Source organism: Pseudomonas sp. PAMC25584 (genome assembly GCF_058135675.1).
The window spans coordinates 3,562,858-3,675,294 of record NZ_CM176870.1; the positions used below are offsets into that span (position 1 = coordinate 3,562,858).

A 112,437-nucleotide genomic window follows, 5' to 3' on the forward strand; every position below is an offset into this window, starting at 1 on the left:
CCGAAGTCCACCGTGTGGCCAAGCACTTCGTCGACCCCGAGTACAAGGCCCTGAGCAATCAGGACGCCGAACTCGCCGCGCTCGACCAGCAGCACTCAGGCTTCGCCCGCTGGCGTACACGCAACACCCTGGCGCACAAAAAGCCGGGCTATATCGCCGTGACACTGTCGCTCAAGCCTACCGGCGTCGCCCCCGGCGATATCACCGATAAACAGCTGGACGCCGTGGCCGACCTGGCCGAGCGCTACAGCTTCGGTCAACTGCGCACCTCCCACGAGCAGAACATCATTCTCGCGGACGTTGAGCAGAGCCAACTGTTCACCCTGTGGGGCGAACTGCGCGAAGGTGGTTTCGCCACACCGAACATCGGCCTGCTGACCGACATCATCTGCTGCCCGGGCGGCGACTTCTGCTCCCTGGCCAACGCCAAGTCGATCCCGATTGCCGAATCGATCCAGCGCCGTTTCGACGACCTGGACTACCTGTTCGACATCGGCGAGCTGGACCTGAACATTTCCGGCTGCATGAACGCCTGTGGTCACCACCACGTCGGCCACATCGGCATCCTGGGCGTGGACAAGAAAGGCGAAGAATTCTACCAAGTGTCCCTGGGTGGCAGCGCCAGCCGCGATGCGAGCCTGGGCAAAATCCTCGGCCCATCCTTCGCCCAGGAAGCCATGCCCGAGGTGATCGGCAAACTGATCGATGTGTACATCGAGCAGCGTACCGAAGATGAGCGTTTCATCGACACCTATCAGCGCATCGGCATTGACCTGTTCAAGGAGCGCGTCTATGCAGCGAATCATTAAGAACAACGAAGTCGTCGACGAAACCTGGCACCTGTTGCCCAAGGACGCGACCTTCGACGGCATCTCCAACTGCGACGACCTGATCGTGCCGCTGGCCCTGTGGCGCGAGCACGGCCATGCGCTCAAGGCCCGCGACGGCGGCCTGGGTGTGTGGTTGGACGCCGATGAAGAAGCCGAAGAGATCGGTGACGACGTGGCTCACTTCCAGGTCATCGCCCTGAACTTCCCGGCCTTCACCGACGGGCGCAACTACTCCAACGCGCGCCTGCTGCGTGACCGCTATGGTTACAAGGGCGAATTGCGCGCGATTGGCGACGTGCTGCGCGACCAGCTGTTCTACCTGCACCGCTGCGGGTTCGATGCCTTCGCCCTGCGCGCCGACAAAGACCCGTATGAAGCGCTGGAGAGCCTCAAGGACTTCTCCGTGACCTACCAGGCTGCAACGGACGAACCGCTGCCGCTGTTCCGTCGACGTTAAGCGTTAGCGCAGTGAAAAGCCCTGGCATACCAGGGCTTTTTTTATGCTTTGATTTTGATCGACGCCAGCACCTGCTTCTGCCCCATGGAACACGGCACACCTTCCGGCTGCGCCCGCACCGCCTCGATCACGCCCAGCAACTGCGCCTTGCTGTGCGCCAGTTGCGCCTGCATCCCTTCGATCTGCTGCACCTTACGCTCCAACGCCTCAATCAGTTCCTCGCGCTTGTGCTCCCCTGGGGCAGGCATCAATGCCTTGAGTTCCTGCAAGGTAAACCCGGCCTGTTGCGCGCTCTGGATCAGTTGCAGGGTTTGCAGCGCTTCGGGTGCATAACGCCGATAGCCGTTGGCCTGCCTCCCCACCTGGCTGATCAACCCTTCGGCTTCATAAAAGCGAATACGCGACGCCGCCAGCCCGCTCTGTTTTGCCAGTTCGCCAATATTCATCGTCACGCCTGCTTGACATTAAAGTTAACTTTAATCTTAGCCTGAGGCCTCACCCGCTCAGGAGTCAACCATGTCACCTTTCGAACCCTTGCAACTGCCCAACGGCCAAGTCCTTGCCAACCGTATCGCCAAGGCCGCGATGGAGGAAAATATGGCGGACGCCCAACAAGCGCCGTCCCGTGAATTGAAGCAGCTGTACCAAGCCTGGGCGGATGGCGAGCCCGGCTTACTGCTGACGGGCAACGTGATGATCGACCGCCGCGCAATGACCGGCCCCGGCGGCGTGGCCCTTGAAGACGAGCAGCAGCTCGACAGCTTTCGCGAATGGGCGGCCATCGGGCGAAACAAGGGCGGGCACTTCTGGGTGCAGCTCAATCATCCGGGGCGCCAGACGCCGGCCAACCTGCGCCAGCAAGCCTTGGCGCCTTCCGCCGTAGCCCTCGACCTGGGTGGTTTTTCGAAAATGTTCGCCAAGCCCAGGGCCATGTCCGAAGACCAGATACAGAACGTGATCACGCGCTTTGCCAGCAGCGCGCGCCTGGCCGAGAAAGCGGGGTTTAGCGGCGTGCAGATCCACGGCGCGCATGGCTACTTGCTAAGCCAATTTCTCTCGCCCTTGAGCAACCGACGCACCGATCACTGGGGCGGCGCCCTGCAAAACCGCGCGCGCTTGCTGCTTGAAGTGATCAAGGCCGTTCGCGCCAGTGTCAGCCCCTCATTTTGCGTGGGGGTGAAACTCAACTCGGCAGACTTCCAGCGCGGCGGCTTCGACGCAGACGATGCGCGCGCCGTGGTCGAGTTGTTGAATCCGCTCCCCATCGACCTGCTGGAGCTGTCCGGCGGTAGCTACGAAGCACCGGCCATGCAAGGCGAAGCCCGGGACGGGCGGACCCTGGCACGCGAAGCGTATTTCCTGGAAATGGCCCGCGAACTGGCGACCATCGCCAAAATGCCCGTGATGGTGACCGGTGGCATTCGTCGCCTGCCGGTGGTGCAGCAAGTCCTGGACAGCGGGATCGCCATGGCCGGCATTGCCACCGCCCTGACCCTGGAACCGCAACTGATCAAACACTGGCGCGAAGGGCGCGACCTCAATCCGCAACTGAAACCGATCAGTTGGCAGCGCAAGCCTCTCGCCGCCCTCGCCACCCTGGCCGTGGTGCGTGACCAGATGCGCCGCCTGAGCCGCGGCCAGCGCCCCAACCCCAACGTCGCGCCCTGCATGGCGCTGCTCCGCGACCAATGGTTTATCGCCCTGCGCACTCGCCAGTACCGCACGACCATGACGCAATCTTCACATTAAGCACGGAGCATTCGCCGTGATCGAACTGTCCTCTACTGATCAGCAGTTTTTAACCTCACTGACGATTGGAGTTCTTCATGGCGAAAATCAACTTGGCCCAGCAATTGGCGACCACCCTGGAACAGGCGGGCATCAAGCGCATCTGGGGCCTGACCGGCGACAGCCTCAACGGCCTCACCGACGCCCTGCGCACCATGGACAGCATCGAGTGGATGCATGTGCGCCACGAAGAAGTCGCCGCCTTCGCCGCCGGTGCCGAAGCTGCCGCCACCGGCGAGTTGACGGTGTGCGCCGGCAGCTGCGGGCCGGGCAACCTGCACTTGATCAACGGCCTGTTCGATTGCCATCGCAACCACGTGCCGGTGCTGGCCATCGCCGCACAAATTCCGTCTTCGGAAATCGGCCTGAACTACTTCCAGGAAACCCATCCCCAGGAACTGTTCAAGGAGTGCAGCCACTTTATCGAACTGGTGACCAACCCCGAGCAGATGCCCCAAGTGTTGCATCGGGCCATGCGCTCGGCGATCCTCAACCGCGGCGTGGCGGTAGTGGTGATCCCCGGGGATGTGTCGCTGCTGGAAGTGGAAGACACGCTAAAACCCTGGCCGCCCCTGCATGCGCCGCGCACCCTGCCGGCAGAACAGGACCTGCAACGCCTGCGCGAAATCCTCGACAGCAGCCAGAAAACCACCCTGTTGTGCGGCAGCGGTTGCGCCGGCGCCCATGCCCAAGTGGTGGCCCTGGCCGATGCCTTGGGCGCGCCGGTGGTACACGCCTTGCGCGGCAAGGAGCATGTGGAATGGGACAACCCGTTCGACGTGGGCATGACCGGTCTGATCGGTTTCAGCTCCGGTTACCACGCCATGCTCAATTGCGACACGTTGATCATGCTCGGCACTGACTTCCCTTATCGCCAGTTCTACCCCACCGACGCGAAGATCATCCAGGTCGATCGCAACCCGCAGGCGCTGGGCCGGCGCGCCACGCTGGACCTGGGCATCGCCGCTGACGTGAGCGAGACCCTCGACGCATTGTTGCCGCACCTGACCCGCAAGACCGACCGCAGCTTCCTCGAAACCTCCTTGAAGCACTACGAGAAAGCCCGCCAGGGCCTCGACGACCTGGCACAACCGTCAAAGGCCAACCGGCCGATTCACCCGCAATACGTGGCGCGCCTGCTCAGCGAACTGGCCGACGACGATGCGATCTTCACCGCCGACGTGGGCTCGCCCACCGTGTGGGCGGCGCGCTACCTGAAGATGAATGGGAAGCGGCGCCTGATCGGCTCGTTCAACCACGGCTCGATGGCCAACGCCATGCCCCAGGCCATCGGCGCGCAGGCGGCCTTCCCTGGGCGGCAGGTCATATCGATGTCCGGCGACGGCGGTTTTACCATGTTGATGGGGGATTTCATCTCGCTGGCGCAGTTGAAACTGCCGGTGAAAGTCATCGTGTTCGATAACGCGTCACTTGGCTTTGTCGCCATGGAAATGAAAGCTGCCGGCTACCTTGACACCGGCACCGAGCTAAAAAACCCGGATTTCGCGGCCATGTCCAATGCCATGGGCATCCTGGGGATTCGCGTGGAGCAATCCGAAGACCTCGAACCGGCCCTGCGCCGCGCCCTGGCCCATGACGGCCCGGTGCTGGTAGACGTGGTGACGGCGACCCAGGAACTGGTGATGCCACCCAGCATCAAGCTGGAGCAGGCCAAGGGTTTCAGCCTGTACATGCTCAAGGCGGTGATGAGCGGGCGCGGGGATGAAGTGATCGAGTTGGCGCGTACCAACTGGTTGCGCTGATTTGAACATAGGGCAACGGGCTTGCCCGCGATTGCGGTGATTCAGTGAATACAGCTTCCACTGATACGGCGCTATCGCGGGCTGCCAGCGTTTATCAGCCGTGCTGTTTTTCTACCCACTTGCCGTAGGCATCGATAAACGCCTGTAGAAACGGCTTGGTTTTCTCCGACAGTTTGCCGGCCTCATCAAACACATTGCCCGCGCCCCCCAGATAGGCTTCAGGCTGCTGCATGCACGGCACATCGAGGAACACCAGGGACTGGCGCAGATGGTGGTTGGCGCCAAAGCCGCCAATCGCCCCCGGCGAGACACTGATGATCGCCCCCGGCTTGCCACTCCAGGCGCTTTGCCCGTAAGGGCGCGAGCCCACATCGATGGCGTTCTTCAGCGGAGCGGGCACGGAGCGGTTGTATTCGGGGGTCACAAACAACACTGCGTCGGATGAACGCACTTGTTGACGGAAAGTACTGTAGGCTGCGGGCGGTGATGCCCCGTCGATGTCCTCGTTGTAGAGCGGCAAATCGCCAATTTCGACAATGTTCAATGTGAGGTTGGCGGGGGCCAGTTCGGCCAATGCCAGGGCGACCTTGCGGTTGATCGACTCTTTTCTCAAGCTGCCAACCAGGACGGCAATCGTGTAGACCTTGCTCATTGAGGTTTCCCGACGTTTGACTAAAGGAGTGTGTAGTTATAGAGACTTCGCGGCGCGTTCACCAGAAGGTTTTGCTATCCCCACCGGCGTCTACCTCGCAATCACCCGCGTAGGAAGCGTCTGAAAACCTCAGCGAATAGTATTTTTTTTCCATAGGTAAACTACCCCGCTCCATGACGGTCTACAGAACCGCAAATCGAGTGTTTATCTCCAGAGGTTCTAAACAGATGGCAGCAGTACTTGTCGGACAGTTCCATGCCAGAGACGCGGAAGGTCGCGTTTATTCGGTGCATGAGTTCCAGGAATCCATCCCGCCGTTAGACGGCCTGGCTGGCTCGGCGCCCACCACAACCTACAAGCTGGCCATTGGCGACCGTGTAGAAAAACTGGACGGCGATGAATTCAGATTGATTCAGTCGGGGACCATTATCGTCCGCGAATCGGAAACCATCCGCGCGCAATAAGCTTGATCCCCCCGAGCGTACCAGCTCAGTCCTGGCCATTGACGGCATTGACTGGGCCGGGCGATCACGGACGGCGAACCTCCGTCACTTCAATCCCAGGGTCCCCTTCAATCTGTTTGAGCGTGACCATCAGTCGCCCCTTCTCGCCCTCTACGGCATACATCAAGCGCTTGTAGCCCTGCGTACCATACGCGGGATACGCCACCACCTGCCTGACCAGCGTGATGCCCAGCACCGTACCCACCTGCGCGCCCACCTGTTCCTGGGAACGGATGAACGCATCGAGCGCGAGGTTTTCGGGCGTAGTGTCGTCAGGATTGCTCAAGAGATAAGCGGCCACGCACCCCACGGTCACCAGGACCAGCAGTTGCCTGGCCGTTACCCCGAAAAGTTTCGCGGGCATCGGCATTTGAGACCAGACCTGTTTTTGTTGTAAGTGCCGGGTAACCGGCATTGGTCATTGATGATCAGACGAGCCATTCTAATCAGGTCGATGGGTAATGCCAGATGAATCAATTGTCTCCGTAGGCAATATCCTTGTTATCCCCGACACCGCCCAACGTCCGGTCCTTGCCGAATGAGAACAGGTCGAACGGGAGCTGGGGTTGGCTCGGCGGATACTGATACTGATAGGCAACTCCCCAGGGATCGGTCAGCAGCTCCTCGTTGATGTAGGGACCTTTCCATTTCGCGTCGGCGGCAGGCGGCGTGATCAATGCACCCAGGCCTTCCTGATCGGTCGGATAACGGCCAGTGTCTTGATGGAACTGTTCGACGGCCTTGCCCAGCAAGGCGACCTGGGCCTTGGCCGTGGCTATTTCTGTCAGGGCCATCTCACCAAACAGCCGCGGCCCCACCGCCAGGGCCAACAAGCCGATGATGACAAGCACCACCAGCACTGCCCACCGCGTAAAGCCGCCTTGGGTACGCATGTGACCGACTGCGATTGGTACAGGCATTCTGAGCCCCCCTTGTTCCTCGGTTGATACGCTCGTTATATGCCCTGCTTGTTGCAGTTGCGCAAGACCAACGTTCGTCGACGCAAATCAACGCTCCCGTTGTTTTTCCCCAAGCCATTGAATCCCGGCCCTGCTGACCCTAGACTCCGGCCATGCGTTTACGTCATATCGAAGTGATTCAGGCCATCTTGCAGACCGGACACCTCGGCACGGCCGCCGAATGGTTGCAACTCCCCGTGGGCGATGTGGACGCGGCGCTCAAGGACGCCGAGCAGCAATTGGGTTTTATGTTGTTCGCCAGCGTGCGCGGACGCTTGCAACCGACCCGGGAAACCCTGGAGTTGCAGGCGCAAATCGCGCATGTGTATGAAGCGCTGGAGCCGGTGCAACGCTTGGCCAGCCGCCTGAAACACCATCACGCGCCGACCCTGCGTGCCCTGTGTACGCCGCCCCTGGCCAATCAACTGCTGCCACACAGCATCGCCGTGCTGCGCCGACGCTTCCAGGACACGCCGTGCAACCTGTCGAGCCAGCCGACCCGCGAGATCGTCAGGAGCCTGTTGCTGCACGAGGCCGACGTGGGCCTGAGCCTGCACGACCCCGAACATCCGCAAATCCAAAGCAGCATATTGGCCCAGGGCAAACTGCAATTGCTCGCGCCCCATGGCTGGCTCAAACCCAAGCAGAAGTACATCGCCCTGCAGGACCTGGCCGGGCAGTCGATGATCGGGCTGGAGGGCCAAGACCCGCTCAGTCGCCTGCTCGACGCCAAGCTGCAAGCCCTGCGCCCGTTGCCGGTGGTGCAGACGCGGGTGCAGACCTACCAGATGATGCGCAGCATGGTGGAGGCCGGTGAAGGTTTGGCGATTGTCGACCCGTTCACCGCGTTCGGCGCCCGCGAGGCCGGGCTCGACGCGTGCCCGGTATCGCCGCCGATCATGGTCAGCCTGTATGCGCTGACCCTCAGGGACGGCGTGACGTCACCGGCATTGAATGCGCTGCTGGAGATTGTCACGCAGAAAGCTGAAGGCCTGCTGGCGAGCTGAACGCGTCAGACCGCTTCGACTTCCGTCTTGAACAAGCGATACCAGAAAATCGCCACCTCGCGGGTTTGCGGGTCGATCCCGCGATAGCGCAGGTGATCGATCCCGCCCATCACATACCCGCAACGCTCATACAGACGGCAGGCGCCGAGGTTGTTGTTCTGGGTCTCCAGCATCATGCCTGGCAGGTTTTTCTTGCGACTCCAGAACTGCGCCACGTCCAACAGCGCCTTGGCCACGCCATGACGCCGCGCGGGCAACGCCACGGCCAGCTCGTCAACGTGCGCGAAGCCGTTCCAATTGGTACTCACCACAACATGCCCGACCGCTCGATCGTCTAGAAAGGCCATGAAGATCGCGCTGTCGGGCGCGTCGCGAAAACTGGCGAACTCCTCCGGGTCGATGCCGTAGCACTTACGATAGGGCAGGATGCGCTCCACGGGCCACTGTTCGACCCGCTTGCCCATCTCCGGCACGCCATAGGCGCTGACCTCAAAACTGAAATCATTGCCCCACACGTAAGCGTCAAAGCCCTCGTCGGCGACCCGCACACTGAGCCCTGGATACTTCGGGTTCATTACAGCTTGCATAAACATCCTTAACCCTTAATGCAATCGACGGTGTAACAACGACCACTGCCGTCATCTTCGTGTTGCAACCCATGAACATCCGCGACAAAACCGGGGAAACTGCTATCGAACGTGCGGGCAAACGCCAGGTAGTCGATGATCGAACGCGTTGCCTCGGTAAAGCGCTCGCCCGGCATGATCAACGGAATGCCCGGCGGATAAGGCACCAGCATCACGGCGGCGATGCGCCCTGGCAAGGCATCGATGGGCACCGCCTCCACTTCCCCCCTGACCAATTGGTCATAGGCGTCGGCCGGTTTCATCGCAATTTCGGGCAAAACGGTGTACATGCGTTTGAGGTGTTTGGCGGTGGCGTTGCTACCGTAGCAGCTATGCAATTGATCGCACAGGTCGCGCAGCCCCAGCCCTTGATAGCGCGCCGGGCCCTGGGCGAATACCGAGGGCAAGCAACTGGCGAGGCTGACGTTGGCGTCGTAGTTGCGCTTGAATTCCAGCAACTCGGTGAGCAAGGTACTCCATTTGCCCTTGGTGATACCCATGGAAAACAACACGAGGAACGAATAAAGCCCGGTTTTTTCCACCACCAGACCACGCTCCCAGAGGAATTTGCTGACCACCGCAGCAGGAATCCCGCAGTCGCTCAACGCGCCGCCGGCATTGAGGCCGGGCATCACCAACGTGACTTTGATCGGGTCCAGTAGCACGTAATCTTCGACTATGTCACCAAAGCCATGCCAGTCATCCTGCGGCTGCAACAGCCAATCCGCCGTGACGACCCGGTCGATGCCGGCCACGGACGGCGGCTGCCAGATGGAAAACCACCAATCCTCGGCGGCGATGTGCTGGCGCAGGTTGGCCAGGGCGCGGCGAAAGCTCAAGGCTTCGTCGAACATTTCCTGCAAAAGAGAGCGCCCCGCGGGGCCTTCCATCATCGCCGAAGCCACGTCCAGCGAGGCGATGATGCTGTATTGCGGCGAGGTGGAGATATGCATCATGAACGCTTCGTTGAACCGATCGCGATCCAACTGCCGCGCGCCGCCGTCCTGCACATGAATCATCGAGGCCTGGCTGAACGCCGCCAGCAACTTGTGCGTGGAATGCGTGGTAAACACCAACGGGCTGTCCGGCGTGCGTGAAGTGCCCATGCCATAGCGCCCCGCGAAGAACTCGTGGAACGCCGCGTAGGCGTACCAGGCTTCGTCAAAGTGCAGCACCTCGACACTGTTGCCCAATTGCTGCTTGATCAGCTCGGCGTTGTAACACAGGCCGTCGTAGGTGGAGTTGGTGACCACCGCCAGCTTCACTTTCGCCGGCCGGCCACGGGTCAGCGGGCTGGCCTCAATCTTGGCGCGAATCGACGCGGGGCTGAATTCGCTGAGGGGAATCGGGCCGATGATGCCCAGTTCATTGCGCTCCGGGCACAGGTACAGCGGGATCGCGCCGGTCATGATGATCGAGTGCAGCACCGACTTGTGGCAGTTGCGGTCGACCAGCACCAAGTCATCACGACCGACCATCGAGTGCCAGACGATCTTGTTGGCGGTCGAGGTGCCATTGATTACAAAGAAGGTGTGATCGGCGCCAAAATTCCGCGCGGCGCGCGCTTCTGCTTCGGCCAGCGGCCCGGTGTGATCGAGCAGCGAGCCCAACTCCGGCACAGAAACGGACAGGTCAGAGCGCAGCGTATTTTCCCCAAAAAACTGATGAAACGCCTGCCCCACCGGGCTTTTGCGATAGGCCACGCCACCACCGTGGCCGGGCGTGTGCCAGGAGTAATTGGAGTCGGCGGTGTGTTGCACCAGGGCTTTGAAGAAGGGCGGCAACAAGCCATCAAGGTAAGTGCGTGCGGCGCGGGCAACTTGCCTGGCAAGAAACGGCACAGTGTCTTCGAACAGGTAAAGAATGCCGCGCAGTTGGTTGAGTTCGCTCATCGCATCGGCGGGGGCGTTTTCCAGGGTGACTTGTTCACCCAAGGCGAAAATCGGCAGGCTCGGCGCCCTCAGACGCGCCAGTCGGATCAGTTCGACCATGTTTTGCAGCAGATGCGTGTTTTCCCCGGCGCCTTCGGCGGCGATCAACATGCACGCCAGGCCATGGTGGGTCGAGGCCACCAGCCGGCCTTCGGCGTAGTCCACCGCAGAAAAGATACCGAAGCCCTCTTGTTCCAGCTCTTGAGCGATACCTCGGACCCGGTCGCCGGCAACGGTGTCGGCCTTGATGTCGCGATGCACGATAAGGATGGGGAACTTCAGGTCTTTGTACATGAGTGCTTTAAGTCCTGAGGGTGATGCACTCAGGGTAGAAGCTGTAAGCAGATGTGGCGAATGAAGATTTTGAAAGCAGCAACTCACCAATGTGGGAGGGGGGCTGCTCCCGATAGCGGTGGATCAGTGGCATCAATGCCAACTGGCACGCCGCTATCGGGAGCAAGCCCCCTCCCACATTGTTTGACAGCGCTCCGCCAGATTATTGCTGGGTCAGTTGGGTCCACAACGCCGGCGCACCCGCCGATTTGGCAATCGCTTCCAGACGCGCTGCATGCTCAGCCAGGTCCTGCTCGCTGGCGCGGATGATCGGCGCCGGTTTGCGATCAGCCGGCAGGCGACGGATTTCCGAAGGGCGATTGCCCGAACCTTCCGCCGAACCGGCACCGTCGGAGGCGTTGCCGGCCAGGGACAGGCTGGTCTGCCCGCCGGTCATGGTCAGGTAAACGTCGGCCAGGATCTCGGAGTCGAGCAACGCGCCGTGCAGCTCACGGCCGGAGTTGTCGACGCCGTAGCGTTTGCACAAGGCATCCAGGCTGTTGCGCTGGCCCGGGTGACGCTCACGGGCCATCATCAAGGTGTCGAGGATCGAGCAGTGCTGGGAAATATTCGCGCGATCCGTCTGCCCCATCAGGGCAAACTCGTTATTGATGAAGCCGATGTCGAACGCCGCGTTATGGATGATCAACTGCGCGCCGTTGATGAATTCGAAGAACTCGTCGGCGACTTCAGCGAAGCGCGGCTTGCCTTTGAGGAATTCGTCGGTGATACCGTGGACGCCGATGGCGCCCTCATCACTTTCGCGGTCCGGTTGCAGGTAGACGTGGAAGTGACGGCCGGTGAGGCGACGGCCCATCAATTCGACGCAGCCGATTTCAATGATCCGGTGGCCATCAGTCACCGGCATGCCGGTGGTTTCGGTATCGAGTACAACAGATCGGATGGCCATCAGGGTTCAGCTCTCAACGGTGTGGTGTATTTCAAGAGGCGCAATCTTAACACGTCAGCCGACATCAGCTCTGCTTGTAGCCCCGCACTTCGTCGACGCCACGGTTGGCCAATTGGTCGGCGCGCTCGTTGCCGTGGTGGCCAATGTGCCCGCGCACCCATTTCCAGGTGATGTTATGGCGATTGCATTGCTCATCGAGCAGTTGCCACAGGTCGGCGTTCTTGACCGGCTCCTTGGCCGCCGTCTTCCAGCCGCGCTTCTTCCAGTTGACCATCCACTCGTTGATGCCCTTCATCACGTATTGCGAGTCGGTCACCAGCAGCACGTCGCAACGCCGCTTGAGCTCTTCCAGGCCGCGAATGGCGCCCATCAGCTCCATGCGGTTGTTGGTGGTGTTGGCTTCGCCGCCCCATAGTTCCTTCTCCACGCCCTTGCACACCAGCAAGGCGCCCCAGCCGCCTGGGCCAGGGTTGCCTTTGCAGGCGCCATCGGTGAAGAGTTCAACGCTATCGGTCATCGGTTGCATCCATCAAAACGGGTCGCCGGGCATAGGCCGACAGCATCCCGAGGCCGAATGATTCGGCCTGAAATCAAAAAGAGGGTTTTACGGTTCGCTTTGCTTGCGGTTGACCTTGGCCATCGGCATCGGCACCAGCTTGCCCATGGGCTGGCGTAGCACCTGACGCACCGGCCGCAGCCCGACCACGATCTTGCGTGCAACCAGTAAATAGAAGCCGCCACCCGACAGTTGCCAGGCCCCCGCCCGACGCTCCCAGCCAGCCAGACGGCCCTGCCACTTGGTCGACGCCAGCGGCGGACGATAGCATCCGAAGCGGCGTTTCTCCAGTGCGAAGCCCAGCAGGTTCAGCCAGTCCCCCACCCGCGAAGGCGAGATGCAACGGGCCTGGCGCAGGCCGTCATGGGCGAACACATGGCGCAGGCCCCAACTGCTCCAGGGGTTGATGCCGACAATCAGCAAATGGCCACCTGGGCGCACGCTGCTGGCAGCTTCGCGCAACAAACCGTGGGGTGACAGGCAGAAATCCAGGCCATGCTGCAGCACCACCACATCGGCAGCGTGCTCGCTCAACGGCCAGGCCTGCTCTTCGCAGACGATCTCCACCCCCGGCAACGGCGCGCCCAGGCGCACATTGCGCTGCACCTGCGGCGCGGACGGCGGCGTCTGGGCCGACGGCCCGTAATGCACCAGGTAACCGCCAAAGAACCGGCCCAGCTCGTCTTCGAGCATGCTCCGTTCTTCATCCAGCAAAAATTGCCCGATCGGCCCGGACAGCCAGTCACGGGCTGCACTGATCAGGGCCAGCCATTCAGGATCGGCCTGGGCGAACGCTTTATCAGTCATTGCATTCTCCAACTCGCCTAGACGTTCTAAGATGCACCAATGTGTTCAGCTTGGCGAATCGAAGAATGATACAGATCAGTGCCCTGCCCGCCTTCACCGATAACTACATCTGGTTGTTACAGGAACCCCAGACCCGCCGCTGCGCCGTGGTCGACCCCGGCGATGCCACCCCCGTGCTGGCCTGGCTCGAGCAGAACCCGGAGTGGACGCTCAGCGACATCCTCATCACCCACCATCACCATGATCATGTAGGTGGCGTCGAAGCACTGAAACGTGTGACCGGTGCCAAGGTCTACGGCCCGGCCAGCGAAACGATCCCGGCACGGGACATCGCGCTGCAGGACAACGACCGCATCACGGTGCTGGGCTGGGACTTCGCCGTGTACGCCGTCCCCGGCCATACCCTCGGCCATGTTGCCTTCTATCACCAGGGCGCGCTGTTCTGCGGCGACACCCTCTTCGCCGCCGGTTGCGGCCGCCTGTTCGAAGGCACGCCAGCGCAAATGTACACCTCGCTGCAACGCCTGGCCGCCCTGCCGGCCGACACCCTGGTGTACTGCACCCATGAATACACACAGAGCAATCTCAGGTTTGCCCAGGCGGTGGAACCAGACAACGCCGATATCGCCGAACGGGTGGAAAACGTCAACCAACTGCGCGCCCGTGGCGAGATCACGCTGCCTTCCAACCTGGCCCTGGAAAAGCGCACCAATCCGTTCCTGCGTACCGCTGAAACATCCGTTAAACAAAAAGCTGACGAACGGAATGGCCGTGACAACCGCTCTGGAGCCGAGGTATTTGCTAGCTTGAGGGCTTGGAAAGATAAGTTCTAACGTGACGCAGTCTGATACGAAATTTCTGAATGGTTGACCGGAACCAAAGCGCTTTCTAGAATCGCCCGACATTTTTGCCCGGAACTTACTTCCAGCCAATGTCGTCATCTACTCGTAAATCCAATCATTCAGACGCATTGACCCGCCTGGCTCAAGCCGTGGCGGTGGCTGTCTCCGCAACTCTGGCGGGCTGCCAATCGACAAATTTCGCTGCACAATCCACCGTGCAACCCAAACCGAATCTTGCTGCCAAGATCAAGCAAAAACCTATTTGGCTCTCAGAGAAGCCCAGCCCCGAAGCCCCCCAGGATGTCTGGGAACGCATGCGTCGGGGCTTTCAATTGCAGGACGGCCTCGGCGTCAACCCGCGTATCGAGCAACAGCGCCTGTGGTTCGCCAGCAACCCGTCCTTCCTGGAGAACGCCGGCGAACGTGGCAGCCTCTACATTCATTACATCGTCGAACGCCTTGAAGAACGCAACATGCCCCTGGAACTGGCGCTGTTGCCAGTGATTGAAAGTGCCTACAACCCAATGGCCTATTCGCGCAGCGATGCGGTCGGCTTGTGGCAGTTCATTCCCTCCACCGGGCGCTACTTCAACCTGCGCCAGACCCGCGCCTACGACGGTCGTCGCGATATCACCGCTTCCACCACCGCCGCGCTGGACTATCTGACACGTCTGCATGACATGTTCAACGGCGACTGGCTGCTGGCCCTGGCCGCGTATAACGCCGGCGAAGGCACGGTAAGCCGGGCGATCGAGCGCAACGAGAAGCTCGGTCTGCCGACCGACTACTGGAACCTGCCCCTGCCCCAGGAAACCAAGGACTACGTGCCCAAGTTCCTGGCGCTGTCCCAGGTGGTGCTCGCCCCCGAGGCCTACGGCGTCAACCTGAACCCGATTGCCAACACGCCGTACTTCGAAGTGGTTGAAGTCAAGCAAAGCATGGACCTGTCACGGGTCGCCGCACTGGCCGAGATCGACGAAGACGAACTGTTCCAGCTCAATCCGGCGCTGAAACAACGTACCACCCTGGACGGTCCCCAGCATTTGCTCGTGCCCAGCTCCAAAGCACAACTGTTGACCAGCAGCCTTTCGGCGATGAAGCCTGAAGAATTGCTGGCAATGCGCCCGAAAAAGCCGGTATTCGACGAAGTCGAGACCCAGTCCGTGGCTGGCCGTACCCGCAACTACAAGGTGCGCAACGGCGACAACCTGACGCTGATCGCCAAGGCCAACAAGGTCGACGTGCATGACCTGCAGCGCTGGAACAAGCTCAACGGCCAGGCGCTCAAGGTCGGCCAGACCCTGGTGATGCAGGACACGCGCAAGCTGGTGGCCAAGGCCGACAGCAAGAAACCGGTGCAGTACAAGGTCAAGAAAGGCGACTCGCTGTATATCGTCGCCAAGCGTTTCAACGTTGAGATGCAACATCTCAAGCGCTGGAACCCACGCACTGGCATGGCGCTCAAGCCGGGGCAGATGCTCGTGGTTTCCGGGCCACGCTGACACCGCAAGAACACTGGAGCGCCAATTGTGGGAGGGGGCTTGAACTGGTCAACTAATTTTGGACACCAGTTAAGGTTTCACGCCGCCAGTTTCTCCATAGCTACCGGCGACCGGTAGCCGTTGTAGCTGTGGAGCCTGACGTTGTTGTAACGCATCAAATAACGCTGCAAATCCACTCGGGCTTCATGCTCTGAGCTGTAGCCATCTTCTGGTACCCATTCTGATTTAAGGCTCCCAAAGAAACGCTCCATCGGGGCGTTGTCCCAGCACTCACCTTTGCGACTCATGCTTTGCAGGAGTCCATGCTTGCGCATTTCATTCCTGAATTTGTGGCTGGTGTACTGACAGCCTTGGTCGGAGTGAAACAGCACCTCTTTTGGACGGCCTCGCAACTCGACCGCCATTCGCAACGCTTCGCAGGTCAGCGTGGCATCGGAAATCATCGAAAACGACCACCCCACAATCCGGCGAGCGAACAGATCCAGAACTGCCGCGAAATACATCCAGCGCTTGCCGACTTTGATATACGTCACATCGCCACACCACACCTGGTTGATCGCTGTGACATCAAACTGGCGCTTGAGCACATGCGGCGCTACCAGCGCTTCCACGCCGGATGATTTGTACTTATGCCGCCGGCGTTGACGACTGATGACGCCCGCTTCACGCATCAGGCTACGCGCCATGTACCGCCCGACGCGATGCCCCTTGGCTTGCAGTTCCTTAGCTAAAGTACGCGATCCAGCAGATGCTCTGGACTCCTTGTGATGCTCGACCAGGGCGGCTTTGAGCTTTTCCCGCTCAGGTTTCACCTTGCCTTGGCGCTGACGCCAGGCGTAAAAACTGCTGCGGTTAACATCGAACGCCCGACAGCAATTGTTAACGCCGTACTGCTCGTCCAGCTCACAGATCAACGTGAATGATCTTTGGCGTCCAACAGCAAGAGAGCACTGGCCTTTTTTAGGATTTCGATGTCCAGGTCTTTTTGCCTGAGTAACGCTTTGAGCTGCTGAATCTCTCGTTGATCGGCGGTAATAGCCTTGGCGCCAATCGGAGTCGAGCCCAGCCGCTCTTTGCGAACCTGATCGACCCAGCGGCGCAACGCAGTCGGGCCAATATCCAGACTGGCACAGACGTCGGGAACCGACTGCCCCTCGTCCAGCACCATGCTGGCCGCCTTGAGTTTGAACTCACTCGAATAAGATTTACGCATATCCAAACACCTCAGATTTGGGCGCCATCATAGCGCCCGATTGAAGTGTCCAAAATCATTAGGCCAGTTCAGCTTGCTCCCGATGGCGGTGCATCAGTCGGTACATAAGCTGACTGACGCACCGCCATCGGGAGCAAGCTCCCTCCCACATAGGATCGCCATCATTCCAACTGGCTTTTTCCAACCGGAACAAGCTGTTACTGTACCGATCATAAAGCCCAAGCTGCCTGGATCGGATCTCTGACTTGACGCGTCCCCTCCTTCTACTAATAAGTCTGGCCTTGAGCTTTGCTGCGAACGCGACGATTACCGAGAGCCACGGTTATGCGCAGTTCGGCACCCTCAAGTACCCGGCCAAATTCACCCACTTCGATTGGGTAAACCCTGCAGCGCCGAAAGGCGGGACGTTGCGGGTCATGGCGTTTGGCACGTTCGACACCCTCAACCCCTATACCTTCAAGGGCTCAAGCCCGGTTTCCACGCCGAACTTCCTGCAATACGGCGTCAATGAGCTGAACGAACCTTTGATGGTCGGCACCGGCCAGTACGCGCCGTCCGGCGATGAGCCGACCTCCAGCTACGGGCTGATTGCCCAGTCGGTGGAGTACAGCGAGGACCGCAGTTGGGTGGTGTTCAACCTGCGCCCGGAAGCCCGCTTTCACGATGGCAAGCCGATCACTGCCTATGACGTGGCGTTTTCCTATCGCACCCTGCTGACCGAAGGTCATCCGCAATACCGCACCAACCTGCAGGAAGTGGCGCGGGTCGACATCCTCAACCGCCACCGTATCCGTTTTGTATTCAAGCGCGCCGGCAACCCGTTGCTGATCCTGCGCCTGGGCGAACTGCCGGTGCTGCCCCAGCACTACTGGAAAAACCGCGATTTCAAGGCCACGACCTTCGAACCACCGCTGGGCAGCGGGCCCTATCGCCTCAGCAAAGTCACGCCGGGCAGACAACTGGTGTTCGAGCGGGTCAAGGACTATTGGGGCAAGAATCTGCCGGTCAACCAGGGTTTCTACAATTACGACAAGGTCGAAGTGGAGTTCTACCGCGACAGCGACGTCGCCTTCGAAGCCTTCAAGGCCGGCGAGTTCGATATCTATATCGAGCACCAGGCCAAAAATTGGGCGAATGGCTACAACTTCCCGGCGATCAACCGCGGCGATGTGATCAAGGCGCAGATCGCCCACCAGATCCCGACCCAAAGCCAGGGCCTGTTCATGAACACCCGGCGCCCGACCTTCAGACAAGCCAAGGTGCGCGAAGCCCTGGGGCTGATGTTCGACTTTGAATGGACCAACCGCACCCTGTTCAGCGGCGCCTATAAACGCACCTTGAGCTATTACCCCAACAGCGAATTTTCGGCGACCGGCGTCCCGGTCGGCCATGAATGGTTGATGCTCTCGCCCTACCGCGACCAACTGCCGGCCAATCTCTACACCCAACCGTTCAGCCTGCCCCAGACCGACGGGCACGGCATCCCCCGCGAGACCCTGCGCCGCGCCCTGGCCCTGCTCGGCGAAGGCGGCTGGAAGCTGTCCGGGCAACGCCTGCTCAACAAGGACGGGCAACCGCTGCGCTTCGAAATCCTGCTGGTCAACCCGAACCTGGAGCGCATCCTGCAGCCCTATGTGGAAAACCTGAACAGTATCGGCATCGACGCGCACCTGCGCACAGTCGACCGGGCGCAATACAAACAGCGCCTCGATCAGTTCGACTTCGACATGATCCTGATGACCCTCAACCAAACCCTCAGCCCCGGCCTTGAGCAGTGGCAGTACTTCCACTCCAGCCAGGCGGCGATCAAGGGCAGCAAGAACTACGCAGGCATCGCCAATCCGGTGGTCGACCGCCTGCTCGAACAACTGCTGTCGGCACAGACCCGCGACGAACAACTGGCGGCCGGCCGGGCCCTGGACCGGGTCCTGCTGTGGCAGCATTACAGCATTCCCAACTGGTACCTCAACTATCATCGCTTGGCGTACCGCAACCGGTTCGCCTTTGTCACCACGCCGCCCTACAGCCTGGGCCTGAGCGCATGGTGGCTGAAAGCTTCGGAGAAAGCCCAATGATGTCTTTGCGTACTGCACTGCTCGGCAGTCTGTTGCTATGCACGGCGGCCCACGCCGCCCCGCAACATGCGCTGACCCTCTACAACGAGCCGCCCAAGTACCCCGCCAATTTCAAGCACTTCGACTACGTCAACCCCAACGCCCCCAAGGGCGGCACCTTTCGCGAGTCGAGCATGGGCGGTTTCGACAGTCTCAATCCCTACATCAGCAAGGGCGTGCCGGCGGACAATATCAGCCTGATCTACGACACCCTGGCCATGCAGAGCCTGGACGAACCCATCACCGAATACGGCCTGGTGGCCGGCAAAATCGAAAAAGCCCCGGACAACAGTTGGGTACGCTTCTACCTGCGCCCCGAAGCACGCTTCCACGATGGCCAGCCGATCCAGGCCGAAGACGTGGTGTTTACCTTCCAGACGCTGATGAAGGAAGGTTCGCCGCTCTACCGCACCTACTACGCCGACGTTGACGAAGTGGTGGCCGAAGACCCGCAGCGGGTACTGTTCAAGTTCAAGCGCACCAACAACCGCGAATTGCCGCTGATCCTCGGGCAACTGCCGGTATTGCCCAAGCATTGGTGGGCCACCCGCGACTTTACCAAGGGCAACCTGGAAATACCGCTGGGCAGCGGGCCGTACAAGGTGGCCGAGGTCAAGGCCGGGCGCATGATTCGCTACGAGCGGGTCAAGGACTACTGGGCCAAGGACCTGCCGATCACCCAAGGCTTCTACAACTTCGATCAGCGCATCACCGACTATTACCGTGACAGTACGGTATCCCTGGAAGCGTTGAAGGCTGGGCAGTTCGACTACTGGCTGGAATTCAGCGCGAAGAATTGGGCCAACGCCTATAACATTCCGGCGGTGGCCGAAGGGCGCCTGGTCAAGGAAGAGCTCCCCAACGGCAACCCCACCGGCATGCAGGGTTTCGTGTTCAACACGCGCAAGCCGATGTTCCAGGACGTGCGCGTGCGCAAGGCCATCAGCCTGTTGCTGGACTTCGAGTGGAGCAACAAGCAGTTGTTCAACGGCGCCTACACCCGCACCCGCAGCTACTTCGAGAACTCGGAGATGGCCGCCACCGGCCTGCCCGGCCCGGACGAGTTGGCCATCCTCGAACCGCTGCGCGACAAGATCCCCGCCGAAGTCTTTACCCAGGCCTTTGCGCCGTCCAGAACCGACGGCAGCGGCATGATCCGCACCCAGCAGCGCGAGGCCTACCAACTGTTGCAGGAAGCCGGCTGGCGCATCGTCGACGACAAGATGGTCGACGCCACCGGCAAACCGGTGACCATCGAATTCCTGCTGGCGCAGACCGAGTTCGAACGCATCCTGCTGCCCTTCAAACGCAACCTGGCGGACCTGGGTATCGACCTGGTGATCCGCCGGGTCGACGTCTCACAATTCGTCAACCGCCTGCGCTCGCGGGATTTCGACATGCTGGTGGGCAGCTTCCCGCAGTCCACCTCGCCGGGTAACGAACAACGCGAATTCTGGAAATCCTCCAGCGCCGATAAACCCGGCAGCCGCAACTACATGGGCCTCAAGGACCCGGCCGTCGACCAACTGGTAGAGGAACTGATCGACGCCGACTCACGCCAAAGCCTGGTCGCCCATGCCAAGGCCCTGGATCGCGTGCTGCAATTTGGCTACTACGTGATCCCCAACTGGCACATCAAGACCTTCCGCGTGGCGTACTGGGACCACCTCGGCCATCCGAAGGTGCCACCGCGCTATGACGTCGGCACCGCCACTTGGTGGGCGAAACCCGACGTGAAACCTGCCATCACCCTAGACACGAGCGCCGACCCGGCGAGCGGAGGCGATTAAATGCTGGCCTATATTGTTCGCCGCCTATTGCTGATCATCCCCACGCTGTTCGGGATTCTGCTGATCAACTTCATCATCATCCAGGCCGCCCCCGGCGGCCCGGTGGAGCAGATGATCGCCAAACTCGAAGGCTTCGAAGGCGCCACCAGCCGCATTGCCGGCGGCGGTGCCGAAGTCGCGGTGGCCGGTTCCAGCTACCGTGGCGCCCAAGGCCTGGACCCGGCGCTGATCAAGGAAATCGAAACCATGTACGGTTTCGACAAGTCGGCACCGGAACGCTTGTGGATCATGGTCAAGAACTACGCCCGCCTGGATTTTGGCAACAGCTTCTTTCGTGACGCCAAGGTCATCGACCTGATCAAGGAAAAGATGCCGGTGTCCATCTCCCTCGGGTTGTGGAGCACGCTGATCATGTACCTGATCTCGATCCCGCTGGGGATCGCCAAGGCCACGCGACACGGCAGCCACTTCGACGTATGGACCAGCTCGGCGATCATCGTCGGCTACGCGATCCCGGCGTTCCTGTTCGCGATCCTGCTGATCGTGGTGTTTGCCGGTGGCAGTTATTTCGACTGGTTCCCCTTGCGCGGGCTGACCTCCAACAATTTCGATGAATTGAGCTGGGGCGGCAAGATCCTCGACTACTTCTGGCACCTGGCCTTGCCCATCACCGCGCTGGTGATCGGCAACTTCGCAACCATGACGCTGCTGACCAAAAACAGCTTTCTCGACGAGATCAACAAGCAGTACGTGGTCACCGCCAAGGCCAAGGGCCTGACCAACCACCGCGTGCTCTACGGCCACGTGTTCCGCAACGCCATGCTGCTGGTGATCGCCGGTTTCCCCTCGGCGTTCATCGGGATTTTCTTCACCGGGTCCTTGCTGGTGGAAGTGATCTTCTCCCTCGACGGCCTCGGCCTGATGAGCTTTGAAGCGGCGATCAACCGCGATTACCCGGTGGTGTTCGGCACGCTGTTTATCTTCACCCTGCTCGGCTTGGTGGTGAAGCTGATCGGTGACCTCACCTACACCCTGGTCGATCCGCGTATCGACTTCGCCAGCCGGGAGCATTGAGATGAATCTGTCCCCCCTCAATCGCCGCCGATTCGAGCGGTTCAAGGCGAACAAGCGTGGCTGGTGGTCGCTGTGGCTGTTCCTGATTCTGTTCGGCCTGAGCCTGGGCGCCGAGCTGATCGCCAACGACAAACCGCTGGCGGTGCATTTTGACGGCGACTGGTATTTCCCGGCGCTCAAGCGCTACCCGGAAACCACCTTCGGCGGCGAATTCCCCCTGGAGGCCAACTACAAGAGCCCGTATATCCAGGAACTGCTCAAGGCCAAGGACGCCTGGACGCTGTGGGCGCCGATCCCGTTCAGCTACCAGAGCATCAACTACGACCTGAGGGTGCCGGCCCCCGCGCCGCCGTCTTCGGTCAACCTGCTGGGCACCGATGACCAGGGCCGCGACGTCTTGGCACGGGTGATCTACGGCTTCCGTGTGTCGGTGCTGTTTGCCCTGACCCTGACCGTGCTCAGTTCGATCATCGGCGTGATCGCCGGTGCCCTGCAGGGTTTCTATGGCGGCTGGGTCGACCTGGCCGGGCAACGCTTCCTGGAGATCTGGTCGGGCTTGCCGGTGCTGTACCTGCTGATCATCCTCGCCAGTTTCGTACAGCCCAACTTCTGGTGGCTGCTGGGGATCATGCTGCTGTTCTCGTGGATGAGCCTGGTGGACGTGGTCCGCGCCGAGTTCCTGCGCGGGCGCAACCTGGAATACGTGCGCGCGGCCAGGGCACTGGGCATGCAGAACGTCGCGATCATGTTCCGGCATATCCTGCCCAATGCCATGGTCTCGACCATGACCTTCATGCCGTTCATCCTCACCGGCGCCATCGGCACCCTGACCGCCCTGGACTTCCTCGGCTTCGGCCTGCCGGCGGGCTCGCCGTCGCTGGGAGAGCTGGTGGCCCAGGGCAAATCCAACCTGCAAGCGCCGTGGCTGGGCATGAGTGCCTTCGCCGTGCTGGCGATCATGTTGAGTTTGCTGGTGTTTATCGGCGAGTCCGCTCGCGATGCCTTCGACCCGAGGAAATGAGATGAATCAGGACAATCTGATCGAAGTCCGCGACCTCTGCGTCGAGTTCGTCACCGGCGAGCATCACCAGCGCGTGGTGAACCACGTCAGCTTCGACATCAAGCGCGGCGAAACCCTGGCGCTGGTCGGCGAAAGCGGCTCCGGCAAATCGGTGACCGCCCACTCGATCCTGCGCCTGCTGCCCTACCCCTTGGCGCGGCACCCCGCCGGCACCATCGAGTACGCCGGCCAGGACCTGCTGACCCTCAAAGAAAAAACCATCCGGCATATTCGCGGCAATCGCATTGCGATGATCTTCCAGGAGCCGATGACCTCGTTGAACCCGCTGCACTGCATCGAGAAGCAGATCAACGAAGTGCTCGGCCTGCACAAGGGGCTGACCGGCAAAGTCGCCACCCGACGCACCCTGGAGTTGCTCGAACTGGTGGGCATTCCCGAGCCGCATAAACGCCTCAAGGCCCTGCCCCACGAACTGTCCGGCGGCCAGCGCCAACGGGTGATGATCGCCATGGCCTTGGCCAACGAGCCGGAGCTGTTGATCGCCGATGAACCGACCACCGCCCTCGACGTAACGGTGCAGCTGAAGATCCTCGAACTGCTCAAGGAACTGCAGGCGCGCCTGGGCATGGCGTTGCTGTTGATCAGCCACGACTTGAACCTGGTGCGGCGCATTGCCCACCGGGTGTGCGTGATGCAGCAGGGTTGCATCGTCGAACAAGCCGATTGCGAAACCTTGTTCCAGTCGCCGCAGCACCCTTACACCCAGGAACTGCTCGCCGCCGAACCCAGCGGTGGGCCGGCCGACACGGCAGCCGGGCCGCCGTTGCTGGAAGTCGATGATTTGAAAGTCTGGTTTCCGATCAAGAAAGGCTTTCTGCGCAACACCGTCGACTACGTCAAGGCGGTGGACGGCATCAATTTCAGCCTGCCCCAGGGGCAAACCCTGGGCATCGTCGGCGAAAGCGGCTCAGGCAAGTCCACCCTCGGCCTGGCGATCCTGCGTCTGATCGCCAGCAAAGGCGGGATTCGCTTCGAAGGCCAGCAACTCGACCGCCTGACCCAGCAACAGGTGCGCCCGTTGCGCCGGGAAATGCAGGTGGTGTTCCAGGACCCGTTTGGCAGCCTCAGCCCACGCATGAGCGTCAGTGAGATCGTCGGCGAAGGCCTGCGTATCCATAAGATGGGCAGCCCGGCGGAGCAGGAAGCGGCGATTATCGCGGCGCTCAAGGAAGTCGGCCTCGACCCGCAATCGCGGCATCGCTACCCCCACGAGTTCTCCGGCGGCCAGCGCCAACGCATCGCCATTGCCCGCGCCCTGGTACTCAAGCCGCGCCTGATTCTGCTCGACGAACCGACCTCGGCGCTCGACCGCACGGTACAGCGCCAAGTGGTGGAACTGCTGCGCGGTTTGCAGGCCAAGTACAACCTGACCTATCTGTTCATCAGCCATGACCTGGCCGTGGTGAAAGCGCTGAGTCACCAGTTAATGGTGGTCAAGCACGGGCAGGTGGTGGAACAAGGCGATGCGCCGGCGATTTTCGCCAACCCGCAGCATGCTTATACCCGGCAATTGCTGGAGGCGGCGTTTTTGGTGCCGACGCCTTAGCGCGTGGCAGTGACCTATCCGTAGGGATAGGTCGCTCGCGTCAGGTCGCCAGCCCGCGCCCTGCCCGCTCCAGGTTGCGCCACAACCAGGGCGGCAGCACATCGGAGTCCAGGCTGTCGATCAGGTTCTTCAAGCCCAGCCCCAACTCCGTATCGCCTTCAATCACCAAGCGGCGCCGGAAGAACAAGGTGTCCGGGTCTTCCTGCCGACTGGCCAGCAACAAGAACTCGCGCCAGTTACCACTGATCGTCACCTGGGCCTCGGCTTTTTCGGCGAGGCGCAAACCGTCCCGCGCCAGGGTCAGGTACCAGCACAGCCCGAGGTCGGGGATGCGCAGGCACATCCAGCGCCCGCGCAGCAGGTCGAAGCCGCCGTCGCGCAACGGCTCGGCCAGGCAGCGGTTGAGGCCTTGCTGCAAGGCCAGGCGCTGCACCCGGAACGGCACGTGGCGCACCAGCGGCAGCAAACGATCGGCGCCCTTGAGCAGCCATTGTTTGCGACTCAACACAGGCCCACCTCCTCGACCCGCAGCATGCCGGCCTGGCCGTGCCAGTAGCCGTTGCAGCCGTCGACGCACAACGGCGGCATCGCGCCCTGGCGCACCTGATCGAAAGCCTGGACCACGCCGACCATGCCCTCAGCCCGTGGGCTCAGGCGCAACAGGCCAGCGCCACACGCGACCAAGCCAGGGTAATCGGCGAGCAAGTTGGTGACATCGGCCGACATCGTCTGAATCCCGTTCAAGGTGAACAGCGGTTGCCCTTCCTGACTGGTCAGGGCCATGCCATCGGGGTAGTTGATGCAACAGAACTGGCAATCGTCCTTGGGCCGGTTTTCCGCACGGGCGGTGAAGCAACGGGCCGAATACGCCAGCGGCAAATGCCCGTAGGCGAAGATCTCCACTTCGGGCAGCGGTCGGCCGAGTTCGCGCACCTGCTCCAGCACATCGGCGATCAGGCTTTGCGAGCACTCCACCGGCGGCACCCAGCGCTGCATGCCCGCATCGAGCAATTGCACCAGCGCGTGGCCGTTGTACAGGTTGAGCGCCGGGCCGCCGACAAAGGGCAGCTTGCGCTCGATCAGCAGCTGCACCGCGCCCATGTCGTTGGCTTCAACCAGCACCTCGCCGTTGTCGCACAGGCGGCGCAGGCTCGACAGCTCGGAGGCGGCTTCGATCAAGGTCAGGCTCGACAGCACGATCTGCGCCGGGCTGCACGACTGCAACTCGCGGCCCAGGCCCAACCATTGATCCAGCGAAAACGCGCGGCGTTTCGAGCACACGGTTTCCCCCAGGTAAATCACGTCCAGGGGCAAGCCGGCCATGTCTGAATAGAAGCGCCCCAGGTGTTCCTTATCCCAATAAAACAGCACCGGTCCCAGGCTGAGTTTCATCTGTAATTCCTCACTGCCATGCGCGATGGTAAGCACCCAGGGTGGTCTGGCTGCCTTCGGAAAGTCCGGCCAGCACCTGGCGCCACTGGTCCCTGACCACAAAATTGGCCGGGGCGCTGCGGTGGGCGTCGAGGGCGGCACGCCAGACTCGGGTGACTTGTTCCACATAGGCCGGGCTGCGTTGCCGGCCTTCGATCTTCACCGCTGCCACGCCAATGGCGCTGAGTTCGGGCAACAGGTCCAGGGTGTCGAGGCTGGTCGGTTCTTCCAGGGCGTGGAAGCGCTTGCCGCCGACCAGGAAACGGCCTTTGCACAAGGTCGGGTAGCCGGCCGGTTCCTCCGGGGTGTAGCGGTCGATCAGCACTTCACTGAGGCGTGCGCTGAGACCATCGGCGTCGTCGCTCCAGCGCACCGCCTTGGCCGGCGAACACACTCCGCACAGGTTGGGCGACTCGCCGGTGATATACGACGACAAGTGGCATCGCCCTTCGGCCATGATGCACAGGCTGCCGAAGCCGAACACTTCGATCGGCACCACATTGCTCGCCGCCACCTGCCGCACTTGGGCCAGGGATAGCACCCGAGGCAGCACTGCGCGACGAATGCCATAGCGTTCGACGTAGAACTTCAGCGCCGCCGCATGGGTGGCCGAGCCCTGCACCGACAAGTGCAACGCCATCTGCGGATGGCGCGCAGCGGCGTAACCGAGCACACCGGGGTCGCCGGCGATCAGCGCATCCACGCCATGATCGGCCGCGCGGTCGACGGCGCGCTGCCAGCGTGACCAGATCTTCGGTTGCGGGTAGGTGTTGACCGCCACATACAGCTTGCGCTGGTGCTGGCGGATATGGGCGACGGCTGCGTCGAACTGTTTGTCGTCCATGTTCAGCCCGGCGAAATGCCGGGCATTGGTGTCATCGCGAAAACCGACATACACCGCATCGGCGCCTTGGCGCACCGCGGCTTTGAGCGCAGGCAGGTTGCCTGCCGGGCAGACCAGTTGCATGGAGACTCCTCATTGAAACTCGGCGAAAGACAGGAAAGGCACCGGTGCGTCCTTGAGCAACAGTTGCTCGCGCTCGACGATCACCAGGCCATCGGCCCAGCAGGCGGCGGTGAGCATTGCCGAGCTTTGCTGGGGGTGCAGGACGGCGCGCAATTGCCCATCCTCGCCCGGGCTCAAGCGCGCGCGCAGGTACTGGCGACGTTTGTTGGGGGTGGGCCATTCAAACCCGGCCGGCACCTGGATCGGCACCGGTAATACGCGCTCGACACCCTGGGCGCGCAACAGGAACGGACGCACCACCACCAACGTGGTGATCAGCGCGGCGGACGGGTTGCCGGGCAGGCCGATCCACGGTTTGCCCGCGACTTCGCCAAACGCCAGGGGCTTGCCGGGCTGGATCGCCAGGCGCCAGAAGTCCACGCGACCGAGTTCCTGGATGGCTTGCTTGAGATGGTCTTCCTCGCCGACCGACACGCCGCCGGTGGTCAGCAGCAGGTCGCATTCGGAGGACGCCAGGATCAACGCGTCGCGGCTGGCGGCCAGCGCGTCGGCCATCACCCCGTAGTCGAGCACCTCCACACCCCAGCCGCGCAATAACGCGGTCACCAGGTGGCGGTTGCTGTTGTAGATCTGTCCCGGCGCCAATGACTCGCCCGGCTCGCGCAGTTCATCGCCGCTGCTCAGCAGGCACACGCGCAAGGGGCGATAGACCTTGACCCACGGGATGCCGGCCGACGCCAGCAGGCCGACTTCCTGGGCGCGCAGGCGCTGGCCGACACGCAACAGGCGTTGCCCGCGTTGCAGTTCTTCACCGCGCTTGCGCACGTGTTCGGCCAGGCGCAGCGGCGGGCACCAGATGCGCTGGCCGTAAACGCGGCAACGCTCCTGGGGCACCACGCTGTCGGCGCCGGGCGGCAACGGCGCGCCGGTGAAAATCCGCACCGTTTGCCCGGCCTGCAACGGCACGTCGCTGCTGTGCCCGGCGGCAATCCGCCCGGCCAACACCAGGTAGCCGCCCTGCTCCGGCACATCGGCGGCGCGCAGGGCGTAGCCGTCCATGGCGCTGTTGTCCCAGCCCGGCAAGTCGAGGGGGGAAAACAGTTCTTCGGCGATCACCCGGCCCGCAGCCTGGCCGAGGGGGATCACTTCGGTGGACGGCACAGGCGGCGCCTGGGCCAGCAGTTGCGCGATCGCCTCGTCCACCGGCATCAACGACCCGCTGTCACACACGCGGGTGTTCATGACCGCGCCTCACAGGCGCTGAGCGTCTGTTCGAACTGGGGCTTGAGGTGCGCAACGAAGTTGCACGGGCCGGTGCGGCTGTCCAGTTGACCGACCAGAATCTGGTCCCAGGCGGTGCGGCACGCGCCGGGCGAACCGGGCATGCAGCACACCAGCACGCCGTTGCTCATGCCCGCCAGCGCACGGGACTGCAAGGTGGACATGCCGATTTCCGCCAGGGACACCTGGCGGAACAGTTCGCCAAAACCGTCCACCTGTTTATCCAGCAGCGGCAACACCGCTTGTGGCGTGTTGTCGCGGGCGGTGAAGCCGGTGCCGCCGGTCATCAGCACCACTTGCACCTGCGGGTCGGCGATCCACTGCGAGACACGGGCGCGGATCTGGTAGATATCGTCCATCACCAGGCCACGGTCGATCAGCACATGGCCGGCGCGTTCCAGGCGGTCCACCAGGGTCTGCCCGGAGGTATCGGTGTCAAAGGTGCGGGTGTCGCTGATGGTCAGCACGGCGATGTTCAGGGAGACAAAACTGCGTTGGGTCAAATGGGCCATGATCAAGGCTCCAGCCATATAAAAAGATGCGCTCAGCCTGCGCCGCAACGGGCGCAGGGCCTATTCCTCCAAGGAGGTACCTCGTCAGGGCGCCAACCGTGTGCGCTGCCAAGCGCCGTCTCGCAGGCGGTAGTCGAGGCGGTCATGCAGGCGGTCAGGGCGGCCTTGCCAGAACTCGATGCGGCGCGGCTTCAGGCAGTACCCGCCCCAATGCTCGGGCCGTGGCGGCTGCTGGCCGGCGAAACGCTCGGTGACCTCGCGCAGCAAGCCTTCCAGCTCGCTGCGGTGGGCCAGGGGCTGACTCTGCGGCGAGGCCCAGGCGCCCAGTTGGCTGGCGGCCGGACGGGCGACGAAATAGGCGTCCGACAGCGCCGGATCGAGGCGCTCGACCGCGCCTTCAATGCGCACCTGGCGCTCCAGGCCCGGCCAGAAAAACGTCATCGCCGCTTGGGGGTTGCTCGCCAGTTCATCGCCCTTGGCGCTCTGGTAATTGCCAAAAAACACAAAGCCCTCGGCGCTGAAACCCTTGAGCAGCAGGATGCGGCAATGGGCGCACCCTTCGCTATCGACCGTGGCCAGGGCCATGCTGTTGGCCTCGGCGGGAGGCACTTCGGTTTTGCGTGCCTGGCTCAGCCACTGACCGAACAACACCAGCGGATTGTCCTGCTCACCGTCGTCCCGCAGGCCGTAGAGGGTGTAGTTGCGGCGCAGTTGCGCGAGGGACAGGGGCATGGGACGGACCTCCAGAGAATTCGCCACAGTGTGGGAACTGCGCAGGTTCTATCCCTTGATCACGATCAACAATCCGCCGCGGCATGGCGCCGCAGGCCGCTCACCACAGTGACTTCGCCAGGACCACGATCACCACCATGTGCGCGAGAATGCTGCGCCGTATCCACAGCGCACGCTTGGGGCTCAGGCGCTCGCGGGTCAGCCAGTAGGCCAGCAGCAGGTAGTGCCCGATGATGCTCAGGGCCAGCAGGATTTTCAGGCTCAGGAACAGTCCGAAATGACTGTTCCAGGGCATGCCCCGGTAATGCCAGGCCAGGCCGATGCCCGCCCCATACAGCAGCACTACCACGCCATGCAGCACCCGCCGCGAACGCCGGGCGATGGCGTGTTCGGCAGTGAAGCGCGCCGACCAGGCCAACTCCTCGCGGGCGCTGTGCCAGATCATTACTTCAAAAAACAGCGTGCCAATAAAAGCAATCGCCGCCAGCAGATGCACGATCAACAACCACGAATACAGCATGCAATGCTCCTAACCGGGATGCCCGTCGACCCGCGCGTGCCACAGCATCGGCGCATAACGCCATAGGTACAGGCCCAGGCCGACCGTCCAGCAAATCCCCGCCAGCCACAACGCCGCCACGGGCCAGATTAACACCAGCACCACCCGGCAGACTGCGGCCAGGTTCAACAGTGCAAACGCCAGGGTCATCCCGCCCGGCGGCTGCAACGGCCGACCGGTATGGCCCAGGCTGACCCGCGCCAGCATCGCCAGGATCATCCCGGCCATGGCGCCGACCGTCAGCGCATGCACGGCCAGGCTCGGGTTGAGCGGCGCGCCGAAATGCCACAGCGCCATACCCAGGCAGGCCACAGCCAACCATGCATATGCCAGGTGCAGCGACCACAGCAGCGGCACGCGCCACAGGCCACGGTCATGCCAGCGCACCAGGCGCAGCAGGTGGCCCAGGCCAAGCGCGGCGAACAGCGCGCCGCTCCAGCCACTGGGGAACACCGCCAGCCCGCTGGCGTAGAGCAACGCTATCAGAATCGAACCGCCGAGCAATACGCGGTCCAGCCACGGCCACGGCTTGACCCCATCGACCCGGCCCAGGCCACGCTGGGTAAAGAACGGAATCACCCGGCCGCCGATCAGCCCCATCATCGCCGCCACCAACCACAGACCGGTGAGCACCGCCTGGCGCTGCGTGCCTTCGTCTTGGCGCAGCACCCCATAGAGCGCCAACGCGTCTGCCACGGCGAGCAGGCCCAGCACCAGTACAATCGGGTAGTTGCGGGTTTGCCTGACCGTCCACAGCGTCCAGCCCATCACCCCGGCCACGGCCAGCGGAAAACTCAGCTCCAGCACCGCCAACAGCGGCCATGGCAGGTTAACCAACCAACCCAGGCGCGCCGCCAGCCATAGACCGGCGAGCAGCGCCAGGGGCGCGCCACTGACGCCGGGGCGGCCGGTCCAGGTTTGCACCGCCGTCAGCAAAAAACCGGCGATGATCGCCACGCCAAAGCCGAACAGCAGCTCATGCCGGTGCCAGGCCAACCAGCCTCCGGCCGGTTGCCAAGTACCGGTGGCGCCGCTCAGGGCGAACAGCCACAGGGGAATTGCCAGCACCGCCAGCAGGCAGGCGCCAAGGAAAAACGGGCGGAACGCCAGGCGAAACAATGGGGGAATCGCCATGGCCTTGCGTCGATCGAGCACTTGCATAGCACGGCTCCTGAACGGATGAATGCGACAATCTTGCGCCGCCGCCTGCGCTTTGCCCTTGTCGTAGATCAAGCACGCCCGCCACGAACAGGGGAACTTTGCCGGGAAATAACCGCCTGAATCCGGTACGCTCACCGTTTTTACTCAAGGAGTTAATTCCCATGGCCAAAGCCACCGCCCGTCACATCCTCGTTGCCACCGAAGACAAGTGCAATGAACTCAAGACCCAGATCGAAGGCGGCGCCGATTTCGCAGACGTTGCCAAAGCCAATTCCACCTGCCCATCCAGCCGTCAAGGCGGCGACCTGGGTTCGTTCGGTCCAGGCCAGATGGTTAAAGAATTCGACGCCGTGGTGTTCAGCGCCCCGGTCAACACGGTGCAAGGCCCGGTGAAAACCCAGTTCGGTTATCACCTGCTGGAAGTCACCAGCCGTCAGGACTGATTCAGTCCGCGCTGATGTTTGAAACAACGGCCCGCCTTTTGGTGGGCCGTTGTGCATGGGATGACTGGCGATGCACAGGCCGTTAGCGTACAAATCCCTATTCTTCTTCACCCGGCGCTCAAGGCTGATAATGCGACTGGTTTTTTCGACTCTATTTAGCTCCACCCTGGCCCTGCTGCTGGCCAGTACCGCTGTGATCGCAGCCCCGCAACCCTACCTGACGGTGTATGGCGAACCGGCCAAATATGCCGCCAACTTCACCCATTTCGACTATGCCAACCCCAACGCACCCAAGGGCGGCAGCCTACGGCGTTCGGCCATCGAGATCGGGCGCTTCGACCATGTGCTGCCGTATATCGACAAAGGCATCGGCGTCTCCCAGATCGACGGCTGGGTGTATTCGCCGCTGGCACTGCGCTCGCTGGATGAGCCGTACACCGTTTACGGCCTGGTCGCCGAGAAGATGGAGCGTGCGGACGACGGCCTGTCGCTGCGCTTCTACCTCAACCCCAAGGCACGGTTCGCCGATGGCACACCGATCACCGCCGAAGACGTGCGCTATAGCTTCGATTTGCTGATGACCCAGGGCAGCCTGCACTTTCGCACGCTGTTTGCTGACGTCAAACACGTCGAAGTCGAAGGCGAGCGCCAGGTGCGCTTCGATTTTTCCAGCGATGAAAACCGCACCCTGCCGCTGGATATCGCCACCCTGCCGGTGTTCCCCGAGCACTGGTGGAAAACCCGCGACTTCGCCAACGGCGGCGGCTATGAAGCGCCGCTGGGCAGTGGCCCGTACAAGGTCAGCAAGATCGACGCGGGCAGCACCATCACCTTTACCCGCAACCCTGACTGGTGGGGCAAGGACTTACCGGTCAGCCGTGGCCTGTACAACTTCGATCACCTGAGCCTGGAATATTTCGGCGACACCGAAGTGGCGCGCCAGGTGCTGCGTGGCGGCGCGTATGACTTCAACCGCGAGTTCTCCGCCACCGGCTACTCCATCGGCTACAACGGCCCGGCGCTGGATGACGGTCGCCTGCAACGGGCGCACCTGGCCAAAGAGATGCCGCAACCGGCCCAGGGCTACGTGTTCAACGTGCAGAACCCGATGTTCAAGGACCGCCGCGTGCGCCAGGCCCTGGCGATGCTGTGGGATTTCGAATGGGCCAACCGGCAGATGATGCGCAACCTGTACATCCGCCAGCAGAGCTACTTCTCCAATAGCCCGTTGGCCGCGAGCCAATTGCCGACCCCAGAAGAACTGGCGATCCTCGAACCCCTGCGCGGCCAGGTGCCCGACGAGGTGTTCACCCAGGTTTTCAAGGCACCGGTCACCGACGGCAGCGGCATGATCCGCGACAAGCAACTGCAAGCCCTGGCCCTGCTGGAAGAAGCCGGCTGGAAACCCGACGGCGACAAGCTGGTCAACGCCGAGGGCGAGCCGCTGGCGTTCACCTTCCTCAATGCCCAGGCCGGCCTGGAACGTCTGTTGCTGCCGTACAAGCGCAACCTGGCACAGATCGGCATCACCCTGAACATCCGCCGCATCGACGCCTCGCAGTACGTCAACCGGCTGATGACACGGGACTACGACATGATCGTCACCGGTTTCCCGGTCACCATGTCGCCGGGGATGGAGCTGTACAACTACTTCGGCTCCGCCGCCGCATTCGACCCGGGCGCCAACAACTACACGGTGCTCAAGGACCCGGCCATCGACAGCCTGATCAAAGGCCTGGTCAAGGCCAACACCCAGGCGCAGATGCTCACCTACGCCCATGCCCTGGACCGCGTGCTGCAATGGAACTACCTGTGGATCCCCAACTACTACCCGCCCGGCACCTCTGCCGCGTGGTGGAACCGCTTCGGGCGCCCAGCCATCGAGGCGAAAAATGACGAAGCCCTGGAAACCTGGTGGGAAATCAGCCCCACACCACTGACGAACGAACAAATGAACGCGCAGCTTAAAAAACGCGGAGGGGCCCACTGATGTTTGCCTATATCGTGCGCCGCCTGCTGTTGATCATCCCGACGCTGGTGATCATCCTGCTGGTCAACTTCGTGATCGTACAGGCCGCGCCCGGCGGGCCGGTGGAACAGGCGATCGCCCACCTGCAAGGCATCGGCGGCGGTGCCATCGGCGGCTCCGCAGGCGAAGGCCTCAGCAGCGGCTCGCGGGCCAGCCGGGGCCTGGACCCGAAACTGATCAAGGACATCGAAAAACAATACGGCTTCGACAAACCGGCGCCGGAACGCCTGTGGCTGATGCTCAAGAGCTACGCCCAACTGGACTTCGGCAACAGCTTCTTTCGCGGCGCGACAGTCACCGACCTGATCCTGGAAAAAATGCCGGTCACCCTCTCCCTCGGTCTGTGGGCGACGCTGATCACCTACCTGGTGTCGATCCCATTGGGGATTCGCAAGGCGGTGCGCCATGGCAGCAGCTTCGATGTGTGGAGCAGCACCGCGATCGTGATCGGCTATGCGATGCCGGCGTTCCTGTTTGCGATGTTCCTGATCGTGGTGTTCGCCGGCGGCACGTCGCTGAACTGGTTCCCGGTGCGCGGCCTGGTCTCGGAAAACTTCGACGAGCTGAGCACGGTCGGCAAGGTCGCCGACTATTTTTGGCACCTGGTCTTGCCGGTCACGGCGCTGGTGATTGGCGGCTTCGCCACGCTGACCATCCTGACGAAAAACTCGTTCCTCAATGAAATCACGCGCCAGTACGTGGTCACCGCCCGCGCCAAAGGCTTGAGCGAACACCGCGTGCTGTACGGCCACGTGTTCCGCAATGCGATGCTGCTGGTGATTTCGGGGATTCCCCAGGCGTTTATCAGCGTGTTCTTTGCCGGCTCGCTGCTGATCGAAGTGATCTTCTCCCTCGATGGCCTCGGACGCATGAGCTACGAAGCCGCCGTGTCCCGCGACTATCCGGTAGTGTTTGGCTCGTTGTTTATCTTCACCCTGTTCGGCCTCCTGATAAAACTGATCGGCGACCTCTGCTACACCCTGGTGGACCCGCGTATCGACTTCGCCGCGAGGAACGCCTGATGCTGAACCTGTCTCCCGTGGCCCGCCGACGTTTCGAACGTTTCAAGAAAAACCGGCGCGGCTGGTGGTCGCTGTGGCTGTTTATCGGCCTGTTTATCCTGACCCTGGGCGGCGAGTTGATCGCCAACGACAAGCCGCTGGTGCTCAGCTACCAGAACGAGCTGTATTTCCCAGTGTTCAAACGCTACACCGAACAGCAGTTCGGCGGGCAATTGCCGTTCCAGGCGGACTATCGCAGCGACTACGTGCAGAAGCTGATCAAGCAGGACGGCGGCTGGATGCTGTTCCCGCCGGTGCCGTTCAGCGATGACACGCCTAACTACGAGCTGACCCGCCCTGCCCCCAGCCCACCTTCAGCGGTGAACTGGCTGGGCACCGATGACCAGTCGCGCGACGTACTGGCGCGGGTGATCTTCGGCGCGCGGGTGTCGATCCTGTTTGCCCTGGCGCTCACGGTGATCAGTGCGAGCATCGGCATCGCTTCCGGCGCGCTGCAGGGTTACTACGGCGGCTGGGTCGACTTGCTCGGCCAACGCCTCCTGGAAGTGTGGTCCGGGTTGCCGGTGCTGTACCTGCTGATCATCCTGTCCGGTTTTGTCGAACCGAACTTCTGGTGGCTGCTGGGGATCATGGCGCTGTTTTCCTGGCTGGCCCTGGTGGATGTGGTGCGCGCCGAGTTCCTGCGCGGGCGCAACCTGGAGTACGTCAAGGCGGCGCGGGCGTTGGGCTTGGGCGACGCCAAGATCATTCGCCGGCATATCCTGCCCAATGCCATGACGGCTACCCTGAGCTACCTGCCGTTCATTTTGACTGGTGCGATTTCCACCTTGAGCGCCCTGGACTTCCTCGGCTTCGGCATGCCGGCAGGCAGCGCGTCGTTGGGTGAGTTGATCGCCCAGGGCAAGCAGAACCTGCAAGCGCCCTGGTTGGGCCTGACGGCGTTTTTCACCTTGGCGCTGATCCTGTCGCTGCTGGTATTTATCGGCGAGGCGTTGCGCGATGCCTTCGACCCCCGTTCATGAGTGAGTCCGTATGAGCGACAACCTGATCGAGATCCGCGACCTCTGCGTCGCCTTCAGCGGCCAGACCGTGGTGCACAACCTGAGCCTGGATGTACGCCCCGGCGAGTGCCTGGCGCTGGTCGGCGAGTCGGGCTCGGGCAAGTCGGTGACGGCCCTTTCGATCCTGCAATTGCTGCCCGAAGCCGGCACGCAAACCCGCGGCTCCGTGCGCTATCGCGGCCAGGAATTGATCGGTGCGTCGCCCGCCACCTTGCAAAAGCTACGCGGCAACCGCATCGCCATAATCTTCCAGGAGCCGATGACCTCCCTCAACCCGCTGCACAGCATCGAAAAGCAGATTGGCGAAACCCTGCTGTTGCACAAGGGCCTGGGCGGCAAGGCGGCGCAGGCGCGCATCATTGAGTTGCTGGAACTGGTCGGTATCCAGAAGCCCGAGGAACGGCTCAAGGCGTATCCGCACCAACTCTCCGGCGGCCAACGTCAACGCGTGATGATTGCCATGGCCCTGGCCTGCGAGCCGGAACTGCTGATCGCCGACGAGCCCACCACCGCGCTAGACGTGACCGTGCAGCGCAAGATCCTGCTGCTGCTCAAGTCCTTGCAACAACGCTTGGGCATGTCGCTGCTGCTGATCAGCCACGACCTCAACCTGGTGCGCAGCATGGCGCAGCGGGTGTGCGTGATGCATACCGGCGAGATCGTCGAGCAGGCCGACTGCGAGACCTTGTTCACCGCGCCGCAACACCCCTACAGCCGCTTGCTGCTGGATGCTGAACCGGCGGGCGAGGCGCTGTGCAGCGAAGCGCGTGAAACGGTGTTGCAGGTGGACGACCTGAGCGTGCAATTCCCCCTCGGCGGCGGCCTGTTTCAGCGCAAGACTTACCTGCGCGCGGTGGACGGCATCAGCCTCAGCGTGCAGCGCGGCAAGACCCTGGGCATCGTCGGTGAGTCGGGCTCGGGTAAATCCACCCTGGGCCAGGCGATCCTGCGCCTGCTGGACTCCACCGGCAGCATCCGCTTCCAGGGGGTGGCCCTCGACCCGCTCAATCACCAGCAGATGCGCCCATGGCGCAAGCAGATGCAGGTGGTGTTTCAGGACCCTTACGGCAGCCTCAGCCCGCGCATGTCGGTGCAGCAGATCATCAGCGAAGGCCTGGAAGTGCATGCGCCGTGCAGCCTTGCCGAGCGTGACGCGCAGGTGATCCAGGTGCTCAAGGACGTCGGCCTCGACCCGGCCAGCCGGCATCGCTACCCCCACGAGTTTTCCGGTGGCCAGCGCCAACGCATTGCCATCGCCCGCGCCCTGGTGCTCAGGCCCGCGTTGATGCTGCTCGACGAGCCCACCTCAGCCCTCGACCGCACGGTGCAGAAGCAAGTGGTGGCGTTGCTGCGCGAACTGCAGGACAAATACGGCCTGACCTACCTGTTTATCAGCCATGACCTGGCCGTGGTCCGCGCCATGGCCCACGACATGATCGTGATCAAGGACGGCAAGGTCGTGGAGCGTGGCGCCAGCCATGACGTATTCACATCGCCGCAGCACCCCTACACCCAGGAGTTGCTGGCGGCCGCCCTCGGATTGTCGAGATGAGTACCAGCCTCAAGGACTACCAACAGGTTCGCGGCCTGGCCATTCGGTCGCTGTTCGAGATCATCGAGCAGTCCAGCGAAGGCACGGTGATCGTCGACCGCGACGCCAACATCGTGTGGATGAACGAGCGCTACGCTAAGCGCTTCGGCCTTAAAAGCGCCGACGAAGCCATCGGCCAACCCTGCGAAAAAGTCATCTCCAACAGCCTGCTACGCCAGGTGGTGAGCACAGACCTGCCGATCCTGCTGGATATTCAGGACACGCCCAAGGGACCGCTGGTGGTGATGCGCCTGCCGATCCACAACGACGCCGGCGCGGTGATCGGCGCCATCGGCTTTGCGCTGTTCGATGAGCTGCGCAACCTGTCGCCGCTGATCGAGCGTTACCTGAGCATGCAGCAGGAGCTGGCGTCGACCCGCTCGCTGCTGCGTTCGCGCCAGAGCAAGTACACCTTTGCGCACTTTATCGGCACCAGCGCCGCCAGTTTGGAAGTCAAACGCCGTGCGCGGCGCAGCGCGAGCGCCGAGTCGCCGGTATTGCTGCTCGGCGAAACCGGCACCGGCAAGGAGTTGCTGGCCCAGGCGATCCACGGCGCCTCAACACGCGCGCACAAAGCATTTGTCAGCATCAACAGCGCAGCCATTCCCCATGACCTGCTCGAGGCCGAGTTCTTCGGCACCGCGCCCGGTGCGTTTACCGGCGCCGATCGCAAAGGCCGCCCCGGCAAGTTGCAGATCGCCCAGGGCGGCACGCTGTTTCTCGATGAAATCGGCGACATGCCCCTGCCGCTGCAAAGCAAGCTGCTGCGGGTGTTACAGGAGAAGGAATACGAACCGGTCGGCTCCAACGAGATGCTGCACAGCGATGTGCGCGTGATTGCCGCCACGTCCATGGACCTGGAAGCGGCGATCAAACGCGGCGAGTTTCGGGCGGACCTGTATTACCGGTTGAATGTGCTGCCGATCCGGGTGCCACCGTTGCGCGAGCGGCTGGAGGATATTCCGGCGTTGAGCGAAGCGATCCTCGAAGAACTGCGCAGCCACCACGAACTGGATCGCGAGGCCCTGGCGTTGTTGGCGCAGCATGCGTGGCCGGGGAATATCCGCGAGCTGCGCAACGTGCTGGAGCGCGCGGCGTTGTTGAGCGATGACCTTGTACTGGATGCAGCAGAGATTCGCGCCGCCATCGGCACGTTCAGCCCGGTGGCGCGCGGGGCGCTGGAGACCGTCGAGGGCGAGACGTTTGCGGCGGCGCGCGAGCGCTTTGATCGGCAGGTGATTGGGGCGGCGCTCAAGGCCTGCGACGGGAATGTGGTGGACGCGGCCCAGCGCTTGGGGCTGGGCAGGTCGACCTTGTACAAGAAAATGGTCGCGCTGGGCCTGGCCACATCTCAATAAAGAGACACAAATCTCAATACAAAGACAATCCTTGTGGGAGGGGGCTTGCCCCCGATGGCAGTGCCTCAGTCAGCCTATTCTTTGCAGACCCACCGCTATCGGGGGCAAGCCCCCTCCCACCTTTGATCTGTTTTTGTCTCTAGATTGAGACTAAATCTGGAAAGTTTGTTCATGTGTACGTGAATATCTATGTTTTTCAATAGGTTATGAACATGGCACACATCTCGCTATAGCCTTCCTCCACAGCTTCACCCCACAAAAATAACAATCCGATGGAGACACACCATGAGTGTGATCATTGCCCTGGCAGCCCTCGCGCTGCTGATGCTGGCTGCCTACCGTGGCTATAGCGTTATCCTGTTTGCCCCCATCGCCGCCCTCGGCGCCGTCCTGCTCACCGACCCGTCCGCCGTCGCCCCTGCGTTTACCGGGGTGTTCATGGAGAAAATGGTCGGTTTCATCAAGCTGTATTTCCCGGTATTCCTGCTCGGTGCCGTGTTCGGCAAGCTGATCGAGCTGTCGGGTTTCTCGCGCTCCATCGTCGCAGCCGCGATCCGTTTGCTCGGCACGCGCCAGGCGATGCTGGTGATCGTGCTGGTCTGCGCCCTGCTCACCTACGGCGGCGTGTCGCTGTTCGTGGTGGTGTTTGCGGTGTACCCGTTCGCGGCGGAGATGTTCCGCCAGAGCGATATCCCCAAGCGCCTGATTCCGGCGACCATTGCCCTGGGTGCGTTCTCCTTCACCATGGACGCGCTGCCCGGCACGCCGCAGATCCAGAACATCATCCCCAGTACGTTCTTCAACACCACCGCCTGGGCCGCGCCGTGGTTGGGGCTGATCGGCACGGTCTTCGTGTTCTGCACCGGCATGCTCTACCTGGCGCGCCAGCGCAACAAGGCGCAACGGGCCGGTGAAGGCTACGGCACCGAGCTGCGCAACGAGCCGGAGACCGCCGAAAACCTGAGCCTGCCTAACCCCTGGATCGCGCTGTCGCCGCTGATCCTGGTGGGGGTGATGAACCTGCTGTTCACCCACTGGATTCCGCAGTGGTACGGCAAGACCCACAGCCTCAGCCTGCCGGGCATGAGCACGCCGGTGACCACCGAAATCGCCAAGCTCACTGCGATCTGGGCGGTGCAAGCGGCGCTGCTGGTGGGCATCGTCATGGTGCTGGTGTTCGGCTGGTCAGCAATCAAAAGCAAGCTCGCCGAAGGCAGTAAGAGCGCGGTCAGTGGTGCGTTGCTGGCGGCGATGAACACCGCTTCGGAATACGGCTTTGGTGCAGTGATCGCCTCGCTGCCGGGCTTTCTGGTGCTGGCGGACTGGCTCAAGGGCATCCCCAACCCGCTGGTCAACGAAGCGATCACCGTGACCCTGCTGGCCGGTATCACCGGCTCGGCGTCCGGCGGCATGAGCATCGCCCTGGCGGCGATGTCCGAGAGTTTTATTGCTGCGGCCCACGCGGCCAATATCCCGCTTGAAGTGCTGCACCGGGTCGCGGCCATGGCCAGCGGCGGCATGGACACCCTGCCCCACAACGGCGCGGTGATCACGTTGCTGGCGGTCACCGGGCTGACCCACCGCGAAGCCTACAAGGACATCTTCGGCATCACGATTATCAAGACCCTCGCGGTGTTCGTGGTGATCGGTACTTTCTACGCCACCGGCATTGTGTGAGGTTTCTATGACGAACTTGAACGGCAAGACCGCCCTGGTCACCGGCTCCACCAGCGGTATCGGCTTGGGCATCGCCTTGAGTTTGGCCGAGGCCGGCGCCAACCTGATCCTCAACGGCTTCGGCGACGCCAGCGCGGTGATCGCCCAGGTGCAGGCATTCGGCGGCAAGGTTGGGCACCACCCGGCGGACGTCAGCGACCCGGCGCAGATCGCCGACATGATCACCTACGCCGAGCGCGAATTCGGCGGCGTGGACATTCTGGTCAACAACGCCGGCATCCAGCATGTGGCGGCGGTGGAAGCGTTCCCGGTGGAACGCTGGGATGCGATCATCGCGATCAACCTGTCGTCGGTGTTCCACAGCACGCGCCTGAGCCTGCCGGGCATGAAGGCCAAGGGCTGGGGGCGCATCGTCAATATCGCCTCGGTGCATGGCCTGGTGGGGTCGGTGGGCAAAGCCGCGTATGTGGCGGCCAAGCACGGCGTGATCGGCCTGACCAAGGTGGTCGGCCTGGAAACCGCCACCAGCAACGTGACCTGCAACGCGATTTGCCCCGGCTGGGTGCTGACGCCGCTGGTGCAGAAGCAGATCGATGACCGCGCGGCCAACGGTGTCGACCCGCAACAGGCCCAGCATGATTTGCTCGCGGAGAAGCAGCCGTCGCTGGAGTTCGTGACCCCGCCGCAACTGGGCGAGTTGGTGCTGTTTTTGTGCAGCGAGGCCGGTGCCCAAGTGCGGGGCGCGGCGTGGAATATCGATGGTGGGTGGCTGGCTCAATAAAACCAGACACTGGAGATTAAAACTGTGGGAGGGGGCTTGCCCCCGATGGCGGTGTATCAGTTAACACATTGATGACTGACCCATTGCTATCGGGGGCAAGTCGAATCGGCGCACCGCCCCTCCCACATTGGAACTCTATTGTTTGGAAGACTTGTACAAGAATAAGAGACTTTGCTGATGTCCGAGATCCTCTGGCAACCCTCCCCCGAACGCATCCGCCACACCCGGATGGACCAGTTCCGGCGCTTTATCAATGACCGCTACAGCGTGCAGCTCAGCGACTACCCAGCCTTGCACCAGTGGAGCATCGATCAGCGAGCCGACTTCTGGCAGGCGCTCGTGACGTTTTTCGACGTGCAGTTTCGCAGCCCGCCCAGCGCGGTGTTGATCGAAGACGCCGAGATGCCCAGCGCCCAGTGGTTCCCCGGCGCAACCCTGAACTTTGCCGAACACCTGCTGCGCCGTCGCGACGATCACCCCGCTGTAGTCGCCATCGGCGAAGACGGCCAGCGCGAGCAACTGAGCTACGCCGAGCTGGCCGCCCACGTCGCCGGCCTGCAACGCAGCCTGCGGGCGGCCGGGGTTGGGCTGGGCGACCGGGTCGCCGCGTGCATGCCCAACACCTGGCAAACCCTGGTCGGCATGCTCGCCACCAGCAGCCTGGGCGCGATCTGGTCGTGCTCATCACCAGACTTCGGCACCCAAGGCGTGATCGACCGTTTCGGCCAGATCGAACCCAAGGTGCTGATCACCTGCGCCGGTTACCGCTACGCCGGCAAGACCATCGACCAGAGCGCCAAGCTCAACGAGATCCTCGAACGCCTGCCGTCCCTGCAGCAACTGATCATCGTGCCGTATGCCCGGCCCCAGGCGCGGGTCGAGGACTATCGGAGCGCCGCCAACGTTGCGCTGTGGAGTGACTTCTACCAACCCGGCGGCGCACCTGAATTCGTTGCGGTGCCGTTTGACCATCCGCTGTATATCCTCTATTCCAGCGGCACCACCGGCGTGCCCAAGTGCATCATCCACGGCACCGGCGGCGTGCTGCTCACCCACCTCAAGGAACACGGCCTGCACGCGGACCTGTCCCGTGAGGATTGCCTGTTCTACTACACCACCTGCGGCTGGATGATGTGGAACTGGCTGGTCTCGGTACTGGCGCTCGGCGCCACGGCGGTGCTGTACGACGGCTCGCCGTTTCACCCTGGCCCCGAGCGCTTGATCGACCTGATCGACGCGGAACGGATCAGCGTGTTCGGCACCAGCCCCAAGTACCTCGTCACCCTGGAAAAGGCCGGGCTGCAGCCGCGCCTGAGCCATGACCTGGGCAGTCTCAAAGGGCTGATTTCGACCGGCTCGCCACTGTCGCCCCAGAGCTACGACTACGTGTACCGCGAGATCAAGCGCGAGGTGTGCCTGTCCTCGATGTCCGGCGGCACCGATATCGTCTCCTGCTTCGTCATCGGCAATCCGGTGTTGCCGGTGCGCCGCGGTGAAATGCAGTGCAAGAGCCTGGCGATGGCCATCGAGGTGTGGGACGACCAGGGGCGGCCGCTGGTCGGTGAAAAGGGCGAACTGGTGTGTACCCGGCACTTCCCCGCTATGCCCATTGGCCTGTGGAACGACCCGCAGCAGAAAAAACTGCGCGCCTCCTATTTCAGCCAATTCCCCGGCGTGTGGGCCCAGGGCGACTACGCCGAGCAGCGGCCCAACGGCAGCCTGCTGATTCACGGGCGCTCCGATGCGGTGCTCAACCCTGGCGGTGTGCGGATCGGCACCGCCGAGATTTATCGGCAGGTGGAAAAAGTCCCGCAGGTGCTGGAAAGCCTGGCCATTGGTCAGCGCTGGCAGGACGATGTGCGCGTGGTGCTGTTCGTGCGGCTCAACGATGGCGTCGAGCTGGATGACGCCCTCGAACAGCAGATCCGCCAGGTGATCCGCGCCAACACAACGCCACGGCATGTGCCGGCGAAGATCCTCACCGTCAGCGATATCCCGCGCACGATCAGCGGCAAGATCGTCGAACTGGCGGTGCGCAATGTGGTACATGGCGAACCGGTGAAAAACACCGACGCGCTGGCCAACCCGGAGGCCCTGGCACAGTTTCGCGACCGGCCTGAGCTGGCACGTTAAGGTGAAAGGTTTCAGCGCCAACGCACTCATTTGAAGACAAACCCCCAATGCATGCTATTTTTCGGGGGTAGTCACCCATCGTTGTCCCACCGGATAATGGGTGTTGTCATTTTTCAAAGCGTTACGCTCAGGGCTTTTTATGAAGGAAACATCCACCGGTAGCGAAGCCGCCGCATTGATTGCGCGGCTGGACTGGGCCAAAAGCCCCCTCGGTGAGGCCAATGATTGGCCGCAAAGCCTGCGCACCGCCGTGGATATTGTCGTCCCCTCGCCGATGCCGATGCTGCTGTTGTGGGGCAGCGAACTCATCCAACTCTACAACGACGCCTTCGCCCTGCTGGCGGGCAACAAGCACCCTGACGCGATGGGCCAACCGGCGCACCAGACCTGGCCGGAATTGCACAGTTTCACCGCACCGATCTATGACGCGGTTCTCAGCGGCCAGGTGCGATCCTTCAGCGAACAGCGCTTTGTCCTGCAGCGCAACCAGCGCGACACCGAGATCTGGCTTGACCTGACCTACAGCCCGATCCGCGATGAATGCGCCAGCGTGTCCGGCATCCTCGTCACCGCCATCGAAACCAACGAACGCCGCCAGTTCACCCAGGAACTGCAACAGCGCTCCGAAGCCAGCCTCAAAGCCAAGCAAAGCACCGAGCAACGCCTGCGCCACCTCAACGAAAACCTCGAAGAGCGTGTGGCCCAGCGTACCCTGGCACTCGCCGAGGCCAACCAGCGCCTGCAAAACGAGATGGTCGAACGCGAGCGCGCCGAAGACGCCCTGCGCCATGCGCAGAAGATGGAAGCGGTGGGCCAGCTCACAGGTGGCATCGCCCATGACTTCAACAATATGCTCACCGGCATCATCGGCAGCCTGGACCTGATGCAACGCTACATCACCGACGGGCGCAGCGACGACATCGGCCGCTTTGCCGACGCCGCCGTGGCCTCCGCCCATCGCGCCGCCGCCCTCACTCACCGCCTGCTCGCGTTCTCGCGGCGCCAGTCGCTGGACCGCCGCCCGCTCGATCCGAACCAGTTGGTGGCCTCGCTGGAAGACTTGTTCCGGCGCACCAAGGGCGCGCACATCACGCTCAAGGTGCAACTGGGCAACGATATCTGGCCGGTGAACACCGACGCCAGCCAGTTGGAAAACGCCCTGCTCAACCTGGTGATCAACGCCCGGGATGCCATGCCCGAAGGTGGCGAACTGCTGATCGAAACCGCCAACAGCTACCTGGACGGCACCGACATCACCACGCTGGAACCGGTCAAGGCCGGTGATTACGTGATGCTCGGCGTGTGCGACAACGGCACCGGCATGGCGCCGAAAATCCTGGCCAAGGCCTTCGATCCGTTTTTCACCACCAAACCCATCGGCCAGGGCACCGGCCTCGGGCTGTCGATGATCTATGGCTTCGCCCAGCAATCCGGCGGCCATGTGACCCTCCACAGCGAACCGGGCCAGGGCACCTGCGTGCGTTTGTATCTGCCACGCCTGCACGGCACCGCCCTGGAAAGCAGCCTGCCGACCAGCCTCAGTGAGGCGCCGGTGGCCCTGGCCGGAGAGGCCGTGGTGGTGGTCGAGGACGACCCGGCCGTGCGCATGCTGGTGGTGAATGTACTCGATGAACTGGGCTACACCGCACACCAGGCAGCGGATGCGCGCACGGCCTTGCCGCTGCTGGAATCGGACTTGCGCGTGGATTTGCTGGTGACCGATGTGGGCCTGCCGGGCATGAACGGCCGGCAACTGGCGGAAATCGCCCGCCAGCATCGCCCGGGCCTGCGCATCTTGTTCATGACCGGTTATGCGCAAAAAGCCACCGAACGCCAGGGCCTTCTGGAAGACGGCATGGACATGGTCGCCAAGCCGTTTTCCATCGACCTGCTCGCCACCAAAATTCGCAGCATGATCAGCGTCGATGATTCAGTTAAGGCATAATCGCGCGCCGTCGCACACTTGGTAGAGAACCATGAAAGCCCAAGCCCGCCATATCCTAGTGAAAACCAGCGAAGAAGCCGAACAGCTCAAGCAGCGCATCGCCAAGGGCGAAGCGTTTGATGTGCTGGCCAAGAAGTATTCCACCTGCCCGTCTGGCAAGCGCGGCGGCGATCTTGGCGAGGTTCGGCCGGGGCAAATGGTCGGCGTGATTGATGCGGTGATCTTCAAGAAGCCGCTGCGGGTGGTGCATGGGCCGGTCAAGAGCAAGTTTGGGTACCACTTGGTGCAGGTGTTTTATCGGGATTGATGGGTTGGCTTTAGGCCGCTATCGGGGGCAAGCCCCCTCCCACAGTGAGCGCATTTCATCTGGAAGAATGCGGTCAACTGTGGGGGGGGCTTGCCCCCGATCCGCCGCAGGCGGCCATTCACGCCCGAGGAATCAACGCCCCCGGCACCTGGATAACCCGGCTCGCCAGCCGATGCCCAGCCAAGGCCGCCTCTTGCGGCGAACCACCCTTGAGCCGACTGGCCAGGTACGCCGCACTGAACGAGTCCCCCGCCGCCGTGGTGTCTACCACCGTCTCGACCTTCAACGCTGGCACGGCAAAGCGCTGACCTGCGCAACGAATCAAACAGTCTTCGGCACCGCGCTTGAGCACGACTTCCGCGATTGCCGGATACGCCGCGAACACCTGCTCGCTGTCGGCATAACCAAACAACGCGTACTCGTCATCCTCGGTCAACAAGGCAATATCCACTTCGGCCAACACCTTGTGATAGGCCGCACGCGCCGCCTCGATACTGGCCCACAAACGCGGCCGGTAGTTGTTGTCGAACACCACCTGACTGCCGCGCCGACGGGTTTCGATCAAGGCGTGCAACAAACGCTCACGCCCAACTTCACCCAGCACCGCCAGGGTGATGCCGCTGAAATACACCACGTCATAGCCCGGTAACGCCGCCAAAATCGGTGCAGCGGCTGCCGTGGTGAAGCAGTCGCGCACGGCCGCTTCGTTGCGCCAGTAGAGGAATTTGCGCTCGCCATTGGCGTCGGTCTGGATGCAGTACAAACCCGGCAACCGCCCGGGTAGGCGCTGGACCATGTCTAGGCCAAGGCCTTCGGCGGTCCACTGTTGGCACATGGCATCGCTGAAGCTGTCATCGCCCAGGGCGGTGACGTAGTCGACGCTGCCGAGCGCCCCCAGCTCGCGGCGCAGGTACACCGCCGCGTTCAGGGTGTCGCCGCCGAAGCTCTGGTGCAGGCTGCCGTCGGCGCGGTGTTGCAGTTCGATCATGCATTCGCCGATGAGGGCGATGCGAGGGGTGGTGTTCATGCCTGTTGTCTCCGGTGCGGCTGATGGCCCCTTCGCGGGCAAGCCCGCTCCCACCTTTGAATGTGTTCGCACACCCAAAGGTCGCAGCGGGTTTGCTCACGATAGAGGCGACGCGGTCTAGAAGCAGGTATGCAGGGACTCGATCACCTGAAGTTGCTCATCCACCAGGCAACCGACCTGCCACTTGTCGAAGGTCAGGCACGGGTGGGAAGTCCCGAAGGAAATGATGTCGCCGATGCGCAGTTCAACCCCCGGTGCCACGCTCATGAACGCATGCTGGTCCATCACCGCTGTGACCTTGCACGCGCTTATGTCATCGCCTTGCGCCGGCACAATCCCGGCCTTGTAGCGCTTGAGCGGCACCGGCAAACCAGCGTCGTAAGCCACATCGCGTTTGCCCAGGGCGATCACCGCGAAGCCAGGCTCAGGCAACGATTGCACATGGGCCCAGACTTCCAGCGCCGGGCGCAGGCCTTCATTGAGGTCGCTACGCCGGTCGAGCACGCAGCATTGCGCGTCTTTGTAGATGCCGTGGTCATGGGCTACATAGCTGCCGGGACGCAGCACGCTGAGGAACCGACCGGCGGCGTTTTGCGTTTCGAAGGACTCGGCAATCAAGTCATACCAGGCCGATCCCGATGCGGTGATGATCGGCTTGGCCAGGTCGAACGAGCCATTGTTCTGCAGGTCCACGGCGAGGCGCACCAGGCTCGCGGCGAATTCGCGGATGCCGCTGATGGCGTGCTCACCGTGGATCACGCCTTCGTAGCCTTCGATACCGGTCAGTACCAACGCCGGCTGGGCCTTGATTGCCTTGGCCAGGTCGCGTACCGCCTGCTCGCTACGGCAACCACAACGGCCACCGACCACGCCGTACTCGATCATCACGTTCAGGTGCAGGCCACGGGCGGCGAAGAACAGGCCCAGGTCGGCGACGTTATCCGGGTGGTCGACCAGGCAGTGGAAGTCAAAGTCCGCGTCGGCCAGCAACTCGGCGATCAACGCCATGTTCGGCGCGCCCACCAGTTGGTTGGCCATCAACACACGGCGCACGCCACCGGCATAGGCGGCGCGGGTCTGTACCGCGCTGGCCAGGGTGATGCCCCAGGCACCGGCGGCGATCTGGCGCTGGAACAGGGCCGGCATCATGCTGGTCTTGCCATGGGGCGCAAGCTCGGCGCCGCTGTTGCTGACAAAGGCCTGCATCCAGCGAATGTTGTGTTCGAGGGCGTCGCGGTGCAGCACCAGGGCCGGCAGGCTGACGTCACGGACCAGATGGGCGCCGACGGCGGCGGCGCCTTTTGCAACGGCGTTGATGGCAGACATGAACAGCTCCTATTCGTTGATGCGACGGGCCAGGTTGTTGGCGCTTTCGATCAACACCCGGCGGTAGTCATTGTAGTTTTGACTGGCATCGGCCCGGGGGGCGACGATGCACAGGGTCGCAATGCTCACGCCCTGCGCGTCCCGGACCGGGGCGGCAAAGCAATGGGTAAAGGTGTCGGCCACGCTGTCGAAGGAAAAGAAGCCCTCGGTGCTGGCCTGACGGATCTGCGCGAGGAAGGTCTCCAGCGGCAAGCGCTGGCCGTCCGGCAGGATGAAGTCGTCGGGGTCGATCAGGTCGACGATCTGCTGGTCGCTCAAGTGCCCCAGTAACAGGCGCCCGGACGCGGTCCACGGGATCGGCGCGTTTTCGCCGATGTCCGAGGAAATCCGGAAATGCCGCTCGCCTTCACGCATCAGCGCCACCGTGTATTTTCGCCCGTTGAGCAGGCACATCTGCGCGGTTTCGTGGGTCTGGCTGACGATCGCCTGCAAGGCATGGTCGGCCTCGCGGGTCAGGTCGAAATGGCGCAGGTGCGCCTGGCCGAGGAAGTACAGCTGGCGGCCGAGGTAGACATGCCCGTCCTTGCCCACGGTTTCCAGGATGCGGCGTTCCAGTAAGGAGGCGACCAACTCGTAGACCGTGGACTTGGGGCTGCCGATGCCGCTGGCAATATCATTCGGGCGCAGGGGCTGGCCGATTTCCTTGAGAAAATCGAGGATATCGAATGCACGGTCCAGGCCTTTGGCGCGGCGTTTGATGGTGTCTTCGGTCATGGAAGTTTCGGTCCGCTCGAAATGGTAGGGCTGGCGCAGGTCCACTGTGGGAGGGGGCTTGCCCCCGATGGCGGTGTGCCAGTAGACACATCTGTTGCTGATACACCGCTATCGGGGGCAAGCCCCCTCCCACATTGGATTTGATGTGGTCTTGAGATGCGGGCATTTAGCCCTTTTTCTTGTAGGCCACGCAATCGATCTCGACCTTGCAATCCACCATCATGTTGGCCTGCACGCAGGCGCGCGCCGGGGCGTGTTCGGGGGTGAAGTATTCGCCGAAGACTTTGTTGAAGCTCCAGAAATCCCGGGGGTCTTCCAGCCAGACGCCGACGCGCACCACGTCTTTCAACGCGTAGCCGGCCTCTTCGAGAATCGCCACCACGTTGCGCATCGTCTGGCGGGTTTGTTCGACGATGCCGCCGTTGATGATTTCACCGTCCACCGCCGGCACCTGGCCCGAGACGTAGAGCCAGCCGTCCGCTTCCACCGCACGGGCGAAAGGACGTGGCTGGCCACCACCGGCGGTGCTGCCGGCGCCGTAACGCGTAATGCTCATAAATAGTGCTCCTTGACTGACAGTTAAAAACGAATGTTTTTCAGGAATTCCGCCAGGCGCGGCGACTGCGGGCGTTCGAAGATGTCCTTCGCCGAGCCCTGTTCTTCAATACGGCCCTGGTTCATGAAGACGATCTTGTCCGAGACTTCGTAGGCAAAGCGCATCTCATGCGTCACCAACAACATGGTCATGCCCTCTTCCGCCAGGCCCTTGATCACGCTGAGCACTTCGCCCACCAGTTCGGGGTCGAGGGCCGAGGTGACTTCGTCGAACAGCATCAGGCTCGGGTTCATCGCAATCGCACGGGCGATGGCCACGCGCTGTTGCTGGCCGCCGGACAACTGACCGGGGAAGTGATTGCGGCGCTCCAAGAGTCCTACACGGTCCAACCATTTTTCCGCCAAAGCCACGGCTTCGTCCTTAGGCATTTTCTTAACTTTCAACAAGCCCAAGGTGACGTTCTGCAGCGCCGTCAGGTGCGGGAACAGGTTGAACTGCTGGAATGCCATGCCGGTCATGGCGCGGTGCTGGGCGATCAGCCGCTCCGGATGGCGCACGCGCTTGCCGGCGATGTCGCGGTAGCCGATGGACTCGCCGTCCAGGGTGATTTGCCCGCCCTGGAATTCTTCCAGCAGGTTGACGCAGCGCAGCAGCGTGGTCTTGCCCGAGCCGCTGGAGCCGATCAACGTCACCACGTTGCCGCGCTGCATGGACAGGTCGACGCCCTTGAGCACCTCCACTGGGCCGTATTGTTTACGCAGGCCGCGAATGTCCAGCAGCGGTTGGGTTGTTTGAGGTTGGTTCATGGCAAGGCCACCCGCTTTTCAATGTAGCGCCCGAATAACTCGATGGCGTAGTTGATGACAAAAAACAGAAACCCGGCGAACAGGTAGAACTCCAGGGTCATGAAGGTGCGCGCGATCACCTGCTGGGTGCTGAGCAGCAACTCGGCGACGCCGATCACCGAAAGCAGGGTCGAGGCCTTGACGATTTCCGTGGAGGAATTGACCCAGGTCGGCAGGATCTGCCGCAGCGCCTGGGGTAGCAGCACGTAGCCCAGGGTCTGGTAGAACGTCAGGCCAATCGCCTTGCCCGCTTCCATTTGCCCGCGGGGAATGGCTTGCAGCGCGCCGCGCACGATCTCCGCGACGTGGGAGCCGCAGAACAACGTCAGCCCGACCGCACCGGCCTGGAACGCGCTGATCTGCCAACCGAGCGCCGGCAGCATGTAGAAACACGCCAACACCAGCACAAACACCGGCGTGCCACGGATCAGGTCGACATACAGGCGAAACGGCGCGCGCATCCAGAATCTACCGTAAGTCAGGATCAACCCCGCGACGATGCCGATCAGGGTGCCGAAGATAATCGCCAGCGCCGAGACATAGACGCTGGCCTGGAACCCCGCCCAGAGGGTGTCCCGGGCGATCCACAACTCATGCAGCCAGCTGGGGGATTGGTACATGCGAGCCTCTTCTAACGACGGATCGCCAGACGCTGTTCCAGGTAACGGAGCAGCATGGCGATCAGGTAACAGGCGGCCACGTAGAGCGCGGTCGTGACCAGCCAGGTTTCAATCACCCGGTAGCTTTCGACGTTGATCTTGCGGGCGTAATAAGTCAGCTCCGGCACCGCGATCGCGGCCGCCAGCGAGGTGTCCTTGAACAGCGAAATGAAGTTGTTCGACAGCGCCGGCAGTACGTTGCGCAGCATCGCCGGCACGGTGATATAGGCGCGGATGCGCCACTCGCCGAGGCCGATGGCCAGCCCGGCTTCGCGCAAGCCCTTGGGAATATTCAACAGCCCGGCGCGGAACACTTCGGTCAGGTAGGCGCCGGCGTACAGCGACAGGGTGATGATGAACGAAGGGATCTTGTCCAGGCGGATGCCCAGGCTCGGCAACGCAAAGTAGATCAACAGGATCAGCACCAGGATCGGCGTATTGCGCACCACCGTCACATACACCGAAGCCAGGATGCGCAACGCCCGGTGCCTGGACAGCATGGCAAACGCCATCAGCAAGCCGATCACGCAGCCGATGGCGATCGACAGCAGCGCCAGCTCAAGGCCCAGCCACAGCCCCGCCAGCAAGGTGTCGAAGTCGCGCCACACGGCGGCAAAGTTCAACTGATAGTTCATGGTCGACAGTACCTGATGGGGGCGCCGTTCGCGGCGCCCCGGTTTTCACGAATCACTTGAACTCGACGGGGAAACCGATCGCAGGCTCCGGCAGGTCGACACCGAACCATTGCTTGAACGAGGCCTTGTAGGTAGGGAATTCCACACCGGTCATGGCTTCATGCAGCGCGGTATTGACGAAATTCAGCCAGTCCTGGTCGCCGCGCTTGACCGCGCACGCGTAGGTTTGCGGGCTCCAGGCGTAAGCCGGGCTGCGGTAGCGGCCAGGGTTCTGCACCATCAGGTATTTGACCGAAGACTGGTCGGTGGCGGCGGCATCGGCGCGGCCGGAGTTCACCGCCTGGTACATCAGGTCGACGCTGTCGTACTGATCGACCTTGGCCTTGGGCAGCGCCTGGTGGACCAGTTCTTCGGCGTAGACGTTTTGCAGCACGGCCACGGTGACGCCATCGCCGGCGGCTTGCAGGTCTTCGATTTCTTTGTATTTGCTGTTGTTCGGCAGCAGCAGGCCGACGCCTTCGCGGTAGTACGGCAGGGTAAACGCCACCTGCTGCGCTCGGCTGGCGGTGACGGTGATGAACTGGCAACTCATGTCGACCTTATCGGTCAGCAGGTTGGGAATCCGTGCGTCGGAAGACTGCACCACAAACTCGACCTTACTTGGGTCGTTGAACAAGCCCTTGGCCACAATGCGACCGATGTCGATATCGAACCCCTGCAACTTGCCATCCGCTCCCTGGAAGTGCCACGGCGCATTGGTACTGCCTGTACCCACGACCAGATGCCCACGCTTGAGCACATCATCGAGCTTGCTGCCCGCCGCCTGCACGGTGCTTGCGAGGGCAGCCGATGCGGCGAAGAGAAAAACACACGCTTTGAACACGGAAGGTCGGTGATGCATGACAAGCACTCCAGGAGTTGTGTATTCCGCTATACCGGAACTTGGTATGTAACAACGGAATAGACAGCAGAAAGTGTGCCATACGCAGTAATGGAAAAATACGCTGGGAATAAAGTCGTTTTAAATCAGCGGTATACATATTGATGCGGCATAAGGCGTAACACGAGTAACGGCAATCCCTTTGCTACCCAAGGCCCCACACCCCGTGACAGGTCCACATGGGCGCACCGCCCTGGCGTTACCGTGCACCTTTATCGCGCGCCCACACCTTGAACGGGCGTTGGCAGGTGTGTGAGTGACCTGTGAAGATTGACAGTAGACGTAGGTGATCTCCCCACCTAGCGTAAGCGCATGTACAACAGGGAGAAGCCCTCATGAACTATGTCAACGCCGTGGTTAAGGACAAGGCTGCGTTTGAACGGGAACTGAGTACCCCGCAGCCTGTGTTTGTCGTGTTCATCTCACATGACTGCACCGCGTGCAGTGACGCGATGCCGCGGTTCCTACGAATCAGCGAGCGTTACAAGGGCCAGGTCAAAGTCATGATCCTTGACTGCGTCAACACCCCCAAGCATCCGCGTGTCGACCGCATCCCGATGCTGCTGATCTACCGCGACCAGGTACTGCTCGACGCCCTGCCCGGCCTTGGCGAAGACGCGCTGAAAAAAGCCTTCGAGCAGTACACCCGAGCCTACGCGGTTACGCCTGTGGCAACGGCACCCGGAAAACCTGCATGACCCGTGGCGTCCGGCAATTCACCGGCGATGGACTCAAGGATGTCGGTCATGCTCAACACGCCGATGAAATCACCGCACTCGTTGATCACGAAAGCAATGTGGGTCGAGGCCTGGCGCATCTGCTCCAGGGCGTTGAGGATCGAGCAGCTCGCCAGCAGGTTGATCGCCCGGCGCGCCAGGTGCTCAAGGTTCAGCTCGTTGCCGGCCAGGTACTCCTTGAGCAACTCCTTTTTTTGTACAAAACCTAATGGCTCATCGACAGCGCCGTTGCGGATCAACGGCAGCCGCGAGTAGGACGAACGCATCAGTTTTAGGCGGATAGTGTCGAGATCGTCCGCCAAGTCGATAAAGTCGACCGTGGCCCGTGGCGTCATCAAGGTGCGGATCGGCCGCTCGGCCAGTTGCAGCACGCCGCTGATCATCACCCGCTCACGTCGATCAAACAGCGGGCCCTGAGTCATATCCGGCTCACCCAACAGGTCGGCCACCTCTTCGCCCACCTCTTCCTCTGCCAGGCTGCGACCACCGAGCAAGCGCATCACCGCATGGGCGGTGCGCTCACGCATGGGCAATACGCCTTGCGCGGCCTTCTTGCGCCGAGCCCGGGCAATCTGGTTGAACACCTCGATCAGGATCGAGAAACCAATCGCCGCGTACAGGTAGCCCTTCGGAATGTGGAAGCCCAGGCCTTCGGCGGTCAGGGCGAAACCGATCATCATCAAAAAACCCAGGCACAGCATGATCACCGTCGGGTGCGCGTTGACGAAACGGGTCAGCGGCTTGCTCGCGACAATCATCAGGCCGATGGAAATGATCACCGCGATCATCATCACCGCCAGCTCATCGACCATGCCCACGGCGGTAATCACCGCATCGAGGGAGAACACCGCGTCGAGCACCACGATCTGCGCGACGATCGGCCAGAACATCGCATAGGCCACATTGCCCGAGCGTTGCGCCACATGGCCTTCAAGGCGTTCATGCAATTCCATGGTGGCCTTGAACAACAAGAACACACCGCCAAACAGCATGATCAGGTCACGCCCGGAGAAGCTCTTGTCGAACACCTCGAACAACGGCTGGGTGAGGGTCACCAACCAGGAAATACTCGCCAGCAAGCCCAGGCGCATCAGCAAGGCCAGGGACAACCCGATCAACCGCGCACGGTCGCGCTGCTCCGGTGGCAACTTGTCCGCCAGGATCGCGATAAACACCAGGTTGTCGATGCCCAACACCAGTTCCAACACAATCAACGTCAACAGGCCGAGCCAGGCCGTGGGGTCCGCTAACCATTCCATTTATAGAGTCTCTTTATCGGTGTTCAGAATGCCGGGCACGGCAAAGCGCGGTCAGAGGACCGGGACAGGGTTAGCCGTTGGAATACGGGGTGCTTCAGCGGGAACAGCAACAGCGGTTGTCTTGGGGAAAGACGACTGGGAGGCTCCGAGAGGGCGTTCATGCAAGTCCTGAATTAACAAAAGGACTTGAATCCTACAGTCGAACCACAAATTCCCTACAACACAAAACTATTACAAAACCTGTCCCCAAAGCCCACACACCCCCCATGTGGGAGGGGGCTTGCCCCCGATGGCGGTGTATCAGCCAGCATATATTTATCTGAAAGACCGCTATCGGGAGCAAGTCGAATCGTCGCACCGCCCCTCCCACACTTTGACCCGTGGCGTGTCAGGCTTTACGGGTCGCTTCATCCAGCGCCAATATGGTATGAGCATTAGTCACCGTGGTCGCGAGGGTATTGATCACCCCCGACCGCAACGCCCCCAGCGTCGCCGCCGCCTTGGTGTTCTCACTGGCAATCGCCACCACATCCGGAATCCGGAACAACTCCTGCACCGTCAGCCCGATCACCCGCCCCTGAATGGCGTTGACCGCCGGCTGCCCGTGGATATCGATAAAGTCATAACCCATCATGTCGCCCACTGTGCCGGACAACCGCGCCTGGGCAATTTCCTGGGGCGAGAACCAGCCCATACGAACCATATTGCTGTTCTCGCTCATGTCGCCAATACCGATCAGCGCAATGTCCGCCCGCCGCGCGCGATCCAGGGTCGAGCGCACCGTGTCGTTATTGATCAGCACGCCGCGCAGTTCCGGGTTAGCCACCAGGGCCGGCGCGTACAGACTTTCACTCTCGCCGCCAAAGCGCAGGGCCAGGCGCCGGCAGATATGATCGGGGTTCATGTATTCGCCGGCCTTGAGCGAACCGCCGATGGCGCAGACAAATGTGCAATTGCGCGTCACCGGCAGGAACACGTTATCAGCCACCGCGCCAACGTTACGACCCATGCCCACGGCGACGATCATGCCGTCGCTCAACGTCTTGTTCAGGTAATTGGCCACCAGGCTGGCGACGGCCGAGCGCTGGGTGTCGGGGTCGCTGTGGTCGACGGCGATCAGCGCGCGGTCGAGCTTGAAGCGCTCCACCAGGGCACGTTCCAGCTCATTGTTCATCGCCGGGTGCTGCAACACGCGCACTTCGACAATGCCCTCGTCGCGCGCACGTTTGAGCAGGCGGCTGACTTTTGCCCGCGACAGGTCAAAGCGCTTGGCGATGGCTTCCTGAGTGACGTTCTCGAGGTAATAGAGCATCGCCACTTCGGTCATCTGATCGATATCACTGGCCATGCGCTGGGTACTGTCACTCATGGGGACGGGCTTCCGTTTCGGCGTCAAAGGCGCATTCTCCCGACTCTTGCCCCGCCACGTCTACTACTGATGCCCATTGCGCTCAATCGCATTGATGCGCTCGACCTTGGCCCCGGAACGCGCCGCCTCGAACTCTGACGCGAGGAACGCGGTGACGATGCTCTTGGCCAGCTCCGCGCCGATCACCCGCGCGCCGATGGACAGGATCTGCGCATCGTTGCTCTTGCGCGCACGCTCCGCCGAGTACGTGTCATGGGCCTGGGCCGCGCGAATCCCCAGCACCTTGTTCGCCGAGATGGCCATGCCGATCCCGGTGCCGCACACCAGTACCCCCAGGCGCTGCTGCCCGGCATTGATGGCATTGGCCACGGCCAGGGCGATATCCGGGTAAAGCACTGGCGCGGTGGAATGGGTGCCGAAGTCGGTCACCGGGTGACCCAGCGCTTTGATATGGCGCTTTAACAACTCTTTGAGCTCAAAACCCGCTTCATCGCATCCGATAGCCACCGGGAAAGGTGTGTTCATGGCGTCTGGCTCCGCTGCCGAGGTCGTGCTTATGACCGATCATATGATCAGTCAGTGAAATATCGTTCAGGCATTTCGCGGGCAACCACCCCCCTCTGTCAAGCATGATTTAACTGACTCGGCAGTCAAAGCCGTCTAAAAAGGCGTTATTGAGGCTAAAGATGAGAATCACAGCTTTTACATGAAAGAGATTGACTGATCAGAATTTCATTTGATACACATATGCTCACAGCGAAACATGACTGTGCGATCTAATAAGAATTCACAGCACGAGGACACGCCGATGGCCACGCCATTACTGCTCCAGGCTGAACACGTCGCCAAGGCTTACGCCGGTATCCCTGCCCTGCGTGACGGGCGCCTCTCTCTGCGGGCTGGCAGCGTCCACGCGCTGTGCGGCGGCAATGGCGCGGGCAAGTCGACGTTTCTGAGCATCCTGATGGGCATCACCGCGCGTGACGCCGGTACCATCCTGCTCAACGGCTCAGCGGTGCAGTTCAACCGCCCGAGTGAAGCCCTGGCATCGGGGATCGCGATGATCACCCAAGAGCTGGAACCCATCCCCTACATGAGCGTCGCCGAAAATATCTGGCTGGGCCGCGAACCGCGCCGCGCCGGCTGCATCGTCGACAACAAGGCGCTGAACCGGCGCACCCGCGAGCTGCTCGAAAGCCTGGAGTTCGACGTCGACGCCAGCAGCCCGATGCATCGCCTCAGCGTGGCGCAAATCCAACTGGTGGAAATCGCCAAGGCATTCAGCCATGACTGCCAGGTGATGATCATGGACGAACCCACCTCGGCCATCGGCGAGCACGAAGCGCAGACGTTGTTCAAGGCAATCCGCCGCCTCACCGCCCGTGGCGCCGGCATCGTGTATGTGTCGCACCGCTTGAGCGAACTGGCGCAGATCGCCGATGACTACAGCATCTTCCGCGACGGCGCCTTCGTGGAAAGCGGGCGCATGGCGGATATCGACCGCGACCACTTGGTGCGCGGCATCGTCGGCCAGGAACTGACGCGCATCGACCACAAGGTCGGCCGCGAGTGCGCCGCCGCCACCTGCCTGCAGGTCGACAACCTGAGCCGCAAAGGCGAGTTCCACGACATCAGCCTGCAACTGCGCCAGGGCGAGATCCTCGGCATCTATGGCCTGATGGGCTCGGGGCGCAGTGAGTTCCTCAATTGCATTTACGGGCTGACGGTGGCCGATTCCGGCAGCGTCACCCTGCAAGGCAAACCCATGCCGATCGGGCTGCCCAAGGCGACCATCGATGCCGGTATGTCGCTGGTCACCGAAGACCGCAAAGACAGCGGCCTGGTGCTGAGCAGCAGCATTCTGTCGAACATTGCGCTGTCGGCCTACAAACGCCTGTCGAGCTGGTCGTTGATCAATGCACGCAAGGAAACCCAATTGGCCCAGGACATGGTCAAGCGCCTGCAGATCAAGACCACCTCCCTGGAGCTGCCGGTGGCCTCCATGAGCGGCGGCAACCAGCAGAAAGTCGTGCTCGCCAAATGCCTGTCGACCGAACCGGTGTGCCTGCTGTGCGATGAGCCCACTCGCGGCATCGACGAAGGCGCCAAGCAGGAGATCTACCACCTGCTCGACCAGTTCGTGCGTGCCGGCGGCGCCGCCATCGTGGTGTCGTCGGAAGCGCCGGAACTGCTGCACTTGAGCGATCGCATCGCGGTATTCAAAGGCGGCCGGCTGGTGACCATCAGCACCGACACCGCCCTTTCCCAGGAAGCCTTGCTGAGTCTTGCCTCATGAACGCCAAAACCCTTGCCTCCCCCCTCACCGCCACGCCGCGTCACCGCCTGCGTTTGTCCCTGGACCGCTTCGGCCTGCCGCTGGTGTTTATCCTGCTGTGCGTGGTAATGGCGTTTTCCAGCGAATACTTCATGACCTGGCGCAACTGGATGGACATCCTGCGCCAGACCTCCATCAACGGCATCCTCGCCGTGGGCATGACCTACGTGATTCTGACCAAGGGCATCGACCTGTCCGTGGGTTCGATCCTGGCGTTTTCCGGCCTGTGCAGCGCGATGGTCGCGACCCAGGGTTACGGCCTGCTGGCGGCGGTGAGCGCCGGGATGTTCGCCGGGGCGATGCTCGGCGTGGTGAATGGCTTCATGGTCGCCAACCTGTCGATCCCGCCGTTCGTGGCCACCCTCGGCATGCTCAGCATTGCGCGGGGCATGACCTTCATCCTCAACGACGGCAGCCCGATCACCGACCTGCCCGAGGCGTACCTGGCGCTGGGTATCGGCAAGATCGGCCCGATCGGCATCCCGATCATCATCTTTGCCGTGGTCGCGCTGATCTTCTGGATGGTCCTGCGCTACACCACCTACGGCCGCTATGTGTACGCGGTGGGCGGCAATGAAAAGAGCGCGCGCACCTCCGGCATCGGCGTGCGCAAGGTGATGTTTTCGGTGTACGTGGTCTCGGGCCTGCTCGCCGGGCTGGCCGGCGTGGTGTTGTCGGCGCGCACCACTTCCGCCCTGCCCCAGGCCGGGGCGTCCTACGAGCTGGACGCGATTGCCGCCGTGGTCATCGGCGGCACCAGCCTGTCGGGCGGCACCGGCAGCATTGTCGGCACGCTGTTCGGCGCGCTGCTGATCGGTGTGATCAACAACGGGCTGAACCTGCTCGGCGTGTCGTCCTATTACCAGCAGGTCGCCAAGGGCCTGATCATCGTGTTTGCAGTACTGATTGACGTGTGGCGCAAGAAAAAACGCTAGAGAACGACCCTACTACAACAATAACGGAGTTCCCCTCATGAAACTTGGTACCACCCTGGCCGCCGTGGCGGCCCTCTCCCTGCTCGCCAGCAGTATCGCCCTGGCCGCCGACGGCAAGACCTACAAGGTCGGCGCAGCCGTCTACGGCCTCAAGGGTCAGTTCATGCAGAACTGGGTCCGCGAGCTCAAGGAACACCCGGCGGTCAAGGACGGCACCGTGCAATTGACCGTGTTCGACGGCAACTACGACGCCCTGACGCAGAACAACCAGATCGAAAACATGGTGACCCAGCACTACGACGCGATTCTGTTCGTGCCCATCGACACCAAGGCGGGCGTCGGCACCGTGAAGCAGGCCATGAGCAACGACGTGGTGGTGATCGCGTCCAATACAAAAGTCGCCGACGCCGCCGTGCCTTACGTGGGCAACGATGACGTGGAAGGCGGCCGCCTGCAGGCCCAGGCCATGGTCGACAAGCTCAACGGCAAGGGCAACGTGGTGATCATCCAGGGCCCGATCGGCCAGTCGGCACAGATCGACCGGGAAAAAGGCGAGCTGGAAGTGCTCGGCAAACACCCAGGCATCAAGATCATCGAGAAAAAAACCGCCAACTGGGACCGCGCCCAGGCCCTGGCGCTGACCGAAGACTGGCTCAACGCTCACCCCAAAGGCATCAACGGTGTGATTGCGCAGAACGACGACATGGCCCTCGGCGCCGTGCAGGCCTTGAAGTCCCATGGACTGACATCCAAGGACGTGCCCGTCACTTCGATCGACGGCATGCCGGATGCAATCCAGGCAGCGAAGAAAGACGAAGTCACCACCTTCCTGCAGGACGCCCAGGCCCAGTCCCAAGGCGCGCTGGACGTGGCGTTGCGCGCCCTCGCCGGCAAGAACTACAAGCCGCAATCGGTGATCTGGGAGCGCTATGCCAAGGACGTGAAATGGGCCGACGGCACCGCCAAGACCTACATCCTGCCGTGGGTACCGGTGACCAACGCCAACGCCGACGCGCTGTACCAACAAGTCAGCGGCGGCAAGTAGTCATTGGCTTGAAATACAGTCAAATGTGGGAGCAAGTGTGGGAGGGGGCTTGCCCCCGATAGCGGTGTAACAGTGATAGATCAGGTGACTGACACACCGCCATCGGGAGCAAGCCCCCTCCCACATTGAATCTCCAGTGCTATTGAAAGAGGAGTCATGCATGTCTGGATTCTGGAACCAAGCCTTCGACCTCAGCGGCCGTTGCGCGGTGATCACCGGCGGCGCTGCCGGCATCGGCCTGGCCTGCGCCAGCCTGCTGGTGGAGCGCGGCGCACGCGTGGCGCTGCTGGACCGCGACCCGGCGGTGGTGGCCGTGGCCGCCAGCCTCGGCGCCGAACATCTGGGCATTGCCGTCGACCTCAGCCAGATCGACCAGGTGCAACACACCGTCGACCGGGTTTTCGAGCACTTCCAACGCCTGGATTACCTGATCAACAGCGCCGGCGTGGCCTTGCTGGATAAGGCCATCGACGTCAGCGAAAGCGCCTGGGACACCACCCTCGACATCAATCTCAAGGCCAGCTTCTTCGTCGCCCAGGCCTGTGCCCGGCACATGCTCACCCAAGGCAGCGGGCGCATCGTCAACCTGGCCTCCCAGGCCGCCGTGATTGGCCTGGACCGGCATGTCGCGTATTGCGCGAGCAAAGCGGCCATCGTCGGCATGACCAGGGTATTGGCCATGGAATGGGCGCCGCAGATCAACGTCAACGCCATCTCCCCCACCATCGTCGAGACCGCTCTGGGCAAGCAGGCCTGGGCCGGCGAAGTCGGCGAGCGGGCCAAACTGCAGATCCCGACGGGCCGCTTTGCCCAGCCGGAAGAAATCGCCGGGCTGGCGTTGTACCTGCTCAGCGACGCAGCGCAGATGATCACCGGCGCCAACATGGTGATCGACGGCGGCTACAGCATTCAATAATTGATCTTTTTGTCGTGAGGTTTTGTCATGTCCACCGTTACCGAACGCACGCCCGAGCAACTCGCCCCGATCATCCCGAAAACCATGCAGGCCGTGGTCTGCCATGGTCCGGAAGACTACCGCCTGGAAACCGTCGACGTGCCCACCCCCGGCCCCGATGAAATCCTCACCAAGGTCGAGCTGTGTGGCATTTGCATGGGCGACATCAAGACCTATCGCGGCGCCCCCTCGTTCTGGGGCGACGCCGAGCAACCGCGCTACGTCAAACCGCCGATGATCCCCGGCCACGAATTCGTGTGTCGCGTGGTAGCTCTCGGCCCCGGCGCGGAAAAGCGCGGGGTGAAGGTCGGTGACCGAGTGATCTCGGAGCAGATCGTGCCGTGCTGGGGCTGCCGCTTCTGCAACCACGGTCAGTACTGGATGTGCCAGAAGCACGACCTGTATGGCTTCCAGAACAATGTGCAGGGTGCCATGGCCCAGTACATGATCTTCACCAAGGAAGGCATCATCCATAAAGTACCGGACTCGATTGCGCCGGACGAAGCGATCCTGATCGAACCGCTGGCCTGTTCGCTGCACGCAGCGGAGCGCGCCAATGTGGATTTCGACGACGTGGTGGTAGTCGCCGGCGCTGGCACCCTGGGCCTGGGGATCATCGGTGCGGTACGCCTGCGCAACCCGAAAAAACTGATCGTGCTCGACATGAAACCCGAACGCGTCGCCCTCGCCCTGCGCATGGGCGCCGACGAAGTGTGGAACCCGGCCGAGGTGGACGTGCTGGCGAAGATCCGCGAGATTACCGAGGGCTACGGCTGCGACATCTATATCGAAGCCACCGGTCATCACAAGGCCGTCAACCAGGGCCTGGCGATGCTGCGCAAACTGGGGCGCTTCGTCGAGTTCAGCGTGTTCAACGACGAGGCCACGGTGGATTGGTCGATCATCGGCGACCGCAAGGAACTGGACATCCTCGGTTCGCACCTGGGCCCGTACATGTACCCACGCGCTATCGACTTCATCGGCAACCGCAAGATCGACATGCGTGACGTGGTGACCCACAAATTTGCCCTGGCGGACTTCAAGGAGGCGTTTGCGGTGATGGAGCGTGGCGACAAGTCGCTCAAGGTCGTACTCGAACCCTAAGCACACCACACATCCCAATGTGGGAGGGGGCTTGCCCCCGATAGCGGTGGCTCAGTAATTGATGAGCTCACTGTCACGCCGCCATCGGGAGCAAGCCCCCTCCCACACTGAACAGCTGTGAACCCATAAAACAAGAACACAGGAACCCGCGTTATGAATCGAGTCATCAACGATCCAGACCAAGTGGTCGAAGACATGCTGCGCGGCATCCTGGTCGCGCACCCGCAATTGCGCCAATACGAAGCCAATCCACGGGTCATCGTCAAAGCCAAACCGTCGAGCCAAGGCCGCGTCGGCATCGTCACCGGCGGCGGCTCGGGCCATGAACCGGCGTTTCTCGGCTACGTCGGCCCCGGCCTGGTCGACGCCGTGGCCGTCGGCGAGATTTTCTCCTCGCCCACCGCCAAAAGTTTCTTCGACGCCTTCCGCGCCGCCGACCATGGCGCAGGCGTGGCCTGCCTGTACGGCAACTATGCCGGCGACAACATGAACGTGAAGCTGGCGATGAAAATGGCCGCCAGCAAAGACATGCGCATCCGCACCGTGGTCGCCAACGACGACGTGGCGTCCGCGCCCAAGGCCGAGATTGCCAAGCGCCGCGGCGTGGCCGGGGAGATCTTCATGTGGAAGATCGGCGGTGCCGCTGCCGCCCAGCACTACGACCTGGACGGTGTGATCCGCGTCGCCCAAAAAGCCGTCGACCACTGCCGCTCGATCGGCATTGGCCTCACCCCCTGCACCATTGCCGCCGTGGGCAAGCCGAATTTCCAGATTGCCGACGGCCAGATGGAACTGGGCATCGGCCATCACGGCGAACCGGGCATCGAAGTCATCCCGATCGAACCCGCCGCCGCCATGGCCGAGCGCATGCTCGCGCCGATCCTCGCCGACCGCGATTTCAGCCAGGACGACAGCGTGGTGGTGCTGGTCTCCGGCCTCGGCGCCACGCCGGTGATGGAGCTGTATATTTTCTACGCCGAGGTGGAACGCCAACTCACCGCCAAGGGTTTGAAGATCCACCGTTGCTACGTGGGCAACTACTTCACGTCCCTGGAAATGATGGGGGTGACCCTGACCCTGCTCGGCCTCGACTTTGAGCTGAAAACCCTGATCGACCAACCCTGCCGTTCCATCGGCATGACCCAGGCGGAGTGAACCATGAGCGAGCATTTTTCCACCCGCGACGGCAGCGCCATCGTCGCCGATCTGGTCAGCGTGATCGTGGCCAACCGTGAGTACCTCAGCGCAGTCGACGGCGCGATTGGCGACGGCGACCACGGCATCAACATGGCCAAGGGTTTCGCGCATTGCGGGCGCACGATTGAAGGCCGCCAACTGAGCCTTGCCGAAGCCCTGGACGAACTGACCCTGAGCCTGATGGAAGGCATCGGCGGCTCCATGGGGCCGCTGTACGGCAGCCTGTTTATCGGCATGGCCGATGAAGTGCGTAGCAGCGAAGACATCGACGCGGCCACCTTCGCCCACCTGCTGCGTGGCGGCTTGACCTCATTGCAGGACATTACCGAGGCCGGCGTGGGCGACAAGTGCCTGATGGACACCTTGATCCCGGCGGTCGAAGCGTTTGAGCACGCCCATGCGCGGGGGGCGTCCTTCCACGATGCGCTCGATGCGATGAAAACCGCCGCCTCACAGGGCCGTGACTCGACCAAGGACCTGGTGGCCAAGATCGGCCGCGCCAGCCGCCTGGGCGAACGCTCGCTGGGCGTGTTGGATGCCGGTGCGGTGTCGTGCTGCCTGATCCTCACGCGCCTGGCGGACTCCGTGCAGCGGCTACTGGTGTAACGCCTCAGGTTGGCGTTTGCTTGACCTGCTGGATATACCGCGCCACCGCCGGCGCTTGCTCAAAGCGCCGGTGAATCAACGACAGCCACGACGCCGCGTCACTGCCCTGAATGCTGCGATAGACCACGCCCGGCAGACTCACATGCCCGACCATCGACGCCGGCACCACGGCCACGCCCTGCCCCAATGACACCAACGCCACCACCGCGACCAACCCGCCCGGCTGCGGCCCCAGGCGCGGCGCGTAGCCGCCTTGGGCGGCGACGTGCAGCGTGCCGCTGATTTGCTCCGGCAGGATAAACGTCTCGTTTTGCAGATGCTCGCAGCCGATAGCCTTCAACCCCAGCAGCCAGGAATCCTGGGGCAGCGCCAGCACGAAACCTTCGCTGTGCAGGCGCACCGCCTCCACGCCGTCGGGCAGGGTCATCGGCGAACGGACGTAGCCAATGTCGTAGCGCCCATCCGCCACCGCGCCGGGTAAGGTCGCCATCGCACATTCGCGCACGTTCACGCTCACGTCGGGAAACGCCTGGCTGAACCCGTGCATTTGCCGCTGCAACAGCCCGGAATACACCGCCGAGGCCACATAGCCCAATTCGATGTGACCGGTCTCGCCACGTCCGGCACGCTGGGCGCTGCGCTGGGCGAATTCGAATTGACGCACGGTGGCTTCGGCCTCGACCAGCAGCGCGGCACCGGCTTCGGTCAGGCTGACTTCGCGCTGCTGGCGGATAAACAAGCGCGTGCCCAGGCTGGTTTCCATGTCCTGGATCTGCCGGCTCAGGGTCGGCGGTGCGATGCCCAGTTGCTCGGCGGCACGGGTGAAGTTGCGCTGCCGGGCCACGGCCAGGAAGTAGCGAAAATGGCGGATATCCATACAAGGATTAGCTCAAAGGTAATGAAGTGCTTCACCGCGACTAATAAAGGCAACCGCGCGCGGGGATAAGCTCAAGGCACTTCAACAGTAGAGAGACCTTGCGATGTCCGTCAACTGCCTTTTTCGTATTGCCTGCTGGGTAATTACATTATGAGCCGGGTCAGCCCACGCCTGACACTGCTGACCGCTTCCGGCGTCTGCTCGCTGATCGTGCTCGACACCAATATCGTCGCCGTCACTCTGCCGAGCATCGCCCGCGACCTGGGGGCCAACTTCGCGGATATCGAGTGGGTGGTCAGCGCCTATATGCTGGCCTTCGCCGCGCTATTGTTGCCCGCCGGTAGCATCGCCGACCGCTTCGGCCGCAAGAAGAGCCTGATCTGGGGCCTGGGCATTTTCATCCTCGCGTCCCTCGGCTGCGGCGCAGCGCCCAGCGCGCTATGGCTGGATATCGCCCGCGCCATCAAAGGCGTCGGTGCCGCGTTGCTGCTCACTTCGGCGCTCGCCTCCATCGGCCACACCTTTCACGACGAAGCGGAACGGGCCAAGGCCTGGGCGTTCTGGGGCGCGTGCATGGGCGTGGCGATGACCGCCGCGCCGACCCTGGGCGGCTTGATCACCGAGTACCTGGGCTGGCGCTGGATTTTCTACCTCAACCTGCCGGTGGGCCTGGCGCTGATGGCGCTGGTGCTGCACGCCATCCCCGAGTCCCGCGATACCCAGGCCGCACGCCTCGACCCGTGGGGCAGCCTGGCGTTCAGCGCCAGCCTGGTGTGTTTGATGTGGGGGTTGATCGAGGCCAACCGCATCGGCTGGGACAGCCCGCTGACCTACGCGCGCCTGCTCGGCGGTGCGTTGCTATTGGGCATCTTTGTGCTGGTCGAGCGCCTGCAGCAGCGACCGATGGTCGACCTGCAGCTGTTCTGCCACCCGCGTTTTATCGGCGCCCTGCTCGGCATGTTCGCCTATGCCGGCTGCGCCCAAGTGATGATGACGTTGCTGCCGTTTTACCTGCAAAACGGCTTGGGTTTCTCCGCGATTGCCTCGGGCCTGGGCATGTTGCCGTTTGCGCTGACGATGCTGATTTGCCCACGGATCGGCGCACGCCTGGCGGGGCGCTTTGCGCCGGCGACGATGATGGCAAGCGGCTTGACCCTCGTCGGCTGCGGTAACCTGCTGAGCGCCTGGGCGCTGAATGTCGGCGGCTACCTGCCCTTCGCCCTGGCGATAGCCGTCACGGGTGCCGGGGCGGGCCTGCTCAATGGCGATACGCAGAAAAACATCATGGCCTGCGTACCACGGGAGCGTGCCGGCATGGCGTCGGGCATGAGCACCACCATGCGCTTCAGCGCGATCATGTTGGCGATTGGCGTGTATGGGGCACTGCTGAGCAGCCACAGCGAACAGTTGTTGCGCGCACGTATCGACCCGCAATGGCAGGCGCAGGTGGCGGGAATTGCTTCGCGGGTGGTGGCGGGTGATATGCCGGCGGCGCTGAACCTGGTGCCCGAGGCGGCGCGGGTGAGGGTGCAACCGCTGGCGCGGCAGGCGTTTGTGGAAGGGTTCAGCGGGGTGTTGTGGGTGGCAGGGTTATTGGGATTGCTCGGAGCGCTGGTGGTGGGGAGGCTGATGCGCAAGCCGATACCCACACCGAACTAAATGTGGGAGGGGGCAAGCCCCCTCCCACAGGTATTACCTATCCCCTAAAGAGGCTTACCAGAACCGCTGCTGGGTCAACCGGCTCCACCAGGTCAGCAGCACGCGGTCCACCGAACCGCTGGCCGCCAGGCCCACGCGCTCTTGCAGGCTCTTGCGCTCGGCGTAATGCAAGTGGAACACCTCGGCGGTCTTGGCCTTGGTGGCCAGGTATTCGTCGCTGGTTTGCAGCTCATCGACCAGTTGCTTGTCGAGGGCTGCGACACCCAGCCACACTTCCCCGGTCGCCACTTCATCGATTGCCAACTGCGGGCGATAGCGCGACACGAAGTTCTTGAACAACTGGTGAGTGATGTCCAGGTCCTCCTGGAACTTCTCCCGGCCCTTCTCGGTGTTTTCGCCAAACACGGTGAGAGTGCGTTTGTATTCGCCGGCGGTCAGCACTTCAAAGTCGATGTCGTGCTTTTTCAGCAGGCGGTTGACGTTGGGCAACTGCGCCACCACCCCGATGGAACCGAGGATCGCGAACGGTGCGCTGATGATCTTCTCGCCGATGCACGCCATCATGTAGCCGCCGCTGGCCGCGACCTTGTCGATGCACACGGTCAACGGCACGCCCGCCTGGCGAATCCGTGCCAGTTGCGACGACGCCAGGCCGTAGCTGTGGACCATGCCGCCACCGCTTTCCAGGCGCAGCACCACTTCGTCCTTGGGCGTGGCCAGGCTCAGCAAGGCAGTGATTTCATGGCGCAGGCTCTCGGTGGCCGAGGCCTTGATGTCGCCGTCGAAGTCGAGCACGAACACGCGTAGCTTGGCCTCGGGTTTCTTTTTGCTGTTCTTCTTTTCGGCTTTGCTTTCGGACTTGCGCAAGGCCTTGAGCTGATCCTTGTCGAGCAGGGTCGATTCAAGGCGCTCACGCAGGCCTTTGTAGAAATCATTCAGCTTGCTGACATGCAACTGGCCGGCGGATTTGCGACGACCTTTGCTACGCAGTGCCGCGAAGCTGATCAGTACCACCAGAATCGCGACCACCAGGGTGACGGTCTTCGCCAAAAAGCTCGCGTATTCAGCCAAAAAATCCATGTGTCTCCTTAACAATGCACGGCGCCAGGCGCGGATCGCCCAAGCATACCGACGGGACCGCCGGGGGGCCAGTGCTCAAACCGCCAGCAGGCAGGCTCTCTAACGCGCTTTTAAAACAAGCGTATGTTTTTTCATTGACAGCTCGCAGGCATCCTCATAACCTCGCCAGACTTTCAACGTACCGGGAAAACGGACGTGGGCAGCATCTATCTGATTCGACATGGCCAGGCCTCCTTCGGTGCAGACGACTATGACGTCCTGTCGCCCGTTGGCGTGGAACAAGCGCAAATCCTCGGTCGCCACCTGGCAGCCATGGGTGTCACGTTCGACCGCTGCGTCGCCGGCGACCTGCGCCGCCAACAGCACACCGCCACGGCCGCTTTCGATCAGTACAGCGCCCTTGGCCTGCCGGTTCCGGCCCTGGAAGTCGACAGCGCCTTCAACGAATTCGACGCCGACGCGATCATCCGCGCCCTGCTCCCCGACCTGCTCACCACTGAACCCGACGCCCTGGACATCCTGCGCAACGCCGCGCAGAACCGCAGCGAGTTCCAGCGTATCTTCGCGCTGATCATCGAGCGCTGGCTGGCCGGCACTTACGACCCGCCCGGGCTGGAAAGCTGGCTGGGGTTTGTCGAGCGCGTCCAGGGTGGCCTGCAGCGTCTGCTGGAAGTGGCCGACAACACACACAAGATCGCTGTGTTTACCTCCGGCGGCACCATTACCGCCCTGCTCCACCTGATTACCCGAATGCCTGCCGCCCAGGCCTTCGAACTGAACTGGCAAATTGTTAACACCTCGCTCAACCAGCTGAAATTCCGCGGTCGCGAGGTGGCACTGGCTTCCTTCAACAGTCATACCCACTTGCAACTGTTGAAGGCGCCGCAGCTCATCACTTTCCGATGAATTGCGGCCAACCGTGACCCCAAGGTCACTGGACTCCACCCTAAAGGATCGAAACCATGACTGACGTAGCTAAAGCCGTACAAGCAATGAAAGCCAAATTCAACCCAGCCGCTGCTGCCGGTCTGGACCTGGTGTTCGGTTTTCGTATCGATGACAGCAAAAACTTTTCGCTGATCGTCAAAGACGGTGCCTGCGAACTGCAAGAAGGCGAAAACCCTGACGCCCAGGTGACCCTGGTCATGGACGCCGAAACACTGGAAGGCATCGTCGACGGCTCCACCGACGGCATGCAGGCCTTCATGAGCGGCAAGCTGCGCACCGAAGGCGACATGATGCTGGCGATGAAACTGAGCGAGCTGTTCCCTTCCTGAGAACGCTGGCTGTAAAGCACGCTTTAAAACGACAAATCCCGCCAATGGCGGGATTTGTCGTTTCTGGTCCAGGGCTGGCGATCAGCGGCCAGCAGCGGCGTCGACTTTCTTGAACTGTTCCAAATCCCGGGGTTTGCCCTCGGTACCGTACCGGTTGATGAGGCGCCCCTCACCCGACCTCAACTGGAACTCCCCGGACTCCACATCCCGGCCAATCACAATCACATACTTGTTGCGGCCAACGCGCACATACACGTTGTAGAAATCCACGAGTTGATCTTCAGTGATAAACATACTGTACGCATAATGCGCGCGACCGGTCAGGTTGGGCCACTGCGCCTCCAGGGCCGCGACATCCCCGGCTTCACCGACGATGTCCATCGCGCGAATGGTTTCTTCAACCAGCGCATCATTCTCATCGGCGCCAAGCACCGCAGGTTTGACCCGGGTCATTTTGCGCACCGAATCAGGGTCCGCGCCCCTGACCTCATCGTCTAGCGACAGGGTCACGGCCTCCAGACGGTACGTGCCATTTTTGACCCATTTGGTCGCATCGGCACTTTCTGAATCCTGGCAGCGCAAACAAGCGGCCCTCGCTGAGGCGGCACTGGCGCTGTCGACATACAGGCTTGCGGTGAAAACACTGGCGCTGATCAGCACGGCACTCAATAGGTTGGCAGGGCTTAAAGCGGTGGCGGCGTTCGCCATGATCTACATCCTTGTAAAAGTCGGGGCGGCAAATTTACCCGATTCAAGGCGTGGCGGGTACATGCAACAGCAACGCCACCAATGCACTCCACCCCGTCTGGTGGGACGCCCCCAACCCACGCCCGGTTTCCCCATGAAAATACTCATGGAACAACACCAGGTCACGGCTGGCCGGGTCCGCCTCCAACTGCGCATACCCCGCCATCGATGGGCGCAGGCCATTTTCATCCCTTAAGACCAATCGGCTCAGGCGCAGGCTCAAGCTGTCGGCGACTTCCTCCAGGGACGACAGGTAACCACTGCCCGTCGGGTACTCCACCGAGAAGTTATCCGCGTAGTACCGATGAAACTCGCGCAACGATTCGATCAGCATGTAATTCACCGGCATCCACAACGGCCCGCGCCAATTGGAGTTGCCGCCGTACAGACGTGAATCGGATTCACCGGGTTGATAACGTGCGCACAGCGTGTCGCCATTCATCTTCAGCGCCAGGGGCTGCTCGGCGAAGGCCTTGGACAACGAACGCACGCCAAACGCCGAAAGAAACTCATCGTCATCCAGCATGCGCCGCAGCAAGTCCTTGGTGCGCTCGCCGCGCAACAGCGCCAGCAACAGGCGATTGCCCTGCCCCGGCTCGTTCCAGCGTGAGACCAGCTTGGCCAGTTCCGGCCGGTGGTGCATGAAGCCCAAAAGCCGCTCACGCAAGCCTTCGAGGCCTTCATGCTCGCGCTGCTCCAGCACCAACACGGCGAACAGCGGCATCAGGCCGACGATGGAGCGCAGGCGCACCGGTTCGTTCTGGCCGTCGGGACGATGCAGTACGTCGTAGAAGAACAGGTCCTGCTCGTCCCACAGGCCCTCGGCGCTGTCGTCGACACGGTTGATGGCGCCGGCGATATACAGGAAGTGCTCGAAAAACTTCACTGCGATATCGACGTATACGACATTGCGCCTGGCCAGTTCCAGAGCCATCCGCATCAGGTCCAGCGCATAGGCGGCAACCCACGCGGTGCCATCGGCCTGGTCTAACTGATAACCCGGCGGCAGCGTGGCCGAGCGGTCGAACAAGGCGATATTGTCCAGCCCCAGGAACCCGCCCTGGAACAGGTTGCGCCCTTCGGCATCCTTGCGGTTGACCCACCAGGAGAAATTCAGCAGCAGCTTGTGGAAGATTCGCTCCAGGAAATCCATGTCACCTACGCCGGTCAACGCCTTGTCCTGCTGATACACCCGCCAACTGGCCCAGGCATGCACCGGCGGGTTAGCGTCGTCGAAGCGCCATTCATAGGCCGGCAACTGACCATTGGGATGCATGAAGCGGTCCTTTACCAGCAGCAACAGCTGTTGCTTGGCATACCCCGGATCAATCAGCGCAATGGCCACCGCCTGAAAGCCCTGGTCCCAGGAGGCGTACCACGGGTATTCCCAGGTGTCGGGCATGGAGAGGATGTCGAAGTTGGACAGGTGCCGCCAATGGCTATTGCGCCGTTGCAGGCGCTCGGGCGGCGGCGCGGGCTGGGTCGGGTCGCCGTCGAGCCACTGGTTAACGTCGAAGTAATAGAGCTGCTTGGACCACAGCAAACTGGCCAGGGCCTGGCGTTGCACATTACGCGCATCCGCGTCGGCGATGCCCTGCTGCAACGCGGCGTAGAAGTCATCGGCTTCCTGGCGGCGCTGTTCAAACAGCTTGCGCGCATTGACCTGGGGCGCGTCCTTGGGCGCAAAACGCAAATAGACGGCTTTGCACTCCAGGCCCGCCAACTCCAGGATGAAACGCGCGGCCGCCTTGGTGCCGGTGTCGCGGCGAATCGCGATTTCCTGCCCCGCCACCACGTAATCGTTGATCCCATCCTTGAACGGCCCCGGCGCCGGTTGCCCGTCCAACTTGGGGAAGTTACTTTCATTTTCGCAGAACAGCCATTCGACGCCGTCCTGGCCCCAGGCGCTGAGGTGGTGATCGGGCAATTCATGATGACGCGCCAGCACGCGGTCGCCGTCCAGCCGCAACTGCGGTTTCGGCGCGCCGACGGTCCAGCTCCAATCATTGCGCGCCCAGACCTGGGGCAGCACTTGCAGGCGTGTCGGCTGGTCCGAGCGGTTGTGGACGCTGACGCGCATGAAGATATCGTCGGGCTGGTGCTTGGCGTATTCGACGCTGACGTCGCAATACCGGTTGTCTTCAAACACACCGGTATCGAGGATTTCGTACTCGGCATCCGCCAGCCCACGTCGGGCGTTTTCGGCGATCAGGTCAGCGTAGGGAAACGCCGCGTGGGGATATTTGTAGAGCATGCGCATGTAGGCATGGCTCGGCACGCCGTCGACGAAAAAGTACAGTTCCTTGACGTCTTCACCGTGGTTGCCCTCCGCGTTGTTCAGGCCGAACAGGCGCTCTTTGAGGATCGCGTCACGCTCGTTCCACAGCGCCAGGCCCATGCACCAGCGTTGCGCCTTGTCACTGAACCCGGCCAGGCCATCCTCGCCCCAGCGGTAAGCACGGCTGCGCGCATGTTCGTGCGGGAAGTAGCGCCAGGCATCGCCATCGGCGCTGTAGTCCTCGCGCACCGTGCCCCATTGGCGCTCGCTCAGGTACGGGCCCCACTCGCGCCAGCGCTCGGCCGTCTCGGCGGCCAGGCGCTGGCCTTCAGTGGTTTGCACAATTGTGGCGCTCATCCAATCCTCCCTCAGCCATCGCGTCAGGCCAGTGTAGAACCCATCCACGCTCAGATGCACATGAAGACGGTTTTACCCCACTCATTCGTTTGCAGAATGAAGTCCAGAGGAATCTTCGTTTGCGCGGGCCTGCGGCGCCCAACAGAATCGGGATAACGGCATTCATTACTCTTACAGCAGCCAGGAATTTTTCTATGCCCACCACCGCGTTTATCAGCCCCGACGACATCCGCAAAGGCTTTTCCAAGGCCATGTCCGACATGTACCGCGATGAAGTGCCCCTGTACGGCGCGCTGATGGAGCTGGTGGCCGACACCAACCGCCGCGTGCTCGACGCTGACCCGAGCCTGGCGCAACACCTGCAACGGACCGGCGAAATCCAGCGCCTGGACATGGAACGCCACGGCGCCATTCGCCTGGGTACCGCCGCCGAACTGACGACCATCCGCCGCCTGTTCGCGGTGATGGGCATGCAACCGGTGGGCTACTACGACCTGACCCCGGCCGGCGTGCCGGTGCATTCCACTGCGTTTCGCGCCGTGCATGAACGCGCGCTGCAAACCAGCCCGTTCCGCGTGTTCACCTCGCTGCTGCGCCTGGAACTGATCGAAAGCCCCGAACTGCGCGCCTTCGCCGAAACCGCCCTGGCCAAGCGCGCGATCTTCACCCCTGGCGCCCTCGCCCTGATCGAACAAGCCGAACGCGACGGCGGCCTCAACGCTGGCGACGCCGAGGCATTCATCCACCAGGCCCTGGAAACCTTCCGCTGGCACCACACCGCCACCGTCACCGCCGCGCAGTACCGGCAACTGAGCGAGCAGCACCGCCTGATCGCCGACGTGGTGGCCTTCAAGGGCCCGCACATCAATCACCTGACCCCGCGCACCCTGGATATCGACCAGGTCCAGGCCGCCATGCCCGGCAAAGGCATCACCCCCAAAGCGGTGATCGAAGGCCCGCCGCGTCGCGACTGCCCGATCCTGCTGCGCCAGACCAGCTTCAAGGCCCTCGACGAAACCATCGCCTTCACTGACGCCCAAGGCAGCCACAGCGCGCGCTTCGGCGAAATCGAACAACGCGGCGTCGCCCTCACGCCCAAGGGCCGCACGCTGTACGACCAACTGCTGAACGCCGCCCGCGACGCCCTCGGCGCCTTCCCCAACGAGGCCAATGCCGCGCGTTACATGCACTTGCTGGAACAGCACTTCCAGGCTTTCCCGGATAACCACACGCAGATGCGCGAACAAGGCCTGGCCTACTTCCGCTACTTCGCCACCGACAAAGGCCTGGCGGCACGCGGCCAAGCCGACCAACCGCGCACGCTGGACGCACTGATCGCCGCCGGTCACGTGGACGTCGAGCCGCTGGTGTATGAGGACTTTCTGCCGGTCAGTGCGGCGGGGATTTTCCAGTCGAACCTGGGGGATGCGGCGCAAAGTCACTACGCGGCCAATTCGAACCAGGCCGAATTCGAACAGGCGCTGGGCCGCAAGACGATTGATGAATTGACGCTGTATGCCGAGACGCAGCAGCGCTCGATGGACGAATGCACTCACGCGCTACTGGCCTGAAACAAGCTGCCCACCCGGTTCATCAGCGCAATCCTCGCGCCCAATAAGCCCCCAGAGCCGGGTGGGCGGCGGGGATCATAAGTATCGGCGGGGATGATGTCTTTCAGTCAAATCTGAAAAAATGTGCAAGGGAGCGACTGATGCGCTCCCTCAGTAGTGAATGGATCGCCCGTTTTACTGCAGCAAATCCTTGATCTCATCTTTAACCAACAAGCGTTTTTCCTTTAACTTCTTCAACTCCTCATCGCTGCCGGCCGCCTTTTCAGCGCTCACCACCAAGTCGTCGACGGCGTTGTATTTATCAAACAGCGCATTCAGACGCGGATTTTGCGCCCGGTGCCCATCGACTTCGTCCTTGCTCAAACCCAAGTCCTGATACAGGTCGTGTTTCACTGGCATGGCCTACCTCCGCAAGTTGATCAATGACTACGCCCTTGAAGCTAGCCCATTCCAAGGGGTCTTGTCATGTTTGCGGGCAAACCCGTCCCGTTCGTCGCCACACCGGCGATGGGATCAAACCTTTGCCGCGCCCTGCCCTCAACTGTAAATCGCCACCCGAGGGAGACCGGTTTTATGAATCACGCTGCCACCGCTGTCGACACCCAGTGCATCAACACCCTGCGCACCCTGGCCATGGATGCCGTGCAAAAGGCCAACTCAGGCCACCCCGGCACGCCCATGGGCCTGGCCCCGGTCGGGTATACGCTGTGGAGTCGCTTCCTGCGTTATCACCCGGAGCATCCCGACTGGCCCAACCGTGACCGTTTTGTGTTGTCGGTGGGGCATGCGTCGATGCTGCTGTATTCGTTGCTGCACCTGGCCGGCGTGGTCGAGATCGATGCCCAGGGCAAGCGCTCGGGGCAGCCGGCGATCAGCCTGGACGATATCAAGCAGTTCCGGCAGATGGGTTCCAAGACCCCGGGCCATCCCGAGTACCGCATGACCACCGGCGTGGAAACCACCACCGGGCCCCTCGGCCAGGGCTGTGCCAATAGCGTCGGGATGGCCATGGCCGGGCGCTGGCTGGGCGAGCGCTTCAACCACGACGGCCAGGTGCTGTTCGACTACAACGTCTACACCCTTTGCGGTGACGGCGACATGATGGAAGGCATCAGCAGCGAAGCCGCCTCCCTGGCCGGGCATTTGCGGCTGGCTAACCTGTGCTGGATCTATGACAACAACACCATCAGCATCGAGGGCCACACCGAGCTGGCGTTCAGCGAGGACGTGATCCAGCGCTTCCAGGCCTATGGCTGGCACACCTTGCACGTGACCGACGCCAACGACCTGCACGCCTTGAGCACGGCACTGGAGACCTTCCAGCGCAACACCGGCGCGCCGACCCTGATCGTGGTCGACAGCGTGATCGGCTACGGCTCGCCACACAAACACAACACCGCTGCCGCCCATGGCGAGCCGTTGGGCGCGGAAGAAATTCGCCTGACCAAGGCCGCGTATGGCTGGCCGCAAGACTCCAGCTTCCTAGTGCCCGATGAGGCACGCACGGTATTGCGTGATGCGTTGCGCGAGCGTGCCGAGCCGTTGCATCGGCAGTGGCAGCAAACCCTGTCTTGCCTCGACCCGCAACTGGCCGACGAGCTGCAACGCATGCGCGCCGGGAAGATGCCTGAGCAATGGCTGGCTGAACTGCCCAGCTTTGACCGCGACGCCAAGGGCGTGGCCAGCCGTGCCGCCGGCGGCGAAGTGCTGAATGCCTTCGCCCGGCAAATCCCCTGGCTGCTGGGCGGTTCGGCGGATCTGTCACCGTCGACCAAGACCAACCTCACCTTCGACGGCGCCGGGCGTTTCAGTGCCGATGACTACAGCGGCCGCAACCTGCACTTCGGCGTCCGCGAACACGCCATGGGCGCGATTGCCAATGGCATGGCATTGTCTTACTTGCGGCCCTATACCTCGACGTTCCTGGTGTTCAGCGACTACATGAAACCGCCGATCCGCCTCGCGGCAATCATGGAGTTACCGGTGGTGTTCGTGTTTACCCATGACTCGATTGGCGTCGGCGAGGACGGCCCGACGCACCAGCCGATCGAGCACCTGACCCAATTGCGCGCCACGCCGGGGTTACTGACCCTGCGTCCCGGCGACGCGAATGAAACCCTGGAACTGTGGAAGGTCGCCCTGGCCCAGACCCATCGGCCAAGCTGCATGGTGTTGTCGCGCCAACCGCTGCCAACCCTGGACCGCACGCACTACGCGGCCGCAGCCGGTGCCGCCAAGGGTGCCTATGTGCTGGCCGGCGCCGCACACCCCAAGGTCATCCTGCTGGCAACCGGCAGTGAAGTCAGCCTGGCGGTGGCGGCGTATGAACAGCTCAAAAGCGAAGGCATTGCCGCGCAAGTGGTCTCGATGCCCAGTTGGGAGCTGTTCGAAGAGCAGCCCCAGGCCTACCGCGACAGCGTACTGCCGCCGGCGGTAACCGCGCGGGTGGTGGTGGAACAGGCCGGCCCGTTGGGTTGGGACCGTTATGTCGGGCAGACCGGCGCCAAAGTGGTGATGAACAGCTTTGGCGCGTCGGCGCCGCTGGCCAAGTTGCAGGAAAAGTACGGGTTTACCGTGGAGAATGTGGTGAAGCTGGCCAAGCAACAGATCCAACTGCTGGGACATTGACCGCATTCCCTTGTTTGATCGGCGGGGTTAGTGGCAGATGATCGTCAAGGGCAGCATCCTGGTGCTGGCGGTGAGCCCCACTCTCATGAACACCGCCTAACCCATGTGGGAGGGGGCTTGCTCCCGATGGCGGTGGGTCAGGCACAGATACTGTGACTGATGCACCGTTATCGGGGGCAAGCCCCCTCCCACATTGACCTCACTCCCTTACTTGATCGGCGGGGTTAGTGGCAGATGATCGTCAAAGGCAGCATCCTGGTGCTGGCGGTGAGCCCCACTCTCATGAACACCGCCTAACCCATGTGGGAGGGGGCTTGCTCCCGATGGCGGTGGGTCAGGCACAGTACTGTGACTGATGCACCGTTATCGGGGGCAAGCCCCCTCCCACATTGACCTCACTCCCTTACTTGATCGGCGGGGTTAGTGGTCGATGATCATCAAAGGCAGCATCCTGGTGCTGGCGGTGAGCCCCGCTCTCATGAACACCGCCTAACCCATGTGGGAGGGGGCTGAACTGGCCTAATGATTTTGGACACTTCAATCGGGCGCTATGATGGCGCCCAAATCTGAGGTGTTTGGATATGCGTAAATCTTATTCGAGTGAGTTCAAACTCAAGGCGGCCAGCATGGTGCTGGACGAGGGGCAGTCGGTTCCCGACGTCTGTGCCAGTCTGGATATTGGCCCGACTGCGTTGCGCCGCTGGGTCGATCAGGTTCGCAAAGAGCGGCTGGGCTCGACTCCGATTGGCGCCAAGGCTATTACCGCCGATCAACGAGAGATTCAGCAGCTCAAAGCGTTACTCAGGCAAAAAGACCTGGACATCGAAATCCTAAAAAAGGCCAGTGCTCTCTTGCTGTTGGACGCCAAAGATCATTCACGTTGATCTGTGAGCTGGACGAGCAGTACGGCGTTAACAATTGCTGTCGGGCGTTCGGTGTTAACCGCAGCAGCTTTTACGCCTGGCGTCAGCGCCAAGGCAAGGTGAAACCTGAGCGGGAAAAGCTCAAAGCCGCCCTGGTCGAGCATCACAAGGAGTCCAGAGCATCTGCTGGATCGCGCACTTTAGCTAAGGAACTGCAAGCCAAGGGGCATCGCGTCGGGCGGTACATGGCGCGCAGCCTGATGCGTGAAGCGGGCGTCATCAGTCGTCAACGCCGGCGGCATAAGTACAAATCATCCGGCGTGGAAGCGCTGGTAGCGCCGCATGTGCTCAAGCGCCAGTTTGATGTCACAGCGATCAACCAGGTGTGGTGTGGCGATGTGACGTATATCAAAGTCGGCAAGCGCTGGATGTATTTCGCGGCAGTTCTGGATCTGTTCGCTCGCCGGATTGTGGGGTGGTCGTTTTCGATGATTTCCGATGCCACGCTGACCTGCGAAGCGTTGCGAATGGCGGTCGAGTTGCGAGGCCGTCCAAAAGAGGTGCTGTTTCACTCCGACCAAGGCTGTCAGTACACCAGCCACAAATTCAGGAATGAAATGCGCAAGCATGGACTCCTGCAAAGCATGAGTCGCAAAGGTGAGTGCTGGGACAACGCCCCGATGGAGCGTTTCTTTGGGAGCCTTAAATCAGAATGGGTACCAGAAGATGGCTACAGCTCAGAGCATGAAGCCCGAGTGGATTTGCAGCGTTATTTGATGCGTTACAACAACGTCAGGCTCCACAGCTACAACGGCTACCGGTCGCCGGTAGCTATGGAGAAACTGGCGGCGTGAAACCTTAACTGGTGTCCAAAATTAGTTGACCAGTTCATCCTGGTGCTGGCGGTGAGCCCCACTCTCATGAACACCCCCTCCCACATTGACCTCACTCCCTTGCTTGATCGGCGGGGTTAGTGGCCGATGATCATCAAAGGCAGCATCCTGGTGCTGGCGGTGAGCCCCGCTCTCATGAACACCGCCCCTCCCACAGTTAATCTCCTTCGATGCTCAGATCAGCTCTCGAGCGAGGAACGGCGCGGTGCGGCTTTTCTTGCTCTTCGCCACCTGTAGCGGCGTACCGCTGACCACCACCTTGCCGCCCAGATCCCCTGCGCCCGGGCCGATATCGATCACCCAGTCACTCTGGGCCACCACGCGCATTTCATGTTCCACCACAACCACCGTATGCCCCGCCTCGACCAGATGATTCAACTGGCTGAGCAAGCGGTCGACATCCCGTGGGTGCAAGCCGGTGGTCGGTTCGTCCAGCACATACAAGGTCGCGCCCCGGGCATTGCGCTGCAGCTCGGTGGCCAGCTTGATGCGTTGCGCTTCGCCCCCGGACAGCTCAGTCGCCGGTTGGCCGAGGCGCAGATAACCCAGGCCGATATCGCGCAGCACGAGCAGCGAACGCAGCACCCCTGGCTGCTCGGCAAACACCGCCACCGCCTGCTCGACGGTCAAACCGAGCACTTGGGCAATGTTCAAGCCTTGCCATTGGATCGCCAGGGTCTCGGGGTTGTAGCGCGCGCCGTGGCAGGTCGGGCACGGCGCATACACGCTGGGCATGAACAGCAACTCAACGCTGACGAACCCTTCGCCTTCACAGTTCGCGCAGCGGCCCTTGGCGACGTTGAACGAGAATTGCCCCGCATCGTAATCACGCAGCTTCGCGCCCGGCGTGGCCGCGAACAGTTTGCGCACGTTGTCGAACAGCCCGGTGTAGGTCGCCAGGTTGGAGCGTGGGGTGCGGCCAATGGGTTTCTGGTCCACCTGCACCAGCCGGCGAATCTGCTCCAGCCCGGCGCTGATGCGCCCGCCGCTGGTTGGCGGGGTGTCATCTTCCAGGCTCGGCTCGTCGTCACTTTCCAGCACGCGGCCGAGGCCGCTGCCCACCAACTCCAGCAGCGCCTGGCTGACCAGGCTGGATTTGCCCGAGCCGGAAATACCGGTCACCGCCGTGAAACAACCCAGCGGGAAATCGACACTCACCGCCTTGAGGTTATTGCGCGTCACACCCTCCAGGCTCAGCCAACCGCTAGGTTCCCCGCGCCGAGGATTCGCCGGGCGCCGTTCGGCAAACAGATACTCACGGGTCTGCGACGCTGCAACCTGCGCCAAGCCCGCCGGTGGCCCGCTGTACAGCACTTGCCCGCCGTGTTCTCCGGCCGCCGGGCCGACGTCGATCAGCCAGTCGGCGCGGCGCATGGTTTCCAGGTCGTGTTCCACCACAAACAGCGAATTGCCGGCGGCTTTCAAACGCGCCAGCGCAGTGAACAGCGCCTCGCCATCCGCCGGGTGCAGCCCCGCCGACGGCTCATCGAGCACATAGATCACGCCGAACAACTGCGAACCCAATTGCGTGGCCAGGCGCAAGCGCTGCAACTCGCCGGACGACAACGTCGGCGTGCTGCGCTCCAGGGACAGGTAACCCAGGCCCAACTCGGTCAAGGTGCTGACCCGCTCGAGCAAATCCTCGGCGATGCGTTGGGCGGCCAAGCGTTTTTCCACCGACAGCGTCATCGTGCCCTGCCCCGCCGCCACCGGCCGCAGCAGCTCGGCCAACTGGGTCAGCGACAGTTGCGACAGCTCGCCAATGTCCACCCCGGCGAACTTCACCGACAACGCCGCCTGAGTCAGCCGCTTGCCGGCGCACACCGGGCAGGCGCTGCCCTGCATGAACTGCGCGACACGCTTTTTCATCAGCGCACTTTGGGTGTGGCTGAAGGTGTGCAGGATATAGCGCCGCGCGCCGCTGAACGTACCCTGGTAGCTCGGCTCCAACTTGCGCTTCAACGCCTCGCGGGTCTGTTGCGGGGTGAAGCCGGCGTACACCGGCACGGTCGGGGTTTCTTCGGTGAACAGAATCCAGTCGCGCTGCTTTTTCGGCAGATCGCGCCACGGGATGTCGACGTCATAGCCCAGGGTCACCAGAATGTCGCGTAGGTTCTGGCCCTGCCACGCCAAAGGCCAGGACGCCACTGCGCGCTGGCGGATGGTCAGCGAGGGATCGGGCACCATCAGCGCCTCGGTCACTTCATACACGCGGCCCAGGCCGTGGCATTGCGGGCAGGCGCCCTGGGGCAGGTTTGGCGAAAAGTCCTCGGCATACAGCATCGCCTGCCCCGGCGGATAACTGCCGGCGCGCGAATACAGCATGCGGATCAGACTGGACAACGTGGTCACACTGCCCACCGACGAACGCGCACTCGGCGTGCCGCGCTGTTGTTGCAGGGCCACGGCGGGCGGCAGGCCTTCGATGGAATCCACATCGGGCACGCCGACCTGATCGATCAGGCGCCGCGCATAAGGCGCCACCGATTCGAAATAGCGCCGCTGGGCCTCGGCATACACCGTGGAAAAGGCCAGGGACGACTTGCCGGAACCCGACACGCCGGTAAATACCACCAAGGCATCCCGTGGGATATCCACATCGACGTTACGCAGGTTATGTTCGCGAGCGCCGCGAACCCGGACGAACCCAAGCTGTTGGGCAGTGATCTGAGGGATGTTGCGCGATGAAGTCATGGTCAACCTTGTGGCGCGGTGAGCACGCTGCGCACCCGTTGCGTCAGCGCTTCGGGGCTATAGGGCTTGCTCAGCAGATGAATGTCGGGGCTCAGCAGGTGAGTGCCGGACAGGATGTCGCGGGTATGGCCCGAGGTGAACAACACCGGCACCGGGGGCAACTGTGCGCGGGCCCACTCGGCCAGGTCGATACTCTTGATCCGCCCGGGCATCACCACGTCGGTGAAAATCAGGTCGGGCCGCACACCGCCCTGCAAGGCCTGCATCGCCCGGTCGCCATCCTCGGCGGTCAGCACGGTGTAGCCGGCCTGTTTCAGCAGTTCCACCACGGTCACCCGCACGTCTTCGTTGTCCTCGACCACCAGGATGGTTTCCTGGCCCACGGCATGTGGCACAGGCTCGGCGTGGGGCTCGGGGGTTTCTTCACCCAAGCTGCGCGGGAAATACATGTGCACCACGGTGCCCTTGCCTTCCTCGCTCGACACCTCGACATGCCCGCCGCTTTGCCGCACGAAACCAAACACCATGCTCAGGCCCAGGCCGGTGCCGTGGCCGTCACGCTTGGTGGTGAAGAACGGCTCGAATACCCGCGCCAGGATCGCCTTCGGCATGCCCACGCCGATATCGGTGACGGCCAGGCGCACATACTCGCCGGGCTGCAGACTTTTACCGGTGCAATCTCGCGGGTTGAGGATGATATTTTCGCCTGTGATGCGAATCACGCCCTCGCCTTTCATGGCGTCCCGCGCATTGATCGCCAGGTTGAGCAGTGCGTTTTCCAACTGGTTGCGGTCGACATGGATGCACCAGCAATCCTGGGGTAGTTGCACCTCGATCTGAATGGTTTCACCCAGCGCACGTTGCAGCAGTTCACCGAGGCTGGCATAGATGCGCTGCGGGTTGTAGACCGCCGGTGAGAGCGGTTGGCGGCGCGCGAAAGCCAGCAATTGCGAGGACAGCTTGGCACCGCGCTCCACCGCCGCGATGGCGGCACTGACACGCCGCTGTACCTGGGGGTTATCCGGTTCATGACGGGCCAGCAGGTGCAGGTTGCCGGCGATCACTTGCAGCAGGTTATTGAAGTCGTGGGCCACGCCGCCGGTCAGCCCGCCAATGGCTTCGAGCTTTTGCGACTGGCGCAACTGCTCCTCGGCGGCGGAGCGCGCCTGCACTTCAGCCGCTACGCGCTGTTCCAGGTTATGGGTCAGTTCCTCGCGCAAGCGTTCGGAAATCACATGGGCAGTGGTCTCCACCACAATCGCCAACACCCCGGCCGGTTGTTGGTCATCGCCGGCGACGGGGCTGTAGTAGAGGTCCAGCCACACGTCTTCCGGCTTGCCGTTGCGCAACAGCACCAGGTCCTTGTTGTGATAGGACAGGGTGCCGCCCGCCAGGCAGGTATCCACCACATACCGGTTGAAGTCGGCCACTTCCGGCCAGCCCAGCTCCACCGGCGTGCCCAGCAGATACGGGTGGCGGCCACCGGCAAACGCCGAGTAGCTGTCGTTGTAGATCATGTAACCCGCCCGCCCCCAGAGCATCACCATGGGCACGGGCGACGCCAGCAGCATCTGCACGGTACAGGCCAGGCTGGTGGACCAGCGATCGATCGGCCCGAGGTCGGTGTTCGACCAGTCGAAGTCGCGGATTCGCTGGGCCATTTCACCGCCCCAGCCTTCGCAGCCATGGGTATTGGATAAAAAACGCATCGGTGGGCTCTTGGCGAAGAGAAGCGTTGGTTGGGGGTGCTGCACCGCTGATAAAAACTTGGAGCTTGTCGGCAATCATTCGTTTCATTGCATATAGCTTATCCACGGAGGTCCGGCCAACTTCCGTCAGTGAAAATCCCGACTGCGCACCGCAACGCCTTCCAGCAACGGCGACAGATCGGTGAGACGCCCGGCGATCAGGTGCCGCACCTCGCCCACCGCCTCCCAGCGCCCGTCCACCTTGAGCAGACGCGAGCCTACCAAGGCTTGGCGCTGGCGTTCTGCCAGGTCGCGCCAGACCACCACATTCAGGTTGCCGAACTCATCCTCCAACGTCACAAAGGTCACGCCGCTGGCGGTGCCGGGGCGCTGGCGACCGGTCACCAGCCCGGCGACGCTGACAGTGCGTCCATGCTCCACCGCCATCAGCTCAAGGGAACTGCGGCAGCGGCGTTTGCGCAACTCTTCACGCAGCAACGCCAACGGATGCGGGCCGAGGGTCGTGCCGACCGTGGCGTAATCGGCCTGCAGGTCCTCGCCCACCGTCGGCGCTGGCAGTTCCACCCGCGCTTCGTCAGGGCTGGGCAGGCCGGCGAACAGCCCAAGTTGCTTGTGTACCCCCGCCACGTCCCAGCGCGCCTTGTGCCGGTTGCCGACCAAGGCCCGCAAGGCTCCGGCATCCGCCAGCAAGGCCTGGGCACGGGTATCCAGCCCGGCGCGTTGGTCCAGGTCGGCAATGTCGCTGAATGCACGGCGCTGGCGCGCAGCTTCGATACGCCGCCCATCCTCCTCGCGAAACCCCGCGATCATGCGCAAACCCAGGCGAATCGCCGGTTGCTCGCCGGCGATGGGTTCCAGGCTGCACTCCCAGTCACTGGCCTGCACATCCACCGGGCGGATCTGCAAGCGATGGCGCCGGGCGTCCTGCAGGATCTGGTCCGGGCTGTAGAAACCCATGGGCCAGCTGTTGATCAACGCACAGGCGAAGGCCGCCGGTTCATGGCATTTGAGCCAGCAACTGGCGTAGGTCAACAAGGCAAAACTGGCGGCGTGGGACTCGGGAAAGCCATAGCTGCCAAAACCCTTGATCTGCTCGAAAATCTGCGCGGCAAAGGCTTCGCTGTAGCCGTTTTTGAGCATGCCGGTGCGCAGGCGTTGCTGGTGCGGTTCGAGGCCGCCGTGACGTTTCCAGGCCGCCATGGAACGACGCAACTGATCGGCTTCGCCAGGGCCGTAATCGGCGGCGACCATGGCGATCTGCATCACCTGTTCCTGGAACAGCGGCACGCCGAGGGTGCGTTTGAGTACCGCTTCAAGCTGCGGCGACGGATAGGTGGTGGGCTCCTCCTTGTTCCGCCGCCGCAGATACGGATGCACCATGCCGCCCTGGATCGGACCCGGGCGCACGATGGCGACTTCAATCACCAGGTCATAAAAGGTTTGCGGCTTGAGCCTGGGCAACATCGACATCTGCGCCCGCGACTCGATCTGGAACACGCCGAGGGTGTCGGCCTTGCTGATCATCGCGTAGGTGGCCGGGTCTTCCTTGGGGATCGTCGCCAGGCACAGGTCGAGGCTGCGGTGGCGACGCAGCAGGTCGAAACAACGGCGGATCGCGCTGAGCATGCCCAGGGCAAGGATATCCACCTTGAGCAGGCCGACGGCGTCGAGGTCGTCCTTGTCCCACTGGATGATGGTGCGCTCGGCCATGGCCGCATTTTCCACCGGCACCAGGGTGTCCAGCGGGTGTTCGGAAATCACGAAGCCGCCGGGGTGCTGGGACAAATGCCGGGGGAAGCCGATCAGTTGCTGGGTCAGCGTGAGCACGCGGCGCAGCACCGGGCTGTCGGGGTCGAAACCGCCTTCGCGCAAGCGCTCCACGGGCGGTGCATCGTCACTCCAGCGCCCGCAGCACTCGGCCAGCGCATTGACCTGGTCCGGCGGCAAACCCAGGGCCTTGGCCACATCGCGCACCGCGCCGGCAGCGTGGTAGCTGCTGACCACTGCCGTCAGTGCGGCGCGGGTGCGGCCATAGCGCTGGAACACGTATTGCAGCACCTCTTCGCGGCGTTCGTGTTCGAAGTCGACATCGATGTCCGGCGGCTCGTTACGCTCCCTGGACAGGAAGCGCTCGAACAGCATGTTCATCAGGCTCGGGTTGATCTCGGTGATGCCCAGGGCGAAACACACCGCCGAGTTGGCCGCCGAACCCCGGCCCTGGCACAGGATCGAACGGCTGCGGGCAAAGCGCACGATGTCATGCACGGTGAGGAAATAGCTTTCGTAACCCAGCTCGCTGATCAGCTCCAGTTCGTTATTGATCTGCTGCAAGGTCTTCGCGTCGACCCCTTGCGGCCAGCGCCGGGCGATGCCTTCTTCGGTGACGGCGCTCAGCCAGGATCGGGCGTCATGGCCGGCGGGCACCAGCTCACGCGGGTACTGGTAGCGCAGTTGGCTGAGGTCGAAGGTACAGCGGCGGGCGATGGCCAGGGTTTCGTCGAGCAACGACGGCGGATACAGCGCCTGTAACGTCGGCAGGCTGCGCAGATGCCGCTCGCCATTGGGATGCAGGCGCGTACCGGCTTCGGCCACCGGCACGTGTTGACGGATGGCGGTCATGGTGTCTTGCAGGGCGCGGCGGCCGCGTGCATGCATATGCACATCGCCGCAGGCCACTGCCGGGAGCTGCAAGGTCGCAGCCAGTTGCAGGCGTTGCTCCAGGTGGCGCGCATCATCCTGCCCGCAGTGCAAATGCACCGCCAGCCACAGGCGCCCGGCGAAGGTGCGGCGCAGCCATTGGATCGAGGCCTGGGTGTCGCGGTCTTCGGCGATCCAGAGCGCCAACAGGCCGGGCAGCGGTTGGTCGAAGTCTTCTTGCAGCAGGCGATAACGGCCCTTCTCCGCCCGCCGCCGGGCCAGGGTGATCAAGCGGCACAGGTGTTGGTAGCCGCTGAGGTCTTCCACCAGCAGCAGCAGTTTCGGGCCGTTTTCGAGGCGCATCTCGCTGCCGATAATCAGCGGCAAGCCCACGGCCTTCGCCGCCTGCCAGGCGCGCACGATGCCGGCCAGGGTGCATTCGTCGGTGATCGCCAGGGCGCTGTAGCCCTGGCGCTTGGCCCGCTCGAACAACTCCAGCGCCGTGGAGGCACCGCGCTGGAAGCTGAAATTGGACAGGCAATGCAGCTCGGCGTAGCTCATGCAAACCAGCCTTGCAGCCACAGCCCATCGCTTTGCCCCACGGTGCGGTAGGCCCAGCCTTGCTGACCGGCGCGGGTCTGGATCAGGTAATAGTCGCGACGGATATCGGCGCCATCCCACCAGCCCGATTCAATGCGCTCCGGGCCCATCAGAATCTGCACGCCCGGCTCGGCCAGCAAGGTCGGTTCGTTGAGCAGCCAGCCGGGGCGTTGCACGTTGTTCAAGGTCGGGCACGGGTTTTTATCGGCCGCCGCTTGCCAGGCGCATTCGGGGCGGTGGTCGGCGTGAAAGCGCAGGCCTTGCACCGCTTCATCGCCAAGCCGCGCGCGCAGGCGTTCGCGCAGTTGTTCCCAGGGCAGGGTCTGTTGCGGGCGGTCATCGAACAGGTCCTGGCGTTGCGGCACGAACACCGGCAGGTCCTGGGCCACCAGGCGAAAACCGCGCACGGGTGCGCTGACTTGCACCTGCTCCAGGCGCCCACGGGCCAGTTCGAACAGCATCGCCGCGTCACGCTCGGCGCTGAGCAGGCCGACCTTGATCACGCTGTCCGGGGCCTGGGCGTGTTCCAGGTGCAGGTCGAAACGCTGCACGCCACTGTCGCGGCCACAGAGGAAGGCGGACAGGTCACCGGTCAGACGGCGCAGCGGAAATAGCAGGGCCTGGTGGGATTGCACGTCGAAGTTCAGCTCGATGCGCACATCGAAGCGGTCCGGCGGCTGATAGAACCCCAGGGCCAGCGGCCGCTGCCCGCTCAGGGCATCCAGGTGTTTGAGCAACGCCGCATCAAAGCGCCGCGCCAAGGTGTGCCGGGGCAACGCCTGCACCTGGGCCAGGCTGCGCAAGCCCATGCGCGATAAGGCGATAGCGGCCTGCGGATCAAGGCCGGCGCGGTCAATGGGCAGCGGCGCCAAGGCCTGCATCAATGCCTGATCATCGGCCACGGCCAAGCCATTGTAGAGGTTCGCCAGCACCCGCGCCGCCGCCGGGTTGGGGGCGGCGACGATGCGATGACGAAAGCCCAGCTCGGTCAGCTCTTTGCGCAGGCGTGCCTCAAAGCGCGGCCAAGGCCCGAACAGGCCCAGGCTCGACTCGATCTCAAACAGCAAGGCGCGTGGGTAAAACACGCTGACCTGGGAACTGAACTGGTAGGCCCAGGCCGCCAGAAACTGCTGCCAGCGTTCGATTTCCACGGGGTCGTATTCGGCGCAGGCAAAGGTGTTGACCAGGGCATGCGCCGCCGTCAGGGATTGACCGGGGCGCAGGCCCAAGGCGTGCGCGGCCGCATTGACGGTTTGCAGGACGCGCCGCTGCGGCGTACCGGCCAGCAGTGCCAGCGGCTCGTGCGGCGCCGGATGCATACGCTGCACCGCGTCCAGCGCCAATTGCGGAAAGACAATACAGACCCAGCGCATGCCAACCTCAGTGCCCGACCAGGGCAATCGGCGCCGGGTGGGCCAGCCCGCCCCGGCACTTGAGCACCCGCACTTGCGCGGGCCGAGCGTCGACCGCCAGGCGCAAGGCGGCCGGCGAGGCGTTGAGCGCCTCACTCAAGGCGCGCCAGGCAAACGCCAGGGTCTGCCCGGTTTCCGCCGCCACCTGCAAGCGCCGCAAGGCACGATCATCGGCCTTGCGCGGCCAGCACAACACCGCGCCGCAACTGCCGGAACGCAGGCACTGCTCGACCGCCCACAGCGCATCCCGCTCCTCGGCGCGGACCACCGAGAGCTGGCGCACATCCACCCCGGCGTTCTGCCAGGCGTGGGGGTACGGCGTGTAGGGCGGCGCCACCAGCACTATGCGCTCCCCCGCCGCCGACAACCGCGCCAGGGTTGGCAACACCAGTTGCAGTTCGCCCACGCCGTCCTTGGCCATCAGGATTTCGCTGAGGGCCGACTCCGGCCAGCCGCCCGTGGGCAGCACCGCATCCAGCGCCGCCAGCCCCGTGGGATGGACGCTGGCCGGTGGCGCGGCGGGCCGGCCCTTCCAGACGCGCCCGCCATTGAACAGCGCGTCCAGGGCAACGACGGCGCCCATCAGCCTTGCCTCACCAGGCCGCAGAACACGCCTTCGATGGCCAGGTCCTGATCGGGCCCGACCACGATGGGTTGATACGCGGGGTTGCGCGGCAGCAGGCGCACGCTGTCGCCATTGCGTTCGAAACGCTTGATGGTGACTTCACCGTCCAGGCGCGCCACCACAATCTGCCCGTTCACGGCTTCGGCACTGCGGCGCACGCCCACCAGGTCGCCGTCGAGGATGCCGTCTTCGATCATTGAGTCGCCCTGTACCCGCAACAGATAGTCCGGGGTTTTCGCGAAAGTGGCCGGGTCGAGTTGCAGGCGGCTGTGGACTTCGGCATCGGCGCCGATGGGCAAGCCGGCGGCTACTCGGCCCAGGACTGGAATATCCAGCCATTCAGGCCGCGCTGGCTGGTTGAGCAGGCGAATGCCACGGGCTTGGTTGGGGTTGACCTCGATGAAGCCGGCTTCGGTCAGGGCCACCACGTGTTTGCGCGCGACGCTGCGGGAGGCGAAGCCGAATGCCTCGGCGATCTCGGCGAGGCTGGGGGGTTGGCCTTGTTGCGCGATGCGGTCGCGGATGAAGGTCAGGATGGCGGCGCGGCGGGGGGTTAGGGTTGTCATGGAGTACATTTGTACTCCTGTGGGAAATTTCTGACAATAGCCGCTAGTCGGGGGTTGGCCTGGGTTGGGGTGGGGTGGGTGACCGTGTACATATCCGTTATTTAGGTCACGGCGGCTTATGGTTCCGCTCTTACAGCGGGTCACTTTGGAAAAGCCCCAAAGTAACCAAATGGGCTCTTGCCCCACCACTCGGCACCTCGCTTAGGCTCGGTGTGCCTAAGATCAAGATCAAAAGCCAGAGCCAGAGCCAGAGCCAGAGCCAGAGCCAGAGCCAGAGCCAGAGCCAGAGCCAGAGCCAGAGCCAGAGCCAGAGCCAGAGCCAGAGCCAGAGCCAGAGCAGAATGAGTTCTATCTGATCCATGGAGATCAAAATGTGGGAGGGGGCTTGCTCCCGATGGCGGTGTGTCAGCCACTACATGCATGACTGATCCACTGCCATCGGGAGCAAGCCCCCTCCCACATTTTTGACCGAGTTCGGCTCGCAGAACCCGGTCGGCTACAAGGCCGCTTTGCTTTTGATCTGGGGCACACCGAGCCTAGTTTTGGCTACTTTTATCGAAAAAGCGGATATCTACACGCCCCACCCTCACCACCCCTCTTTCAACATCCGCAACTCCAGATGCTGCAACAACATGATGGTCTTCCCATCCACAATCGCCCCACTCTCCACCATCGCCAGCGCCCGCTCAAACCCCAATTCCAGCACCTCGATATCCTCACCCTCCTCTTCAATCCCACCGCCCGTGCCCACCCGATCCCCCGGTTGGTACTCGCCGAGAAAAAAGTGAATCCGCTCAGTCACCGACCCCGGGCTCATGAACGCCGCATAGATCTTCTCCACATGCCCCACCCGATAGCCCGTCTCCTCCTCCGCCTCCAGGCGAATGCGTTCTTCCGGGCTGGCGTTGTCCAGCAAGCCGGCTGCGGCTTCGATCAGGTAACCGGGGTAGTCGTTGACGAAGGTGGGCATGCGGAACTGCCGGATCAGCAGCACAGTGCGCTGTGCGCGGTTGTACAACAGGATGGTCGCGCCGTTGCCCCGGTCGTACACCTCGCGGGTCTGGGCCTGCCAGTTGCCATCGCGGCGGCGTAGGTCGAAGCTGTATTTTTTCAGCAGGTACCAATTGTCCGAAAGCGTCTCTTCGGCGGTGATGCGAACGGGGCTGTTGTCCATGGTCGGGCCTTTGCTCAAAGGAGCAGGAGCATGTCGCGGTGGCAAGGTCAGCGTCAAGCGGGTCGCATACCGCTACAATCGCGCCCACAAAAGGTCTCTGCAAGGGCAAGGCAATGTCGCTGCATATCCCGACGCTACTGATAGTGGCCGTGTTCGTGTTCTGCCTGATGGGCCTGCTCACCGTGCATGCCTGGAGCCGTGGCCGTGAGCCAACCTTGGGCTATCTCGGCATCATGCTGCTGCTCGCCTCCCTGGGCACCGGGCTGATCGTGGTGCGCGGCGTGGGCGTGGACTTTGTCGCATTGATCCTGGGCAATGTCGTGCTAGTGCTCAGCGCTGCGATGAACTGGACCGCCATGCGCACCTTCGTGCAACGCAAGCCCAGCCTGCCGGGGATTTTTGCCGGGTGTGGCGTGTGGCTGTTGATGTGCCTGCTGCCGCAGTTCTATGGTTCGCTGTCGGCGCGGGTCACCCTGTATTCGCTGCTGGCGGCCAGTTATGGCGTGCTGTCGGCCATGGAGCTATGGCGCAACCGCGCGACCCTGGAAGTCGCCTACGCCCCCGCCCTGGTGCTGACCCTTTTGCATACCGCGTTCTACGCCATACGCGCGCTCACCGACCCCGGCCTGCCGCTGAAAAACGCCCAGGCCTCGGGGGGCGAAGGCGTGCCGTTTTTTTCGTTCATGCTGTTTGAATCGATGCTGTATGCCATCGGCATTGCCTACGTCACCCTGGCGATGGTCAAGGAGCGCGCCGAGTTGCGCTTCAAGGCCGCCGCCTTCAGCGATGCACTGACCGGCGCCAGCAACCGCCGCGCCTTTATGCTCAAGGGCGAAAAACTGCTAGTCGACAGCAGCCGTCGCCAGCGCAGCGCAGCCTTGTTGCTGTGCGACCTGGACCACTTCAAGCGCGTGAACGACAGTTTCGGCCACCCCATGGGCGACCAGGTGCTGATCGCCTTCAGCCAGGTAACCCGGGCAACGCTGCGCAGCGGTGATGTGTTTGCGCGTATCGGCGGTGAAGAGTTCGCCTGCCTGCTGGCCGACAGCGATGCGGCCGGTGCGTTTGAAGTGGCCGAGCGCATCCGCCGGGGGTTTGCCGAACTGGACCTGCTGACACCAGGGTTCTTGAGTGTGAGCATCGGCATCGTGACCACCACGGCGGCAGGCCATGACCTCTCGCACTTACTGTCCCAGGCCGACCAGGCGCTGTACCAGGCCAAGGCCCATGGACGCAATCGGGTGCAGGTGGTGGCGATCGCCTGACTGGACGGCACCTGAATGCCGTAATACTTTGCAAGCAATCCCCGCCGACGGCCGTCGAATTAATGCCTGCCCCCGGTGGCCATCGGGTAAAACCCGTGCCTCGCCTTTGTCCTGGAACCTTCATGTCCTCTCGTTTTCTCTCCCGCCTGGGCCTGCGCTGGTTTCCCCTGCTGTGCATGGCCATCTTGATCCTCGGGTTGCCGGTGGGTTGCGCCGTGCTGCAACACAAAGAGCGCGAGCTGCTGTTTCGCATCGAACCGGGCACCGCCAGTTGGTACAGCGGCTTACCCAAGACGGTGCAGGAATTCGAGCTCACGCCCGCCAGTTTCAAGTCGGGACAGAACATTCACGGCTGGTGGTGGCCGGCAGACAAGAAGGACGCGCCGGCCATCCTGTACCTGCATGGCGTGCGCTGGAACCTCACCGGGCAGCTGTTTCGCATCGAGCAATTGCACGCGCTGGGCTATTCGGTGCTGGCCATCGACTACCGCGGCTTCGGCCAGAGCCAGGGCGACCTGCCCTCGGAAACCACGGTGTACGAGGATGCACGCATCGCCTGGGAACGCTTCCAACTGTTGCAACCCGACCCAAGCAAACGCCTGATCTACGGGCACTCCCTGGGCGGCGCGGTGGCAATCGACCTGGCCGCTGAACTGGGCCGACAAACCCCCTTGCCCGTGCGCGGGCTGGTGATAGAATCGACGTTCACTTCCCTGGCGGATGTGGCCACTGCCATGGCGAATACCTCCTTGCCGGTGCGCTGGCTGCTGTCGCAGAAATTCGATTCGATCGACAAGATTGCCGACATCCATATGCCCCTGCTGGTGGTCCACGGCCTGGACGACCTCTATGTCCCTGCGCGGTTCAGCGAGCAACTATTTGCCGCCGCCCAGGAACCCAAGCGGCTGTTGCTGGTGCCTGGCGCCAGCCACAACAACAGCATGAGCCTGGCCGGTCGCAGCTATCGCAAAGCACTGGACAACCTGATGCAGGCGAAGATGCCGACACAGGTTGTCACCCACTCAACTGGGCACACCAACGACTCATAAAGTGTGTTTTCGGCACTGGGTTCGCACGGGGCTGTCAAGCGCAAACCCAGCCTATGCTGGCCCGCGCCAGAAGTTGATCAAATATTGACCTTGGGCTGAATCGCCAACCCCCGCCGGGCCCGCGCAAAGTTATCCACAGAGATACCCACGGTTTTCGTGGACAACTCTTTTTATTTTTTTACGATTTTTTTGCTCAACCCGCACCTTGGGGAAAGGTGCCAGGCAGCAAAATATCGCGATTCACATTGCGTATATCGTTATACCCGCACAGCGCCATCGACACGTCCAACTCGCGGGCGATGATCTCGAGCGCCTTGGTCACCCCCACTTCACCCATCGCGCCCAAACCGTACAAATGCGGGCGACCGATCATGGTGCCTTTGGCGCCCAATGCCATCGCCTTGAGCACGTCCTGGCCGGAACGGATACCGCCATCGAGCCACACTTCAATACGTTCGCCCACCGCCTCGACGATCGCCGGCAATTGGCTGATGCTCGACGGCGCGCCATCCAGCTGACGACCACCGTGATTGCTCACCACCAACGCATCGGCGCCGGCATTCGCGGCCAGGCGCGCATCTTCCACATCGAGGATGCCCTTGATGATCAGCTTGCCGCCCCAGCACTTCTTGATCCACTCCACATCGTCCCAGCTCAGGCGCGGGTCGAATTGCTGGGCGGTCCACGACGACAGCGAACTCATGTCGGCCACGCCTTTGACATGCCCAACGATATTGCCGAAGCCATGGCGCTTGGTGCCGAGCATGCCCATCACCCAGCGCGGCTTGGTCATCATGTTGAGGATATTTGGCAGGGTCAGCCTGGGTGGCGCCGATAGGCCGTTGATCAGGTCCTTGTGGCGTTGCCCGAGGATCTGCAGGTCCAGCGTCAACACCAACGCATCGACACCCGCGGCCTTGGCGCGCTCGATCAACTGTTCGATAAAGGCGCGGTCGCGCATCACATAGAGTTGAAACCAGAACGGCTGGCCGACCTGTTCGGCGATGTCTTCCAGGGAGCAAATGCTCATGGTCGACAAGGTGTAGCGCAGGCCAAAGGCCGCAGCGGCGCGGGCCGTGAGAATCTCACCATCGGCATGCTGCATCCCGGCCAGGCCAGTGGGCGCCAGGGCGACCGGCATGGCCATGTCCTGGCCGATCATGGTGGCGCGGATCGAGCGCTCATCGATATTGCGCGCCACCCGTTGGCGGAATTTGATCTGGGCAAAATCGCTTTCATTTGCCCGGTAAGTGCTTTCAGTCCAAGAACCGGAATCGGCGTAGTCGTAAAACATCCTTGGAACGCGTTTTTGCGCCAGCTTGCGTAAGTCTTCGATGGTTGTGATCAACGACATCGGGGTTACCTCTCCCTGAACTGAGTAGGAAGAGTAACCGCCCATCGGCCGTACAACCAGTCATTGCGTTTATATCGACGGCTGACTACAGCGGCCGGCCTTGAATGCAAACAGGCGCCCATCGGCGTAATGCCAGTCAGTTAAGGAAGAACGCTCCCTCGCCACGGGTTAGCGGTTACCTGCTCTATCGCTTAACTGACCAGCATTAGCCCATCGGCGCCTGTTTTTTGCGGATATCACCTAGCTTTTACGCGGTTCCTGCATCTCTCGCTTGGGCCCCGCCATCACCCAGGCGATCAGCCCCAGCAACGGCACAAAGATCAGGACCACCAACCACAACCCCTTGGTCTCCCAGCCGCTGGTGCTGCGCAATACAATGTTGATCGCCCACAATTCCAACAGCAGCAGAATCACTGCCAATGCGATCCAGATATATTCGATTTGCATGGTTCACCTCCTGAGGTCTATGCGTTAGGTCAAGCATCCGACCTCAGGGTTCCATCGAATTTGCTGCGAAAAACCCTCGTCAAAGCCTCAAGGCACGAAACCCAAACGCTGCTCAGGCCGCTGACGGCTCGTCCGTGGCGGATGGCTCGGGGGTGAGCCCCCAGTCGCCATGCTCGTACCAGTCATCACCGATCATCTCGGCCGGGTGCATGGTGCGGTCGGCGCCGTTGCCACAGGCCAGGTCGGTCGTGGCGCAATAGCGGTCGCAGCCCCAACAGATGCGTTCGGGGTGCTTGGGGTGCAGCGGAAAAGGCTTGGCCATGACGAGGTTCCCTACCGGCGAACAATAGCGCCAACCTAACCTGAGCAGGGCAGGATGGCCTTGACCGCCGTCAAGGTCGGGCAACATGAAATATCGCCTAAACTTGACAAGAATCATTATTGTTTACGGTCAACCTTTCTAGACTCGGGTTCTCTCCCCTCCCCCGTCAGGAAGCCTCCATGCGTATCCCTTCTTCAGTGTCCCTGATCCTGCTGTTGTCCACCTCTGCGGCGTTCGCCAAGGAGTACCCGATCGGCGAGCCGCAGCACTGCCCAGGGTTGGAAATCGGCGCGGTGTACCTGCAACCGATCGAGATGGCGCCCGCCGGCATGATGCGCGCCACCGCCGACTCCGACGTCCACCTTGAAGCCGATGTACGCGCCACGGCGGACAATGCCCAAGGCTTCCAGGAGGGCAGTTTCGTGCCGTACCTGAACCTGGCCTTTTCCTTGAAAAAGCAAGGCAGCGACACGCCGATCACCGGTGATTTCCACGCCATGGTCGCCAATGACGGGCCGCACTACGGCGACAACGTCAAGCTGCAAGGCCCGGGCAAATACACCCTGACCTTCAGCGTATTGCCGCCCAGCGGCCACCAGTCCCTGGGCCGCCATACCGACAAGGAAACCGGCGTCGCACCGTGGTTCGAACGCTGCGAAGTGCATTACGAATTCGTCTACGCCGGCATCGGCAAGAAAGGCGGCTACTGATGCGCCGCGCCCTGCTGCTGGGCAGCTTGCTGCTGAGCGGCGCGGCCCTGGCGGCGCCGTTGCCCACCTATGAGCTGACCCTGCAGGACGGCCACTTCATCCCACCACAACTCACGGTCAAGGCCGGTGAGCGCTTCAAGATCGTGCTGCACAACCTCGGCCAAGGCCCGGCCGAATTCGAGAGCACGCCGCTGCGCGTGGAGAAAGTGTTGTCCCCCGGTGTGACTACCTTCGTGGTGATCCACCCGCTCACGCCAGGGCTGTATCCGTTCTTTGACGAGTTCAACCCACAGTTGCCCGAAGGCAGCATCCTCGCCCAATAGCCCCGGAAGCCGTTGATGAATCAATCGATGTTTATTGTCTGGCGCGAAAGCGTCGAGGCGCTGCTGGTGATCGGCATTCTGCAGGTCTGGATCAGCCGCCAGACCGCGCATTCGCGCCTGGGGCGTTTCCTGTGGGCCGGGGTGGTCCTGGGGTTGTTTTGCTCCGCAGGCTTGGCCGGCCTGATGCTGTGGGCCGGTGAGGCCATGACCGGCCCCCAGGGCGAATGGCTGCAAGCGGCGCTGACGTTATTGGCCAGCAGCCTGATGGTGCAGATGGTGTTCTGGATGCATCGCCACGCAGCCACGCTCAAACACACCCTGGTACGCGAAGCCGATGAACGCCTGGCCCGCCAGGGCGGATGGGGCGTGCTGTTGCTCGCACTGTTGGCGGTGAGCCGCGAAGGCAGTGAAACCGTGGTGTTCCTATACGGTGCCGGCGCACGTCTGCAGGGCCCGGCGCTGAACCTGTTCGCCATCGGCGGCGTGCTGGGCCTGGTGTTGGCGGGGCTCACGGTGCTGCTGTTACGCAGAACACGGCGCTTCATCTCCTGGTCGCTGTTTTTCGCCTTCAGCGAAGCGCTGTTGCTGCTGTTGGGCGGGGCCTTGCTGGTGGCGGCCGTGGACCGTATCAGCGGGCAATTGCTGGCGATGGACATGCCCGAGTGGGTTTATTCCAGCTTCGGTGAAAGCCGCTGGGACAGCAGCGCCCTGCTCAGTGACAGCCACGGCTTGGGGGCGCTGCTGGCAGACTTTGTCGGCTACCGCGCCGCGCCGAGCCTGGTGACCGTGCTGGTGCTGCTCGGTTATTGGCTGTGGGTGGGCAACGGCCTGCGCCGCTCGCGGCACGCCGCATGAGCTGGCTGCAGCGCCTGGGCGATGGCATGCGTCGCCATGCCCGGCTGATCCGTGCCGTGCAATGGGCCGTGGTGTTGATCTACGCCGTGCTGCTGGTGCTGCCAGCGCTGCTGCCGTTGCCGGACAGCCAGGCACGCCTGGTGAACAACCTGACGCTGCTTGCGCAATTCATCTTCTGGGGCCTTTGGTGGCCGTTCGTGTTGCTCTCGATGGTGCTGTTCGGGCGCCTGTGGTGCGGCGTGCTCTGCCCGGAAGGCTCCCTGAGCGAATGGGCCAGCCAGCACGGGCGCGGCCTCGGCATTCCGCGCTGGGTACGCTGGGGTGGCTGGCCGACGCTGGGCTTTTGCCTGACCACCCTCTATGGCCAATTGATCAGCGTGTATGACTACGCCCAGGCCGCCCTGCTGATCCTCGGCGGCTCGACCCTGGCGGCGGTGATCGCCGGCCTGTTGTTCGTGCGCGGCAAGCGTGTGTGGTGTCGGTACCTGTGCCCGGTCAGCGGCGTCTTCGCCCTGCTCGCCCGCCTGGCGCCGGTGCATTTCGCGGTGGATGAGCAACGCTGGAAAGCCAACGACGCACCGCGCCTGCCGCTGCCCAACTGTGCGCCGCTGTTGGATATCCGCCGCCTGCAAGGGGCCAGCGAGTGCCACGCTTGCGGCCGCTGCAGTGGGCAACGTGGCGCGGTGCAACTGATCGCCCGTTCGTGCAATCAGGAGATCCTGCAGGCGCCCCATCAGCAAGGCTCGGTGTGGGACGCGCGCCTGTTGCTGTTTGGTGTGATCGGTTTGGCGATGGGGGCTTTTCAATGGACCGTCAGTCCGTGGTTTATCGCGCTTAAACAAAGCCTGGCGACGTGGCTGGTCAGCCATGACTGGTTATGGCCACTGCAAGACAACGCACCGTGGTGGTTGCTTACGCATTATCCGCAGCTCAATGACAGCTTCAGTTGGTTGGATGGTGTGTGCATTGTGCTGTATCTGGGGGGGAGTTCGTTGGTGTTGGGGGGTGGCTGCTGGCTGCTGCTGCGGCTGGCGGCGTGGGTGGCGGGGGATCGTGCGCTGTTTCGGCCCCTGGTACTGACGCTGACGCCCCTGGGTGGTGCGGGGTTGTTCCTCGGATTGTCGGCGACCACGGTGAAGTTGTTGCGGTATGAGGGGCTGGGGTTGGCTTGGGTGCAATCGGCGCGGGCGGTGTTGTTGATGGCGGCGGTTGGGTGGTGTTTGTGGTTGGGGTGGCGGCAGCTTCGGGGGGTTGGGGGGCTGCGGCGTTGGGGTGGGTGGTTGTGTGTGGGGGTGAGTGTTGGGTTGGTGGGAGGTGGGTGGTGGTTGCAGTTTTGGGGGTGGGGTTGAGTGCCGTTTTTTCGGGGATGGCGGTTGAGTGCATATCCGTTTTTTTGAGAGTGTCAGATTTTTTGTGTGCGGGCCGTTAACGGCCTGCCGTTAGGTAGGCCTTAGTTTTACCAGGTCGGCCTGATAAATCGATCTCCATACAAGATCGCAAATTGATTCATCGCACTCTTCCAGTCGTGTGCCGGCTTGCCCCAGTTTGCGGTGATATTGCGTAAGCCCAACCAGATTAGCTTCGTCGCGGCATCGTCCGTTGGGAAATGGCCTCTGGTCTTGATGATCTTGCGCAACTGAGCGTTGATACTCTCGATGGCGTTCGTTGTGTAGATCACTTTACGTATGGCCGGGGGAAACACGAAGAAGGGGATAACTCGATCCCACGCACGCTTCCAGGCCTTTGCGACCGTTGGATATTGCTTGCCCCAAGGGCCGGTTTCGAAGGCTAACAGCGCTTGTTCAGCGGCGTCAGCGTTGAGTGCCTGATAGATCGGCTTCAACGCTTTCGCCAGCTCGCGGCGCTTATCCCAAGGCGCGTAATCAAGACTGTTACGGATCAAATGCACAATGCAGGTCTGCAACGTCGTCTCGGGAAATACCGCGCTCAGCGCTTCAGGCATACCTTTGAGGCCATCAGTTACTGCGATCAAGACGTCCTCGACACCTCGGGTTTTGAGGTCGTTGAAGACCTTCATCCAAAACTTCGCACCTTCGGTTGTTTCAATCCAAATGCCCAAGATGTCTCGGGTTCCATCCGGCAAGACACCCAGCGCCAGGTAGATTGCCTTGTTGCGAACCAAACCTTCGTCGCGAATTTTGACTCGCAACGCATCGAAGAAAATCACCGGATACATCGGCTCAAGCGGTCGTTGTTGCCAGGCAGTGACTTCGTCTAAAACCGCATCGGTCACTGAACTGATGAAATCGTGAGAGACCTCTGTTCCGTACTGTTCGGATAAAAATGCACGGATCTCACGGACCGTCATGCCTCGGGCATACATCGCAATGATCTTGTCATCAAAGCCCGTAAAGCGGCGTTCGTGTTTTGGGATCAGGATCGGCGCAAAACTTCCATCGCGATCTCTGGGAATGTCCAGGCGAAGCGGGCCGTCATCGGTGAGCACCGTTTTGCCGCTCTTGCCGTTGCGCTGGTTACTCGACTCCTCAGGGCGCTCCGCGCCCTGAGGATAGCCAAGGTGGTGACCCAGTTCGGCACCAAGGGCTCGCTCGATCAGCGCCTTTTTGAACGCCATCGACGCATCCTGAATGGCTTCGGCACTCATCGGACCGCTGACGAACTGGTCGATCAGCTCTTTGGGAATGGTTGGAAGATCACGCGGGGCCTCACGGGCCGGTTTCTTTTTGGTCGGCATATATGCACCTCTTCTGCAATGTTATGCCCGAACACAAAATTTATGACAGTCCCGCAGAAATGGATATGTACTCAATCCAATCCAATCCAAAAAATGCGCGGTCAACCTAACTCAACAACACCACGCCCCCAGGCAACTCCGTACACTTCGCCCCATACGCATCACGAATCAACAACGCCACCCCCGCCAACTGCTGCAAATTGAACCGCGCCTGCACCCGGCGCTGGCCCAGTTCTTTGTTCAACAACACCAACATCCCCGGGCGATATCGGTTGATCTCATCCACCACCGTCGCCAGCGTCGCGTTGTTGAACACCAGCACCTGCTCGCGCCAAGCCACCACCGCCTGGGTGTCCACCGTCGCCACCTCCCCGATCACGTCGGCGCCATAGGTGAGTTGCCGGCCACTCTCCATGTGCACAGTGCGCCCGGCGACATCCACCGACAGCCACCCTTCGATGCAGGTCACGCACACGTTGCGATCGGTATGCCGCACATTGAACCGCGCCTGCGCCGCACTGACCCAGCCCGCGCCGGCCTGGACCTTGAGCGGCTGCGCCACGCGGGCGCGCACTTCGACTTCGCCTTCGAGCAATTCGATCCCCTGCCCCACCCGGCTGATGCGCGTCTGGGTATTGAGTTCCAGGCTCACGCCGTCGCTCAACAGGACCTGGCGCTGCTCGCCGACCTCGGTGCGATAGTCCGCCGTCAAGCCGGGCAACCCACCCGGTGCGCCGACGCCCACCATCACCAACGCCGCCGACGCCGCTATCGCACCACCGAGGAAGGCCCGCCGGCCAAAATGGCGCGGGCGCTGCGCCTGTTCAATCGCCGTGCCCAATTGCCGCCACAACGCCTTGGTCTGCTCGAACGCCTGGGCATGCTCCGGGCTCTGGGCGCACCACGCCTTCAGGGCCTTGGCATCCGCCACGGTGGCGCGGCCCGAGGTCAGCAGGAGCAGCCAGTCGCGGGCTTCATCGTGCAATGGGCTGGCGGGGGTTGCCCGGACGGTGGAGAGGCTAAAAATGTTCAAGCGCGCAAATACTCACGGATTTATCAGGGACTCAACACTAAGACGGTTTTCCGGCCCCGGGACCGAACCGCTGGATGACTTTTCTTTCCAGACGCTTGGCGCAGTGGCCCAGGGCGGCCTTGATTTCTTTTTCGACCATGCGCGTGGAAATACCGAAGCGCTGGGAGATTTCCAGGTGCGGCGCTTCTTCCAGGCGCGCGGCGATGAGGATCTTGCGCCGGCGTGCCGGCAGTTCGTAGAGGGCCTTGACCAGGGATTGGATTTCTTTTTGACCACCCACCACCCGCGAGGGGTCCTGGGCTTCGTCGGCGCTTTGCAGCAGCTCTTCAACCTCGCTGCCCGTCAACAGGCGGGCGTCGGCCTCGCGGCGGTCGGCGGCGATGTTCAGGGCCATGCGGTACAGGTAGGCATTGGGTTGCGCCAGGTTCGGCGGCACGTCCATGCGGTCGACGCGCAGGTAGGTTTCGTGCAGGACGTCGTTGGCCAGGTCCTCCGAGCCCAGGCGCTTGCGCAAACGCACCTTGAAGTCCTCGTAGGACGCCAGGAACAAGCTGACCATCGTGCTGTGCCCGGAATCTTTCATCCGCCCCAGGCTCCTGTCCCTGCTGTGCATTCCATGCGTGTTCCTGTTGTGTCGGGCATCAAAAGTAAAGTCACCGGCTGGCGCAGCGAACTGGGCGCCGGGCGTTCGACCCGGGCAGCGCCCAGGCTGCGCACCAGGGCTTCATCGCGTTGTTCATCGCCAGTGGAACTGACCAACCGGCTGTATTCGATCAGCCCCTCAGGGCTGACCCAGAGTTGCACCAGCGCCCTGAAACTCCCGGGGCGGGTCAACGGCGAACGGCACAGGCTGGCTTCGATCGCCTGTTGCACCGCCGTGGCATAGCTGTTGTTGATCCGTGCAGCGTTGCGCGCCGATGCACCACGGCTGACAGGCGGTGGGCTGACCTCGGGCAGTTGCAAGGTGAACGCGTCACTGCGCGCATAGCGCGCCATCAGGCCACTCCCGGTCAGCAACATCGCCAAAGCCTCCTGCGCCGTGAAGCGCCCACGCACGCTGATGGCGCGCCGGCCCCGCGTCAGTTCACGGTCGACCAGCACCGCCATGCCGCTGGCGCGGCTGTACGCTTGCAGTGCGTGCTCCAGATCTTGCGCCGGCAGGTCCAGTACCAACAGCGGCGGCTCTGCTCTCGCCGGGGTGCCCCACGCCAGCAGCAACAGCAAGGCCAGGGCGCCGATGGCACGCCGCAAGCCCCGCTGCTCACCCCCCGCTCTGCATTGCTGCACGGCCGACGTGTCCTTGAAAACCGTCATCCTGAGGCCAATTTATGAACCTGATGTTACGGTGACAGCAAAAAAAACATCACGGTGACGGGAAACCCGCTGCACTACACTTTCAAGCCTACCGGCCCACTCCCTCGGGCCCGCCAGGAGGCCCCATGAAGCTGTTCCCAACCCTCGCCAGCCTGTTGCTGTGCGCCGCGCTGCCACTGCTCGCCCACGCCGAAACCGCCGCCAAAGGCTGCACCGATGTCACAGTGGATGGCTACAAAGCCCGCGACTATGGCTGCATGAGCCAGCAGATGGGCAATGACCCGGACGCGGCCAAGGCGGCGCAGAAGAACCGCGAGGCGCAGAACATCCCGGTGCAGAAACGGCCGCCGAACCAGGTGGGGTTATCCACCCCTGCGGCGACCAGCATCCGCATGGGCAATACGTTTGGGACGGCGGTGAAACCGCAGCGGCCTTGAGCCGCTGACCGGTTGTACGCTTGCGGTCTGAAGACCTCTGGGAGCATGCCGCTAAAGGGTGTTTCAGGCCACGTGAGGTTCTTTCTTCAAGCTTTCCATATCGATCACGAACCGATATTTCACATCGCCTTTGAGCATGCGCTCATACGCTTCGTTGATGTCCTGGATATCGATCATCTCCACGTCCGAGACAATCCCGTGTTGGGCGCAGAAATCCAGCATGTCCTGGGTTTCCTGGATGCCGCCGATCAGCGAGCCGGCCAGGCTGCGGCGCTTGAAGATGAGGTTGAACACCGTCGGCGATGGGTGCGGGCTGTCGGGGGCCCCGACTAGGGTCATGGTGCCGTCGCGCTTGAGCAGGTTGAGGAACACGTCGAGGTTGTGCGGCGCGGCGACGGTGTTGAGGATGAAATCCAGGCTGTTGGCGACCTTGGCCATTTCGTCCGGGTTCTTCGACACCACGACGTGATCGGCGCCGAGGCGCAGGCCGTCTTCACGCTTGTTCGGCGAGGTGGTGAACAGCGTCACGTGTGCGCCCATGGCATGCGCGATCTTCACCGCCATATGGCCAAGCCCGCCGAGGCCGACCACGCCGACTTTCTTGCCGGGGCCGACCTTCCAGTGATGCAGCGGCGAATAGGTGGTGATACCGGCGCACAGCAGCGGCGCCACGGCCGCCAGGTTGGCGTCATCATGGGAGATGCGCAGCACGAACTGCTCCTTGACGACGATGTTGTCCGAATAGCCGCCAAGGGTATTTTCGCCACCGAACACGGGGCCGTTGTAGGTGCCGGTAAAGCCGTTCTCGCAGTATTGCTCCTCGCCCTCGGCGCAGGAGGCGCAGTGCTGGCAACTGTCGACCATGCAGCCGACCCCGGCCAGGTCGCCGACCTTGAATTTTTTCACATGGGCCCCGACCGCCGTTACGCGACCGACGATTTCATGGCCTGGGACCGAGGGGTACAACGTGTTGTTCCACTCGTTGCGCACGGTATGCAGGTCGGAGTGGCAGACGCCGCAATAAAGAATGTCGATCTGCACGTCATCCGCCCCCGGCGCGCGACGTTCGAAGGTAAAGGGCTTGAGCGCATCCTTGGAGTCCCGAGCCGCGTAGCTGTAAGTCTTGGCCATTTCGTTCACCTGTGTGATCTGACGGTAGAGGTCAGTGGACCAGCGTAGACGCTGAACCGTTCAACCGAGCACATGCATACAAGCCCTTCGTCGGGTTTGCGGCAATAGTGAAGCCGAGCCCTTTCCCTCTCACCCAAGGAGTTTTCCATGAGCACATTCGTTGCCAAAGACGGTACCCAGATCTACTTCAAGGACTGGGGCAGCGGTAAACCCGTGCTGTTCAGCCATGGCTGGCCGCTGGATGCCGACATGTGGGAATACCAGATGGAATACCTGAGCAGCCGCGGCTTTCGCACCATCGCGTTTGACCGCCGCGGTTTCGGGCGCTCTGACCAGCCGTGGACCGGTAACGACTACAACACCTTTGCCGACGATATCGCCCAATTGATCGAACACCTGGACCTCAAGGACGTGACCCTGGTGGGTTTCTCCATGGGTGGCGGCGACGTCGCGCGCTACATCGCCCGCCATGGCAGCGCGCGTGTCGCCGGCCTGGTGCTGCTGGGGGCGGTGACGCCGCTGTTCGGTCAGAAACCGGACTACCCGCAGGGCGTTCCCGCCGATGTGTTCGACGGCATCAAGGCCGGCCTGCTGAAAGACCGTGCGCAGTTCATTGCTGATTTCAACCCGGCGTTCTTCGGCATCAACAAAGGCCAGAAAGTCTCCGACGGCGTACTGACCCAAACCCTGCAGATCGCCCTGCTGGCGTCGCTCAAGTCGACCGTGGATTGCGTCACGGCCTTCGCCGAGACCGACTTCCGTGCAGACATGACCAAGATCGATGTGCCGACCCTGGTGATCCACGGCGATGGCGACCAGATCGTGCCGTTCGAAACCACCGGCAAGGTGGCAGCCGAGATGATCAAGGGTGCCGAGTTGAAGGTCTACAAGGATGCGCCGCACGGGTTTGCAGTGACCCACGCCCAGGCCTTGAATGAAGACCTGCTGGCGTTCCTCAAGCGCTGAAGCGCTTAGACTCCCTTCTCCTTATTTTGGCCGGGCTTGCCCGGCCTTTTTTTGCTCAGGCAACACGTTGACCGAGGGTGAAGCGACCCGGCCCGGCGATCAGGATGCTGGTGAAAATGATCAACAGCAGCCAGCCGAACTGCCCTTCAAACAACGTCCATTGCGGATGCACCACGAGCATCGCGATCAGCAGCACCGCGAGGATCGGCAGGCAGGCCAGGCGCACCAGCACCCCGGCGATGATCAGCAGCGGGCACAACACTTCGGCGAAAATTGCCAGCAATAGCGTGACGTTGGCCCCCAGGTGAAACGGGTCTTCGATCAGCTTTAGCTGTTCGCTGTAACCCAACAGCTTGGGCAAACCGTGTACCCACAAGAGGAACGCAGCCGCGCTGATCCGCAAAAACAGGAGGCCGAGGGCCTGGTTTGTTGATTCATTCATAAACACCCTGCATCCGTAAAAAATCATCGACATCGATTGTGTTCGCCAAGCTGGGTGTACGCTTGCATGTTTGTGCTGAACCGCCCGCCGCTCGATGCGGTCCCAAGCCATACGCTCATCGCTACAGGAACTCTCGAATGACGCTCCCGAAAGAAATGACCCTGATAGAAATCACCCGCCCCGGCGGCCCTGACGTCCTGCAACCGCGCCGGGCCGATGTACCGGCGGCAGGCCCGGGCGAGATCCTGATTCGGGTGCAGGCTGCCGGGGTCAATCGCCCGGACGCGTTGCAACGCGCCGGCAAGTACCCGATGAAACCCGGCATGAGCCTGATTCCAGGGCTGGAAGTGGCGGGTGAAGTGGTGGCGCTCGGTGACGGCGTCAGCGAGTATGCCCTCGGCGACAAGGTGTGTGCCCTGACCAATGGCGGCGGCTATGCCCAGTTTTGCGCGGTGCCCGCCAGCCAGGCGCTGCCGATCCCAGAGGGTATGGACTGGATTCAAGCCGCCGCCGTGCCGGAAACCTTCTTCACCGTGTGGGCCAACCTGTTCGGCCTCGGCGACGCGCACACAGGCCAGCGTGTGTTGGTCCACGGCGGCACCAGTGGCATCGGCACCACCGCGCTGATGCTCTGCCGCGAGTTCGGCATCCAGGCCTTCGCCACTGCCGGTAGCGCCGACAAATGTGCGGCCATCGCCAAGCTGGGCGCCGAACCGATCAATTACCGCGAGCAGGATTTCGCCGACGTCATCGCGCAAAAGACCGATGACAAGGGGGTTGATGTGATCCTCGACATCATGGGTGCCTCGTACCTGAACAACAACCTCAAGGCCCTGGCCATGGACGGTCACCTGGTGATGTTGGGCTTTCTCGGGGGTGGCAAGGCCAATGACGTCGACCTGCTGACGATCCTCGCCAAACGCGCGGTGATTACCGGTTCACTCTTGCGCGCACGCAGCAAGGAGGAAAAGGCCGCAATTGCCGAACAGCTGCGCGAATACATATGGCCCGTGCTGGCCGCCGGGCGTTGCCTGCCGATCATCGACAAGGTCTACGCATACACCGATGCCGCCCAGGCCCATGCGCGGATGGAAGGTGGGGAGCATATCGGCAAGATTGTGTTGCGGGTGGCCTGACACCTAAACAGTCGCCTTGATGCAGGCACTGTCGGGCCTTGGCAGGGCTCGACAGGTTCCACAAAAACCGGCCTTTGCGAGCCAGTCGACAACCTATTTCGCATGCACCGGGTAATCGATATAGCCCACCTCATTGCCGCCATACATCCCCTCCGCCCGCAGCGGATTCAACGGCCAGCCATTGAAAATCCGTTGCGGTAAATCCGGGTTGGCGATGAATGGACGCCCGAACGCAATCAGGTCGGCCAGCCCCGCGTCGACCAACCGCGCACCGCGCTCGGCGGTGTAACGCCCGGCGTAGATAATTCGGCCTTGGAAGGTGTCACGCACGGCCTGACGGAACGTGTCGGGCAGGTCGGGCGCGTTGTCCCAATCAGCTTCGGCAATGGAGACGTAGGCGATGCCCGACGCTTGCAGCACCTTGATCGCTTCGAGGTAGGTGTGGTGCGGGTCGTCTTCCACCAGGCCGATGTACACCCGGTCCTGGTCGGTGCCGCTGAACAACGGCGAAAAACGTACCCCCAGGCGTTCCGGTCCAACCACTTTGCTGACCGCCTCGACGATCTCACGCAAAAAGCGCAGACGGTTGTGCAGCGAACCACCGTACTCATCGTCGCGCTGGTTGGCGCGGGCCGAGATGAACTGGTTGACCAGATAACCGTTGGCGGCATGGATCTCGACCCCGTCAAACCCCGCGTCCAGCGCATTGCGTGCGGCCTGTGCGTAATGCCCGACCAGTTCCTTGACCTCAAGGGTGGTCAACGCACGGGGCACGGGCGGTTGTACCAAGTCACCCACGCCAGGCCCGGTGGCGATAAACGCCTTCGCTTGCTCGGCCTGGATCGCGGACGGCGCGATGGGCGCGGCGCCGTCAGGCTGCAACGCGTTATGGGACACCCGGCCCACATGCCAGAGCTGAGCGAAGATCACCCCGCCTTCGGCATGCACCGCGTCGGTGACGGTGCGCCAGCCATCGATCTGCGCCGGGGTGTAGATGCCCGGCGTCCAGGCGTAACCCTGGCCACGCGGCTCGATCTGCGTGCCCTCAGTGACCATGAAACCGGCCGAGGCACGTTGACGGTAATACTCAGCCATCAACTCGGTGGCGATATCGCCGGGTTGCGCGCTGCGTTGGCGCGTCAGCGGTGGCAGCACGACACGGTTCTTCAAGGTGTGGTGCCCGAGTTGTATCGGGGTACTTAAAACACTGTGGGTCATTCGAAATATTCCAAATTCAGGACGAACGAAAGCGTCGGCGGCTCCTGAGAGCCGCCAAGCAATGAAGCAGTAAAAGTGAGGGATTAACTTACGCGGTGAGTTTCAGCAGGGCCTTGGCCACATCGCTGGAGCTGGCGGGGTTCTGCCCGGTGACCAGCAAACCATCTTCAAGCACAAAGGATTGCCAATCGGCGCCCTTCTCATACTTGCCGCCCAGCGCCTTGAAATCGTTTTCAATCAGGAACGGCACCACGTCGGTCAGGCCGACTGCGGCTTCTTCCGAGTTGGAGAAGCCGGTGACGCGACGACCCTTGATCAGCGGCTCACCATTGACCGCCTTGACGTGGCGCAAGGCGCCCGGTGCGTGGCAGACAAAACCGATGGGCTTGCCGGCACGCTCGAACGCCTCGATCAGGGCGATGGACACCGGCGACTCCGCCAGGTCCCACAGCGGGCCGTGGCCACCTGGGTAGAACACGGTGTCGAAGTCGGCGGTGTTGACCGTGTCCAGCTTGACGGTGCTGGCCAGGGCCTGTTGCGCGGCCGGGTCGGCGGCAAAGCGGCGGGTCTGTTCGGTCTGCGCATCCGCTTGATCACTCACCGGGTCCAGCGGCGGCTGGCCACCGGCCGGGGATGCCAGCACCACATCGGCGCCGGCGTCCTTGAACACGTAATACGGCGCCGCAAATTCTTCGAGCCAGAAGCCGGTCTTGCGGCCGGTATCGCCCAGCTGGTCGTGAGAGGTCAGTACCATTAATACTTTCATTTTCCAGTGCCTCGATAGGGTGAAGGTCAGTGTGTGTCAGGGCAACCCAACAGCTGTCGGGTCAGTAGCAGCGCCTGATCAAAAGGCGCGGATGTACGGGTGATCTTGCTCATGACGCTGGTCCCCAGCCATAACGCATACAGGCTGCGGGCCAGGCTTTGCGGGGTTTGCGTCACTGTCAGCGAACCGTCTTCGACGCCGCGCCCAATCGCGTCGGCCAGCAAGGCGATGGTCCTGGATGTGCCGCGATCCAGGGCCAATCGCATCGGTTCTGAAAGGTCTGACACTTCTGCACCGAGTTTGACGGCAAGGCATTTGCCCGCGTCGGTGCAACCGGTCTGATTGTCGATCCAGCATTGCCAATAGCGCATCAACTTGGCGTGTTGGGATAGCCCAGGCGCGTCGAACAGTTGCGCCATCCCCTGCACGTAGTGATCGAAGTAGGTATCGAGCAATACCACACCGAACGCGTCTTTGGAGTGGAAGTAGTGATAAAACGAACCTTTCGGCACATCGGCAGCTTGAAGTATTTCGTTCAGGCCCACCGCAGAAAACCCTTTGGCGCCGACAATCGATTGCGCCGTCTCCAGAATGGTCTGCCGGGCACTTTTGGTTGCGCTGTTCATGCTTCACTCCGTCCGATTAGACCAGTCGTCTAGTTCGTGGGGTGAATGTTAGGAGCCGGGCCGGACGCCCACAATGTCATATGCGCAAGGATTCCGGACATGACGCGAACCCGGTTGCCGTTTTCCCGGCACGCGCCGACAATCGCCCCTCCCGCCCGCGTTGGAGAATGGCGATGCACAGCGTTGCGCTGATGGTTTACCCGAACTTCCAGTCCCTGAGCCTCAGCCTGGGCTCGGTGTTCGAGTGCGCGAACCTGCTGCGCGGCGAGCCGGCCTATGAGTTTCACCTGGTGTCCGAGAGCGGCGGCGCGGTGATGACGTCGCAGGGGTTCTCGGTGAATACCACGCCGATCCGGCCGCAGGGCTATGACACCCTGATCGTCAGCGGTTACCTGGAGTTTCGTCTGCCTGAGGCCAACCTGCTGGAGCTGGTCAAGGCTGCGTCGGCGCAATCGCGGCGTGTCGCCTCGCTGTGTACCGGCATTTTTGTGCTGGCCGAGGCCGGATTATTGGCGGGTAAACGCACCACCACCCACTGGATTCACGCGCCGGCGTTTCGCAAGCGCTACCCGGATATTCAGCTGGAAGAAGACAAGCTGTTCGTCGTCGACGGCCAGATCTGGACCGGCGCCGGCATGAGTGCCGGGGTCGACCTGGCGCTGGCGATGGTGGAGAACGACCTGGGCAGCGACCTCGCCCGGCGCATCGCGCGCAAGCTGGTGATTGCCCAGCGCCGGGGCAGCGAACAGTCGCAGCTATCGGCGTTGCTGGAATTGGACCCCAAGTCCGACCGCATACAACTGGCCCTGGCCTACGCCCGCGAAAACCTGACCCACGACCTGTCGGTGGAAGCCCTGGCCGATGTCGCCCGGCTGAGCCCGCGTCAGTTCAGCCGGGTGTTTCGTGAAGAAACCGGTCAGACCCCGGCCAAGGCCATCGAGTCACTGCGAGTGGAAGCCGCGCGGGCGATGATGGAAACCAGCCGCCACCCGGTCGAAGTGGTGGCCCGCGAAACCGGCTTCGGCGACCGCGAGCGCATGCGCCAGGCGTTTCTGCGCGCCTTTGGGCAACCGCCCCAGGCCATGCAACAGGCTTTTTTTGGCGAACGCAGCGCTTAGTGCAACGACGCCCGCGTAATCAGGTAACTGGTCAATTGCGGATCATCGTCCAGCTCGAGGGTCTGCACCGGGCGTGGCAGGTTATCCAGCACGGTACGCCAGAACGCCTGGGACACTTCATCCTGATCATAGAAACGCACCAGCCAGTTGGCCGCGCCGCTGCATAGCACCTGGGTGGCGATCGCGCTGCCGATGCCCTTGCGGCGATAGCGCTTGAGGATGAACAGGTCGGCCAGTTCCAGGGCATCGATGCCCGGTAACTCACTGCCTTCGATCAGCAGGAAACCGGCGATATAGCCATCGACCAGCAGCAGGTTGGCGCTCCATTGCGGGTCTTGCCAGTAGCGGTTCAGGTGTTCGTCATGGATGTAGAAGCGGCCGTCCGCCTCCACATCTTCTTGCTCCCAGTCCGAAGACTCATAAGCGTAGTACTGGTACAGGTTGCGGATCAGCTCGGACGCTTCCGGGCCGGTCTGGATCAATTCGACGGTGGTTTCAGGCATGAGGCTCTCGGTGAAAAAACGCAGGGCGCCATTGTTCACAAAACCCTGCCCCAGTCCAATAGCGGCTTGAACCTTTCTACTTGCTGAACCGATTGCAAATAGGCGCGGCCTTGTCCGAACCCTCGAAACATTTCGAATAAACTTCGCCGGCTTGCCTCTTTTTTCTCAAGGACACGTACTTTGACCAACGTCTGTTCCGCCGGCCTGGATGTGGGCTTTGCCTCCCTGGATTACCTGCAGATTTTCATCCTGGGCGTGATCCAGGGCATTACCGAGCTGTTGCCGGTGTCGTCCACCGCCCATATGCGTGTGGTGCCCGCCCTGCTCGGCTGGCAGGACCCGGGCTCGGCGTTTTCGGCGGCGATGCAACTGGCCGCGCTGGCAGCGGTGGTCAGTTACTTCTGGCGCGATGTGCGCCAGGTGGTCACCGGCAGTATTGGCGCGGTACGCCAGGGTGATTACAACAATCAGTGGTTCAAGCTGGCGGTGGCGATTGTGCTGGCGACCATTCCGATCGGCATTGCCGGCCTGGCGTTGTCCTCGACCTTGAATGCGTGTAACTCACCGCTGCGCGGGCTGATGGTGATCGGCATTGCCTGCGTGGTGATGGCGGTGTTGCTGGCGGCGGCCGAACTGAGTGCGCGGCATACGCGCAAGGTGAGTGAAATGCGCCTGCGCGACGCGCTGATCGTCGGCATCGCACAGATTGGCGCCTTGATTCCTGGGGTCTCGCGCTCCGGTTCCACGCTGACCGCCGCGCTGTTCCTCAACTTCAAGCGTGAAGAAGCCGCGCGTTTCTCGTTCCTGCTGGGCCTGCCGGCTATCGCCCTCGCCGGTTTGAAGGAGCTGTGGGTGCTGCTGCACGCCGACATGCCGGCCCATGCCTGGCCGCACTTGCTGTTCGGCCTGGTGGTCGCCAGCGTCTCGGCGTTCTTCGCGATCTGGGGCCTGATGAAGTTCCTGGAGCGGTTCTCCACCTGGCCGTTCGTGATCTACCGCGCACTGCTGGGGATCTTCCTGATCGTGGCGGTCAGCACCGGGTTGTTGAGCTAAGCCTCAGGGGCGCAACGGCGCGGCATCGACCTTAACGATCGAAATCGCGCGCATCGTGCCGCTCCGGCAACTGCTCTTCGAGCGGCCCGGACACCCGGTTGACCCGCCGCCCGCGCTGCACCGCCGGCCGCGCGTCGATCGCATCGGCCCAACGCAGCACGTGCTTGTAATCCTGCACCGAGAGAAACTGCGCCGCGTCATACAAGCGGCCTTTGACCAGGCCACCGTACCAGGGCCAGATGGCGATATCGGCGATGGTGTATTCGTCACCGGCAATGTACTCGCTCACCGCCAGGCGCTGGTCGAGCACATCCAGCTGGCGCTTGGTTTCCATGGCAAAGCGGTTGATCGGGTACTCCATCTTGCTCGGCGCATACGCGTAGAAATGCCCAAAACCACCCCCCAGGTACGGCGCGCTGCCCATCTGCCAGAACAGCCACGACAGGCACTCGGCGCGAGCCGCGGGTTCAGTGGGGAAGAACGCGCCGAATTTCTCCGCCAGGTACTGCAGGATCGCGCCGGACTCAAACACGCGAATCGGCGTAGCACCGCTGCGGTCGAGCAAAGCAGGGATTTTCGAGTTCGGGTTCACCGCGACAAAGCCGCTGCCGAACTGGTCGCCGTCACCGATCTTGATCAGCCAGGCGTCGTATTCCGCACCGGTATGCCCGAGGGCCAACAGCTCTTCGAGCAGGATCGTGACTTTCTGCCCATTCGGCGTGGCCAGCGAGTACAACTGCAACGGGTGTTTGCCGACCGGCAGGGTCTTGTCGTGGGTCGCCCCGGCGATGGGGCGGTTGATACTGGCGAACGTGCCGCCACTTTCGGCGTCCCAGGTCCAGACCTTGGGGGGTACGTATTCGGTCATGCTCACGGCTCCTGATGTGCTTGCGGTCAACGAAGCGTTCCAGACTAAACCAAAGGCAGGTGGCGCGTCACACCAGCAGCGCCGCGCCCACCGTAATGGGCGGCGCACGGGCATTGCGCGTTCAAACATTGCACAGACCGAACGAGTGCCTTTTAATCTTCCAGGCACCGCAATTCACCCGGCATCAATGGAGGCTTTATGAGACTGATCGGAATGCTCGACTCACCCTACGTGCGTCGCGTGGCCATTTCCCTGGAACTGTACGGCGTGGATTTTATGCATGAGCCCTTGTCCGTGTTCAGCACCTACAGCGAATTTGCGCGGATCAACCCCGTGGTCAAGGCCCCGACCCTGGTGCTGGACGATGGCACCGTGTTGATGGACTCCAGCCTGATCCTGGATTACCTCGAAGCCCTGGCCCCGGCCGACAAAAAACTGCTGCCGCAGGCCCCTACGGCACGCGCCAAAGACCTGCAACTGCTCGGGCTGGCCCTGGCGGCCTGTGAGAAAAGCGTGCAGATCGTGTATGAACACAACCTGCGGCCGGCCGAGAAGCAGCATGCGCCGTGGCTTGAGCGCGTCAACGCGCAATTGCTGGCCGCGTATACGCTGCTGGACCAACACCTGAGCCAGACCGACAACGAAGCGCTGACCCAGGCCTCGCTGACGGCGGCGGTCGCCTGGTCCTTCAGCCAGTTCACCGTGGCCTCGGTCGTCAAGGCGGACGCGTTCCCCCATGTGCAACGCCACGCCGAGCGACTGGAGCAGCATCCAGCCTTCAAGCGCTGCCCGATCGTGTAACCCGCTCTACACCCAGCCGCCATCGACAATAAAGTTCTGCGCCGAACACATCGCCGACGCCTGCGAAGCGAGAAACAGCGCCATGTTGGCGATGTGTTCCGGCAATACGCTGCCAGGCAGGCACTGGCTGCGGCTGATCAGTTCCTTGGCAGCGTCGTCGACCCACATCATCAGTTGTTTTTCGGTCATCACCCAGCCCGGCACCAGCGTATTCACGCGGATACGGTCCGGGCCCAGTTCGCGCGCCAGCGCTCTCGTCATGCCGTGGGCGGCGGCCTTGCTGGCGGCGTACACCGGGTAGCCGGCGGAGGCCATCATCCAGCCAACGGAGCCCAGGTTGATGATCGAACCGCCGCCCGCCCGCTTCATCATCGGCACCACGGCCTTGGTGGCAAAAAAGGCGTGCTTGAGGTTGACGGCAATCAGCTTGTCGAAGGTCTCCGAGTCGACTTCCTCCAGGGTATGACGCACGTCGTTGGCGGCATTGTTCACCAGCACGGTGATCGGCCCCAGGGCGTATTCGAAGCGCGCAATCGCGGCCTTGTAGGCAATCTCGTCGGTGATGTCGCAATGCCCGAACTCGACGGTATGCCCCTGGGCACTCAACAACGCGGCCAGGCGCTCGCCCTGGCCTTGCGCGCGATCGACGAAAGCCACCTTGGCCCCCTGCCCGGCGAAGGCGCGCACCATGAATTCGCCGATCCCCGAAGCGCCTCCGGAAATCAACACGGTCTTGCCCTTAAGGTCGGGATAAACGGC

General features: G+C 62.4%; 108 protein-coding genes and 1 pseudogene (2 of these 109 cut by a window edge). 52 read left to right on the top strand and 57 right to left on the bottom strand.

The annotated features are described in order from the left end of the window. Both ACS5Q8_RS16195 and ACS5Q8_RS16200 read left to right on the top strand, forming a co-directional pair. Positions 1–809, top strand: partial view of a nitrite/sulfite reductase gene (locus ACS5Q8_RS16195; RefSeq protein ID WP_426101544.1) — the final stretch only. Its footprint begins 850 nt before the window's first position; 809 of the gene's 1,659 nt are visible here — the last part of the coding sequence; its start codon lies beyond the left edge, outside the window; the stop codon is at positions 807–809. After that, on the top strand, positions 793–1,287 hold the full coding sequence (locus tag ACS5Q8_RS16200) for a DUF934 domain-containing protein (RefSeq protein WP_247397716.1): 495 nt from the start codon (positions 793–795) through the stop codon (positions 1,285–1,287). The genes ACS5Q8_RS16195 and ACS5Q8_RS16200 overlap by 17 nt, the downstream gene beginning before the upstream one ends. Positions 1,288–1,328: 41 nt before the next feature. Here the strand turns inward: ACS5Q8_RS16200 and ACS5Q8_RS16205 are convergent, their stop codons facing one another. Next, positions 1,329–1,733, bottom strand: a complete 405-nt coding sequence (locus tag ACS5Q8_RS16205) for a MerR family transcriptional regulator (RefSeq protein ID WP_253395249.1) — start codon at positions 1,731–1,733, stop codon at positions 1,329–1,331. Positions 1,734–1,803: 70 nt separating this feature from the next. Between ACS5Q8_RS16205 and ACS5Q8_RS16210 the strand changes: the two genes are divergently transcribed. Next, positions 1,804–3,036: an NADH:flavin oxidoreductase/NADH oxidase family protein gene (locus ACS5Q8_RS16210; RefSeq protein WP_465159144.1), complete on the top strand. Its 1,233-nt coding sequence runs from the start codon at positions 1,804–1,806 to the stop codon at positions 3,034–3,036. Positions 3,037–3,113: 77 nt separating this feature from the next. Further along, positions 3,114–4,838, top strand: coding sequence for a ubiquinone-dependent pyruvate dehydrogenase (gene poxB / locus ACS5Q8_RS16215; RefSeq protein WP_276193333.1), 1,725 nt, complete (start codon positions 3,114–3,116; stop codon positions 4,836–4,838). A gap of 94 nt (positions 4,839–4,932) precedes the next feature. Here the strand turns inward: poxB and ACS5Q8_RS16220 are convergent, their stop codons facing one another. Continuing rightward, the gene (locus tag ACS5Q8_RS16220; protein WP_276193334.1) at positions 4,933–5,490 is read right to left on the bottom strand and encodes an NADPH-dependent FMN reductase; all 558 of its coding nucleotides are present in this window, start codon (positions 5,488–5,490) and stop codon (positions 4,933–4,935) included. 227 nt (positions 5,491–5,717) lie between these two features. Here ACS5Q8_RS16220 and ACS5Q8_RS16225 point away from each other — a divergent pair, with 227 nt between their 5' ends. Next, a complete protein-coding gene (locus tag ACS5Q8_RS16225; protein ID WP_247399382.1) occupies positions 5,718–5,954 on the top strand; it encodes a hypothetical protein in 237 nt (78 codons plus the stop codon). Between the two features lie 64 nt (positions 5,955–6,018). Here the strand turns inward: ACS5Q8_RS16225 and ACS5Q8_RS16230 are convergent, their stop codons facing one another. Further along, the gene (locus ACS5Q8_RS16230; RefSeq protein WP_276193335.1) at positions 6,019–6,363 is read right to left on the bottom strand and encodes a hypothetical protein; all 345 of its coding nucleotides are present in this window, start codon (positions 6,361–6,363) and stop codon (positions 6,019–6,021) included. 103 nt (positions 6,364–6,466) lie between these two features. After that, positions 6,467–6,913, bottom strand: coding sequence for a type II secretion system major pseudopilin GspG (gspG, locus tag ACS5Q8_RS16235; RefSeq protein ID WP_276193336.1), 447 nt, complete (start codon positions 6,911–6,913; stop codon positions 6,467–6,469). Positions 6,914–7,065: 152 nt separating this feature from the next. Between gspG and ACS5Q8_RS16240 the strand changes: the two genes are divergently transcribed. Next, the gene (locus ACS5Q8_RS16240) at positions 7,066–7,959 is read left to right on the top strand and encodes a LysR substrate-binding domain-containing protein (protein ID WP_276193337.1); all 894 of its coding nucleotides are present in this window, start codon (positions 7,066–7,068) and stop codon (positions 7,957–7,959) included. 5 nt (positions 7,960–7,964) lie between these two features. Here the strand turns inward: ACS5Q8_RS16240 and ACS5Q8_RS16245 are convergent, their stop codons facing one another. The 5 genes from ACS5Q8_RS16245 to ACS5Q8_RS16265 form a co-directional block, all read right to left on the bottom strand. After that, positions 7,965–8,534: a GNAT family N-acetyltransferase gene (locus tag ACS5Q8_RS16245; protein ID WP_276197948.1), complete on the bottom strand. Its 570-nt coding sequence runs from the start codon at positions 8,532–8,534 to the stop codon at positions 7,965–7,967. Positions 8,535–8,554: 20 nt separating this feature from the next. Then, the gene (locus ACS5Q8_RS16250; RefSeq protein ID WP_465159145.1) at positions 8,555–10,810 is read right to left on the bottom strand and encodes an Orn/Lys/Arg family decarboxylase; all 2,256 of its coding nucleotides are present in this window, start codon (positions 10,808–10,810) and stop codon (positions 8,555–8,557) included. Between the two features lie 202 nt (positions 10,811–11,012). Then, entirely contained in the window at positions 11,013–11,753 is a 741-nt protein-coding gene (gene dnaQ / locus ACS5Q8_RS16255) for a DNA polymerase III subunit epsilon (protein ID WP_247399390.1), read from the bottom strand. Between the two features lie 70 nt (positions 11,754–11,823). Beyond that, entirely contained in the window at positions 11,824–12,276 is a 453-nt protein-coding gene (gene rnhA / locus ACS5Q8_RS16260) for a ribonuclease HI (RefSeq protein WP_069075857.1), read from the bottom strand. A gap of 87 nt (positions 12,277–12,363) precedes the next feature. Continuing rightward, a complete protein-coding gene (locus tag ACS5Q8_RS16265) occupies positions 12,364–13,122 on the bottom strand; it encodes a class I SAM-dependent methyltransferase (RefSeq protein ID WP_247399351.1) in 759 nt (252 codons plus the stop codon). Between the two features lie 65 nt (positions 13,123–13,187). Here ACS5Q8_RS16265 and gloB point away from each other — a divergent pair, with 65 nt between their 5' ends. Both gloB and ACS5Q8_RS16275 read left to right on the top strand, forming a co-directional pair. Beyond that, on the top strand, positions 13,188–13,955 hold the full coding sequence (gene gloB, locus ACS5Q8_RS16270; RefSeq protein ID WP_276193338.1) for a hydroxyacylglutathione hydrolase: 768 nt from the start codon (positions 13,188–13,190) through the stop codon (positions 13,953–13,955). 98 nt (positions 13,956–14,053) lie between these two features. After that, positions 14,054–15,466, top strand: coding sequence for a lytic transglycosylase domain-containing protein (locus tag ACS5Q8_RS16275; protein ID WP_276193340.1), 1,413 nt, complete (start codon positions 14,054–14,056; stop codon positions 15,464–15,466). Positions 15,467–15,543: 77 nt separating this feature from the next. Here ACS5Q8_RS16275 and ACS5Q8_RS16280 read toward each other — a convergent pair whose 3' ends face one another. Together ACS5Q8_RS16280 and ACS5Q8_RS16285 are read right to left on the bottom strand one after the other, a co-directional pair. After that, positions 15,544–16,380: an IS3 family transposase gene (locus ACS5Q8_RS16280; protein WP_465159146.1), complete on the bottom strand. Its 837-nt coding sequence runs from the start codon at positions 16,378–16,380 to the stop codon at positions 15,544–15,546. Next, complete coding sequence (locus ACS5Q8_RS16285) at positions 16,377–16,679, bottom strand: transposase (RefSeq protein WP_276193552.1); 303 nt, start codon at positions 16,677–16,679, stop codon at positions 16,377–16,379. The genes ACS5Q8_RS16280 and ACS5Q8_RS16285 overlap by 4 nt, the downstream gene beginning before the upstream one ends. 245 nt (positions 16,680–16,924) lie before the next feature. Here ACS5Q8_RS16285 and ACS5Q8_RS16290 point away from each other — a divergent pair, with 245 nt between their 5' ends. Genes ACS5Q8_RS16290 through ACS5Q8_RS16310 form a run of 5 tightly spaced genes read left to right on the top strand, consistent with a single transcriptional unit; the run spans position 16,925 to position 24,284 of the window. Further along, positions 16,925–18,754: an extracellular solute-binding protein gene (locus ACS5Q8_RS16290; protein ID WP_443694450.1), complete on the top strand. Its 1,830-nt coding sequence runs from the start codon at positions 16,925–16,927 to the stop codon at positions 18,752–18,754. After that, a complete protein-coding gene (locus tag ACS5Q8_RS16295; protein ID WP_276193343.1) occupies positions 18,751–20,583 on the top strand; it encodes an extracellular solute-binding protein in 1,833 nt (610 codons plus the stop codon). Before ACS5Q8_RS16290 ends, ACS5Q8_RS16295 begins: the two co-directional genes overlap by 4 nt. Continuing rightward, the gene (locus ACS5Q8_RS16300; RefSeq protein WP_276193345.1) at positions 20,584–21,657 is read left to right on the top strand and encodes a microcin C ABC transporter permease YejB; all 1,074 of its coding nucleotides are present in this window, start codon (positions 20,584–20,586) and stop codon (positions 21,655–21,657) included. A 1-nt stretch (position 21,658) separates the two neighbouring features. Then, positions 21,659–22,678 carry an ABC transporter permease gene (locus ACS5Q8_RS16305; protein ID WP_276193346.1) on the top strand — a complete coding sequence of 340 codons (1,020 nt, stop codon included), beginning with the start codon at positions 21,659–21,661 and terminating at the stop codon, positions 22,676–22,678. Position 22,679: 1 nt separating this feature from the next. Then, positions 22,680–24,284: an ABC transporter ATP-binding protein gene (locus ACS5Q8_RS16310; RefSeq protein WP_276193347.1), complete on the top strand. Its 1,605-nt coding sequence runs from the start codon at positions 22,680–22,682 to the stop codon at positions 24,282–24,284. Positions 24,285–24,324: 40 nt separating this feature from the next. Here ACS5Q8_RS16310 and ubiT read toward each other — a convergent pair whose 3' ends face one another. The 8 genes from ubiT to ACS5Q8_RS16350 all read right to left on the bottom strand — a co-directional run bounded on the left by ubiT (position 24,325) and on the right by ACS5Q8_RS16350 (position 30,927). Continuing rightward, the gene (ubiT, locus tag ACS5Q8_RS16315; protein WP_276193349.1) at positions 24,325–24,792 is read right to left on the bottom strand and encodes a ubiquinone anaerobic biosynthesis accessory factor UbiT; all 468 of its coding nucleotides are present in this window, start codon (positions 24,790–24,792) and stop codon (positions 24,325–24,327) included. Further along, on the bottom strand, positions 24,786–25,676 hold the full coding sequence (locus ACS5Q8_RS16320) for a U32 family peptidase (protein WP_276193350.1): 891 nt from the start codon (positions 25,674–25,676) through the stop codon (positions 24,786–24,788). The genes ubiT and ACS5Q8_RS16320 overlap by 7 nt, the downstream gene beginning before the upstream one ends. A gap of 10 nt (positions 25,677–25,686) precedes the next feature. Further along, positions 25,687–26,682 (bottom strand): ubiquinone anaerobic biosynthesis protein UbiU, encoded by a 996-nt coding sequence (gene ubiU / locus ACS5Q8_RS16325; RefSeq protein WP_465159147.1) that lies wholly within the window; start codon positions 26,680–26,682, stop codon positions 25,687–25,689. Between the two features lie 9 nt (positions 26,683–26,691). Beyond that, positions 26,692–27,924 (bottom strand): molybdopterin molybdotransferase MoeA, encoded by a 1,233-nt coding sequence (locus tag ACS5Q8_RS16330; RefSeq protein WP_465159148.1) that lies wholly within the window; start codon positions 27,922–27,924, stop codon positions 26,692–26,694. Beyond that, on the bottom strand, positions 27,921–28,475 hold the full coding sequence (gene moaB, locus ACS5Q8_RS16335) for a molybdenum cofactor biosynthesis protein B (RefSeq protein WP_426101522.1): 555 nt from the start codon (positions 28,473–28,475) through the stop codon (positions 27,921–27,923). Before moaB ends, ACS5Q8_RS16330 begins: the two co-directional genes overlap by 4 nt. Positions 28,476–28,559: 84 nt before the next feature. Next, complete coding sequence (pdxH, locus tag ACS5Q8_RS16340) at positions 28,560–29,207, bottom strand: pyridoxamine 5'-phosphate oxidase (RefSeq protein WP_276193355.1); 648 nt, start codon at positions 29,205–29,207, stop codon at positions 28,560–28,562. A 100-nt stretch (positions 29,208–29,307) separates the two neighbouring features. Then, a complete protein-coding gene (locus tag ACS5Q8_RS16345) occupies positions 29,308–29,727 on the bottom strand; it encodes a hypothetical protein (protein WP_276193356.1) in 420 nt (139 codons plus the stop codon). Positions 29,728–29,736: 9 nt separating this feature from the next. Then, the gene (locus ACS5Q8_RS16350) at positions 29,737–30,927 is read right to left on the bottom strand and encodes an NnrS family protein (RefSeq protein ID WP_443694442.1); all 1,191 of its coding nucleotides are present in this window, start codon (positions 30,925–30,927) and stop codon (positions 29,737–29,739) included. Positions 30,928–31,088: 161 nt separating this feature from the next. Here ACS5Q8_RS16350 and ACS5Q8_RS16355 point away from each other — a divergent pair, with 161 nt between their 5' ends. The 11 genes from ACS5Q8_RS16355 (at position 31,089) to ACS5Q8_RS16405 (ending at position 45,274) form a co-directional block, all read left to right on the top strand. Continuing rightward, positions 31,089–31,370 carry a peptidylprolyl isomerase gene (locus ACS5Q8_RS16355; protein ID WP_276193358.1) on the top strand — a complete coding sequence of 94 codons (282 nt, stop codon included), beginning with the start codon at positions 31,089–31,091 and terminating at the stop codon, positions 31,368–31,370. 130 nt (positions 31,371–31,500) lie between these two features. Next, positions 31,501–33,360 (top strand): extracellular solute-binding protein, encoded by a 1,860-nt coding sequence (locus tag ACS5Q8_RS16360; RefSeq protein WP_276193359.1) that lies wholly within the window; start codon positions 31,501–31,503, stop codon positions 33,358–33,360. After that, a complete protein-coding gene (locus tag ACS5Q8_RS16365; RefSeq protein ID WP_443697926.1) occupies positions 33,360–34,421 on the top strand; it encodes a microcin C ABC transporter permease YejB in 1,062 nt (353 codons plus the stop codon). Before ACS5Q8_RS16360 ends, ACS5Q8_RS16365 begins: the two co-directional genes overlap by 1 nt. Further along, positions 34,421–35,443 carry an ABC transporter permease gene (locus ACS5Q8_RS16370; protein ID WP_276193360.1) on the top strand — a complete coding sequence of 341 codons (1,023 nt, stop codon included), beginning with the start codon at positions 34,421–34,423 and terminating at the stop codon, positions 35,441–35,443. Before ACS5Q8_RS16365 ends, ACS5Q8_RS16370 begins: the two co-directional genes overlap by 1 nt. A 10-nt stretch (positions 35,444–35,453) precedes the next feature. After that, on the top strand, positions 35,454–37,034 hold the full coding sequence (locus ACS5Q8_RS16375; RefSeq protein WP_443697925.1) for an ABC transporter ATP-binding protein: 1,581 nt from the start codon (positions 35,454–35,456) through the stop codon (positions 37,032–37,034). Next, positions 37,031–38,431: a sigma-54 interaction domain-containing protein gene (locus ACS5Q8_RS16380; RefSeq protein ID WP_276193362.1), complete on the top strand. Its 1,401-nt coding sequence runs from the start codon at positions 37,031–37,033 to the stop codon at positions 38,429–38,431. Before ACS5Q8_RS16375 ends, ACS5Q8_RS16380 begins: the two co-directional genes overlap by 4 nt. A gap of 285 nt (positions 38,432–38,716) precedes the next feature. Next, entirely contained in the window at positions 38,717–40,108 is a 1,392-nt protein-coding gene (locus tag ACS5Q8_RS16385; RefSeq protein WP_443694436.1) for a GntP family permease, read from the top strand. A 7-nt stretch (positions 40,109–40,115) separates the two neighbouring features. Then, the gene (locus ACS5Q8_RS16390) at positions 40,116–40,889 is read left to right on the top strand and encodes a 3-hydroxybutyrate dehydrogenase (protein WP_426101510.1); all 774 of its coding nucleotides are present in this window, start codon (positions 40,116–40,118) and stop codon (positions 40,887–40,889) included. 177 nt (positions 40,890–41,066) lie between these two features. Continuing rightward, positions 41,067–43,022, top strand: a complete 1,956-nt coding sequence (locus tag ACS5Q8_RS16395; protein WP_443694434.1) for an acetoacetate--CoA ligase — start codon at positions 41,067–41,069, stop codon at positions 43,020–43,022. Positions 43,023–43,161: 139 nt separating this feature from the next. Next, positions 43,162–44,967 (top strand): ATP-binding protein, encoded by a 1,806-nt coding sequence (locus ACS5Q8_RS16400; RefSeq protein ID WP_465159149.1) that lies wholly within the window; start codon positions 43,162–43,164, stop codon positions 44,965–44,967. 31 nt (positions 44,968–44,998) lie between these two features. After that, complete coding sequence (locus ACS5Q8_RS16405) at positions 44,999–45,274, top strand: peptidylprolyl isomerase (RefSeq protein ID WP_028622750.1); 276 nt, start codon at positions 44,999–45,001, stop codon at positions 45,272–45,274. 118 nt (positions 45,275–45,392) lie between these two features. Here ACS5Q8_RS16405 and ACS5Q8_RS16410 read toward each other — a convergent pair whose 3' ends face one another. The 8 genes from ACS5Q8_RS16410 to ACS5Q8_RS16445 form a co-directional block, all read right to left on the bottom strand. Continuing rightward, positions 45,393–46,301: a sugar kinase gene (locus ACS5Q8_RS16410; RefSeq protein WP_465159150.1), complete on the bottom strand. Its 909-nt coding sequence runs from the start codon at positions 46,299–46,301 to the stop codon at positions 45,393–45,395. Positions 46,302–46,418: 117 nt separating this feature from the next. Then, positions 46,419–47,627 carry an amino acid deaminase gene (locus ACS5Q8_RS16415; RefSeq protein ID WP_276193368.1) on the bottom strand — a complete coding sequence of 403 codons (1,209 nt, stop codon included), beginning with the start codon at positions 47,625–47,627 and terminating at the stop codon, positions 46,419–46,421. 9 nt (positions 47,628–47,636) lie between these two features. Then, a complete protein-coding gene (locus ACS5Q8_RS16420) occupies positions 47,637–48,401 on the bottom strand; it encodes an IclR family transcriptional regulator (RefSeq protein WP_247401380.1) in 765 nt (254 codons plus the stop codon). A 166-nt stretch (positions 48,402–48,567) separates the two neighbouring features. Next, the gene (locus tag ACS5Q8_RS16425) at positions 48,568–48,957 is read right to left on the bottom strand and encodes a RidA family protein (RefSeq protein WP_276193369.1); all 390 of its coding nucleotides are present in this window, start codon (positions 48,955–48,957) and stop codon (positions 48,568–48,570) included. Positions 48,958–48,980: 23 nt separating this feature from the next. Beyond that, a complete protein-coding gene (locus ACS5Q8_RS16430) occupies positions 48,981–49,763 on the bottom strand; it encodes an amino acid ABC transporter ATP-binding protein (RefSeq protein ID WP_276193370.1) in 783 nt (260 codons plus the stop codon). Further along, a complete protein-coding gene (locus ACS5Q8_RS16435) occupies positions 49,760–50,422 on the bottom strand; it encodes an amino acid ABC transporter permease (protein ID WP_276193372.1) in 663 nt (220 codons plus the stop codon). The genes ACS5Q8_RS16430 and ACS5Q8_RS16435 overlap by 4 nt, the downstream gene beginning before the upstream one ends. A gap of 11 nt (positions 50,423–50,433) precedes the next feature. After that, entirely contained in the window at positions 50,434–51,096 is a 663-nt protein-coding gene (locus tag ACS5Q8_RS16440) for an amino acid ABC transporter permease (protein ID WP_465159151.1), read from the bottom strand. A 52-nt stretch (positions 51,097–51,148) separates the two neighbouring features. Continuing rightward, complete coding sequence (locus tag ACS5Q8_RS16445) at positions 51,149–51,997, bottom strand: transporter substrate-binding protein (RefSeq protein ID WP_276193374.1); 849 nt, start codon at positions 51,995–51,997, stop codon at positions 51,149–51,151. A 374-nt stretch (positions 51,998–52,371) separates the two neighbouring features. Here ACS5Q8_RS16445 and ACS5Q8_RS16450 point away from each other — a divergent pair, with 374 nt between their 5' ends. Then, a complete protein-coding gene (locus ACS5Q8_RS16450; protein ID WP_276193375.1) occupies positions 52,372–52,734 on the top strand; it encodes a thioredoxin family protein in 363 nt (120 codons plus the stop codon). Between the two features lie 2 nt (positions 52,735–52,736). Here the strand turns inward: ACS5Q8_RS16450 and ACS5Q8_RS16455 are convergent. From ACS5Q8_RS16455 to rpiB, 3 genes and pseudogenes are all read right to left on the bottom strand, one after another. Beyond that, a pseudogene (locus ACS5Q8_RS16455) lies at positions 52,737–54,032 on the bottom strand (TerC family protein); the annotation flags it as partial. Positions 54,033–54,420: 388 nt separating this feature from the next. Further along, the gene (locus tag ACS5Q8_RS16460; protein WP_247401298.1) at positions 54,421–55,401 is read right to left on the bottom strand and encodes a sugar-binding transcriptional regulator; all 981 of its coding nucleotides are present in this window, start codon (positions 55,399–55,401) and stop codon (positions 54,421–54,423) included. 63 nt (positions 55,402–55,464) lie between these two features. Continuing rightward, a complete protein-coding gene (gene rpiB / locus ACS5Q8_RS16465) occupies positions 55,465–55,926 on the bottom strand; it encodes a ribose 5-phosphate isomerase B (RefSeq protein WP_276193376.1) in 462 nt (153 codons plus the stop codon). 283 nt (positions 55,927–56,209) lie between these two features. Here rpiB and ACS5Q8_RS16470 point away from each other — a divergent pair, with 283 nt between their 5' ends. From ACS5Q8_RS16470 to dhaL, 7 genes are all read left to right on the top strand, one after another. Continuing rightward, positions 56,210–57,697, top strand: a complete 1,488-nt coding sequence (locus ACS5Q8_RS16470; RefSeq protein ID WP_276193377.1) for a sugar ABC transporter ATP-binding protein — start codon at positions 56,210–56,212, stop codon at positions 57,695–57,697. Then, positions 57,694–58,671 (top strand): ABC transporter permease, encoded by a 978-nt coding sequence (locus tag ACS5Q8_RS16475; protein WP_465159152.1) that lies wholly within the window; start codon positions 57,694–57,696, stop codon positions 58,669–58,671. The genes ACS5Q8_RS16470 and ACS5Q8_RS16475 overlap by 4 nt, the downstream gene beginning before the upstream one ends. 37 nt (positions 58,672–58,708) lie before the next feature. Beyond that, a complete protein-coding gene (locus tag ACS5Q8_RS16480; protein ID WP_276193378.1) occupies positions 58,709–59,716 on the top strand; it encodes a substrate-binding domain-containing protein in 1,008 nt (335 codons plus the stop codon). Between the two features lie 160 nt (positions 59,717–59,876). Continuing rightward, complete coding sequence (locus ACS5Q8_RS16485; protein WP_276193379.1) at positions 59,877–60,632, top strand: SDR family oxidoreductase; 756 nt, start codon at positions 59,877–59,879, stop codon at positions 60,630–60,632. A 27-nt stretch (positions 60,633–60,659) separates the two neighbouring features. Next, entirely contained in the window at positions 60,660–61,775 is a 1,116-nt protein-coding gene (locus ACS5Q8_RS16490; RefSeq protein WP_443694430.1) for an MDR/zinc-dependent alcohol dehydrogenase-like family protein, read from the top strand. Between the two features lie 153 nt (positions 61,776–61,928). Beyond that, positions 61,929–62,930 carry a dihydroxyacetone kinase subunit DhaK gene (locus ACS5Q8_RS16495; protein WP_443694429.1) on the top strand — a complete coding sequence of 334 codons (1,002 nt, stop codon included), beginning with the start codon at positions 61,929–61,931 and terminating at the stop codon, positions 62,928–62,930. A gap of 3 nt (positions 62,931–62,933) precedes the next feature. Next, entirely contained in the window at positions 62,934–63,578 is a 645-nt protein-coding gene (dhaL, locus tag ACS5Q8_RS16500) for a dihydroxyacetone kinase subunit DhaL (protein WP_443694428.1), read from the top strand. A gap of 4 nt (positions 63,579–63,582) precedes the next feature. Here the strand turns inward: dhaL and ACS5Q8_RS16505 are convergent, their stop codons facing one another. Further along, positions 63,583–64,455 (bottom strand): LysR family transcriptional regulator, encoded by an 873-nt coding sequence (locus ACS5Q8_RS16505; protein WP_443694427.1) that lies wholly within the window; start codon positions 64,453–64,455, stop codon positions 63,583–63,585. Between the two features lie 150 nt (positions 64,456–64,605). Here ACS5Q8_RS16505 and ACS5Q8_RS16510 point away from each other — a divergent pair, with 150 nt between their 5' ends. After that, positions 64,606–66,114, top strand: coding sequence for an MFS transporter (locus ACS5Q8_RS16510; protein WP_426101419.1), 1,509 nt, complete (start codon positions 64,606–64,608; stop codon positions 66,112–66,114). 54 nt (positions 66,115–66,168) lie between these two features. On the opposite strand, the gene sohB is transcribed toward ACS5Q8_RS16510, so the two are convergent. Continuing rightward, positions 66,169–67,194, bottom strand: coding sequence for a protease SohB (gene sohB / locus ACS5Q8_RS16515; RefSeq protein ID WP_465159153.1), 1,026 nt, complete (start codon positions 67,192–67,194; stop codon positions 66,169–66,171). Between the two features lie 195 nt (positions 67,195–67,389). On the opposite strand from sohB, the gene ACS5Q8_RS16520 reads away from it, so the two are divergent. Continuing rightward, entirely contained in the window at positions 67,390–68,100 is a 711-nt protein-coding gene (locus ACS5Q8_RS16520) for a histidine phosphatase family protein (protein WP_426101417.1), read from the top strand. Positions 68,101–68,156: 56 nt separating this feature from the next. Continuing rightward, positions 68,157–68,471: an SCP2 sterol-binding domain-containing protein gene (locus ACS5Q8_RS16525; RefSeq protein ID WP_426101415.1), complete on the top strand. Its 315-nt coding sequence runs from the start codon at positions 68,157–68,159 to the stop codon at positions 68,469–68,471. An 81-nt stretch (positions 68,472–68,552) separates the two neighbouring features. Here ACS5Q8_RS16525 and ACS5Q8_RS16530 read toward each other — a convergent pair whose 3' ends face one another. Both ACS5Q8_RS16530 and ACS5Q8_RS16535 read right to left on the bottom strand, forming a co-directional pair. After that, positions 68,553–69,179, bottom strand: a complete 627-nt coding sequence (locus ACS5Q8_RS16530) for a hypothetical protein (RefSeq protein WP_426101413.1) — start codon at positions 69,177–69,179, stop codon at positions 68,553–68,555. Between the two features lie 43 nt (positions 69,180–69,222). Then, on the bottom strand, positions 69,223–71,853 hold the full coding sequence (locus ACS5Q8_RS16535) for an MGH1-like glycoside hydrolase domain-containing protein (RefSeq protein WP_465159154.1): 2,631 nt from the start codon (positions 71,851–71,853) through the stop codon (positions 69,223–69,225). Positions 71,854–72,047: 194 nt separating this feature from the next. Between ACS5Q8_RS16535 and hglS the strand changes: the two genes are divergently transcribed. Beyond that, positions 72,048–73,424, top strand: coding sequence for a 2-oxoadipate dioxygenase/decarboxylase HglS (gene hglS, locus ACS5Q8_RS16540; RefSeq protein ID WP_443700910.1), 1,377 nt, complete (start codon positions 72,048–72,050; stop codon positions 73,422–73,424). Positions 73,425–73,598: 174 nt separating this feature from the next. Here hglS and ACS5Q8_RS16545 read toward each other — a convergent pair whose 3' ends face one another. Then, complete coding sequence (locus ACS5Q8_RS16545) at positions 73,599–73,823, bottom strand: DUF465 domain-containing protein (RefSeq protein ID WP_253395168.1); 225 nt, start codon at positions 73,821–73,823, stop codon at positions 73,599–73,601. A gap of 174 nt (positions 73,824–73,997) precedes the next feature. On the opposite strand from ACS5Q8_RS16545, the gene tkt reads away from it, so the two are divergent. The 3 genes from tkt (at position 73,998) to ACS5Q8_RS16560 (ending at position 77,769) form a co-directional block, all read left to right on the top strand. After that, positions 73,998–76,052, top strand: coding sequence for a transketolase (tkt, locus tag ACS5Q8_RS16550; RefSeq protein ID WP_276193388.1), 2,055 nt, complete (start codon positions 73,998–74,000; stop codon positions 76,050–76,052). Positions 76,053–76,633: 581 nt separating this feature from the next. Continuing rightward, on the top strand, positions 76,634–76,936 hold the full coding sequence (locus tag ACS5Q8_RS16555; RefSeq protein ID WP_276193552.1) for a transposase: 303 nt from the start codon (positions 76,634–76,636) through the stop codon (positions 76,934–76,936). Then, on the top strand, positions 76,933–77,769 hold the full coding sequence (locus ACS5Q8_RS16560; protein WP_276193551.1) for an IS3 family transposase: 837 nt from the start codon (positions 76,933–76,935) through the stop codon (positions 77,767–77,769). Before ACS5Q8_RS16555 ends, ACS5Q8_RS16560 begins: the two co-directional genes overlap by 4 nt. Positions 77,770–77,982: 213 nt before the next feature. On the opposite strand, the gene ACS5Q8_RS16565 is transcribed toward ACS5Q8_RS16560, so the two are convergent. From ACS5Q8_RS16565 to lexA, 6 genes are all read right to left on the bottom strand, one after another. Continuing rightward, positions 77,983–80,502, bottom strand: coding sequence for an excinuclease ABC subunit UvrA (locus ACS5Q8_RS16565; RefSeq protein WP_443696202.1), 2,520 nt, complete (start codon positions 80,500–80,502; stop codon positions 77,983–77,985). A gap of 2 nt (positions 80,503–80,504) precedes the next feature. Further along, on the bottom strand, positions 80,505–82,211 hold the full coding sequence (locus tag ACS5Q8_RS16570; protein WP_276193390.1) for an ATP-binding protein: 1,707 nt from the start codon (positions 82,209–82,211) through the stop codon (positions 80,505–80,507). 126 nt (positions 82,212–82,337) lie between these two features. Continuing rightward, the gene (locus tag ACS5Q8_RS16575; protein ID WP_465159155.1) at positions 82,338–85,430 is read right to left on the bottom strand and encodes an error-prone DNA polymerase; all 3,093 of its coding nucleotides are present in this window, start codon (positions 85,428–85,430) and stop codon (positions 82,338–82,340) included. Then, on the bottom strand, positions 85,406–86,821 hold the full coding sequence (locus ACS5Q8_RS16580) for a Y-family DNA polymerase (RefSeq protein ID WP_465159156.1): 1,416 nt from the start codon (positions 86,819–86,821) through the stop codon (positions 85,406–85,408). The genes ACS5Q8_RS16575 and ACS5Q8_RS16580 overlap by 25 nt, the downstream gene beginning before the upstream one ends. 7 nt (positions 86,822–86,828) lie before the next feature. Further along, a complete protein-coding gene (gene imuA / locus ACS5Q8_RS16585) occupies positions 86,829–87,443 on the bottom strand; it encodes a translesion DNA synthesis-associated protein ImuA (protein ID WP_276193393.1) in 615 nt (204 codons plus the stop codon). Beyond that, entirely contained in the window at positions 87,443–88,060 is a 618-nt protein-coding gene (lexA, locus tag ACS5Q8_RS16590; protein ID WP_276193394.1) for a transcriptional repressor LexA, read from the bottom strand. The genes imuA and lexA overlap by 1 nt, the downstream gene beginning before the upstream one ends. Positions 88,061–88,263: 203 nt before the next feature. On the opposite strand from lexA, the gene ACS5Q8_RS16595 reads away from it, so the two are divergent. Beyond that, positions 88,264–88,407 carry a hypothetical protein gene (locus tag ACS5Q8_RS16595; protein ID WP_465159157.1) on the top strand — a complete coding sequence of 48 codons (144 nt, stop codon included), beginning with the start codon at positions 88,264–88,266 and terminating at the stop codon, positions 88,405–88,407. Positions 88,408–88,637: 230 nt separating this feature from the next. On the opposite strand, the gene ACS5Q8_RS16600 is transcribed toward ACS5Q8_RS16595, so the two are convergent. Next, complete coding sequence (locus tag ACS5Q8_RS16600; protein ID WP_276193396.1) at positions 88,638–89,225, bottom strand: NUDIX domain-containing protein; 588 nt, start codon at positions 89,223–89,225, stop codon at positions 88,638–88,640. A gap of 113 nt (positions 89,226–89,338) precedes the next feature. Here ACS5Q8_RS16600 and ACS5Q8_RS16605 point away from each other — a divergent pair, with 113 nt between their 5' ends. Together ACS5Q8_RS16605 and ACS5Q8_RS16610 are read left to right on the top strand one after the other, a co-directional pair. Continuing rightward, complete coding sequence (locus tag ACS5Q8_RS16605) at positions 89,339–90,490, top strand: GGDEF domain-containing protein (protein ID WP_276193398.1); 1,152 nt, start codon at positions 89,339–89,341, stop codon at positions 90,488–90,490. A 122-nt stretch (positions 90,491–90,612) separates the two neighbouring features. Further along, the gene (locus ACS5Q8_RS16610; protein ID WP_276193399.1) at positions 90,613–91,539 is read left to right on the top strand and encodes an alpha/beta hydrolase; all 927 of its coding nucleotides are present in this window, start codon (positions 90,613–90,615) and stop codon (positions 91,537–91,539) included. A 193-nt stretch (positions 91,540–91,732) separates the two neighbouring features. Here ACS5Q8_RS16610 and ACS5Q8_RS16615 read toward each other — a convergent pair whose 3' ends face one another. The 3 genes from ACS5Q8_RS16615 to ACS5Q8_RS16625 all read right to left on the bottom strand — a co-directional run bounded on the left by ACS5Q8_RS16615 (position 91,733) and on the right by ACS5Q8_RS16625 (position 93,662). After that, complete coding sequence (locus ACS5Q8_RS16615) at positions 91,733–92,893, bottom strand: alpha-hydroxy acid oxidase (protein WP_276193400.1); 1,161 nt, start codon at positions 92,891–92,893, stop codon at positions 91,733–91,735. 240 nt (positions 92,894–93,133) lie between these two features. Then, positions 93,134–93,340 (bottom strand): PLD nuclease N-terminal domain-containing protein, encoded by a 207-nt coding sequence (locus ACS5Q8_RS16620; protein WP_247406845.1) that lies wholly within the window; start codon positions 93,338–93,340, stop codon positions 93,134–93,136. 112 nt (positions 93,341–93,452) lie between these two features. Then, entirely contained in the window at positions 93,453–93,662 is a 210-nt protein-coding gene (locus ACS5Q8_RS16625; RefSeq protein ID WP_276193401.1) for a DUF3079 domain-containing protein, read from the bottom strand. A 179-nt stretch (positions 93,663–93,841) separates the two neighbouring features. Here ACS5Q8_RS16625 and ACS5Q8_RS16630 point away from each other — a divergent pair, with 179 nt between their 5' ends. Genes ACS5Q8_RS16630 through ACS5Q8_RS16645 form a run of 4 tightly spaced genes read left to right on the top strand, consistent with a single transcriptional unit; the run spans position 93,842 to position 96,899 of the window. Further along, complete coding sequence (locus tag ACS5Q8_RS16630; RefSeq protein ID WP_276193402.1) at positions 93,842–94,372, top strand: iron transporter; 531 nt, start codon at positions 93,842–93,844, stop codon at positions 94,370–94,372. Continuing rightward, the gene (locus ACS5Q8_RS16635) at positions 94,372–94,695 is read left to right on the top strand and encodes a cupredoxin domain-containing protein (protein ID WP_017849310.1); all 324 of its coding nucleotides are present in this window, start codon (positions 94,372–94,374) and stop codon (positions 94,693–94,695) included. Before ACS5Q8_RS16630 ends, ACS5Q8_RS16635 begins: the two co-directional genes overlap by 1 nt. Before the next feature lie 15 nt (positions 94,696–94,710). Next, a complete protein-coding gene (locus ACS5Q8_RS16640) occupies positions 94,711–95,550 on the top strand; it encodes an FTR1 family iron permease (protein WP_465159158.1) in 840 nt (279 codons plus the stop codon). After that, a complete protein-coding gene (locus ACS5Q8_RS16645; protein ID WP_465159159.1) occupies positions 95,547–96,899 on the top strand; it encodes a 4Fe-4S binding protein in 1,353 nt (450 codons plus the stop codon). Before ACS5Q8_RS16640 ends, ACS5Q8_RS16645 begins: the two co-directional genes overlap by 4 nt. Before the next feature lie 107 nt (positions 96,900–97,006). Here ACS5Q8_RS16645 and ACS5Q8_RS16650 read toward each other — a convergent pair whose 3' ends face one another. The 4 genes from ACS5Q8_RS16650 to ACS5Q8_RS16665 all read right to left on the bottom strand — a co-directional run bounded on the left by ACS5Q8_RS16650 (position 97,007) and on the right by ACS5Q8_RS16665 (position 100,523). Then, positions 97,007–98,266, bottom strand: a complete 1,260-nt coding sequence (locus tag ACS5Q8_RS16650) for an IS256 family transposase (RefSeq protein WP_276194114.1) — start codon at positions 98,264–98,266, stop codon at positions 97,007–97,009. Positions 98,267–98,372: 106 nt separating this feature from the next. After that, positions 98,373–99,299: a FecR family protein gene (locus ACS5Q8_RS16655; protein ID WP_465159160.1), complete on the bottom strand. Its 927-nt coding sequence runs from the start codon at positions 99,297–99,299 to the stop codon at positions 98,373–98,375. 37 nt (positions 99,300–99,336) lie between these two features. Beyond that, a complete protein-coding gene (locus tag ACS5Q8_RS16660; protein ID WP_247408728.1) occupies positions 99,337–99,882 on the bottom strand; it encodes an RNA polymerase sigma factor in 546 nt (181 codons plus the stop codon). Then, on the bottom strand, positions 99,879–100,523 hold the full coding sequence (locus tag ACS5Q8_RS16665; protein WP_465160365.1) for a secretin and TonB N-terminal domain-containing protein: 645 nt from the start codon (positions 100,521–100,523) through the stop codon (positions 99,879–99,881). Before ACS5Q8_RS16665 ends, ACS5Q8_RS16660 begins: the two co-directional genes overlap by 4 nt. Positions 100,524–100,738: 215 nt before the next feature. On the opposite strand from ACS5Q8_RS16665, the gene ACS5Q8_RS16670 reads away from it, so the two are divergent. After that, complete coding sequence (locus ACS5Q8_RS16670; protein WP_465159161.1) at positions 100,739–101,050, top strand: hypothetical protein; 312 nt, start codon at positions 100,739–100,741, stop codon at positions 101,048–101,050. Positions 101,051–101,113: 63 nt separating this feature from the next. Here ACS5Q8_RS16670 and ACS5Q8_RS16675 read toward each other — a convergent pair whose 3' ends face one another. After that, entirely contained in the window at positions 101,114–102,181 is a 1,068-nt protein-coding gene (locus ACS5Q8_RS16675; protein WP_247406271.1) for an NAD(P)-dependent alcohol dehydrogenase, read from the bottom strand. Positions 102,182–102,328: 147 nt separating this feature from the next. Here ACS5Q8_RS16675 and ACS5Q8_RS16680 point away from each other — a divergent pair, with 147 nt between their 5' ends. Beyond that, on the top strand, positions 102,329–103,147 hold the full coding sequence (locus ACS5Q8_RS16680; protein ID WP_465159162.1) for an alpha/beta fold hydrolase: 819 nt from the start codon (positions 102,329–102,331) through the stop codon (positions 103,145–103,147). Between the two features lie 55 nt (positions 103,148–103,202). Here the strand turns inward: ACS5Q8_RS16680 and ACS5Q8_RS16685 are convergent, their stop codons facing one another. After that, positions 103,203–103,589, bottom strand: coding sequence for a DoxX family protein (locus ACS5Q8_RS16685; RefSeq protein WP_247406265.1), 387 nt, complete (start codon positions 103,587–103,589; stop codon positions 103,203–103,205). 137 nt (positions 103,590–103,726) lie between these two features. Between ACS5Q8_RS16685 and ACS5Q8_RS16690 the strand changes: the two genes are divergently transcribed. Next, a complete protein-coding gene (locus ACS5Q8_RS16690) occupies positions 103,727–104,725 on the top strand; it encodes an NAD(P)H-quinone oxidoreductase (RefSeq protein WP_276197631.1) in 999 nt (332 codons plus the stop codon). 93 nt (positions 104,726–104,818) lie between these two features. Here the strand turns inward: ACS5Q8_RS16690 and ACS5Q8_RS16695 are convergent, their stop codons facing one another. The 3 genes from ACS5Q8_RS16695 to ACS5Q8_RS16705 form a co-directional block, all read right to left on the bottom strand. Continuing rightward, a complete protein-coding gene (locus ACS5Q8_RS16695) occupies positions 104,819–105,943 on the bottom strand; it encodes an alkene reductase (protein ID WP_276197629.1) in 1,125 nt (374 codons plus the stop codon). Between the two features lie 88 nt (positions 105,944–106,031). Next, the gene (locus ACS5Q8_RS16700) at positions 106,032–106,709 is read right to left on the bottom strand and encodes a type 1 glutamine amidotransferase domain-containing protein (protein ID WP_276197628.1); all 678 of its coding nucleotides are present in this window, start codon (positions 106,707–106,709) and stop codon (positions 106,032–106,034) included. Positions 106,710–106,735: 26 nt separating this feature from the next. Continuing rightward, a complete protein-coding gene (locus tag ACS5Q8_RS16705) occupies positions 106,736–107,335 on the bottom strand; it encodes a TetR/AcrR family transcriptional regulator (protein WP_276197627.1) in 600 nt (199 codons plus the stop codon). 173 nt (positions 107,336–107,508) lie between these two features. On the opposite strand from ACS5Q8_RS16705, the gene ACS5Q8_RS16710 reads away from it, so the two are divergent. Beyond that, positions 107,509–108,453 carry a GlxA family transcriptional regulator gene (locus ACS5Q8_RS16710; RefSeq protein WP_253396638.1) on the top strand — a complete coding sequence of 315 codons (945 nt, stop codon included), beginning with the start codon at positions 107,509–107,511 and terminating at the stop codon, positions 108,451–108,453. On the opposite strand, the gene ACS5Q8_RS16715 is transcribed toward ACS5Q8_RS16710, so the two are convergent. Then, positions 108,450–108,956, bottom strand: coding sequence for a GNAT family N-acetyltransferase (locus ACS5Q8_RS16715; protein ID WP_247408585.1), 507 nt, complete (start codon positions 108,954–108,956; stop codon positions 108,450–108,452). The genes ACS5Q8_RS16710 and ACS5Q8_RS16715 overlap by 4 nt on opposite strands. 180 nt (positions 108,957–109,136) lie before the next feature. Here ACS5Q8_RS16715 and ACS5Q8_RS16720 point away from each other — a divergent pair, with 180 nt between their 5' ends. Continuing rightward, positions 109,137–110,009 carry an undecaprenyl-diphosphate phosphatase gene (locus tag ACS5Q8_RS16720; RefSeq protein ID WP_276197626.1) on the top strand — a complete coding sequence of 291 codons (873 nt, stop codon included), beginning with the start codon at positions 109,137–109,139 and terminating at the stop codon, positions 110,007–110,009. 31 nt (positions 110,010–110,040) lie between these two features. Here the strand turns inward: ACS5Q8_RS16720 and yghU are convergent, their stop codons facing one another. Continuing rightward, positions 110,041–110,877, bottom strand: coding sequence for a glutathione-dependent disulfide-bond oxidoreductase (gene yghU / locus ACS5Q8_RS16725; protein ID WP_443695286.1), 837 nt, complete (start codon positions 110,875–110,877; stop codon positions 110,041–110,043). Positions 110,878–111,075: 198 nt separating this feature from the next. Between yghU and ACS5Q8_RS16730 the strand changes: the two genes are divergently transcribed. Next, the gene (locus ACS5Q8_RS16730; RefSeq protein WP_426100899.1) at positions 111,076–111,678 is read left to right on the top strand and encodes a glutathione S-transferase family protein; all 603 of its coding nucleotides are present in this window, start codon (positions 111,076–111,078) and stop codon (positions 111,676–111,678) included. A 6-nt stretch (positions 111,679–111,684) separates the two neighbouring features. Here ACS5Q8_RS16730 and ACS5Q8_RS16735 read toward each other — a convergent pair whose 3' ends face one another. Further along, positions 111,685–112,437, bottom strand: the 3' portion of a protein-coding gene (locus tag ACS5Q8_RS16735) for an SDR family NAD(P)-dependent oxidoreductase (RefSeq protein WP_276197623.1). The gene runs 15 nt beyond the window's last position; only the last 753 of its 768 coding nucleotides appear in the window; its start codon lies off the right edge, out of view — the gene reads right to left on this strand; it ends in the stop codon at positions 111,685–111,687.

Coding starts and splice junctions, on each gene's coding strand:
- ACS5Q8_RS16685 (WP_247406265.1), bottom strand. CDS start 103,589: ATGAATGAATCAACAAACCAGGCCCTCGGCCTCCTGTTTTTGCGGATC.
- ACS5Q8_RS16490 (WP_443694430.1), top strand. CDS start 60,660: ATGTCCACCGTTACCGAACGCACGCCCGAGCAACTCGCCCCGATCATC.
- ACS5Q8_RS16660 (WP_247408728.1), bottom strand. CDS start 99,882: ATGAAAGATTCCGGGCACAGCACGATGGTCAGCTTGTTCCTGGCGTCC.
- ACS5Q8_RS16470 (WP_276193377.1), top strand. CDS start 56,210: ATGGCCACGCCATTACTGCTCCAGGCTGAACACGTCGCCAAGGCTTAC.
- ACS5Q8_RS16650 (WP_276194114.1), bottom strand. CDS start 98,266: ATGCCGACCAAAAAGAAACCGGCCCGTGAGGCCCCGCGTGATCTTCCA.
- ACS5Q8_RS16405 (WP_028622750.1), top strand. CDS start 44,999: ATGAAAGCCCAAGCCCGCCATATCCTAGTGAAAACCAGCGAAGAAGCC.
- ACS5Q8_RS16400 (WP_465159149.1), top strand. CDS start 43,162: ATGAAGGAAACATCCACCGGTAGCGAAGCCGCCGCATTGATTGCGCGG.
- ACS5Q8_RS16445 (WP_276193374.1), bottom strand. CDS start 51,997: ATGCATCACCGACCTTCCGTGTTCAAAGCGTGTGTTTTTCTCTTCGCC.
- pdxH (WP_276193355.1), bottom strand. CDS start 29,207: ATGCCCCTGTCCCTCGCGCAACTGCGCCGCAACTACACCCTCTACGGC.
- ACS5Q8_RS16480 (WP_276193378.1), top strand. CDS start 58,709: ATGAAACTTGGTACCACCCTGGCCGCCGTGGCGGCCCTCTCCCTGCTC.
- lexA (WP_276193394.1), bottom strand. CDS start 88,060: ATGTACTCCATGACAACCCTAACCCCCCGCCGCGCCGCCATCCTGACC.
- ACS5Q8_RS16545 (WP_253395168.1), bottom strand. CDS start 73,823: ATGCCAGTGAAACACGACCTGTATCAGGACTTGGGTTTGAGCAAGGAC.
- ACS5Q8_RS16615 (WP_276193400.1), bottom strand. CDS start 92,893: ATGTCGTTGATCACAACCATCGAAGACTTACGCAAGCTGGCGCAAAAA.
- ubiU (WP_465159147.1), bottom strand. CDS start 26,682: ATGCAACTGGTCTGCCCGGCAGGCAACCTGCCTGCGCTCAAAGCCGCG.
- ACS5Q8_RS16450 (WP_276193375.1), top strand. CDS start 52,372: ATGAACTATGTCAACGCCGTGGTTAAGGACAAGGCTGCGTTTGAACGG.
- ACS5Q8_RS16700 (WP_276197628.1), bottom strand. CDS start 106,709: ATGAAAGTATTAATGGTACTGACCTCTCACGACCAGCTGGGCGATACC.
- ACS5Q8_RS16420 (WP_247401380.1), bottom strand. CDS start 48,401: ATGACCGAAGACACCATCAAACGCCGCGCCAAAGGCCTGGACCGTGCA.
- ACS5Q8_RS16670 (WP_465159161.1), top strand. CDS start 100,739: ATGAAGCTGTTCCCAACCCTCGCCAGCCTGTTGCTGTGCGCCGCGCTG.
- ACS5Q8_RS16675 (WP_247406271.1), bottom strand. CDS start 102,181: ATGGCCAAGACTTACAGCTACGCGGCTCGGGACTCCAAGGATGCGCTC.
- imuA (WP_276193393.1), bottom strand. CDS start 87,443: ATGGGCGCCGTCGTTGCCCTGGACGCGCTGTTCAATGGCGGGCGCGTC.
- ACS5Q8_RS16705 (WP_276197627.1), bottom strand. CDS start 107,335: ATGAACAGCGCAACCAAAAGTGCCCGGCAGACCATTCTGGAGACGGCG.
- hglS (WP_443700910.1), top strand. CDS start 72,048: ATGCCCACCACCGCGTTTATCAGCCCCGACGACATCCGCAAAGGCTTT.
- ACS5Q8_RS16645 (WP_465159159.1), top strand. CDS start 95,547: ATGAGCTGGCTGCAGCGCCTGGGCGATGGCATGCGTCGCCATGCCCGG.
- poxB (WP_276193333.1), top strand. CDS start 3,114: ATGGCGAAAATCAACTTGGCCCAGCAATTGGCGACCACCCTGGAACAG.
- ACS5Q8_RS16365 (WP_443697926.1), top strand. CDS start 33,360: ATGTTTGCCTATATCGTGCGCCGCCTGCTGTTGATCATCCCGACGCTG.
- ACS5Q8_RS16395 (WP_443694434.1), top strand. CDS start 41,067: ATGTCCGAGATCCTCTGGCAACCCTCCCCCGAACGCATCCGCCACACC.
- ACS5Q8_RS16330 (WP_465159148.1), bottom strand. CDS start 27,924: ATGAACACCCGCGTGTGTGACAGCGGGTCGTTGATGCCGGTGGACGAG.
- ACS5Q8_RS16310 (WP_276193347.1), top strand. CDS start 22,680: ATGAATCAGGACAATCTGATCGAAGTCCGCGACCTCTGCGTCGAGTTC.
- ACS5Q8_RS16485 (WP_276193379.1), top strand. CDS start 59,877: ATGTCTGGATTCTGGAACCAAGCCTTCGACCTCAGCGGCCGTTGCGCG.
- ACS5Q8_RS16300 (WP_276193345.1), top strand. CDS start 20,584: ATGCTGGCCTATATTGTTCGCCGCCTATTGCTGATCATCCCCACGCTG.
- ACS5Q8_RS16605 (WP_276193398.1), top strand. CDS start 89,339: ATGTCGCTGCATATCCCGACGCTACTGATAGTGGCCGTGTTCGTGTTC.
- ACS5Q8_RS16250 (WP_465159145.1), bottom strand. CDS start 10,810: ATGTACAAAGACCTGAAGTTCCCCATCCTTATCGTGCATCGCGACATC.
- ACS5Q8_RS16350 (WP_443694442.1), bottom strand. CDS start 30,927: ATGCAAGTGCTCGATCGACGCAAGGCCATGGCGATTCCCCCATTGTTT.
- ACS5Q8_RS16410 (WP_465159150.1), bottom strand. CDS start 46,301: ATGAACACCACCCCTCGCATCGCCCTCATCGGCGAATGCATGATCGAA.
- dhaL (WP_443694428.1), top strand. CDS start 62,934: ATGAGCGAGCATTTTTCCACCCGCGACGGCAGCGCCATCGTCGCCGAT.
- yghU (WP_443695286.1), bottom strand. CDS start 110,877: ATGACCGAATACGTACCCCCCAAGGTCTGGACCTGGGACGCCGAAAGT.
- ACS5Q8_RS16690 (WP_276197631.1), top strand. CDS start 103,727: ATGACGCTCCCGAAAGAAATGACCCTGATAGAAATCACCCGCCCCGGC.
- ACS5Q8_RS16285 (WP_276193552.1), bottom strand. CDS start 16,679: ATGCGTAAATCTTATTCGAGTGAGTTCAAACTCAAGGCGGCCAGCATG.
- ACS5Q8_RS16380 (WP_276193362.1), top strand. CDS start 37,031: ATGAGTACCAGCCTCAAGGACTACCAACAGGTTCGCGGCCTGGCCATT.
- ACS5Q8_RS16630 (WP_276193402.1), top strand. CDS start 93,842: ATGCGTATCCCTTCTTCAGTGTCCCTGATCCTGCTGTTGTCCACCTCT.
- ACS5Q8_RS16555 (WP_276193552.1), top strand. CDS start 76,634: ATGCGTAAATCTTATTCGAGTGAGTTCAAACTCAAGGCGGCCAGCATG.
- ACS5Q8_RS16230 (WP_276193335.1), bottom strand. CDS start 6,363: ATGCCGATGCCCGCGAAACTTTTCGGGGTAACGGCCAGGCAACTGCTG.
- ACS5Q8_RS16565 (WP_443696202.1), bottom strand. CDS start 80,502: ATGACTTCATCGCGCAACATCCCTCAGATCACTGCCCAACAGCTTGGG.
- ACS5Q8_RS16220 (WP_276193334.1), bottom strand. CDS start 5,490: ATGAGCAAGGTCTACACGATTGCCGTCCTGGTTGGCAGCTTGAGAAAA.
- ACS5Q8_RS16385 (WP_443694436.1), top strand. CDS start 38,717: ATGAGTGTGATCATTGCCCTGGCAGCCCTCGCGCTGCTGATGCTGGCT.
- ACS5Q8_RS16525 (WP_426101415.1), top strand. CDS start 68,157: ATGACTGACGTAGCTAAAGCCGTACAAGCAATGAAAGCCAAATTCAAC.
- ACS5Q8_RS16680 (WP_465159162.1), top strand. CDS start 102,329: ATGAGCACATTCGTTGCCAAAGACGGTACCCAGATCTACTTCAAGGAC.
- ACS5Q8_RS16620 (WP_247406845.1), bottom strand. CDS start 93,340: ATGCAAATCGAATATATCTGGATCGCATTGGCAGTGATTCTGCTGCTG.
- ACS5Q8_RS16355 (WP_276193358.1), top strand. CDS start 31,089: ATGGCCAAAGCCACCGCCCGTCACATCCTCGTTGCCACCGAAGACAAG.
- ACS5Q8_RS16265 (WP_247399351.1), bottom strand. CDS start 13,122: ATGACTGATAAAGCGTTCGCCCAGGCCGATCCTGAATGGCTGGCCCTG.
- sohB (WP_465159153.1), bottom strand. CDS start 67,194: ATGGATTTTTTGGCTGAATACGCGAGCTTTTTGGCGAAGACCGTCACC.
- ACS5Q8_RS16505 (WP_443694427.1), bottom strand. CDS start 64,455: ATGGATATCCGCCATTTTCGCTACTTCCTGGCCGTGGCCCGGCAGCGC.
- ACS5Q8_RS16535 (WP_465159154.1), bottom strand. CDS start 71,853: ATGAGCGCCACAATTGTGCAAACCACTGAAGGCCAGCGCCTGGCCGCC.
- moaB (WP_426101522.1), bottom strand. CDS start 28,475: ATGGCCCATTTGACCCAACGCAGTTTTGTCTCCCTGAACATCGCCGTG.
- ACS5Q8_RS16600 (WP_276193396.1), bottom strand. CDS start 89,225: ATGGACAACAGCCCCGTTCGCATCACCGCCGAAGAGACGCTTTCGGAC.
- rpiB (WP_276193376.1), bottom strand. CDS start 55,926: ATGAACACACCTTTCCCGGTGGCTATCGGATGCGATGAAGCGGGTTTT.
- rnhA (WP_069075857.1), bottom strand. CDS start 12,276: ATGACCGATAGCGTTGAACTCTTCACCGATGGCGCCTGCAAAGGCAAC.
- ACS5Q8_RS16695 (WP_276197629.1), bottom strand. CDS start 105,943: ATGACCCACAGTGTTTTAAGTACCCCGATACAACTCGGGCACCACACC.
- ACS5Q8_RS16210 (WP_465159144.1), top strand. CDS start 1,804: ATGTCACCTTTCGAACCCTTGCAACTGCCCAACGGCCAAGTCCTTGCC.
- ACS5Q8_RS16435 (WP_276193372.1), bottom strand. CDS start 50,422: ATGTACCAATCCCCCAGCTGGCTGCATGAGTTGTGGATCGCCCGGGAC.
- ACS5Q8_RS16530 (WP_426101413.1), bottom strand. CDS start 69,179: ATGGCGAACGCCGCCACCGCTTTAAGCCCTGCCAACCTATTGAGTGCC.
- tkt (WP_276193388.1), top strand. CDS start 73,998: ATGAATCACGCTGCCACCGCTGTCGACACCCAGTGCATCAACACCCTG.
- ACS5Q8_RS16635 (WP_017849310.1), top strand. CDS start 94,372: ATGCGCCGCGCCCTGCTGCTGGGCAGCTTGCTGCTGAGCGGCGCGGCC.
- ACS5Q8_RS16295 (WP_276193343.1), top strand. CDS start 18,751: ATGATGTCTTTGCGTACTGCACTGCTCGGCAGTCTGTTGCTATGCACG.
- ACS5Q8_RS16275 (WP_276193340.1), top strand. CDS start 14,054: ATGTCGTCATCTACTCGTAAATCCAATCATTCAGACGCATTGACCCGC.
- ACS5Q8_RS16610 (WP_276193399.1), top strand. CDS start 90,613: ATGTCCTCTCGTTTTCTCTCCCGCCTGGGCCTGCGCTGGTTTCCCCTG.
- ACS5Q8_RS16570 (WP_276193390.1), bottom strand. CDS start 82,211: ATGCGTTTTTTATCCAATACCCATGGCTGCGAAGGCTGGGGCGGTGAA.
- ACS5Q8_RS16370 (WP_276193360.1), top strand. CDS start 34,421: ATGCTGAACCTGTCTCCCGTGGCCCGCCGACGTTTCGAACGTTTCAAG.
- ACS5Q8_RS16475 (WP_465159152.1), top strand. CDS start 57,694: ATGAACGCCAAAACCCTTGCCTCCCCCCTCACCGCCACGCCGCGTCAC.
- ACS5Q8_RS16460 (WP_247401298.1), bottom strand. CDS start 55,401: ATGAGTGACAGTACCCAGCGCATGGCCAGTGATATCGATCAGATGACC.
- ACS5Q8_RS16495 (WP_443694429.1), top strand. CDS start 61,929: ATGAATCGAGTCATCAACGATCCAGACCAAGTGGTCGAAGACATGCTG.
- gloB (WP_276193338.1), top strand. CDS start 13,188: ATGATACAGATCAGTGCCCTGCCCGCCTTCACCGATAACTACATCTGG.
- ACS5Q8_RS16430 (WP_276193370.1), bottom strand. CDS start 49,763: ATGAACCAACCTCAAACAACCCAACCGCTGCTGGACATTCGCGGCCTG.
- ACS5Q8_RS16320 (WP_276193350.1), bottom strand. CDS start 25,676: ATGAAACTCAGCCTGGGACCGGTGCTGTTTTATTGGGATAAGGAACAC.
- ACS5Q8_RS16510 (WP_426101419.1), top strand. CDS start 64,606: ATGAGCCGGGTCAGCCCACGCCTGACACTGCTGACCGCTTCCGGCGTC.
- ACS5Q8_RS16390 (WP_426101510.1), top strand. CDS start 40,116: ATGACGAACTTGAACGGCAAGACCGCCCTGGTCACCGGCTCCACCAGC.
- ACS5Q8_RS16305 (WP_276193346.1), top strand. CDS start 21,659: ATGAATCTGTCCCCCCTCAATCGCCGCCGATTCGAGCGGTTCAAGGCG.
- ACS5Q8_RS16710 (WP_253396638.1), top strand. CDS start 107,509: ATGCACAGCGTTGCGCTGATGGTTTACCCGAACTTCCAGTCCCTGAGC.
- ACS5Q8_RS16225 (WP_247399382.1), top strand. CDS start 5,718: ATGGCAGCAGTACTTGTCGGACAGTTCCATGCCAGAGACGCGGAAGGT.
- ACS5Q8_RS16580 (WP_465159156.1), bottom strand. CDS start 86,821: ATGCGCTGGGTCTGTATTGTCTTTCCGCAATTGGCGCTGGACGCGGTG.
- gspG (WP_276193336.1), bottom strand. CDS start 6,913: ATGCCTGTACCAATCGCAGTCGGTCACATGCGTACCCAAGGCGGCTTT.
- ACS5Q8_RS16730 (WP_426100899.1), top strand. CDS start 111,076: ATGAGACTGATCGGAATGCTCGACTCACCCTACGTGCGTCGCGTGGCC.
- ACS5Q8_RS16205 (WP_253395249.1), bottom strand. CDS start 1,733: ATGAATATTGGCGAACTGGCAAAACAGAGCGGGCTGGCGGCGTCGCGT.
- ACS5Q8_RS16440 (WP_465159151.1), bottom strand. CDS start 51,096: ATGAACTATCAGTTGAACTTTGCCGCCGTGTGGCGCGACTTCGACACC.
- ACS5Q8_RS16360 (WP_276193359.1), top strand. CDS start 31,501: ATGCGACTGGTTTTTTCGACTCTATTTAGCTCCACCCTGGCCCTGCTG.
- ACS5Q8_RS16640 (WP_465159158.1), top strand. CDS start 94,711: ATGAATCAATCGATGTTTATTGTCTGGCGCGAAAGCGTCGAGGCGCTG.
- ACS5Q8_RS16415 (WP_276193368.1), bottom strand. CDS start 47,627: ATGTCTGCCATCAACGCCGTTGCAAAAGGCGCCGCCGCCGTCGGCGCC.
- ACS5Q8_RS16240 (WP_276193337.1), top strand. CDS start 7,066: ATGCGTTTACGTCATATCGAAGTGATTCAGGCCATCTTGCAGACCGGA.
- ACS5Q8_RS16245 (WP_276197948.1), bottom strand. CDS start 8,534: ATGAACCCGAAGTATCCAGGGCTCAGTGTGCGGGTCGCCGACGAGGGC.
- ACS5Q8_RS16200 (WP_247397716.1), top strand. CDS start 793: ATGCAGCGAATCATTAAGAACAACGAAGTCGTCGACGAAACCTGGCAC.
- ACS5Q8_RS16425 (WP_276193369.1), bottom strand. CDS start 48,957: ATGAGCATTACGCGTTACGGCGCCGGCAGCACCGCCGGTGGTGGCCAG.
- ACS5Q8_RS16625 (WP_276193401.1), bottom strand. CDS start 93,662: ATGGCCAAGCCTTTTCCGCTGCACCCCAAGCACCCCGAACGCATCTGT.
- ACS5Q8_RS16375 (WP_443697925.1), top strand. CDS start 35,454: ATGAGCGACAACCTGATCGAGATCCGCGACCTCTGCGTCGCCTTCAGC.
- ACS5Q8_RS16715 (WP_247408585.1), bottom strand. CDS start 108,956: ATGCCTGAAACCACCGTCGAATTGATCCAGACCGGCCCGGAAGCGTCC.
- ACS5Q8_RS16345 (WP_276193356.1), bottom strand. CDS start 29,727: ATGCTGTATTCGTGGTTGTTGATCGTGCATCTGCTGGCGGCGATTGCT.